This is a genomic window from Streptomyces sp. B21-105 (assembly GCF_036898465.1).
GTDB lineage: Bacteria > Actinomycetota > Actinomycetes > Streptomycetales > Streptomycetaceae > Streptomyces.
Map to the genome: position 1 here is coordinate 2,300,202 of NZ_JARUMJ010000001.1, position 112,591 is coordinate 2,412,792.

The following is a 112,591-nucleotide window of genomic DNA, read 5'->3' on the forward strand; positions in this document are numbered from 1 at the left end:
CGGCCTGGTGCACCGGGCCAGAGCGGGCAGCACCAGCCCCAGCGGGATGAAGGACAAGTCCCCCACGACAAGATCCACAGGCTCCCCATCGATCGCTTCAAGCGTCAACTCGCGTACGTTCGTACGGTCCTTGACGGTGACGCGTTCATCGCTCTGCAGAGACCACGCGAGTTGTCCGTATCCGACGTCGACGGCGACCACGTGCGCCGCGCCGGCCCGCAGCAGCACGTCCGTGAACCCGCCGGTCGAGGCTCCGGCATCCAGCGCCCGACGCCCCTTCACCACCAGCCCGAGGGGCACGAAGGCCTCCAGCGCGCCGGCCAGCTTGTGGCCGCCCCGGGACACGTAGTCTGGGTCGTCGGCGTCGACGGAGACGACGATCGCGGCCGCCGTCTCCACCTGCGTGGCCGACTTGGTCGCGACGGTCTTGCCGACGGTGACCCGCCCGGCGGCGATCAGCTGTCCGGCGTGCTCACGCGAACGCGCGAGCTTGCGGCGGACCAGCTCCGCGTCCAGACGGCGACGTGCGACTCCTGCCACGTTCGGTTCAGCTCCTGTGTTGTCCGTACGGCGGTTCAGGGGGAAGACCGGAGGGTCTCATCCAGGGGTGGCGGTCGGACGGCCGACGGGACCCTGGGGCCCCGGGCGGGCGTCGAGCGCGGTGAGCGCGTCGCGCAGCCCCCGGTGTACATCCTCGTACACCTCGAGGTGTCCGTCGGTGGCGAGGTGGTCGGCGTCGGCCAGCCGTTCCAGGTGCGCGTCCGCCTCCGCGTGGCCGGTGGGGGTGCGCGGCACGCCCAGCGGGGCGGGGGCGGCCGGGTCGTGCTCCGGCTCGGGCTCCCGCTCCTCGGCCACGGCCTGTGCCTGCGGCTGAGCCCCCGTCCGCGTCCCCTCCTGCGTCCCCGTCCCCGTCCCCGTCTCCGTCTCCGTCTGCGGCGCTGTGTCGCTCATGCCCAGACGCTACCCCGAACGCCTGAGGTACCGTCGGTCGCCATGGCCACGATCGAGGAGTGCCGCGCCGCACTCGAGAAGCTCTCGGACAACATGAGCCGCGCCGAAGGGGACGTCCGGACCGCCGCGGCCCTGGACCGTTCGGTGAGCTGCCGCATCACCGACCTGGACGTCACGTTCGTCGGCCGGATGACGGGCGGCCGGATCACGGTCCACGACACCCTGCAAGGCCCCCCTCGCGAGAAGGCCGAGATCCGGCTGACCATGACCGGCGACGACCTGGTCGCGCTGGTCGCCGGCGAGCTGAACTTCGCCAAGGCGTGGGGCTCCGGGCGGGTCAAGCTCGAGGCGGGCCTGCGCGACCTGTTCCAGCTCAGGAAGCTTCTGTAGCGACCGGCGCGGCCCCGGCGACCGCCCGCCCGGCCCGCGCACGCCCCTTCCGGGCTGCCGGCACCACCAGCGGCGTCCCCGTCTCGGGATCGTCGACGACCTGGCAGCGCAACCCGAACACCTCCGCCACCAGGTCGGCCGTGACGACGTCGGACGGCGTGCCCTGCGCGACGACCGCACCGCCCTTCAGCGCGATCAGATGGGTGGCGTACCGGGCCGCGTGGTTGAGGTCGTGCAGTACGGCCACGAGCGTGCGCCCGTGCTCCTCGTGCAGCTCGGCGCACAGGTCGAGGACGTCGATCTGGTGCTGGATGTCGAGAAACGTGGTCGGCTCGTCGAGCAGCAGCAGCGGGGTCTGCTGGGCGAGGGCCATCGCGATCCACACCCGCTGGCGCTGGCCGCCGGACAGCTCGTCGACATAGCGGTCGGCGAGCTCGCCGACCCCGGTCCGCGCCATGGACTCGCGCACGACCCGCTCGTCCTCGGCCGACCACTGGCGCAGGATCCCCTGGTGCGGGTAGCGGCCCCGCCCGACGAGGTCGGCGACGGTGATCCCGTCGGGTGCGACGGACGACTGCGGCAGCAGCCCCAGCGTCCGCGCGACCTTCTTCGCCGGCATCGACTGGATGACCTGCCCGTCGAGCAGCACCCGCCCCTGCTGCGGCTTCAGCATCCGCGACAGCGCCCGCAGCAGCGTCGACTTGCCGCAGGCGTTGGGGCCGACGATCACCGTGAAGGAGTGGTCCGGGATCTCCACCGACAACTCTTCGGCGATGACCCGCTGGTCGTAGGCGAGTGTCACGTTCTCGGCGGACAGGCGGTTCACGGTGCTCCTTCGGTTGTTCGGCCCACGGCCTTCCGCGGCGGGGCGCTCATATCCGGCCCGCCCTGCGCTCGGTGACGAGCAGCCACAGCAGGTACACCCCGCCCAGCACACCGGTGACCACGCCCACTGGCAGCTGTCCGTCGCCGAAGAGCCGCTGCGCGGCCAGGTCGGCGGTGACCAGCAGGGCGGCGCCCATGCACAGGGACGGCACGAGGTTCGGCCCGGGCGAGCGCGTCAGGCGCCGGGCGAGCTGCGGGGCGGTGAGCGCCACGAAGCTGACGGGGCCCGCGGCCGCGGTGGCGGACGCGGTCAGCAGCACGGCCGCGACCATCACCACCAGCCGCACCCGCTCCACCCGCACCCCCAGCGCGTGGGACACGTCGTCGCCCATCTCCGTCATCCGCAGCCCGCGCGCGTGAGCGAGCACGAGCGGCACGAGCACGCAGGTCAGCGTGAGCAGCGGCCACACCTGCTTCCAGTCACGGCCGTCGAGGGTCCCGGTCATCCACACGAGGGCGCGCGCCGCGTCGACGAAGTCGGCCTTCGTCATCAGATAGCCGTTGACCGCCGTCGCCACGGCCGAGACACCGATGCCGACGAGCACCAGCCGGTACCCGTGCACCCCCCGCCGCCACGCCAGCAGATAGATGAGGGCCCCGGTCACCAGGCCGCCGGCCAGCGCGCCGACGGTCACCTGGGTGGCACTCCCGGAGAACAGCACGATCATCACCAGCGCGCCGGCCGTCGCCCCCTGCCCGAGACCCAGCACATCCGGGCTGCCCAGCGGATTACGCGAGACGGCCTGGAACAGCGCTCCGCCGAGCCCGAGCGAGGCGCCGACGAGCAGCCCCACGAGGACCCGCGGCAACCGCAGTTCGTTGACGACGAACTGCTGCCCGGCGTCGCCACCGCCGAACAGCGTCCGGACGACGTCACCCGACGAGATGGGGAAGTCCCCGGTGCCGATCAGCACCACGCTCGCGGCGAGCGCGGCCACCACCAGCAGCACGACGACGGTGAGCGCCCGCACGTCCAGCCGGACGGACAACCCGCCCGGTCCGCGCAGCGCACGGGGGCCGTGAGAGATCTGCGGCGTCGTCTGCCGAGTCGTCTGCGGCGCTGTCTTCTGCGCGGTCCTCACAGCTGGGCCGTCCTCCGCCGTCGTACGAGAAAGATGAAGACCGGGCCGCCGATGATCGCGGTGACGATGCCGACCTGGACCTCCGACGGGCGGGCCACGACCCGGCCGACGACGTCCGAGCCGAGCAGCAGCACCGGCGACAGAACGGCCGCGTACGGCATGATCCAGCGCAGGTCGGGGCCCGTGAACGAGCGGACGACGTGCGGGACCATCAGACCGACGAACACGATCGGCCCGCAGGCTGCGGTCGCGGCGCCGCTCAGCACGGTCGCGGCGAGCATCGACAGCGCCCGGGTGCGGGTGAGGTCGGCGCCGAGCGCCCTCGCCGTGTCGTCGCCCATGGCCACGGCGTTCAGCGGCCGGGCGAGCACGAACGCGAGCAGCGTGCCCACCACCAGGAAGGGCAGCACCTGCCGGACGGTCCCCTCGGTCGCCGAGGACAGCGAGCCCACCGTCCAGAAACGCATCCGGGCGAGCGCCGCGTCGTCCATGATCATCACGGCCTGGAGGTAGCCGTAGAGAGCGGCGCTGATCGCGGTCCCGGCGAGCGCGAGCCGCACCGGCGTGGCCCCCCGGCTGCCGCCGAGGAACCAGACCAGCGCACCGACCGCCGCCGCGCCGAAGAACGCGAACCACACATAGCCGTTCAGGCTCGTGACGCCGAAGAAGGTGATTCCGGTGACGACGGCCGCCGACGCGCCCGCGTTGATGCCGAGCAGCCCGGGGTCGGCCAGCGGATTGCGCGTCAGCGCCTGCAGCACGGCCCCGGACAGACCGAGCGCGGCCCCCACGAGCAGCCCCAGCACGGTCCGCGACAGCCGTTCGTCCACGACGACGTCCGCGTACGTCCCCGAATCCGCGAACAGCCCGTGCCAGACCTGCGCGACGGACAACTCCTTGGCGCCGACGGCGATGCTCGCCACCGCCACCAGCAGGAGAAGCACGAGAGCGGCGAGGAGCCCCACGGCGCGCAACGCCGCCCGTCGGCTCGGCGGCGCGGCGGCGGTCTCCGCGCGCAGTTCGGGAACACTGTCGACCAACACCCGGTTAGGTTAGCCTAGCCTCTCCTCCCGGTCGGAGGCCGGTGTCACAACCCCAGCCGCGCCAGCGCCTTCCCCGCGTCCAGCGCGCACACCCCGTCGCCCGCAGCAGCCCAGGCCGCCGCGCACAACGCCCGCAGTCCGTCCAGGCTTTCGCCCTCTCCCGACAGCTCCAGCCTCTCGACGCCGACCCTCGCCGTCCAGCCGCCGCAGCAAAAGCCCTCGCCGTCCGCGGTGACCTCCGGCTGCCCGGTGAGCATCCCGCGCAGGTCGGCGTCGACATACGTCGGCCGGTGCTGCGGCGGCGCCGCGAGCAGCTGCGCGCCGTCGGTGACGCCGGTGAGGACGAGCAACGAGTCGACCTCGCCGTTGAACGCCCCCTCGATGTCCGTGTCGAGCCGGTCCCCGACGACCAACGGCCGCTCGGCGCCCGTCCGCAGGATCGTCTCCCGGTGCATCGGGGGCAACGGCTTCCCGGCCACCTGCGGCTCGGCGCCGGTCGCGATCCGCACGACCTCGACCGCCGCACCGTTGCCCGGCGCGATCCCCCGCCCGCTGGGAATCGTCAGATCCGTGTTGGACGCGAACCACGGCACCCCGCGCGCGACCGCGTACGAAGCCTCCGCGAACCGCCCCCACGCCAGCTCGGGCCCGCCGAACCCCTGCACCACGGCCGCCGGATCGTCGTCCGCCGACTCCACCGGCACGAGCCCGCGTTCCCGCAGCGCGACCCGCAGCCCCTCCCCGCCGATCACCAGCACCCGCGCCCCCGCCGGCACTTGTTCACTGATCAGCCGCGCCACCGCCTGCGCCGAGGTGATGACGTCCTCCGCGCCCGTCGGTATCCCCAGCTCCGTGAGATGTCCGGCCACCGCTTCGGGCGTGCGCAGCGCGTTGTTGGTGACATACGCGAGCCGCATGCCCCCCGCGCGCGCGGTGGCCAACGACTCGACCGCGTGCACGATCGCGTTCCCGCCCGCGTACACCACCCCGTCGAGATCGAGCAGCGCCGTGTCGTACGCCTCGCTCAGGGCCTGCCCACTGGCCTCGGGCCTCGTCCTGACGCTTCGGCTCATTCCGCATCGCTCCTCGTTCGCTCCGCTTTCCCCCGATCATCCCGCATGCCACTGACAGACAACGACAGACGTACGATGCCGGGATGAACTCAGCAGGTCACTCGGAAGCGACGGCGCCCCGAGGCCTGGAACTCACCCCGTTCCGAGGCCTGCGCTACGACCCCGACCGGGTCGGCAGTCTCGCCGCCGTCACCTCCCCGCCGTACGACGTCGTGGTCCGCCCCGACGGCCTGCACCACCTCCAGGACGCGGACCCGTACAACATCGTCCGGCTGATCCTCCCCCAGGCCACCACCCCCGACGTCCGCAACGGACAGGCCGCGGACACCCTTCGGCGCTGGCTGGCGGAGGGCGTCCTGGCTGCGGACCCCGAGCCCGCCCTGTACGTCTACGAACAGCGGCACGCCGACGGCATGCTCCAGCGGGGCCTCATCGGAAACCTGCGTCTCTCGGACCCGTCGGAGGGCACCGTCCTCCCCCATGAGGACGTCATGCCTCACGTCGTCGCGGACCGCGCGGCGCTGATGCGCGCCACGCACGCGAACCTCGAGCCGCTCCTGCTCACCTACCGGGGCGGTGGCGCCGCGACGGAGGCGGTCGACCGCGCGGCCGCCGGTCCCCCGCTGCTGTCCACCACCACGGACGACGGCTATTGCCACCGCCTCTGGGCGATCACCGACCCCGCGGAGACGGCCCGCGTCCAGGCGGACCTCGCCCACCGCCAGGCCCTCATCGCCGACGGCCACCACCGCTGGGCCACCTACCTGCGACTCCGCGCGGAACACTCGTCACCCGGCCCCTGGGACCAGGGTCTGGTCCTTCTGGTCGACACCGCGCGCTACCCGTTGCGCGTCCGCGCCATCCACCGTCTCCTGCACGGCCTGCCGCTCGCCGACGCCCTGTCCGCGCTCGAGGGCCGGTTCCGCGTACGCCGCCTGGCCGTCCCCCTCCCCGACGCCCTGGACGCCCTCGCGGACGCGACCGCCGCCGGCAACGCCTTCCTGCTGACCGGCGGCGACGACGCCTTCCACCTCGTCGACCGCCCGGACCGCGCCCTCCTCGACCGCACGGTCCCGGGCGACCGCCCCGAGGCCTGGCGCAAACTCGACGCGACGGTCCTGCACGCCACGCTTCTCGCGCACGTGTGGCACGTCCCCGAGGACGACCCGGCCCGCATCGCCTACATCCACGACACCGCCGCCACCGTGCGCAAGGCGCGACGCGACGGCGGCACGGCGGTCCTGCTCCACCCCGTCCGCGAGGAGGTCGTCCGCGATCTGGCCCGGCAGGGCGTCATGATGCCCCGCAAGTCCACGTCTTTCGGCCCCAAGCCGGCCTCGGGCCTGGTCCTACGCGCTCTCGACGTCTGAGGAGACGTGCCCTGAACGCGCGAAGGGGCGGAACCCGGTGACCCGGATCCCGCCCCTCGTCGCCGTCACGGACGCGCGTGCACGTCAGTCCTCGTCACGGTCGTCGCCGCGGTCGCCCTTCTCCCCGGCCGCGTCCGCCGCGTCGTCCTCGCCCTCGTTCTCGCTCTCGTTCTCGCTCTCGCTCTCGCTCTCGCTCTCGCTCTCGTCGAGAGCGTCGACGAAGTCCACCCCGTCCAGCTCGGCAAGTCGGTCGGAGGCATCGGTGCTGCCGTCCCGGTCCGCTTCCACGGCCTTGGCGAACCACTCGCGCGCCTCGCCCTCACGCCCGGCGGCGAGCAGCGCGTCGGCATACGCGTACCGCAGCCGCGCGGTCCACGGCTGGACGGCGCCGGAGGCCAGCTCGGGACTCTGCAGCGTCACGATGGCCGCGTCCAGCTGCCCCATGTCACGCCGGGCGCCGGCCGCCACGAGCCGCATCTCCACCTGTCCGGCCTTGTCGAGCTTGTTCACCTCGGGTGCGCCGGCCATGTCCAGCGCCTTCTCCGGCCGCCCGAGCCCACGCTCGCAGTCCGCCATGACGGGCCACAGCTCGGCGCTGCCGGTCATCCGCCGCGCCGCCCGGAACTCGGCGAGCGCCTCGCTGTACTTCTGATTGGCGTACGCGGCGAAGCCGCCCGCCTCCCGAACGGCAGCGACCCGCGACGCCAGCCGCAAGGCGATCTTGGAGTACGCGTAGGCCCGCTCGGGGTCCTCGTCGATCAGCCGCGCGACCATCACCAGGTTCTTCGCGACGTCTTCGGCAAGCGTCTTGGGCAGGCTCAGCAGCTCCTGCCGTACGTCCTTGTCGATCTCCTCGCCGGTGACGTCCTCCGGAATCGGCAGCCGCTTGATCGGCTCCCGGTCCCGGTCCCGGTCGTCACGGAATCGGCTTCCGCCGCCCTGCCGATCGTCCCGGCCGCGGAAGCCGCCACCAGGCCGCCCACCGCGGTCGTCCCGACGGGGACCACCCCGGTCGTCCCGCCCACGGAACCCACCGCGCTCCCCACCACGGTCATCCCGCCGACCGAAACCCCCACGGTCGTCCCGCCGGTCGTCCCGTCGGAACGCGGGACGGTCGCCACGATCGTCACGCCGGTCATCCCGCCGATCACCGCGATCGTCCCGCCGGAAGGCCGGGCGGTCGCCACGATCGTCACGCCGGTCGTCACGGCGGAACGTCGGCCGGTCACCGCCACGGTCGTCCCGACGCGGCGCGGGCCGGTCCCCACGGTCGTCCCGACGGAACGCGGGCCGGTCACCGCCACGCTCGTCCCGACGCGGCGCGGGCCGATCCCCACGGTCGTCCCGACGGAACGCGGGCCGGTCACCGCCACGCTCGTCCCGACGCGGCGCGGGCCGGTCCCCACGGTCGTCCCGACGGAACGCGGGCCGGTCACCGCCACGGTCGTCCCGACGGAACGCCGGACGGTCCCCACGGTCGTCACGCCGCGGACCGCGCTCGCCTTCGCGTCGGTCGTCCCTGCGGTCGTCCCGACGTCCGAAACCACCGCGGTTGTCATCACGACGGAAGCCACCACTGCTGTCGTCCCGACGGCCGCCGAATCCGCCGCCGCGGTTGTCGTCGCGGCGGAAGCCACCACGGTTGTCATCACGCCGCTCGTTGTCGCGGCGGAAACCGCCACGGTCACGATCGCCCTCGCGGGGGTTGTCCCGACGGTCGTCGCGACGGCCGAAGCCGCCGCCGCGGCCACCTCGGTCGTCGTCCCGACGCGGGGCGGGCCGGTCACCGCCACGGTCGTCCCGACGGAACGCCGGACGGTCCCCACGGTCGTCCCGCCGCGGACCGCGCTCGCCTTCGCGTCGGTCGTCCCTGCGGTCGTCCCGACGGTCGTCCCGCCGTCCGAAACCACCGCGGTTGTCACCACGGCGATCGTCACGTCGGTCGTCGTCCCGGCGGAAACCACCGCGCTCACCGCGCTCATCGCGGCCGGCGGAGCTCCGGTCGTCACGCCGGCCGTAACTCCCACGGTCGTTGTCGCGGCGGTCGTTGTCGCGGCGGAAACCGCCACGCTCACCACGGTTGGCTCCGCGGTCGCCGCGGTCCCCACTGTCCCGTCGCCGCTGGTCGCGCTCCGGTCGGTCGTCGGGAGAGTTGGTGGACATCGGTGACTCCTGTCTTCGGTACCGCAAACATTGTAAAAACAAAAGGACCCCTGGTCCCAGCTGAACGCTGGGACCAGGGGTCCTTCCAAAGATTGTTCGGCGGTGTCCTACTCTCCCACAGGGTCCCCCCTGCAGTACCATCGGCGCTGTAAGGCTTAGCTTCCGGGTTCGGAATGTAACCGGGCGTTTCCCTCACGCTATGACCACCGAAACCCTAATGGTTTCGAGCGAACAAGCACACTTTTCACTTGTTTCAAGCTCTTACCGGCAACAGTCGTTGCCTCAGAACTAACACAGTGGACGCGAGCAACTGAGGACAAGCCCTCGGCCTATTAGTACCAGTCAGCTTCACCCATTACTGGGCTTCCACATCCGGCCTATCAACCCAGTCGTCTACTGGGAGCCTTACCCCATCAAGTGGGTGGGAATACTCATCTCGAAGCAGGCTTCCCGCTTAGATGCTTTCAGCGGTTATCCCTCCCGAACGTAGCCAACCAGCCATGCCCTTGGCAGAACAACTGGCACACCAGAGGTTCGTCCGTCCCGGTCCTCTCGTACTAGGGACAGCCCTTCTCAATATTCCTGCGCGCGCAGCGGATAGGGACCGAACTGTCTCACGACGTTCTAAACCCAGCTCGCGTACCGCTTTAATGGGCGAACAGCCCAACCCTTGGGACCGACTCCAGCCCCAGGATGCGACGAGCCGACATCGAGGTGCCAAACCATCCCGTCGATATGGACTCTTGGGGAAGATCAGCCTGTTATCCCCGGGGTACCTTTTATCCGTTGAGCGACGGCGCTTCCACAAGCCACCGCCGGATCACTAGTCCCGACTTTCGTCCCTGCTCGACCCGTCGGTCTCACAGTCAAGCTCCCTTGTGCACTTACACTCAACACCTGATTGCCAACCAGGCTGAGGGAACCTTTGGGCGCCTCCGTTACTCTTTAGGAGGCAACCGCCCCAGTTAAACTACCCATCAGACACTGTCCCTGATCCGGATCACGGACCCAGGTTAGACATCCAGCACGACCAGACTGGTATTTCAACGACGACTCCACCCGAACTGGCGTCCGAGCTTCACAGTCTCCCAGCTATCCTACACAAGCCGAACCGAACACCAATATCAAACTGTAGTAAAGGTCCCGGGGTCTTTCCGTCCTGCTGCGCGAAACGAGCATCTTTACTCGTAGTGCAATTTCACCGGGCCTATGGTTGAGACAGTCGAGAAGTCGTTACGCCATTCGTGCAGGTCGGAACTTACCCGACAAGGAATTTCGCTACCTTAGGATGGTTATAGTTACCACCGCCGTTTACTGGCGCTTAAGTTCTCAGCTTCGCCACCCCGAAGAGTGACTAACCGGTCCCCTTAACGTTCCAGCACCGGGCAGGCGTCAGTCCGTATACATCGCCTTACGGCTTCGCACGGACCTGTGTTTTTAGTAAACAGTCGCTTCTCGCTGGTCTCTGCGGCCACCCCCAGCTCGAGGAGCAAGTCCTCTCACCAAGCGTGGCCCCCCTTCTCCCGAAGTTACGGGGGCATTTTGCCGAGTTCCTTAACCATAGTTCACCCGAACGCCTCGGTATTCTCTACCTGACCACCTGAGTCGGTTTAGGGTACGGGCCGCCATGAAACTCGCTAGAGGCTTTTCTCGACAGCATAGGATCATCCACTTCGCCACAATCGGCTCGGCATCAGGTCTCAGACTATATGGTGTGCGGATTTGCCTACACACCGTCCTACACCCTTACCCCGGGACAACCACCGCCCGGGATGGACTACCTTCCTGCGTCACCCCATCACTCACCTACTACAAGTCTGGTCCGTCGGCTCCACCACTTTCCATTCCCCGAAGGGTCCGGAACGGCTTCACGGACTTAGCATCGCCTGGTTCGATGTTTGACGCTTCACAGCGGGTACCGGAATATCAACCGGTTATCCATCGACTACGCCTGTCGGCCTCGCCTTAGGTCCCGACTTACCCTGGGCAGATCAGCTTGACCCAGGAACCCTTAGTCAATCGGCGCACACGTTTCTCACGTGTGTATCGCTACTCATGCCTGCATTCTCACTCGTGAACCGTCCACAACTACCTTCCGGTGCTGCTTCACCCGGCACACGACGCTCCCCTACCCATCACAGCGGGCGTTGGCCCTCATGCTGCAATGACACGACTTCGGCGGTACGCTTGAGCCCCGCTACATTGTCGGCGCGGAATCACTAGACCAGTGAGCTATTACGCACTCTTTCAAGGGTGGCTGCTTCTAAGCCAACCTCCTGGTTGTCTCTGCGACTCCACATCCTTTCCCACTTAGCGTACGCTTAGGGGCCTTAGTCGATGCTCTGGGCTGTTTCCCTCTCGACCATGGAGCTTATCCCCCACAGTCTCACTGCCGCGCTCTCACTTACCGGCATTCGGAGTTTGGCTAAGGTCAGTAACCCGGTAGGGCCCATCGCCTATCCAGTGCTCTACCTCCGGCAAGAAACACACGACGCTGCACCTAAATGCATTTCGGGGAGAACCAGCTATCACGGAGTTTGATTGGCCTTTCACCCCTAACCACAGGTCATCCCCCAGGTTTTCAACCCTGGTGGGTTCGGTCCTCCACGAAGTCTTACCTCCGCTTCAACCTGCCCATGGCTAGATCACTCCGCTTCGGGTCTTGAGCGTGCTACTGAAACGCCCTGTTCGGACTCGCTTTCGCTACGGCTACCCCACTCGGGTTAACCTCGCAACACACCGCAAACTCGCAGGCTCATTCTTCAAAAGGCACGCAGTCACGAGACGCCAAGCAAGCTTGACGTCCGACGCTCCCACGGCTTGTAGGCACACGGTTTCAGGTACTATTTCACTCCGCTCCCGCGGTACTTTTCACCATTCCCTCACGGTACTATCCGCTATCGGTCACCAGGGAATATTTAGGCTTAGCGGGTGGTCCCGCCAGATTCACACGGGATTTCTCGTGCCCCGTGCTACTTGGGTGTCTCTCAAACGAGCCGTTGATGTTTCGACTACGGGGGTCTTACCCTCTACGCCGGACCTTTCGCATGTCCTTCGCCTACATCAACGGTTTCTGACTCGCCTCACAGCCGGCAGACTGTGAAAGAGAGATCCCACAACCCCGTATGCGCAACCCCTGCCGGGTCTCACACGCATACGGTTTGGCCTCATCCGGTTTCGCTCGCCACTACTCCCGGAATCACGGTTGTTTTCTCTTCCTGCGGGTACTGAGATGTTTCACTTCCCCGCGTTCCCTCCACATACCCTATGTGTTCAGGTATGGGTGACAGCCCATGACGACTGCCGGGTTTCCCCATTCGGAAACCCCCGGATCAAAGCCTGGTTGACGGCTCCCCGGGGACTATCGTGGCCTCCCACGTCCTTCATCGGTTCCTGGTGCCAAGGCATCCACCGTGCGCCCTTAAAAACTTGGCCACAGATGCTCGCGTCCACTGTGCAGTTCTCAAACAACGACCAGCCACCCATCACCCCCAACCTGAGCTGGAGTTCACTGGGGCCGGCATCAGAAGGACGACCTTGACGGCCATACCCTCAGACACCCAACAGCGTGCCCGGCACCCCCGCCACTCGTGATCAGCTTTCCACGCTCCGAAGAGCAGTACTTACAGCCCGAGATGACTGAGAATGCCGAATAATCAACGTTCCACCCATGAGCAACCAGCATCGGACGTTCGCCGATGAACTGGCCTCTGACCTCACCCCTAAGGGATCGGTGAGAAGTGCTCCTTAGAAAGGAGGTGATCCAGCCGCACCTTCCGGTACGGCTACCTTGTTACGACTTCGTCCCAATCGCCAGTCCCACCTTCGACAGCTCCCTCCCACAAGGGGTTGGGCCACCGGCTTCGGGTGTTACCGACTTTCGTGACGTGACGGGCGGTGTGTACAAGGCCCGGGAACGTATTCACCGCAGCAATGCTGATCTGCGATTACTAGCAACTCCGACTTCATGGGGTCGAGTTGCAGACCCCAATCCGAACTGAGACCGGCTTTTTGAGATTCGCTCCACCTCACGGTTTCGCAGCTCTTTGTACCGGCCATTGTAGCACGTGTGCAGCCCAAGACATAAGGGGCATGATGACTTGACGTCGTCCCCACCTTCCTCCGAGTTGACCCCGGCAGTCTCCTGTGAGTCCCCATCACCCCGAAGGGCATGCTGGCAACACAGAACAAGGGTTGCGCTCGTTGCGGGACTTAACCCAACATCTCACGACACGAGCTGACGACAGCCATGCACCACCTGTACACCGACCACAAGGGGGCGACCATCTCTGGCCGTTTCCGGTGTATGTCAAGCCTTGGTAAGGTTCTTCGCGTTGCGTCGAATTAAGCCACATGCTCCGCTGCTTGTGCGGGCCCCCGTCAATTCCTTTGAGTTTTAGCCTTGCGGCCGTACTCCCCAGGCGGGGAACTTAATGCGTTAGCTGCGGCACCGACGACGTGGAATGTCGCCAACACCTAGTTCCCACCGTTTACGGCGTGGACTACCAGGGTATCTAATCCTGTTCGCTCCCCACGCTTTCGCTCCTCAGCGTCAGTAATGGCCCAGAGATCCGCCTTCGCCACCGGTGTTCCTCCTGATATCTGCGCATTTCACCGCTACACCAGGAATTCCGATCTCCCCTACCACACTCTAGTCTGCCCGTATCGAATGCAGACCCGGGGTTAAGCCCCGGGCTTTCACATCCGACGCGACAGACCGCCTACGAGCTCTTTACGCCCAATAATTCCGGACAACGCTTGCGCCCTACGTATTACCGCGGCTGCTGGCACGTAGTTAGCCGGCGCTTCTTCTGCAGGTACCGTCACTTTCGCTTCTTCCCTGCTGAAAGAGGTTTACAACCCGAAGGCCGTCATCCCTCACGCGGCGTCGCTGCATCAGGCTTTCGCCCATTGTGCAATATTCCCCACTGCTGCCTCCCGTAGGAGTCTGGGCCGTGTCTCAGTCCCAGTGTGGCCGGTCGCCCTCTCAGGCCGGCTACCCGTCGTCGCCTTGGTGAGCCGTTACCTCACCAACAAGCTGATAGGCCGCGGGCTCATCCTTCACCGCCGGAGCTTTCAACCCCCACCCATGCGAGTGGAAGTGGTATCCGGTATTAGACCCCGTTTCCAGGGCTTGTCCCAGAGTGAAGGGCAGATTGCCCACGTGTTACTCACCCGTTCGCCACTAATCCCCACCGAAGTGGTTCATCGTTCGACTTGCATGTGTTAAGCACGCCGCCAGCGTTCGTCCTGAGCCAGGATCAAACTCTCCGTGAATGTTTTCCCGTGATCGGGATCGCACACACGAGAGCGGAACGTCGAGCGGAATAAGCCCGGCGTTCACAACGTCCTCGCTGTGTTTGTTTCAAAGGAACCTCATCCTCGGCTATCACTGCCGGGGACGGGGTATCAACATATCTGGCGTTGATTTTTGGCACGCTGTTGAGTTCTCAAGGAACGGACGCTTCCTTCGTACTCACCCTCTCGGGCTTTCCTCCGGGCAGTTTCCCTTCGGTCTTGCGTTTCCGACTCTATCAGACCGTTTCCGATCCGATTCCCTGTCGGTGGGATATGCGTCAAGGCTTTGGGATTTCGCCCTGCGGCCTTTCGACATTCACTACGCTAGCCGATTCCCTCCGCAACTCATAATCGAGTTCCGCAGGGTTCGAATTCAGACATGCAGGCATGCCGAATGCGCTCCCGCCGAGGGATGTTGTAGGTAGTGGGTTGGCCGCTTCCGGCTGCAGGCGATCGCCGTACCCGGTTCAAGCGGCTCGGGCCACGTTACGCTCCGGCCAACAGCGAGTCAACTCGCGCGACACTTGGGGGCATGGGCCCGATTCGGGCTCACCGTCGGGTCGTCAGCTGCCCGGCGGCGCCGGGCGTGTACGGCTCCGTCGCCGGAGAATCCGGTGTGCGGACCGTTGCGTACCTGGTCGGAGGGGATGGATGCGCCGGCCAGGATCCGTACGGGGTGTCCCGGGCGGCGCAGGTGTCCGTCCCGTCGAGTGCTCGGTCCATGCCCAGGGCAGTGGCCAGGCGGCAGGGCCTTTGGCCAGTTCCATGTCATTTCGGGCCGAAAGTCGATGTTTATGCGCCCTTCGGCACCCTCGACGATCTCCCCGGCACGGAGCAGGACGGCACTCGCCCTGCCCTACGGACCCACGAGGTTCATGCAGTGCGTTCTGACAGAGCAGGCGGTTCGCCAGCCGGTCGTCTCCCCCATTGCCGCCGGCCGAGCTGATGAACCGGCCGCCCTCCTCGTCCTGCCTCCCGAACGTTCAGATCGGAGTGATCCCTTCAGGCGTACCTGAAGGAGTTCGCCGAATACGGGGCATACCGCTCAGCCATGCCGAAAAAGGTTACCCACCGCCCGCTGGCGCGGCTCTACTCGGCGGACTCCGGTCCGTGACGCAGCAGCCGCCCAGCGAGCAGCACCGTGCAGCCCCCGACGGTCAGCAGTCCACCAGCGAGGAAGGTACCCCGCACGTCGGCCAGCGGCAGGATCAGTCCCCCGAGCGCGGCGCCTCCTGCGATACCGGCGTTGTAAGCACCGGAGTTCGCCGCGAGTGCGATATCCGTGCGGCCCGGTGCGCAACGCACGCCCATCAGCACCAGGAACACCACCGCCGCCACCGGATCGGTGCCCGTCGCGTACCGGCCCAGCATGCCCGCCGCCTGCGTGGCTACGGCACCGGTCAGCGCAGCCTGCGGAAAGCGGTCCAGCAGGGCCCCGGTGATACTCACCCCGGCCAGACACGCAGCTCCGAAGGCCACGAATCAGGGCGTTGACCGTGCTCGGAGAGAACCCGCTCACGTCTTCGAGGAACTAGCGGCTCGGACTCAGGCTCCGGTGGGCGGTTTGGCTCGTGGGCTCAGTCGGTACGCCGAGACTGTTGGATCACCGGCGAGGTAGAAGCGGTGCTGCCAGTCGTGGGCTCTGCTCACGCCTACCCGAGGGCCGACCCGGATGAGTGCGGCGGGTGCCGGCTCGCCTTCGGACAGTACGACCGAGGTGCCCGCCAGCAGGTCTGTGCCGTTGTGCTCTGCCGTGATGCCGAGCGCCTGGCAGAAGTTCCCCGGACCCCGTGCAAGGCGTGGGCTCTCGACCTTCGCCCCTCGCCGCTTGCGTGCCAGGTCTTCCCCTTCGATGACCCTGCCTGCCCGAATGAGGACGGCCGAGGCGATGCCGTCCGTCCCGGTGACGATGTTGGCACACCAGTGGAGACCGTGGGACCGGTAGACATACAGGTGTCCTGCGGGTCCGAACATGACGGCGTTACGGGGTGTCCGGCCTCGGTAGGCATGCGAAGCCGGGTCGGCCGTACCGGAGTACGCCTCGGTCTCCGTGATGGCGATGCTCACGGTTCCCTCGGGGGTCTCGCGGGTGAGGACGCTCCCGAGCAGCTTGGGTGCGACCTCTTCAGCGGGATGGGAGAGGAGGTCGACGTTCATACCGACTGCCTTGACATGCCGAATGCCGTAGGTGAAGTAGAGGGGCCGCGATAGGTGTGGGAGCCGGGGGCGTCGTAGGCCTCGATCTCTGTGCGGCGCAGGGTGATCGGGTCGTCGGGGGTCGTGCGGACCAGGAGCCGGCCGAGGAGATCGGGCGCCGCCTCCAGGACAGGGCGGTCGAAGAAGGTCCTGGGCAGGGGCGTACGGTCGGGGGTCGCGATCATGCCCTCCGAGCGTAGTGCAGACCGGTGGGTGCGTCGGGGTGGTCAGCGGTCACTCTGCTTGCCAGGGTGAGGAACGCGGAACCGGCCTCGTCCGGATCGCGTTTGTAGGGATCGAGGGATCCCGTTCGAAGAAGGTCGTACCAGAGGGAGAGTCATGGCGTTCAAGAAGCTGCTCGCGAGTCTGGGGGCCGGCGGGGCTTCGGTCGAGACCGTGCTGACCGAGGTCAACGTCGTTCCGGGCGGTGTGGTCCAGGGCGAGGTGCGGATCCAGGGCGGGTCCGTCAACCAGCAGATCGAGGGGCTGTCCGTCGGGCTGCAGGCCAAGGTCGAGGTCGAGAGCGGGGACCAGGAGTACAAGCAGGACATCGAGTTCACCAAGCAGCAGCTCGGCGGCGCGTTCGAGCTCCAGGCCGGCGCGGTGCACGCGGTGCCGTTCGGGCTGGAGATCCCGTGGGAGACGCCGATCACGATGATCGACGGGCAGGCGCTGCGCGGGATGAACATCGGTGTGACGACCGAGCTGGCGATCGCGCGGGCCGTGGACTCCGGTGACCTGGACCCGGTCAACGTGCACCCGCTCCCGGCGCAGAAGGCCATCCTGGACGCCTTCGTACAGCTGGGCTTCCGGTTCAAGAACGCGGACATGGAGCGCGGGCACATCCGGGGCACGCGGCAGAAGCTGCCGTTCTACCAGGAGATCGAGTTCTTCCCGCCGTCGCAGTACCGGGGGCTGAACCAGGTCGAGCTGAGCTTCGTGGCCGACGAGCACACGATGGACGTCGTCCTGGAGATGGACAAGAAGCCCGGGCTGTTCAGCGAGAGCAGTGACACCTTCCGTTCGTTCCAGGTGGGTCTGCAGGACCACCACGGGACGGACTGGGCGGCGTACCTCAACCAGTGGCTGTCCGAGGTCGGCAGCAGGCGCAACTGGTTCTAGGCTCAGAACCGCATACGCCAGAACCGTTCAGGAGGTACCGAGGTGACCGAGCTCAAGAGGCGGCCGCTCCCCCATGACTTCCATCCTCCCGTGCCGTCGTTCACGGTGACGAGTGAGGACGTCGGGGAAGGGGCCACGCTCAAGGCCGACCAGGTCCACGCGAAGGGCAACACCTCGCCGCATCTGCGGTGGGAGGGTTTCCCGTCCGGGACCAAGAGCTTCGCCGTGACCTGCTTCGACCCCGACGCCCCGACGGGCAGCGGGTTCTGGCACTGGGTCGTGTTCGACATCCCGGCCTCGGTGACCGAGCTGCCGGCGGGTGCGGGCAGCGGCACGTTCGAAGGGCTGCCGGAGAGTGCGGTGCAGGTGCGCAACGACTACGGCGGCAAGGACTTCGGCGGTGCCGCCCCGCCCCCAGGGGACGGACCGCACCGGTACGTCTTCACGGTGTACGCGGTGGACCAGGAGAAGCTCGGTCCGGACGCGGAGGTCTCCCCGGCCGTCGTGGGCTTCAACCTGCGGTTCCACACGCTTGCCCGTGCCCAGCTGATCGGTGAGTACGAAGATCCCACGGAGGGATGATTCAGCTCATCGTTCATGGAACGTTTGCCCGCCCCTGGTCTTGGAAGTGATCAGGGGCGGGCATTTTTGTTGCCGGGGGTCGCGGGGGTCACCTCCCGTGGAGCAGCAGATATTGCGTTGTCCATCTCGGCGTGCCCGGCCAGAGTTGGTCCCAGCCTGCCAAGGGGTGGGCCGGTGCACACAGGAGGTGGGCTGGTATGCGGGACACGCTGGTACTGAACGCGAGCTTCGAGCCGCTGTCGACGGTGACGTTGAACCGGGCCGTCGTTCTGGTGCTTCAGGACAAGGCCGTCGTCGAGCAGGCCCACCCCGAGCTGCGGATGCGCGGCGCCGAGGTCGACATCCCGGTGCCCCGGGTGATCAGACTGTGCAGGTACGTACGGGTGCCGTTCCGAAGACAAGCGCCGTGGTCGAGGCGCGGTGTGCTGATCAGGGACCGCCACCGGTGCGCGTACTGCGGTCGTCGGGCGACGACCGTGGACCACGTGGTGCCGCGGGCGCAGGGTGGCCAGGACGGGTGGCTGAACACGGTCGCCTCGTGCGCGGAGGACAACCACCGCAAGGCGGACCGGACTCCGGAGCAGGCGCAGATGCCGTTGCTGCGGCAGCCGTTCGAGCCGACTCCGGCGGACGCCATGCTGTTGGCGCTGGGGCAGGACGACCTGGCCGCGCTGCCGGAGTGGCTGACGCTGGACGCCGCATAGTCCGTCTCCATACGTGATCGGGGCCCGCCTTCTGTCGGAAGGCGGGCCCCGGTCATGTCTGCGGTCAGGTCAGTCCAGGGACGGCTTCTCGCGGCGTTCGTTGCCGCCGCCGTTGTTGCCGGAGTTGTTGCCGCCCGAACCGCCCCCGAACGGGCCGAAGTTGCCCATGGCGCCGGACAGTCCCTTCAGGGCGTCGCCGATCTCGCTGGGCACGATCCACAGCTTGTTGGCGTCGCCTTCGGCGATCTTCGGGAGCATCTGGAGGTACTGGTACGAGAGCAGCTTCTGGTCCGGGTCGCCGGCGTGGATCGCCTCGAAGACTGTGCGCACGGCCTGTGCTTCGCCCTCGGCGCGCAGGGCGGCGGCCTTGGCCTCGCCTTCGGCGCGCAGGATCTGGGACTGCTTCTCACCCTCGGCGGTGAGGATGGCCGCCTGGCGGGTGCCCTCGGCGGTGAGGATCGCGGCGCGCTTGTCACGGTCGGCGCGCATCTGCTTCTCCATCGAGTCCTGGATGGAGGTCGGGGGCTCGATGGCCTTGAGTTCCACGCGGTTGACGCGGATGCCCCACTTGCCGGTCGCCTCGTCGAGGACGCCGCGAAGGGCCGCGTTGATCTCCTCGCGGGAGGTCAGGGTCCGCTCGAGGTCCATGCCGCCGATGATGTTGCGGAGCGTGGTGACGGTGAGCTGCTCGATCGCCTGGATATAGCTGGCGACTTCGTACGTCGCTGCCCGGGCGTCGGTCACCTGGTAATAGATGACGGTGTCGATGTTCACGACCAGGTTGTCCTGGGTGATCACCGGCTGCGGCGGGAACGGGACCACCTGTTCGCGCAGGTCGATGCGGTTGCGGATGGTGTCGATGAACGGGACGACGATGTTGAGGCCCGCGTTGAGCGTGCGCGTGTAGCGGCCGAAGCGCTCCACGATTGCGGCGCTGGCCTGTGGGATGACTTGGATCGTCTTGATCAGGGCGATGAAGACCAACACCACCAGAATGACCAGGACGATGATGACCGGTTCCATCGCGGCTCCCCGTACCTTTCTCCGCCTCGGCGCTTTCGGAAGATCTTATGCCTGTTGAAGATCTTGCTGGTCGAGTCTGACAGACCGTCGTGCGGCCCGCGAGGTGTTCGGTTCACTTACGTCGTACGGGAGTTGTGCAAGGTCAGATGACGATCGCGGTGGCTCCCTCGATCTCCACGACGTCGACCTCCTGCCCCACGTCGTAGGCGCGCTCGGTGTCCAGCGCGCGGGCCGACCAGATCTCTCCGGCGAGTTTGATGCGGCCGCCCGAGCCGTCGACGCGTTCCAGCACGACGGCCTGCTTGCCCTTCAGGGCGTCGACGCCGGTGGCGAGTTGGGGACGTTGTCGGTCGTGCCGCATCGCGATGGGCCGTACGACGGCGATCAGGGCGACGGAGACGACGATGAAGACGAGTACCTGTGCCACGGCGCCGAAACCGAGGCCCGCGGCGATCGCGGCGGCCACGGCGCCGACCGCGAGCATGCCGAACTCGGGCATCGCGGTCACCACCAGCGGAATGCCCAGGGCTGCCGCGCCGACGAGCCACCACACCCACGCGTCGATGTCGTTCACACGGTCATGGTAGGGCCGTAGGTCCCGCCGGGGACAGGGCGCGAAGGGGGCGGTCAGGACAGCGGAAGGCCCTGCGCGGTCCAGCGGTCGCCGACCTGTTCCACGACGAGCGGGAGGCCGAAGCAGAGGGAGAGGTTGCGGGAGGTGAGCTCGAGCTCGACCGGGCCCGCGGCGAGGACCTTGCCCTGGCGGATCATGAGGACGTGGGTGAAGCCGGGGGCGATCTCCTCGACGTGGTGCGTGACCATGATCATCGAGGGGGCGACGGGGTCGCGGGCGAGGCGGCCGAGGCGGCGGACGAGGTCCTCGCGCCCGCCGAGGTCGAGGCCGGCGGCCGGCTCGTCGAGGAGCAGCAGTTCGGGGTCGGTCATCAGGGCGCGGGCGATGAGGGTGCGCTTGCGCTCGCCTTCGGAGAGGGTGCCGAACTTCCGGTCGAGGTAGTCGCTCATGCCGAGGCGGTCGAGGAAGGCGCGGGCGCGCTGCTCGTCGACGTCCTCGTACTCCTCCTGCCAGCCGGCCGTCATGCCGTAGGCGGCGGTCAGGACCGTCTGCAGGACGGTCTGCCGCTTGGGGAGCTTGTCGGCGAGGGCGATGCCCGCCATGCCGACGCGCGGGCGCAGTTCGAATACGTCGGTGCCGGGCCTGCCGAGGGGTTCACCGAGGACGGAAACGTCGCCGGAGCTCGGGAAGAGGTAGGTGGAGGCGATGTTCAGGAGGGTCGTCTTGCCGGCTCCGTTGGGGCCGAGGATGACCCAGCGCTCGCCCTCCTTGACCGACCAGGACACCTGGTCCACCAGAGCCCGGCCCTCACGGACCACGGATACGTCCTGAAGCTCCAGAACATCGCTCATGAGCGCGTTGTCTCCCCTTGCAGTGTGGCCGGTCGTCTGTCGCGGGCGCCTGTGGCTCGGACCGCCGCGCATGGGTGGGCGCGGCCCCTCCGGGAAAATCTACGCCACCGGTCGGGCGGCCCGTTCCATCGGTCCGGTCCTTAGGGTGGGGGGATGCTTTCGGAACCGCGCTCTGGTCGCCTTGCCGCTTGGGGAAATGCCCTGTTGGCCGGATTCGTCTCGCCGGACGACGCCGTCCTCGCCGTCGTCGGGGAGGACGCCGTGCATCGGGTGGAGGGGCTGCCCGGCGAGACGGCGCCGGTCGGGCTCACGCTGGCCCTGGGCCGGCTGCGGACGCTTGGGGTCACCGGGCTGCGGGTGGCACTGCCCGTGCCGGGCCATCCGCTGGGGCTGAGCGGGCCGCCGGAGTTCAACGCGCGGGCGCTGGAGGCGGAGGAGGCGGTGGTCGGTCACGGGGCCGGGTACGGGCTGGTGCCCGAGGTGTACGAGGCCGGGCCCGAGGGTGATGTACATGTCGAGGTGGTGTGGCACTGCCTGCCGGTGCGGGAGGCGCCGCCGGCCGACGTGCCGTCGTTGGGTGAGGCGGAGCGGGAGCTGGCGGAGGCGTTGCGGGACGCCGCGGCGGTGCTGTCGCGGCTGGACGTGGCCGGGTCGGGGCCGGTCGCGGAGGCGGCGATCGACGCGTACCGGGCGCGGGCCGAGCGTGGGCGAGAAGTGCTGGCGCCGGGGTATCCGCCGCGGGCGGTGCGGGTGCTGGAGCTGGCGCAGCGGGTGGGGCTGCTGGTGTCTCTGGCGTATGAGAGGGGGCCGGGGGGCGCGGTCACCTCCGGTGAGATGGCGGCGCGGGCGGAGGCGTTGCGGCCGGTGGAGCGGACGTCTCGGCGGGCTCTGGTCGCCGCGTACAACTCCGTTGTGGAGGAGCGGGAGCGGGGGGTGCGGTGAGGGGCGTCTTTGACCGGTTGCCGCTCCTTGGTGTGGGCGTCCGGGGGCTGTGCCCCCATGCCCCCCTTCGGCCCTGAAGGGGCCTCGTCCTCAAACGCCGGACGGGCTGATTTCACCGACCGGGGTGCAGGATGTACGGGGACCGTGCCCCGCCCCCTTCGGCCCTGAACGGGCCTCGTCCTCAAACGCCGGACGGGCTGATTTCACCGACCGGGGTGCAGGATGTACGGGGGCTGTGCCTGCGCGGAGGGCCCACCCGTCGTCGTTGACGGGTGGGCCCTGCGCGGGTGTGGCTGCGAACTCAGTCGTTGAAGCAGGTGTTGCCGAACGCCGGGTTCAGGGCGCCGATCACGTTGATCGTGTTGCCGCAGAGGTTGATCGGGACGTGCACCGGCACCTGGACGAGGTTGCCCGAGATGACGCCCGGCGACTTCACGGCCGCGCCCTCGGCACCCGCGTCGGCGACGGCGGCACCGGCCGAGGCTCCCGCGGCGATACCGGCGACGGTGAGGGCCACGGCGGCCTTCTTGGCGATGTTCATGGAAAGCGTTCCTCCTGGTTGCGTGTCCGACCCGGCCGCGGGTCGTGCGCTGCCCAACGCGGCAGCTCCCGGGACGGTGCGGGGCGGGCCGGGAAGACACCTCGTTCGGATGATTCGAGCGACAAACAGACCGGTCTTCCCCGGTGGGCGCCAGGGGTGGCCGGAGGTCACCGCGGGGTGGGCAGGGGTCTCAGTGGTTGAGGCCCAGGTTGCCGAAGGCCGGGTTGAGTACGCCGACGACGTTGACGCTGTCGCCGACGACGTTGACCGGGACCTGCACCGGGGCCTGGACGAGGTTGCCCGAGACGACGCCCGGCGAGCCCGTGGCCGCGCCGAGGGCGGTGGCGCCGTCAGCGGCGGAGGCCATGCCGGCGCCGGCGGCCATCAGCCCGCCGGCCACCATCGTCACGGCCGCTGCCTTCTTCAGGTTCTTCACTTCTGAGCCTCCTGGTGATCGCCACGGCAGTCGCCGCGGCACGCACGGGAGAACGGCGGAGATCCACACGGGGATGCGCCGTCCGGGGGACATTCCCACGACGGTATGAATCTCGGATCGGAAGTTAACCCTCCGTATCGCCTTCCCGGGGCGTCAGCCGGCCGCTCCGTGGCGTACGGCCCACAGCGCCGCCTGGGTGCGGTCCGCGAGGTCGAGCTTCATCAAGATGTTGGAGACGTGCGTCTTGACGGTCTTCTCGGAGAGGACCAGTGCGCGGGCGATCTCCCGGTTGGAGCGGCCGTCCGCGATCAGGCCGAGCACCTCGCGTTCGCGTTCGGTGAGCGATCCACCCCTCCCCTGGCCCGAGCCGCTCTCCTCCTGGGAGAGGAGAGCGTCGGCCACCTCCGGCTGGAGCAGGATGTGGCCGGCGTGCACCGAGCGGATGGCGCCGGCCAGGGCCTCGGGGTCCACGTCCTTGTAGACGTAGCCGGCGGCGCCCGCGCGCAGGGCCGGGACCACCGTGCGCCGTTCGGTGAAGCTGGTGACGATCAGCACACGCGCGGGGTTGTCCAGATCGCGGAGCTTGCGCAGGGCCTCGACGCCGTCCATCCCGGGCATCTTGACGTCCATCAGGACGACGTCGGGTCGCAGCTCCTCGGCGAGGGCTACTCCGTCCGCGCCGTCGGCGGCCTCACCGACGACCTCTATGTCGTCCTGCACCTCCAGGAAGGTGCGCAGGCCCCGGCGGACGACCTGGTGGTCGTCGACGAGGAGCACCTTGATTGCGTCAGCCACCGGGAGCCTCCATCTCGATCGTGGTGCCCTCGCCGGGCGCCGATACCACCGTGAGCGTGCCGCCGACCCCGCTCGCGCGGTCGCGCATGGACACCAGTCCGAGATGGCGGCCCGCCCGGCGGACCGTCTTCGGGTCGAAGCCGCCGCCGTCGTCGGTGACGCGCAGGACCGTGTCCGGGCCGCGCTTGCTGAGGGTCACGTCGACGTGCTTCGCACCGGAGTGGCGAAGGGCGTTGTGCAGGGCCTCCTGGGCGACCCTCAGCAGCGCCTCCTCCTGGGCCGCGGGCAGGGCGCGGACACCGTGGCCGGCGAACGTCACGCGCGCGGAGTGGGCGCGGTCGAGGACCTGGATCTGGGTGCGCAGGGTGGCGAGCAGACCGTCCTCGTCGAGGGCGGCGGGGCGCAGTTCCACCACGGCGGCGCGCAGCTCGTCGGCGGCCTCGGCGGCGAGTGCGGCGACCTGGTGGAGCTCGCCCTTCGCGCGCGCGGGGTCGCGGTCGACGAGGGCCGCGGCGGCCTGGGCCGTCAGCCGCAGGGAGAACAGCTTCTGGCTGACCGCGTCGTGCAGCTCGTGGGCCAGCCGGGAGCGCTCCTCGGCGATGGTCAGTTCGCGGCTGCGTTCGTACAGGCGGGCGTTGGTCAGGGCGATCGCGGCGTGCTGGGCGAGGATCGAGAGCAGCTCCTCGTCGTCCTTTGTGAAGCCGCAGCCGCCGTCGGGCTTCGGGCAGTTCTTGTTGGCCAGGAACAGGGCGCCGATGACCTCGTCGCCGTCGCGGATGGGCAGGCCCAGGAAGTCGGACATGTCGGGGTGGGCGGAGGGCCAGCCCTCGAAGCGCGGGTCCTTGCGGACGTCGGCGAGGCGCTCGGGGCGGGCCTCGCGCAGCATGGCAGCCAGGATGCCGTGCTGGCGGGGCAGCGGGCCGATGGCCTTCCACTGCTCGTCGCTGACGCCGTCGACGACGAACTGGGCGAAGCCCCCGTGGTCGTCGGGGACGCCGAGGGCCGCGTACTGGGCGTCGAGGAGCTCGCGGGCGGAGGCCACGATAGTCCTGAGGACGTCGCGTACCTCGCCGTGCCTGCTCATGGCCAGCAGCGCGGTGCTCACGGCCGCGAGACCGGACCTGGGGCCTTGACTCATGTCCTCACGGTACCGGCGGGGTCCGACAGTGCGGATCGGACCTGTGACGGCCGCGGGGCGGGGCGGGAGACCTAGGGCGGAGGTCCCCGGTACGGCGGCCGAGGGCCGAGGTCCTCGGTCGAGTGGCCCAGGCCCGAAGGCCGGGTGGGCGGGCGTACGTCGAAGGGACCCGCGCGGCTGCGTCCCGGGTCCGACGCGGGCGCGGCCGGCCCGTTCCTACGGTGGGGTCACCGCCGAGCCGGGCGGTCGGACGAGGGGACGGTTGTCATGCCGGTAGCGATCATCACGGGGGCGTCCAAGGGGCTGGGGCGGGCGCTGGCGGAGGCGCTGGCCGCGCGGGGCTGGGATCTGGTGCTGGACGCCCGGACGGCGGAGGTGCTGGAGAAGACGGCGGCGGCCGTGGCGTCGTACGGGACGCGGGTCGAGGCGCTCACGGGGGACGTCACGGATCCGGGGCACCGGGCGGAGCTGGTGGCGGCCGCCGGGCGGCTCGGCGGCTGCGACCTGCTGGTGAACAACGCGAGCGCGCTGGGGGCCGAGCCGCTGGTGCGGCTGGAGGCGCTGCCTCTGGACGGGCTGCGGCGGGCGCTGGAGGTGAACGTGGTGGCGGCGCTGGGACTGGTGCAGGAGGCCCTGCCGCTGCTGCGCGCCGCGCCGGTCGGCGCGGTGATCACCGTCAGCTCGGACGCGGCGGCCGAGGCGTACGGGACGTGGGGCGGGTACGGGGCGTCCAAGGCGGCTCTGGACCAGGTCGCGGCGGTGCTGGGGGTGGAGGAGCCGGGGATCGCGGTGTGGGCGGTGGATCCCGGGGACATGGCGACGGACCTGTACGAGGCCGCCGTGCCGGACGACCGTGATCCGCGGCCGGATCCGGCCGGGGTGGCGCCGGCCTTCGTGCGGCTGCTGGACGAGCGGCCCCCGAGCGGGCGGTACGGTGCGTCGGCACTCCTGGGGGGACGGCGATGAGGCCGGCGGCGGGCGTCGCCCCGTACGAGCACGTCCGGGGGTGGGGGCGGGTGCCCGAGGAGCTGTCGGCGCGGGTGCCGGCCGAGCAGCGTGGGCCGGGGCGCGGCCGGGACGACGTACGGCTGCTGGTGTCGCGCGGGACGGAGGTGGCGCATCACGCGTTCCGGGAGCTGCCGGGTGTGCTGCGGGCCGGGGACCTGCTCGTGGTGAACACCTCAAGGACGCTGGCGGCGGCGGTGGACGGGCGGATCGGTCACGCGCGCGTGGTGGTGCATCTCTCCACGCGCGGGGACGACGGACGGTGGGCGGTCGAGCTGCGGGATCCGGACGGGTCCGGCACGACACGCGCGCGTGCGGGAGGACCGGCGGGGGCGGAGGTCCGGGTGCCGGGGGGTGTGCGGCTGACGTTGGAGGAGCCGCTCGGCCCGGGCGGCGGGCGGTTGTGGTGGGCGCGGGTGTCGCCGGGCGGGTCGTCGGTGCCAGGGCTGCTGCGGGAGCACGGGCGGCCCATCCGTTACGCCTATACGGAGCGGGACCAGCCGCTGTCCGCCTACCAGACGGTGTTCGCGCTGCCCTCGCCGGACGGGGCGGGCAGCGCGGAGATGCCGAGCGCGGCGCGGCCCTTCACGGCGGGGCTGGTGGCGGAGCTGGTGAGCCGGGGCGTGCAGTTCGCGCCGGTCGTCCTGCACACGGGGGTGTCGTCGGCGGAGGCGCACGAGCCGCCGTATCCGGAGCGGTTCGCGGTGCCGCAGGCGTCGGCGCGGCTCGTCAACGCGGTGCGGACCGGGGGCGGGCGGGTGATCGCGGTGGGGACGACCGCCGTGCGTGCGGTGGAGTCGGCGGCCGGGGCGGACGGGGTCGTCCGCGCGCGTGCGGGGTGGACGGATCTGGTCGTCACTCCCGAGCGCGGGGTGCGGGCGGTGGACGGGCTGCTGACCGGGCTGCACGAGCCGCAGGCCTCGCATCTGCTGATGCTGGAGGCGGTGGCGGGCTCTGCGGCGCTCGACCGCGGCTACGACGCGGCGCTGCGCGGGCTCTACCTGTGGCACGAGTTCGGGGACGTGCACCTCGTGCTGCCCGCGGAGGGCGGCGCCCCGGAGAGGGCGGCCCTGAGCCCTGAGCGGCGCACTGCCGGAGAGCGCTGACACAGGGCATTGCTTCGGCAACTAACTGTGAGAACGATCTACGTGCCATGTGAGCCCGCACATAGGGCCCACATCACGTACTAGGGGCATTAGGAGACAAAGAGGCACCCGATGAACGGGGCAGATGGTTCCATCTGTCCCGTTTTGCCCTTCCCTGCTCCACTATCGAGGATCGTAGGTCACACCTTTGCCTGGGCATTTTGCGGCCGCTAAGAATTGCTCTCGTCGCTCAGCGCCGTGGGTTCGCCCCGCGACGCTCGTGCCTCAAGCACCCGCTGTCCGGCCGTCGGACGAAGAGAGCGACCTCCGCGCTATTCGAAGAGGTCCTTCCGCATGCTCAAGAACACTCACAAGATCGCGATCGCCGGTGCTGCCACGCTCGGTGCAGCCGCCCTCGCCTTCTCCGTGGTGCCGGCCGACGCGCAGACGACCACTACGGACGCCGTCTCCTCGGCCCGGGTCGCCTACAGCACCAGGCCCGTGCAGGACGTCAAGGCCGACGTGACCGACCAGCTGGCCGCCAAGAGCGCGAAGGCCGACGCCATCGCCGCGGCCAAGAAGAAGGCCGCCGCGGCCGAGGCAGCCAAGAAGAAGGCGGCGGCGAAGGCCGCGGCCGCCAAGAAGAAGGCTGCCGCCGCCGCGGCCGCCAAGCGCAAGGCCGCCGCCGCGCACAAGGCCAAGGAGGCCGCGAGCCGGTCCGCGAAGCGTGCCGCGATCAAGAAGGCGTCCGTCAAGCGGTACGCCAACAACCTCGACGGCTGGATCAAGCACTCCCTGGACATCATGAAGGCCAAGGGCATACCGGGCTCCTACGAGGGCCTGCACCGCAACATCATCCGGGAGTCCTCCGGTAACCCGAACGCCATCAACAACTGGGACATCAACGCCATCAACGGCATCCCGTCCAAGGGGCTGCTCCAGGTGATCCCGCCGACCTTCAAGGCGTACCACGTCGCCGGCACGTCGTGGAACATCTACGACCCGGTCGCCAACATCACCGCCGCCGCGAACTACGCGGCCGACAAGTACGGCTCGATGGACAACGTCGACAGCGCGTACTGAGACCCCCGCACGCCGAAGGGCGGCACCCCCGACGCAGGGGTGCCGCCCTTCGGCGTGTACGCGCACCGAACCGGTGCGGGAGACCTACTTGCGCATGACCTCGGGCTCGTGGCGGCGCAGGAAGCGGGCCACGAAGAAGCCGCAGATCACGCCGAGGACGACGAGCGCGATCATGTCCAGGCTCCAGGCGCCCACGGTGTGCTCCCACAGCGGGTCCGCCCCGCCGCCGTCCTTGGGCGGGCTGATCTTGTTGAAGTCCAGCGTGGCGCCCGCGGCGGCGACGGCCCAGCGCGACGGCATCAGGTACGAGAACTCGTTGACGCCGACCGCGCCGTTCAGGGCGAACAGGCAGCCGGTGAAGACGACCTGGATGATCGCGAACATCACCAGCAGCGGCATGGTCTTCTCGGCCGTCTTCACCAGCGACGAGATGACCAGCCCGAACATCATCGACGTGAAGCCCAGCGCCATGATCGGGATGGAGAGCTCGAACATGGTGGCGGTGCCGAGGACCAGGCCCTCCTTCGGGATCTCCCGGCTCGCGAAGCCGATGACGCCGACCATCAGGCCCTGGAGCAGGGTGACCACGCCGAGCACGAACACCTTGGACATCAGGTACGCGGAGCGGGACAGGCCGGTGGCACGTTCCCGCTCGTAGATGACCCGTTCCTTGATGAGTTCGCGGACCGAGTTGGCCGCGCCCGCGAAGCAGGCACCGACCGCGAGGATCAGCAGAACGGTGGTGGCCGTGCCGTTGGGGATGATCCGGCCCGTCTTCGGGTTGGCCGGGTTGGGCAGCAGGCTGTTGCCGGAGTCGATGAGCAGGCTCACCGCGCCGAGAACCGCCGGCAGGATCACCGTCAGGGCCAGGAAGCCCTTGTCGGAGGCGATCACCGAGGCGTAGCGGCGCACCAGGGTGACGAACTGGGACATCCAGCCCTGCGGCTTCGGCGGCTTCATCGCCTGCATCGGCGGCATCTGTACGGACTGCGGCGCGATGGCGTCGATGTCCGCGGCGTACATCTGGTAGTGCTGCGAGCCCTTCCAGCGGCCCGCCCAGTCGTAGTCGCGGTAGTTCTCGAAGGCGGAGAAGACGTCGGCCCATGTGTCGTAGCCGAAGAAGTTCAGCGCCTCCTCCGGCGGGCCGAAGTAGGCGACCGCACCGCCCGGGGCCATCACGAGCAGCTTGTCGCAGATCGCGAGTTCGGCCACCGAGTGCGTGACGACGAGGACCGTACGGCCGTCGTCGGCGAGGCCGCGCAGCAGTTGCATGACGTCGCGGTCCATGCCCGGGTCGAGGCCGGAGGTCGGCTCGTCCAGGAAGATCAGCGACGGCTTGGTGAGCAGCTCCAGGGCCACCGAGACGCGCTTGCGCTGGCCGCCGGAGAGGGAGGTGACCTTCTTCTCCTTGTGGATGTCCAGCTTCAGCTCGCGCAGCACCTCGTCGATGCGGGACTCGCGTTCGGCGGGCGTGGTGTCGGCCGGGAAGCGGAGCTTGGCCGCGTACTTGAGGGCCTTCTTGACGGTCAGCTCCTTGTGCAGGATGTCGTCCTGCGGGACCAGACCGATGCGCTGGCGCAGCTCGGCGAACTGCTTGTAGAGGTTGCGGTTGTCGTAGAGGACGTCGCCCTGGTTGGCGGGCCGGTAGCCGGTCAGCGCCTTGAGCAGCGTCGACTTGCCGGATCCGGACGGTCCGATGACCGCGATCAGCGACTTCTCCGGGACGCCGAAGGAGACGTCCTTGAGAATCTGCTTGCCGCCGTCGACCGTGACGGTCAGGTGGCGGGCGGAGAAAGAGACCTCACCGGTGTCGACGAACTCCTCGAGCCGGTCGCCGACGATCCGGAACGTCGAGTGGCCGACGCCGACGACATCCGCCGGGCCGAGCTGTACCGAGCCGCCCTTCGGGATCGGCTGGCCGTTGACGTAGGTGCCGTTGTGCGAGCCGAGGTCGCGGATCTCCATCCGGCCGTCGGGCGTCGAGTGGAACTCGGCGTGGTGACGCGAGACCTGCAGGTCGGAGACGACCAGTTCGTTCTCCAGCGCACGGCCGATGCGCATCACCCGGCCGAGGGAGAACTGGTGGAAGGTGGTCGGGCTGCGGTCGCCGTAGACCGGCGGCGCCCCCGCGCCTCCACCGGGCACGCTCTGCGCGTACGGGTCACCCGCGCCCTGCTGCTGCGGGACGTGCGCCGCCTGATGCTGCTGCGGCGGCGGCCAGTCGGCCTGCCCGGCCTGCGGCTGCGGCGCGGCCTGCTGGGCCCAGCCCGGGTTCGCGGCCTGCGCCGCGTACGGCTGCTGGGGCTGCGCGGCGGGCGCCTGCGCTCCCGAGAGGTTCAGCCGCGGCCCGTCGGTCGCGTTGCCAAGATGCAGCGCCGAGCCGGGACCGACCTCCAGTTGGTGGATCCGCTGCCCCTGCGCGAACGTGCCGTTGGTGCTGCCGTGGTCCTCGACGACCCAACTGCGGCCGTTGAAGCTGACCGTGGCGTGACGCCAGGAGACCCTGGCGTCCTCCAGGACGATGTCCCCCTGCGGATCACGTCCGAGGGTGTAAGACCTGGACGGATCGAGCGTCCAGGTGTGTCCGTTCAATTCCAGTACGAGTTCCGGCACTCCAGCCCCACTGAGTTGTCCCCCGAGTAGCCCCATCAACGGGGAGTCTAGGGATGTCGAACATCGGGGGGAACTATTTCAGTAGCGGCCCCCTGACCGAAAGTCGGGCCTTGTGAAGAGCCTGCGGGGGCGCATCGGCCGTTGACGTTGACGGGGTTGAAAACGGGCCGGAGAGTGGTAAACGCACGCGAGGGGGACGGAAGCGGCGATCTTCGCCGCCCCGCGCTGCGGATCGGGGGGTCTGCATGGGTTCCGGCATGGATGTCGACGGCCGCGGGCAAGCGGTGGGCGCCCGGGGCGTGCCGTGGCTGGACGTGCTGCCGGCCGCGATCGCCGCGGTGAGCTGGGCGTTGATCGGGATGGCAGGCACGGCGGCGCTCGGACTGCATCTGCTGGAGGCGGACGCCGCCGGGTCGTTGGGCCCGATGACGGCCGCGGTCGTGGTGCTGGGCGCCGGCGGCTCGGTGACTCCGTCGGGTGACGTGTCCGCTTTCGGTCTGACCGGCGCGCAGACGGCCACGGCTATCGAGATCACGCCATTGGGGGTGAGCCTGGTGGGCGCGCTGCTGCTGTCGTGGTGTTTCCTGCGGTCGCTGCGCACGGCCGGAGCGGTGATCGCCCCGGCCGAACTCCTCGCGCGTGTGGGCTCGGTGGTCGCGCTCTACGTGGCGATGCTCGGCGGACTCGCCTGGGCTGGGCACGACGTCATCACGCTCGACGGGGGCTCGCTCGGCGTGGACGACCTTCCCGGCGGCGGAGGCCGGAGCGGGAGCGGGGGTGGCGGCCTCGAGATTCCGGGGCTCGGGGACATCGGCGGCCTGCTGCCGGACCGGCTCGGCGATCTGGTCGACGCTCGGGCCGCGGTCGGTTTCAGCGTGGACACGGTACCGACGCTGCTCGGCGGTCTCGGGTGGTCGCTCGGCATCCTGCTGATCGCTCTGCTGGCCTCGCGACGGACGCCGTTGCCGCGGGGCTGGGAGGCGGTGCACCGGGTGGTCCGACCGGCGACGTCGGCCGTCGTCACCGTGCTGTCGGTGTCCGTGGCGGCCGGGTTCACCGCGGCGGCTTACGCGGCGATCGGCGACGACCATCCCCGGCGGATCGCGGGAGCGGCGCTGCTCGGCGCGCCGAACGGGGTCTGGCTGGGCGTCCCGCTCGGCCTGTCGGTCCCCTGGGACGGCCGGGCCACGGGCGCGTTGACGAACCTGCTCCCGAACCCTCTGGACGACCTCCTGCGCGTCGGCGCCGAGCAGCCGGTGACCCTGAGTCGCCTCGCGGAACTGGACGGACGGGTGTGGCTGCTGGGGGTGGCGACGGCCTTGATGATGCAGCTGGCGGGGGTGTTGACGGCCGTGCGGACGCCGGTGGGGGCAGGGGGGCCGGTGAGTGGCGTGGCGGAGGCCGGCTCGGGTGTGGCGGTGGGGGTGGGGCAGGTCGGCGTCGGCGGGTTCGTGGGGCGCTGTGCCGTGCGGCTGGGGGTCGTGACGGCCCTGGCGTTGCTTCTGCTCGTCCGGTTGACGGAGGTGTCCGTGAACGCCTCGCTCTCCGTGCTGGGGTTCGACGCCTTCGGGGCCGGTGTCCAGCTGCACGGGCGGCCCGTAACCGCATTGCTGCTGGGCGGTGCGTGGGGGGCGGGGGCGGGCGCCGCCGGTGCGCTGCTGGCCCGGCTCACCGGGGCGGCGGGACGGTGGGCGGCGGAGTCGGCACGGGGTGACGCGGGGCGCATGCCTCCGACGGCGCACCGGGCCGGCCCGGGCCTTGGGTCGGCGGGGGACGCGGGTGATCCGGCCGGACCGTACGCGCCGAGCGTGCCGTACCGGCCGCCGAACCCGGCGACCAACCCCTACCTGCGCGTTCCGGAGGAGCTGAGGGGTCCGGAGGAGCTGACGAAGCCGAGAGGGCCGAGGGAGCCGGAGGACGCGCGTCCGGGGCCGGGGGTCGCCCAGGGGAGCGGGACCGCGCCGTCGAGGCCGCACGAGAGTTCCCGGCGGGACGAACCACCTCCGGGTCCGGACGATGACGTATACGGCGCCCCGACCGTCGTCCGCCCCCTCGGGCCGGCGCCCCGCTCACCCCGACAGCCGCCCGGCCCGCGCCCGGGCCCGAGCAGGGGTGAGCGCCCGCCGACGGGACCGGAGGAGGGCCCGCCGCCACCCCCTCCGCCGCCCCGGGGGCCGAGGACACCGCGGGGACCCCGGTGAGGAAGGGCCCGCCCGCGGAGGCGTACGGGCGGGCGGGGCCGCAGTCAGAGCGAGGCGACCCGAGCCTGGGCGGCCGGGACACGGCGGGCCGAGACCTCGGCGGGCGGCGGAGGGCGAGCGGCCCCTCGGCGGGCGGAGATTCGGCGACCGGCGCGGTGGGCGTCGTCCAAGGGACGCGGGCCGTTCGTTGTCCGTCAGGCGGACCTGGGCGGCGAGCGGCACTGGGTGCCGGATACGGTGGGTACACCATGAGCGCTTTGCAGACATCGTCCTCTGACGTGCCCACGCTCCTTGTCAAGATCTTCGGCAAGGACAGGCCGGGCATCACGGCCGGCCTCTTCGACACCCTCGCCGCCTACTCCGTCGACGTGGTCGACATCGAGCAGGTCGTCACGCGAGGCCGGATGGTGCTGTGCGCGCTCGTGACCGAGCCGTCGGCCGGCCTCGAGGGGGACCTGCGGTCGACGGTGCACAGCTGGGCCGAGTCGATGAAGATGCAGGCCGAGATCATCTCCGGCACCGGCGACAACCGTCCGCGCGGTATCGGCCGGTCGCTGGTCACCGTGCTGGGGCACCCGCTCACCGCGGAGGCCACGGCGTCGATCGCCGCGAAGATCACGAAGGCCGGAGGCAACATCGACCGTATCTTCCGGCTCGCCAAGTACCCGGTCACCGCCGTCGAGTTCGCCGTCTCCGGCGTGGCGGCCGGACCGTTGCGCACCGCCCTGGTCACGGACGCGGCGGCGCTCGGCGTGGACGTGGCCGTGGTGGACGCCGGTCTGTACCGGCGGGCCCAGCGGCTCGTCGTCATGGACGTCGACTCCACGCTCATCCAGGACGAGGTGATCGAGCTCTTCGCCGCGCACGCCGGGTGTGAGGACGAGGTCGCCGCGGTGACGGCGGCGGCGATGCGCGGTGAGCTCGACTTCGAGCAGTCGCTGCACGCGCGCGTGGCACTGCTGGAGGGGCTGGACGCCTCGGTCGTGGACAAGGTGCGCGCCGAGGTGCGGCTGACCCCGGGCGCGCGCACCCTGATCCGGACCCTGAAGCGGCTCGGTTACCAGGTGGGCGTCGTCTCCGGCGGTTTCACCCAGGTCACGGACGATCTGCAGGACCGGCTCGGGCTGGACTTCGCGCAGGCCAACACGCTGGAGATCGTCGACGGGAAGCTGACGGGCCGGGTGACCGGCGAGATCGTGGACCGCGCGGGCAAGGCGCGGCTGCTGCGCCGGTTCGCCGCCGAGGCGGGTGTGCCGCTCTCGCAGACCGTGGCGATCGGTGACGGCGCCAACGATCTGGACATGCTGAACGCGGCCGGGCTGGGGGTCGCCTTCAACGCGAAGCCGGTGGTGCGCGAGGCGGCGCACACGGCGGTGAACGTGCCGTTCCTGGACACCGTCCTGTATCTGCTCGGCATCACCCGCGAAGAGGTCGAGGCCGCGGAGACGCACGACGAGAAGTAGCGGCCGGACCCTCGCGAGGGCACCGGTTCGGAACCCGATCGGCCGAGTACGAGCGCGGAGGGCCCGGCGCCGTCGCGACGCGCGACGGCGCCGGGCCCTCCCACGTGCCGGGTGGGTTACTCGGACGGGGCCCAGTAGTCGAGCAGCTTGGCGACGCCCGGCTCCAGCGACTTCCAGGAGCCGTCGAAGGAGACGACGGCGAAGGCTGCGGCGGGGAAGCCCCGGTTGTGCATGCGCTCCCCCGCATCGCCTTCGGCCTGGCCGGACAGGACGTCGGCGAGCCCCTGGATTCCGGGGTTGTGGGCGATCAGAACGAGGTTGTGCACGTCGTCGGGGGTTTCGTTGAGCAGGGCGATCAGCTCGCCCGGCGAGGCTTCGTAGATCCGCTCCTCGTAGACGGTTTTCGGCCGATGCGGGAATTCCTGGACGGCGAGCTTCCACGTCTCCCGGGTGCGGACCGCGGTGGAGCACAGGGCCAGATCGATGGGGATGCCGGTGTCGGTCAGCTTGCGTCCGGCGACAGAGGCGTCCTTCCGGCCCCGTTCAGCGAGCGGACGCTCGTGGTCGATCACCTGCGGCCAGTCGGCTTTCGCATGGCGGAAGAGGACGATCCTGCGGGGTTCTGCGACGCTCATGACTCCCAGCTTCGCACGAAACAGGCCACGGGGCGCAGGGAGTTGACATGCGGTCCCACCAGCGGTCCGAGCCGTCTATCGGCCGATGAGCTGCTGGACGCGCTCGACGAGATGCGTGATCGCCGGGTCGCCGCCCGCCGCCTGGGCGTCGGCGGGGTTCAGTATCAGCACCAGCAGGCTGATGAAGGCCAGCGTCGGGAGGACCAGCGCCCACCAGGGCAGCAGGTGGCCGGCGCCGCCCGAGGCGGCCGGGTGGGGCCGGGAGTGCGTAGGGGCCGACATTGGTGCCTCCGCTGTCTTCGAATCGTCCGCAGGCCGTGGCCGGTGATCCGCGTCGCGCGGTCACAGTTCGAAGTTACGGAAACAGGCGCCGTCAACCCATCCGGTGACCCACCCACTTGACCCTGACCCTCACCCCCTAGGGGACAGGGGGTTAACCCCACCCCCGGCGGTGGGGCGGCACGGCTTCAGGGGGAGGCGATGGTCGCGATGACGGCGATGATCACGAAGATGGCGAGGAACGAGCCGAAGACGATGAGCATCTTCTTCTGGCCGTCGCGCGGGTTCGGGTCGAGCACTGGCATGCGGCAAGTCTCGCACCCGGCGGCCCGGCCGGTTGCGTCGGGGGTCCGGGGAGGCCCGCCGGGGTCAGCGGACGGCCTCGTCCTCCACCGTGCGGTCTCGGCCCGCCAGGACGCCGACGACCGTCTGCGGGATCATCAGTGCCGTCATGAGCGCGAGGGGCAGCCCCCAGCCGCCGCTGTGCTGGTAGAGTATCCGACCTTTGTGTGAGGACCTGGGTGCGGCTCAGGGGATGGACCACACCCGGCTGGTGCACGCGATCCGCACGGGCGAGGCCGAGGCGGCCGCCGTCGGACGGCCGGCTACCCGCTGGCGTGCCGGGCCGGCCGGTTCACCTCGCCCTCCCGGCTGACCGCGCCTCGCGGGGGTCACACCCGTCACACCCGCTGGTGGCTGACCCAGGCCGAGCGGACCTCCTTCCAGCAGCGCCCGGTGAGTCGTACGGTCCGGGCGGGGCCGGCGTCGGCGGGGGCGCCGTCGGTGTCGAGGTCCCACCAGCGGTCGCACTCGATGTGCAGCCGGACCCGGTCGGTGTCGGCGTAGGGGTTGTGGCAGTAGGCGACGACGCGGGAGCCGTGGACGCCGACGCGGCACTCCGCGCCGAACGGCTTCGACACGGCGGCTTCGCGCGCCCTCACGCGTGCGTGCGGCGACGCGTCGTACGGCAGCGAGAACACGAGACACAGGGCGACGACGGTCGCTGGGGCCAGGCTGCGGGACAGGCGCACAAGGGATACCTCCTCGGCCGAGCTGGGGAGGGAACCGCGCGTCGTACGGGGCGCGCACTCCAGCGTGCCCGGTCGTGGCCCTCCGCCGCCCGGACAGGTACGCCGAACGAGTGACGCCCCGTCCCCCGCGCGTGATGCGGGGAACGGGGCGCGGGGAAGCCGGCCAAAGGCCCGGGATCAGGCTCCGATCGCGTGCAGGCCGCCGTCCACGTGGACGATCTCGCCAGTCGTCTTGGGGAACCAGTCGCTCAGCAGGGCGACGACGCCGCGGCCGGCCGGCTCGGGGTCCTTGAGGTCCCACTCCAGCGGCGAGCGGTCGTCCCAGACGGACGCCAGTTCGCCGAAGCCCGGGATGGACTTGGCGGCCATCGAACCGAGCGGACCGGCGGAGACCAGGTTGCAGCGGATGTTCTGCTTGCCCAGGTCGCGCGCCATGTAGCGGCTGGTGGCCTCGAGAGCGGCCTTGGCGGGACCCATCCAGTCGTACTGCGGCCAGGCGAACGAGGCGTCGAAGGTGAGGCCGACGACCGAGCCGCCGTTCTGCATCAGCGGCAGGCAGGCCATCGTGAGCGACTTCAGGGAGAACGCCGAGACGTGCATGGCCGTGGCGACCGACTCGAACGGCGTGTTGAGGAAGTTGCCGCCGAGGGCGTCCTGCGGCGCGAAGCCGATGGAGTGCACGATGCCGTCGAGGCCGCCGAGCTCCTCGCCCACGACGTCGGCCAGGCGCCCGAGGTGCTCGTCGTTGGTGACGTCGAGCTCGATGACCTTGGTGGGCTTGGGGAGCTTCTTGGCGATGCGCTCGGTCAGAGTGGGCCGCGGGAACGCGGTCAGGATGATCTCGGCCCCCTGCTCCTGGGCCAGCTTGGCGGTGTGGAAGGCGATGGAGGCCTCCGTCAGCACACCGGTGATCAGGACGCGCTTGCCCTCGAGAATTCCGCTCATGGTGATCAGTGACCCATTCCCAGTCCGCCGTCAACGGGGATGACGGCTCCAGTGATGTACGAGGCGTCGTCCGAGGCGAGGAACCGCACCGCCGCTGCGATCTCCTGCGGCTGCGCGTACCGGCCGAGCGGGACCTGCGCGACGATGCCCGCGCGCTGCTCGTCGGTGAGCACCTTGGTCATGTCGGTGTCGACGAAGCCGGGCGCGACGACGTTGAAGGTGATGTTGCGCGATCCCAGCTCACGGGCGAGGGAGCGCGCGAAGCCGACCAGGGCGGCCTTGGAGGCGGCGTAGTTCGCCTGCCCCGGCGAGCCGTACAGCCCGACCACCGAGGAGATGAGCACGACGCGGCCCTTCTTGGCGCGCAGCATGCCGCGGTTGGCGCGCTTGACCACGCGGAAGGTGCCGGTCAGGTTGGTGTCGACGACCGAGGTGAAGTCCTCCTCGGACATCCGCATCAGCAACTGGTCCTTGGTGACGCCGGCGTTGGCGATCAGGACCTCGACGGGGCCGTGCTCGGCCTCGATCTCCTTGTAGGCCTGCTCCACCTGCTCGGAGTCGGTGATGTCGCACTTGACGGCGAGGCAGCCCAGTTCCGCCAGGGCGGCCGGCGGCTCGCCCGTGCGGTACGTGATGGCGACCTTGTCGCCGGCGTCGGCGAACGCGCGGGCGATGGCGAGGCCGATGCCCCGGTTTCCTCCGGTGACGAGAACCGAGCGGCTCAACGGATCACCCTTTCGCTAGGGGTCTGACGCCCGCCCGAACTCTGGATGACAGGCGGCTTCCCTGGAAACCTATCGGTCGGCTTCCTCGCGACGACATTCGGGCACCGACAGTGGCTCACGGGGCTGACTGTCGGGTCCCTACAGAAAGTTTGCGCACACGGCCCCGAAAGGTGTGGTCCGGGGGCCGCCGGGCGCGACATGATCGAGGTCTTCAGCCGCGACGACACCAGGGAGAGACCTAGGTGCCCCATACCATCGATGAAAGCTTCACGGCCCTACCCCTGCGCGCCCTCGCCGACGCCGCGCTCGCACGCGCGCGTGCGCTGGGAGCGGAGCACGCGGACTTCCGGTTCGAGCGGGTGCGCAGCGCGTCCTGGCGGCTGCGGGACGCCAAGCCCGCCGGGTCCTCGGACACCACCGACCTCGGGTACGCGGTGCGGGTGGTGCACGGCGGCACGTGGGGCTTCGCGTCCGGCGTGGATCTGACGATGGACGCGGCGGCCAGGGTCGCCTCGCAGGCGGTGGCGATGGCCAAGCTGTCCGCTCAGGTGATCAAGGCCGCCGGCTCGGACGAGAGGGTCGAGCTGGCCGACGAGCCGGTGCACGCGGACAGGACATGGATCTCGTCCTACGAGATCGACCCGTTCACCGTGCCGGACGAGGAGAAGGCGGCGCTGCTCGCGGACTGGAGCACGCGGCTGCTGGCGGCGGACGGCATCAACCATGTGGACGCCTCGCTGCTGACCGTCCACGAGAACAAGTTCTACGCCGACACGGCCGGGACGGTGACCACCCAGCAGCGGGTGCGGCTGCACCCGGCGGTGAACGCGGTGTCGGTCGACGAGTCCAGCGGCGAGTTCGACTCGATGCGCACCGTCGCGCCGCCCGTCGGACGCGGCTGGGAGTACCTCACCGGCACCGGCTGGGACTGGGACGACGAGCTGGCCCGGATCCCGGAGCTGCTCGCCGAGAAGATGCGCGCGCCGAGCGTGGACCCGGGGCTGTACGACCTCGTCGTCGACCCCTCCAACCTGTGGCTGACCATCCACGAGTCCATCGGGCACGCCACCGAGCTTGACCGCGCCCTCGGCTACGAGGCCGCCTACGCCGGCACCTCCTTCGCCACCTTCGACCAGCTCGGCAAGCTGCGCTACGGCTCGGACCTGATGAACGTCACGGGCGACCGCACCGCCGAGCACGGCCTGGCGACCGTCGGGTACGACGACGAGGGCGTCGCGGGCCAGTCCTGGGACCTGGTGAAGGACGGCACGCTCGTCGGCTACCAGCTGGACCGGCGGATCGCGAAGCTCACCGGGTTCGCGCGGTCCAACGGCTGCGCGTTCGCCGACTCCCCCGGACATGTGCCGGTGCAGCGCATGGCCAACGTGTCTCTGCGGCCGGATCCGGCGGGGATGTCGACCGAGGACCTGATCGGGAGCGTCGACCGCGGGATCTACGTGGTCGGGGACCGGTCGTGGTCCATCGACATGCAGCGCTACAACTTCCAGTTCACCGGGCAGCGGTTCTTCCGGATCGAGAACGGGCGGATCACCGGGCAGCTGCGGGACGTGGCCTACCAGGCGACGACCACCGACTTCTGGGGCTCGATGGCGGCGGTGGGCGGTCCGCAGACGTACGTCCTCGGCGGCGCCTTCAACTGCGGCAAGGCCCAGCCGGGCCAGGTGGCGGCGGTGTCGCACGGCTGCCCGTCGGCCCTGTTCAAGGGCGTCAACATTTTGAACACCACGCAGGAGGCCGGTCGATGAGCGCCCGTAGCACCAAGCCGCACGAGGTCGTCGAGCGCGCCCTCGAGCTGTCGCGGGCCGACGGCTGTGTCGTCATCGCCGACGAGCAGTCGACGGCGAACCTGCGCTGGGCGGGCAACACGCTGACGACCAACGGCGTCACGCGCGGGCGCACGCTCACCGTGATCGCGACGGTCGACGGCAAGGAGGGCACCGCCTCCGGCGTCGTCTCCCGCGCCGCGGTGACCGGGGACGAGCTGGAGCCCCTCGTGCGGGCCGCCGAGGCCGCCGCACGCGGTGCGCACGCCGCCGAGGACGCCCAGCCGCTGGTCACGGGCATGGTGCCGTCCCCCGAGTTCATGGAGGCGCCGGCGGAGACCTCGTCCGCGGTGTTCGCCGACTTCGCGCCGGCGCTGGGCGAGGCGTTCGCACGCGCGCGTGCGGGCGGCCGCGAGCTGTACGGGTTCGCCAACCACGAGCTGGTCTCGACGTACCTGGGCACGTCTACGGGTCTGCGGCTGCGGCACGACCAGCCGAACGGGACGCTCGAGCTGAACGCCAAGTCCCCGGACCGCACGCGTTCGGCGTGGGCGGGACGGTCGACCCGCGACTTCAAGGACGTCGACCCGGCGGCGCTCGACGCGGAGCTGGCCGTCCGGCTGGGCTGGGCGCAGCGGCGGACCGAGCTGCCGGCGGGCCGGTACGAGACGCTGCTGCCGCCGACCGCGGTGGCCGACCTGATGATCTACCAGCTGTGGTCGGCGTCCGGCCGGGACGCGACCGAGGGCCGGACGGTGTTCTCCAAGCCCGGTGGCGGCACCCGGCTCGGCGAGAAGCTGACCGACCTGCCGCTGACCCTGCGCAGCGACCCGAACGCACCGGGTCTGGAGTCCGCGCCGTTCGTGATCGCGCACTCCTCCGGCGGCGACCAGTCGGTGTTCGACAACGGGCTGCCGCTGGGGTCCACCGAATGGGTCGGCGGGGGCGAGCTGAAGAACCTGACGACCACCCGGCACAGCGCGGCGCTGACCGGGCTGCCGGTGGCGCCGGGGGCCGACAACCTGATCCTGGACGGCGGTGCCGACCGCTCGCTGGACGAGATGGTCGCGAACACCACGCGCGGGCTGCTGCTGACCTGCCTCTGGTACATCCGCGAGGTCGACCCGGCGACGCTGCTGCTGACCGGTCTGACCCGGGACGGCGTGTACCTCGTCGAGAACGGCGAGGTCGTCGGCGAGGTCAACAACTTCCGGTTCAACGAGTCGCCGGTCGATCTGCTGGGGCGGGCGACGGAGGCGGGGCGCACGGAAAAGACGCTGCCCCGGGAGTGGAGCGACTGGTTCACTAGGGCTGCGATGCCCGCGCTGCGGGTGCCCGACTTCAATATGAGCTCTGTCAGTCAGGGCGTATAACCTCGTAGCCGGTGGTCGCTCGACCGCCCGAAGATCATCCAAGGAGATACGAGAACCGTGACGGACATCGTCGACGAACTGCAGTGGCGCGGGCTGATCGCCCTCTCCACTGACGAGGACGCACTGCGCAAGGCGTTCGCGGACGGTCCCGTCACGTTCTATTGCGGCTTCGACCCGACCGCGCCCAGCCTGCACCTCGGCAACCTCGTGCAGATCCTGACGATGCGCCGCATCCAGCAGGCGGGCAACCGTCCGCTGGGCCTGGTCGGGGGCGCCACCGGCCTGATCGGCGACCCGAAGCCGAACGCGGAGCGCACCCTGAACTCGCCGGAGGTCGTCGCCCAGTGGGTGGAGCGGCTGCGCGCGCAGATCGCGCCGCTGCTCGACTTCGAGGGCCCGAACGCGGCCGTGATGGTCAACAACCTGGACTGGACCCAGGGCCTGTCGGCCATCGAGTTCCTGCGCGATGTCGGCAAGCACTTCCGGGTGAACAAGATGATCGCCAAGGAGGCCGTCTCGCGTCGGCTCAACTCCGACGCGGGCATCAGCTACACCGAGTTCAGCTACCAGATCCTGCAGGGCATGGACTTCCTGGAGCTGTACCGGCGGCACGGCTGCACCCTGCAGACCGGCGGCAGCGACCAGTGGGGCAACCTCACCTCGGGCACCGACCTGATCCACCGGGTCGAGCCCGACGCCGTGGTGCACGCCCTGGGCACCCCGCTGATCACCAAGGCGGACGGCACCAAGTTCGGCAAGACGGAGTCCGGCACGGTCTGGCTCGACCCCGAGATGACGACGCCGTACGCGTTCTACCAGTTCTGGCTGAACGCGGACGACCGGGACGTCTCGAAGTTCCTGCGCATCTTCAGCTTCCGGTCCCGTACGGAGATCGAGGAGCTGGAGCGGCAGACCGAGGAGCGGCCGCAGGCCCGGGCCGCGCAGCGGGCGCTGGCCGAGGAGCTGACGACGCTGGTGCACGGCCCCGACCAGACGGCCGCGGTGGTCGCCGCGTCCAAGGCCCTCTTCGGCCAGGGCGAGCTGGGCGACCTCGACGCGCGGACGCTGGCCGCGGCCCTCACCGAGGTCCCGCACATCCAGGTCACCGAGCTCGGACCGGTCGTGGACCTGTTCGCCGAGGTCGGCCTGGTGGCCAGCAAGTCGGCGGCGCGGCGGACCGTGAAGGAGGGCGGGGCCTACGTGAACAACGTCAAGGTCACGGCCGAGGACGCGGTGCCCGCGGCGGAGGAGCTCATCCACGGGCGGTGGCTGGTGCTGCGGCGCGGGAAGAAGAACCTCGCCGCCGTGGAGGTCACCGGCTGACCGGCTGCCGGGGTGACCGGCTGACCGGCTGGTTCGACGAGGGCGGTTTCCCGCGGGGAGGCCGCCCCTCGTCGTGGGCGCTCCACGCTCAGGCCCGGTGCTTTCTCTTGCCCAGCGTCGCCATGTACAGCATGTCTCCCAGGGCGACGATGATGATCGCGGCGATCAGCTGGAACGCGTGGCGGCTCCAGTCGATGCCGGGCGTGGACTCGACGCCGGCCGCACGGGCGACCGCGTTGCCGACGATCGCGCCCAGCATGCCGAAGATGGTGGTCAGCCAGAGAGGGCTGTGCTGCTTGCCCGGGATGATCGCCTTCGCGATCAGGCCCAGCACGAATCCCACGATGATCGCCCACAACCAGCCCATGGCTGCCTCCTTTTCCGGCTCTACGTGAGCAGTGGCCTCAAGTCTTCGGCCGCTCGCCGTACGACGCATGTCGGGTACGGCCGTACGCGGGACGGCGCAGCGGGTTCGCCCGGACCGCAGACGCCCCGGTCTCCAGGACGGCGCAGCCGCGGCGTAACGTGGAGGACCGGGGAAGGCACGACACGGGCGGACGGTGGAATGTCATGCGGAAGCAGGGTGGCAGCGGGAACGCCCAGGTGTTCCGGATCACCGGCGCACGCCAGGGTCTCCAGGACGATGTACGGGGCCGGCAGCGGCGCTACATCATCTCGATGTCGGTCCGCACGGTGGCGGTGATCCTGGCGGCGACGTTGTGGAACGTGGAACGGCATGTGGCCGTCGTGGCGCTGGTACTGGGCCTGGTGCTGCCCTATATCGCGGTGGTGGTCGCCAACGCCGGCCGGGAGAACGCGCCTTCGCTGCCCTCGACGTTCGTCGGCGTGCCCGTGCGGCCCATGATCACGCCGCCACGCGCCGACGACGGCTCCGCGCGGTCCGCCCCCGAAGAGGAGGGCTTCACGGAACCCCGCCGGGAGGAACCGGCGCCCGGGCAGGCTGAGCGGCAGCCGTGAACGGGCCGTGAGCGCTCTGTGCGACAACCTCAGGAAAAGCTCAGATCAATCATGTTGTTCCAGTGCCGTGGGGGTGGTCGGCCGTGACATACTTCGTATGCGCTCCGCATCCCCCGTCGGAGCGACGGACCGACGCCGGGCAGCTCCCCCCGTGGCTGCTCGGCGTCGCCTTTGTGTGCGTGTGGTGAGACGACTCCGTGAGTGACGAGACCCCCATCTGTTCTGCCAAGGGCTGCCGTGTCGACGCGGTGTGGGTGCTGGCCTGGAACAACCCGAAGATCCATACGCCGGAGCGGCGCAAGACGTGGCTCGCGTGTGAGGAGCACCGCGAGCATCTGTCGCAGTTCCTCGGGGTCCGGGGCTTCCTCAAGGACGTGGTCGCGCTGACCGAGTGGGAACCCCCGGAGGGGTCCGGGGGCAGCGCCGTCTGAGCCGGTCCTCGCCGTGGGGCCCGCGGCAGCACCTGGACCCGGACCGGACCACGGCCGGGGAGGGGCGGTCGCCCTAGGGGGTGTTTCGAAAGTCCTGTGCGGTGCCCGCGGTGTCCGGTGCGTGCTCTCGGTGTGCCGGACGAAAGCCCTCGTACTGGACGTACTTGGGGTTTCGGCCGGTGCGGCGAGAGTGCGTGCCGGGCGCCGTGGGTGCTGTGCGGGACTTTCGAAACACCCCCTAGCCGCCTATCGCGGACATCGGCCGGTCCGGCTGCAGGAAGCTCGGGTCGTCCAGACCGGAGCCCGCCTTCTTGCCCCACATCGCCAGGCGCCAGATGCGGGCGATCTCCTCGTCGGGGGCGCCGGAGCGCAGCGCCGCGCGCAGGTCCGTCTCCTCGCGGGCGAAGAGGCAGGTGCGGACCTGGCCGTCGGCCGTGAGCCGGGTGCGGTCGCAGGCGGCGCAGAAGGGCCGGGTGACGGAGGCGATGACGCCCACGCGGTGCGGGCCGCCGTCCACCAGCCAACGTTCGGCGGGGGCCGAGCCGCGTGCCTGCTCGCCCTCGGCGGTGAGGTCGAAGCGGGTGCGCAGGGAGGTCAGGATGTCCCCGGCCGTCACCATTCCCTCGCGCTTCCAGCCGTGCTGGGCGTCCAGCGGCATCTGCTCGATGAAGCGCAGCTCGTAGTCGTGCTCGACGGCCCAGGCGAGGAGGTCCGGCGCTTCGTCCTCGTTGAGGCCCGGCATCAGGACGGAGTTCACCTTCACCGGGGTCAGGCCTGCCTCGCGGGCGGCTTCGAGGCCCTCGAGGACGTCCTTGTGGCGGTCCCGGCGGGTGAGGGTCTTGAAGACGTCGGGGCGCAGGGTGTCGAGGGAGACGTTGACCCGGTCCAGGCCGGCCGCCTTGAGGGCCGGGGCGGTGCGGCGCAGACCGATGCCGTTCGTCGTGAGGGACGTCTGGGGGCGGGGCTCCATCGCGGCGACCCGCTCGACGATGCCCACCAGGCCCGGGCGCAGCAGGGGCTCGCCGCCGGTGAAGCGGACCTCTTCGATGCCGAGGGAGGTGACCGCGATGTCGATCAGGCGGACGATCTCGTCGTCCGTGAGGAGGTCGGGCTTGGCCAGCCACTGCAGGCCCTCCTCGGGCATGCAGTAGGTGCAGCGCAGGTTGCACCGGTCGGTCAGCGAGACTCTCAGGTCGGTGGCCACTCGGCCGTAGGTGTCGATGAGCACGTGGGCCCCCTCCCTCGTGGTGGATCGTGTGGTCGTTCGTCACTTGCGAGCCTACGTGACGCCGCCGACAGCGAAAGGGCCCGATCCCACGACGTGGGACGCGGCCGCGTCGTAGCTCCCTACGACGCGGCCGCGGGCGGTGCGGGGCGGACGGCCGCTCAGTGGGCCCCGGTGCCGGTCAGCGAGCGGACCTCCAGCTCGGCGTACTTGGCCTCGTCGGCCTTCTCCTTCGACAGGAGGGTGCCGACGATGCCCAGCAGGAAGCCGACCGGGATGGAGATGAGGCCGGGGTTCTCCAGGGGGAACCAGTGGAAGTCGACGTCGGGGAACATGGAGCTGGGCTTGCCCGAGACGACCGGCGAGAACAGCACCAGGCCGACCGCGGTGACCAGACCGCCGTAGATCGACCACAGGGCTCCGGACGTGGTGAACCGCTTCCAGAAGAGGCTGTAGAGGATCGTCGGGAGGTTGGCGGAGGCGGCGACCGCGAAGGCGAGGGCGACCAGGCCGGCGACGTTCAGGTCGCGGGCGAGGGCGCCGAGCAGGATGGAGACCGCGCCGATGCCGACGGTGGCGTAGCGGGCCGCGTTGAGCTCCTGCTTCTCGGAGGCCTGCCCCTTCTTGATGACGTTGGCGTAGATGTCGTGGGCGAAGGACGACGACGACGCCAGGGTGAGGCCGGCGACGACCGCGAGGATCGTGGCGAAGGCGACGGCCGAGATGGTGGCCAGCAGGATGGCGCCCCAGTTGGAGTCGACACCGCCCAGATGCAGCGCGAGGAGCGGGGCGGCCGTGTTGCCGGCCTTGTTGGAGGCGATGATCTCGTCCGGCTTGATGAGAGCGGCCGCGCCGAAGCCGAGGGCGAGGGTCATCAGGTAGAAGGCGCCGATGAGGCCGATGGCCCACAGGACCGACTTACGGGCGGCCTTGGCGGTGGGCACCGTGTAGAAGCGGATCAGGATGTGCGGCAGGCCGGCGGTGCCCAGGACGAGGGCGATGCCGAGCGAGATGAAGTCCAGCTTGGTGGTGCCGCTGGCGCCGTACTTGAGGCCCGGCTCCAGGAAGGCCGCGCCCTTGCCGCTGTTGTCGGCGGCCGAGCCCAGCAGGTCGGAGACGTTGAAGTCGAACTTGAGCAGCACCAGGAAGGTGAGCAGCAGGGCGCCGGCGATGAGCAGGACGGCCTTGACCATCTGCACCCAGGTGGTGCCCTTCATACCGCCGATGGTGACGTAGACGATCATCAGCACGCCCACCAGGGCGACGATGCCGATCTTGCCGGCGTCGCTGGTGATGCCCAGCAGGAGCGAGACCAGGACGCCCGCGCCCGCCATCTGGGCGAGCAGGTAGAAGATCGACACCACGATGGTGGAGGTGCCGGCGGCGGTGCGGACGGGACGCTGGCGCATGCGGTACGCAAGAACGTCGCCCATGGTGTAGCGGCCGGAGTTGCGCAGCGGCTCCGCCACCAGGAGGAGTGCGACCAGCCAGGCCACCAGGAAGCCGATGGAGTACAGGAAGCCGTCGTAGCCGAAGAGGGCGATGGCGCCCGCGATGCCCAGGAACGACGCGGCGGACATGTAGTCGCCGGACACGGCGAGGCCGTTCTGGAATCCGGTGAACTGGCGGCCGCCGGCGTAGAAGTCGGCGGCGTCCTTGGTCTGGCGGCCGGCCCAGACGGTGATGACGAGGGTCGCGGCGACGAACACCGAGAACAGGACGATGATCAGTGTGCGGTGCTCACTGGCCTCGCCCGCGGCGAGCAGGGTCTGCTGTGCGGGGCTCATTCTCCGCTCTCCATCCGGGACTTGATCGCGTCGGCCTTGGGGTCGAACTTGGCGGCGGCGGTCCGCGCGTACCACCAGGCGATGAGGAACGTGGTGAGGAACTGGGCGAGGCCGAGGGTCATGGCCACGTTGAAGTTGCCGAAGACCTTGGTGCCCATGAAGTCGCCCGCGTAGTTGGAGAGCAGGACGTACAGCAGGTACCAGGCGATGAAGGCGAAGGTCAGCGGGAAGGCGAAGCCGCGGTAGGCGCCGCGCAGTTCACCGAACTCCGCGCTCTCCTGCACCGCGACGAACTCCTCGCTGGTGGGGAGCCGGCTGGGGGTCTTCGAGGGGGGCGGTGTCTCGGTGGCCACGGAGTCTCCTCGCATTGCGGACGGCTGGTCGGACGGGGCTCGATCGTGCACGGGCTCCCTGACCAAGGGCACGGCGGCGCGCTAGGGGCGGTTCAACTCGATCGGGTACTTGTCGACCGGGGTTGTGTCGTGTCCGTGCGGGCAGGGGCGGTGGCCTTGTTCGGAAGTCGTCGCCCCAGGTCGTTGCTGGCCGGTGAGTCAGTTGGATAGCTTCGGCTCAGCACCACCCGTCATGTACCTGCCGAGCAGGATCGTGCTCGGCAGGTCCCCTTTTTCCGGATGATGTGGAGACCCCATGGCTCATCTGCCTTCCAGACGCCGCCTCGCACTCGCGGTGCCCGTCGTGCTGTCGCTGACCGCCTCCCTCGGCTTCCTGCCGACGGCGGCCGCGGCTCCCGCCACGACGTCCGGCACGACGTCCGCCACCCGGGCGACCGACGCGCCGAGCCTGGCGTACGTCGTCAACACGAGGGCGGACCAGCGCACGATCGGGTCGGTGAAGAAGGCGATCGCCTCGGTCGGCGGCACCGTCGTCGCGTCCTACGAGAAGATCGGCGTGCTCGTCGTCCACTCGGCGAACCCCGACTTCGGTCCGCGGATACGCGCGGTGCGGGGTGTGCAGTCGGCCGGCGCCACCCGCACGACCCCGCTGAGCGCCGCCGGGACCACCGACGAGGGCGCGGTGCAGGTCCTGTCGAAGGCGGAGGCCGCGAAGGTCGCGAAGGCGTCCGGCACGGCCGGTCAGAGCGAGCCGCTCGAGGCGGACCAGTGGGACCTGCGCGCGATAGGCGCCGACAAGGCCGCCAAGATCAACCCGGGCAGCAAGAGGGTGACGGTCGCGGTGATCGACACCGGCGTCGACGACACCCACCCGGACCTCACCGCGAACTTCTCCGCATCCCAGTCGGCGAACTGCGTCGGCGGCGTCGCGGACACCGGCGCGGGCGCCTGGCGTCCGTACACCGCGGAGGACTACCACGGCACCCATGTCGCCGGTGAGATCGCGGCCGCCCGCAACGGTGTCGGGGTCGCCGGCGTCGCACCGGGCGTCAAGGTCGCGAGCATCAAGGTGAGCGACCCCAAGGACGGCCTCTTCTACCCGGAGAACGTCGTCTGCGCGTTCGTGTTCGCCGCCGACCACGGCGTCGAGGTCACGAACAACAGCTACTACGTCGACCCGTGGCTGTACAACTGCATGGACGACCCGGACCAGAAGGCCATCGTCGACGCGGTCAACAGGGCCCAGCTGTACGCCCAGAAGAGGGGCACGCTCAATGTGGCCTCGGCGGGCAACTCCAACCACGACCTCGACTCCGACGCCATCGTGGACGAGTCCAGCCCCGACGACGGCACGCCGGCGACGCGCACGATCGACCCGCACGAGTGCTTCGACGTCCCGACCCAGCTGCCGGGTGTCGTCACCGTGAGCGCCACCGGCGTCAAGGGCACCAAGTCGTACTACTCGACCTACGGTCTGGGCGCGATCGACGTGGCGGCCCCGGGGGGCGACAAGTACCAGATCCCGGACACGCCGTCGGCCAACGGGCGCATCCTGTCGACGCTGCCGAACAACACGTACGGCTATCTGCAGGGCACCTCGATGGCGTCACCGCACGTGGCCGGCGTGGCCGCGCTGCTGAAGTCGACCCACCCGTACGCGAGCCCCGCCCAGTTGCAGGCGCTGCTCAAGCTCCAGGCCGACAGCACGGCGTGCCCGACCGAGCCGTACGACGGTGACGGCAACGGCGTCGTGGACGCGACGTGCGTGGGCGGAAAGCGGTACAACGCCTTCTTCGGCCACGGCGTCGTGAACGCGCTGCGCGCCGTGAAGTAGTCGCTCCGCCGCCATCACCGTGGCACACGAGGCGAGTTCGAGGGCCGGGCGGTCATCCGCCCGGCCCTCTCCTGTGCGGCGACGCGGGCTCGGCGGACGGGTGGACGTGGCGGGCGAGGCGTGGCCGCATATGTTGATTGAATCAATAATGCATGATGCAGTCATGACTGACATCAAGTTCGCATGGTCGGAACTGGGCGGCGATCCCGCTCTTCTCACGCGCGTGTCGACGGTCGTCCGGGAAGGCACTCTGCCGTCGCGTCTTCCGGTCCGGCAGCTGGCGCGCGCCTGTGTGGGCGCGTGCGCCCTGGCCGCGGCCGAGCTGGGGGCACGGCGGGCCGGCCTGCGGGAGACGCCGGGGGTGCGGGTGGACGACGGCGCGGTGGCCGCCGCGTTCGTCAGTGAACGGCAGACTCTGGTCGACGGACGGGCACCGGTGGTCTTCGCCCCGCTGTCCCGGTTCTGGCGGGCCTCCGACGGCTGGGTGCGCACCCACGCCAACTACCCGCACCACCGCGAGCGCCTGCTGCGCGCGCTCGGCCTGCCCGCGGACGCCGACAGCGCGGACTCCCGGCCCGCAGCCGTCGAGGCCGTCCTCGCCGCACGCCGCGCGCTGGACGTGGAGGAGGCGGTGTACGCGGCCGGCGGCCTCGCCGTCGCGCTGCGCACGCCGCAGCAGTGGGCGGCGCACGAGCAGGCCGCCGCGATCGCCTCCCGGCCCCTGGTCGAGCGGGCCAGGCTGGACGGGGCACGCGTGCGTGCGTTCGCACCGATGGACGGCGGCCCCCTGCTGCCGGCCGCCGGAGTGCGCGTCCTGGATCTGACCCGGGTGCTAGCCGGGCCGGTCGCCACCCGCACCCTGGCCCTGCTGGGCGCGGACGTCCTGCGCGTGGACGCGCCCGGCCTGCCCGAGCTGCCGGACCAGCACGCCGACACGGGCTTCGGCAAGCGCTCGGCCCTGCTGGACCTGGCCGCCGACCGACGGGCCCTCGATGAGCTGCTCGCGACGGCGGACGTCGTCGTCACCGGCTACCGGCCGGGCGCGCTGGACCGGTTCGGGCTCTCCCCCGAGGCGCTGGCCGAACGCCGGCCCGGAGTGGTCGTCGCACAGGTGTCGGCGTGGGGGGCGTACGGGCCCTGGGGCGGCCGACGGGGCTTCGACAGCCTGGTGCAGGCGGCCACCGGCATCGCGGCCGCCGAGGGCACGGCCGGGCAGCCCGGAGCGCTGCCCGCGCAGGCCCTGGACCACGGGACGGGCTACCTGCTGGCAGCAGGCGTGCTCCGTGCGCTGACCGAGCAGTCGGCCGACGGCGGCACCCGCCTCGTCCGGCTGGCGCTGGCCCGGACGGCGGCATGGCTGACGGAGGGCGCCCGGACCGGGGACGCCACCGCAGACGCCCGGACCGGCGCGGAAGGAGAACCGGACGTGCGGCGGACCGGGGACGACCGTCTCGACCTGACGCCCTGGCTCGCGCGCACCGACAGCCCTCTCGGGCGACTGCGGTACGCCCTCCCGCCGGTGCGCTTCGACGACGGGCCGACCGACTGGGCGCGCCCGCCGGGCCGCTGGGGAGCCGATCCGGTCCGCTGGCGATGAACGGCAGGGCCCGTCATTCGGTGCTTGCGACCACCTGCCGGCCGGCGACCTGTTCCTGCGCCGGGCGTCGCTCTCCCAGGCAGCCGCGGACCAGCAGGAACTGCGCGGCGAGGTAGGTGAGCATGATCCACAGGTCGGGGCGCGGCGGCTGCGGCCAGTCCGCCACGCCGGTGGCGATGAGCGTGTCGGAGAGCAGGAAGAGCGCGCCCCCGGCACCGGCGACGGGGCCGAGCCGGGCGGTGGCGGTGTAGGCCGTGGCCGTGAGCAGGGTGCTGTATACGGCGACGGGAAGCCGCAGGTCCGCGGGCAGATCGGGCCGGAGCAGGACGACCGTGGTGATCAGCGCGACGACGTAGCAGGGAGCGAGGAGCAGGGCGCCCGCGCGGGACCGGCCGATGCGGAGGAACAGCACGAGGTAGCAGAGGTGCCCGGCGGCGAAGGACGCCATGCCGGCGAGGAAGGCGGCGTCGGCGTCGAACAGCAGCAGCGTGTCGCCGCCCCAGCCGCACAGCAGGGCGGCCACGAGAAGCCGGGGCGCGCCGCGCAGGGCCGCCCAGGCGGCGAGGAGGGGCATCAGGAGCGGCTTGGCGACGGCGTGTCCGGGATCGAAGCCGGCGGCGAGGCCGAGCAGGTCGACGGCGGCGGCGAGCGCGAACAGGCCGAGCAGGGCCGACGGGACGCGGGAAGGGATCACGCGGCCGTGCTCTCCCCGACCGGGGCGGCCGGCGGCGCCGGCACCGTCGGAACAGGCTGCGTCGGGTCGGGCGGGGTCCGGTCGGTCGGGGTCGGCTCGGACGAGGTCGGCCCGGAGGGGCCCGCCGGCTGCCAGCCCGGGCCGCCGAAGACCCGTCCCGCCCGTTCGCGCCAGCCCGTCGCCGCCTTGACGTCCTTGGCGATCGCCACGTACTCGTGGGTGGCCACCTTGATCGGGTTGAACGTGTTGATGTTCTTGGTCAACCCGTACACGGGTCGTTCGGTCTCGGGCACGAACGAACCGAAGAGTCGGTCCCAGAGGATGAGGATGCCGCCGAAGTTACGGTCCAGGTAGCCGCCCTGGGAGGCGTGGTGGACGCGGTGGTGGGACGGCGTGTTGAACACGAACTCGAACCACCGGGGCATCCGGTCGATCCGCTCGGTGTGGATCCAGAACTGATAGACGAGATTGGCCGAGGAGCAGAAGGCGAGCGCGGCGGGGTGAACGCCGGCGGCGACGAGCGGAACGTAGAAGGGCCAGACGGTCAGCGTCGTCCAGGGCTGGCGCAGGGCGGTGGTGAGGTTGAACTTCTCGCTGGAGTGGTGGACCACGTGGCAGGCCCACAGGACCCGGATGACGTGGTGGCCGCGGTGGGACCAGTAGTAGAAGAAGTCCTGCGCCAGCAGCATCAGCGGGAGCGTCCACCACAGGACGGGCACGCGCAGCGGCGTGAGTTCGTAGATCGCGGTGTGGATCGCGACGATCGGGATCTTCCAGAGGAAGTCGAAGGCGAGGCTCCCGAGCCCCATGCCGACGCTGGTCACGGCATCCTTCGTCTCGTACCCGGCCGCGTCCTCGTCGGGATGGACGCGGACGCTGATGATCTCGATCACGGTGAGCAGCACGAAGGCGGGTATCGACCACAGCACGACATCGGGCAGGTTCGGCATGCAGGCACCGTAGAACCGCTGGTGGGCTGCGGCTAGACGGTGTTACCGACAAGTATTTCCAGGGGTATGCGCTTGCTTGTTGGCGACCCCCGCCAACCCGCGGCGGCGGACCCGCGCGACTTCACGCCGCCTTCACGGCCCCGTCGCCCCCAGAAGGGAACCGGCCACGTACGTCACGCCCATCGCCAGGGCTCCGCCGGTCACGTTGCGCAGCACCGCCGGCCCCGGGGCCGCGGCGCCGAGCCGGGCGCCGGACCAGCCCGTGGCGGTCAGGGCGGCAAGGACGGACACGACGGTCACGGGGAGACGCCAGTCGGCCGGGGGCAGCACGACGGCCAGGAGCGGCAGCAGGGCGCCCGCCGTGAAGGCGAGGAAGCTCGCCCAGGCCGCATGCCAGGGATCGGTGAGGTCGTCGGGGTCGATGCCGAGCTCCACGCGCGCGTGCGCCCGCAGGGCGTCCCGTTCCGTGAGCTGGACGGCCGCCTCCCTGGCCACGTCCCGGGACAGGCCCCGCTCCTCCAGAAGTTCCGTCAGCTCCTCCAGTTCGGCCTCGGGCTGCTCGCGCAGCTCCCGCCGCTCCAGCGCGAGCGCGGCCTTCTCGGAGTCCCGCTGCGTCGACACGGAGACGTATTCGCCCGCCGCCATGGACATCGACCCGGCCAGCAGCCCGGCGAGGCCGGCCGTCAGCAGCGCCGAGCGGTGGTCCGTCGCGCCGGCCACGCCGACGACGAGACCCGCGGTGGAGACGATGCCGTCGTTGGCGCCGAGGACCGCGGCGCGCAGCCAGTTGAGCCGGGATCCGAGCGAGCCGTCGTGGGCCTCGGCGTGGGTGGGTTCTGTCACAGGACGGAGGATGACACCTCCAAGGGCGCAGGCCGCGTTGCGACGCCTGCCCACGCGCGAGCTGACGGGGCGCGGGAGGCACGCCGGGAGTGCGGACGGGAGGCCGGACGAGCGGACGAACAGGCGGATGACGGGCGGACGGGCAGGCGGATGACGGACGACGGACGGACGGGAGGCGGACCAGGGAGCCGGGAAGCGGAACGGCTCCGTGCGCGGCCGGAGTTGCGCCGGAGTTGCGCCGTCGTCGGCCGGTCGCCGTGCGCACGCGTGCGTGCGCACCGCGAACTGCCGTGCGGCCCGGACGACTTCCCGCGCCCGTGCCGCGGGGCGGGGGCGGCGGGGTGTCGGTGGGGGCCCGTATCCTCAGTGACCATGCTCGAAGACCACACGACGGCAGCGTCGTCACCCACGGAGTGGCCGACCGCGTATCCCCGGGGATACGCGGTCGTTGACGTGGAGACCACCGGCCTGGCGCGGGACGACCGGATCATCTCCGCGGCCGTCTACCGGCTGGACGCGCGCGGTGAGGTCCAGGACCACTGGTACACGTTGGTCAACCCGCAGCGCGACCCGGGCCCGGTGTGGATACACGGTCTGACGAGCGACGTCCTGGAGGGTGCGCCCCTCTTCCACGAGGTGGCGGAGGAGTTCGCCGCCCGGCTCGACGGCCGGGTGCTCGTCGCGCACAACGCGGTCTTCGACTGGCAGATGATCGCGCGGGAGTACGCGCGCGCGGAGCGCGAGGCGCCGGTGCGGCAGCGGCTGTGCACCATCGCGCTGTCCAAGGAGTTGGGGCTGCCGCTGCCCAACCACAAGCTGGAGTCGCTCGCGGCCCACTTCGGCGTCGTGCAGCAGCGGGCGCACCACGCGCTGGACGACGCACGTGTGCTGGCGGAGGCGTTCCGGCCGAGCCTGCGGGCCGCGGCGGCGGGCGGCGTCCGGCTGCCGCTGCTCGAGTGCCGCCCGCTGACGGAGTGGGCCGACCGTCCGGCGGCCCTGATCGGCCGGCAGGCGGGCGGTCCCGGCGGCTACGGCACCTACCGGCCCAGCAGTTGGCGGCCGTCCCGCAAGAGGCCGGCGTGCCCGCACCCGAACCCCGGGCGGTACGAGGACGGCAAAAGGCTCAAACAGGGCATGCGGGTCGCGTTCTCGGGAGACACCTCGGTCGAGCGCGAGCTCCTGGAGGACCGTGCCGCCGAGGCGGGACTGCATGTCGCCACGAGCCTGTCCCGGCTGACCAGCCTGCTGGTCACCAACGACCCCGACTCGGGCACGTCGAAGGTGGTCAAGGCCCGGCAGTTCGGCACGCCCGTGGTGGACGAGGCCGCGTTCGGGCAGCTCCTGCGGGATGTGGAGCCCGCCGACGAGTGACCCGCGCGAACCCGCCCGCGGCGACCGGTGCGTACGGGTGATTGCCGCGCGACTCGCCCGCCGCCCGCTCGCCCGCGCGGGGACGACGGCTCACCCTGTGGCGCATGGCGAGATGCGAAGTTTGCGGCAATGACTACGGAATGACCTTCGAGGTGCACGCGCAGGGCGCGATCCACGTCTTCGACTGCTTCTCCTGTGCGATCCATCGCATGGCCCCCATCTGCGAGCACTGCCGGGTGCAGATCATCGGCCAGGGCGTCGAGGTGGAGGGTCACTGGTACTGCGGCGCGCACTGCGCCCGCGCGGAGGGCCGGGTGGGGATCGTCGACAAGGTGTGAGCCCGCCCCGGGCGGCAGGTCGTAGCCGGCCCCGCCGAGGACGTCCCGCGGCACCCGGCCGCATGCGCCCCACGACCGAGTTGTACGGTCGTGGGGTGTACCGCTTCCTGTTGTCCCGGCAGTGGGTGATCCTCACGCTGGTCTCCCTCCTCCTCATCCCCACGATGATCAGGCTGGGCTTCTGGCAGATGCACCGCTACGAGGAGCGCACCGCGCGCAACCAGCTCGTCTCCGACGCGCTGTCCGCCGACGCGGTGCCCGTCGAGAAGCTGACCTCCGTCGGCCACACCGTCACCCGCGGCGAGCGGTACCACAACGTGAGCGCCACCGGCGTCTTCGACACCGGGCACGAGGTCGTCGTCCGGCGGCGGGTGAACTCCGACGACACGGTCGGCTTCCACGTCCTCACCCCGCTCGTCCTCACGGACGGCAAGGTGCTGCTGGTCAACCGGGGCTGGATCCCCGCGGACGGCCCGAGCCAGACCGTCTTCCCCGAGATCCCCGCGCCGCCCGCCGGCAGGGTCACGGTCACCGGGCGGCTGATGCCGGACGAGACGACCGCGGCGAGCGGCATCAAGGACCTCAAGGGACTGCCGGACCGGCAGGTCATGCTGATCAACAGCGAGCAGGAGTCCCGGCGGCTCGGCGCGCGGGTGCTCGGCGGCTACATCGCGCTCACGACGCCCGCGCCCAAGGGCGACAGCCCCGAGCTGCTGGGCCGGCCCGGCAGCGAGGACGCGGCGCTGAACTTCGCGTACACCATCCAGTGGTGGCTGTTCGCCGCGGGCGTCCCCGTCGGCTGGCTGATCCTGGTCCGCCGCGAGGCCCGCGAGCGGGCCGCGGCGGCCGCCCGGGAGACGGAGCCGGCCGAGCCGGCGACGGTGTAACGCCCCCGCGGCCCCGGCGATCCCCCATCCCGTCCCGCCGTCCCTCCCCGCCCCTCCCCACCCCGTCCCGTCCGCCGCGCGGCTCCGAACCTCTGGGCGGCGTCGGCCGGCGACTCCCGGTCGGGGGGCGGGCACGGCGGCCTCGTCGGCCGCCGCCCACCACGTCCAGGTGCAGGTGCAGGTGCAGGTGCAGGCAAGGTCGTCTTCGCCGTGGCCACGCTGATCGGACTGTGGGCGCCGCACCGGGCGCCGTCGGACCGGGGCGTCGTCTTCTCGTCGACGGCCGCCCCCGCGCACCCGACGTCACTCCCCCGGCCGCACCCCTGATTGCCTCCCCGGTTCGCCGGGAAACCGCAAGGCGTGCACCCCCGCATCGAGGACTACGCCCTCATCGGCGACGAACAGACCGCCGCCCTGGTCGGCATGGACGGTTCCGTCGACTGGCTCTGCCTGCCCCGCTTCGACTCCGGAGCCTGCTTCGCCCGCCTCCTCGGCGGCGAGGAGAACGGCCACTGGCGCATCGCCCCGCGGGGCGTGACGGGCGCCTGCACCCGGCGCCGCTACCGGCCCGACACGCTCGTCCTGGACACCGAGTGGGAGACCGACGACGGCGCGGTCCGGGTCACCGACCTGATGCCGCAGCGCGATCAGGCCCCCGACGTGGTGCGCGTCGTCGAAGGGCTGCGCGGCCGGGTCACCGTCCGCAGCACGCTGCGGCTGCGCTTCGACTACGGCTGGGTCGTGCCGTGGATGCGCCGCGCCGACGGGCATCACGTGGCGGTCGCGGGACCCGACGCGGTCTGGTTCCGCAGCGAACCGGGCGTGCACACCTGGGGCGAGGACTTCACCACGCACTCCGAGTTCACCCTCGCCGAGGGCGAGTCGGTCGCCTTCGTACTGACCTGGCACCCCTCGCACGAGTCCCGCCCGCCGCTCGTCGACCCGTACGAGGCGCTCGCCGCCAGCGTGGACGACTGGCGGCGATGGGCCGCCCGCTGCCGATACACCGGCCCCCACCGGGACGCCGTCGTCCGCTCCCTGATCACCCTCGAGGCCCTCACCTTCCAGCCGACCGGCGGCATCGTGGCCGCGCTCACCACCTCCCTGCCCGAGGCGCTGGGCGGCGTCCGCAACTGGGACTACCGCTTCTGCTGGCTGCGCGACTCCACCCTCACCCTCGGCGCCCTCCTCGCCGCCGGGTACGAGGAGGAGGCCGAGGCGTGGCGCAACTGGCTGCTGCGCGCCGTCGCGGGCGACCCGGCGGACCTGCAGATCATGTACGGGCTGTCCGGCGAGCGGCGGCTGCCCGAGTGCGAGCTGCCCTGGCTCTCCGGCTACGAGGGCTGCACGCCCGTGCGCGTCGGCAACGGCGCCGTGCAGCAGCTCCAGCTGGACGTCTACGGCGAGGTGATGGACTCCCTGTCGCTGGCCCGGACCTCGGGCATGTCGCCGCGGCCGCACACGTGGTCCCTGCAGTGCGCGCTGATGAACTGGCTCGGCGACAACTGGCGGCAGCCGGACGAGGGGCTGTGGGAGGTGCGCGGCGGCCGGCGGCAGTTCGTGCACTCCAAGGTCATGGTGTGGGTCGCCGCCGACCGGGCCGTCCGCGCGCTGGAGGCGTACCCGAAGCTCAGCGGCGACCTGACCGGCTGGCGGGCCCTGCGCGACGAGGTGCACCGCGAGGTGTGCGAGAAGGGCTACGACCCGCGCCGCAACACGTTCACCCAGTCCTACGGCTCGGCCGACCTGGACGCCGCCCTGCTGCTCATCCCACGCGTCGGCTTCCTGCCGCCGGACGACCCGCGCGTCGTCGGCACCGTCGACGCGGTCCGTGCGGAGCTCGGGCACGACGGCCTGCTGCGCCGCTACAGCACCGAGGGCAGGGCCGTCGACGGGCTGCCGGGCGACGAGGGCGCTTTCCTGGCCTGCTCGTTCTGGCTCGCCGACGCCCTGCACATGATCGGCCGCACGGAGGAGGCCCGGGAGCTGTTCGAACGGCTGGTGGGCCTGGCCAACGACGTGGGGCTGCTGGCGGAGGAGTACGACCCGGTGGCCGGCCGACACCTCGGCAACTTCCCGCAGGCGTTCAGTCACATCGGCCTGGTGAACACCGCCCTCGCCCTGTTCGAAGGCGAGGAGGCAGGATAGACGCCATGGATCTTGGACTGAAGGACCGGGTGTACGTCGTCACCGGGAGCACGCGCGGACTCGGCAAGGCCGCCGCGCGCGAGCTCGTCGCGGACGGCGCGAAGGTCGTCCTCACCGGTCGGGACGAGAAGCGCGTCGCGGACGCCGCGGCCGAGCTGGGGCCGAACGCCGTCGGGGTCGCCGTGGACAACGCCGACCCCGGCGCTGCTGCCCGGCTGATCGGAGCGGCGCGGGACGCCTTCGGCGGATTCGACGGGGTGCTGGTGAGCGTGGGCGGCCCGCCGCCCGGGTTCGTCGCCGACAACACGGACGAGCAGTGGCAGAGCGCCTTCGAGTCGGTGTTCCTCGGGGCGGTCCGGCTGGCCCGGGCGGCGGCCGCCGAGCTGGAGGCGGGCGGGGTCATCGGGTTCGTGCTGTCGGGCTCGGTGCACGAGCCGATCCCCGGGCTGACCATCTCCAACGGCCTGCGGCCCGGGCTGGCCGGGTTCGCCAAGTCGCTCGCCGACGAGCTGGGGCCGCGCGGCATCCGGGTGGTGGGCCTGCTGCCGGCGCGCATCGACACCGACCGGGTGCGGGAGCTGGACGGCCTGTCGGCCGACCCCGAGGCGACCCGGGCAGCGAACGAGTCCCGGATCCCGCTGCGGCGCTACGGCCTTCCGGAGGAGTTCGGGCGGACGGCCGCGTTCCTGCTGTCGCCGGCCGCCTCTTACCTGACCGGCCTCATGCTGCCCGTCGACGGCGGCATGCGCCACGGTTTCTGACAGCGGAACGCGCCACGGGGCCGCCGGCAGGACCCGGCGCGGAGGCCGACGCCGGGACGCGGCGCGGGAACCGACGACAGAACGCGGCAGACGACAGTACCCGGCACGGGGCCAAGGGGCGGGACGAGGAGCGGGAGGTCGAGCCGGGCCCGGCGCGGGATCGACGCCGGGACGCGCGGGGGGCCGAGGGCGGGACGCGGCACGGGAACCCGACGGCAGGACGCGGCACGGGATCGACGGCAGGACGCGGCGCGGGGGGCCGAGGGCGGGACGCGGCACAGGATCCGACGGCAGGACGCGGCGCGGGATCGACGCCGGGACGAGGCGCGGGGGCCGAGGGCGGAACGCCACGCGAGGGCCGACGCCGGGACGCCGCGCGGGGACCGACGGGGACAGCGGCGCGGAGGGGCTTCGGGCTGGTCGTCCGTTGGGCGGGCAGTGCGGTCAGCTGACCCTCTCCGACTTGTGGTGGGCCGTCGTCAGGCGGACCTCGGCCGGCAGCGCCCGCAGTGCCGCCGAGTCCCGCGCGTGGGCCAGCGCGTGGTCGCTGAGGTCGCCCAGGACCGTCACCGGCTCCGCGTGCGGCTCCAGCAGCAGACGCGCCCGTGCCTCGGGGGCCTCGCTCCGCCCGGTCAGCCGGACGTGCGCCCGGGCGACGCCGTCCAGCCGGGCCGCCTCGCCCGACAGCACCCCTTCCAGGGCATGGCCCCGCAGCAGCGCTCCCGCGCCGTCCCCGGTGTCGACGAGGACCTCGGCGAGCCGGCGGCGGCGCAGGACCGCGCTCAGCCACCACAGCGCGAGCAGGACGAGGAGGGCCAGGACGGCGATCACCGTCGGCCACCACCACGCCTCGCCGCGCCAGCGGGTGCGATCGGCGACGCTGAGGAGCGTGTCGTGCGGGCCGTCGTGCAGCCACCAGGACGGCGGGGGCGAGCCGAGCCCCACGGCCAGCACCGCGCCGCCGACGGCGAGCAGCACCAGTCCGACGAGGCCGACGAGCACACGGTTGACGGTCCCGGACATCGCCCTCAGCCCTTCTTTCCGGTGGCGCGGCGCACATGGACGGAGAGCGTGAGCGGCCGGACCAGTCCCAGGCCGCGGACCGCGTCGCCGAGGACGGAGTCCAGGTCGGCGCGGACGTCGTCCAGATCCCGGAAGTGGGAGACGACGAACACGTCGGCCTTGCGGCGGCCGGCGCGCGCCCGCGCCGACCGCACGCCCGCGACCTCCATGGCCCGGTCGCGCAGCACCAGGGCGGCGGCGGCGCGGTGGAGGCCGGCTCGTACGTCGGGGCGGGGCCGGCGCATCGGCAGCATCTGCCGAACGCCCGGCGTGACGGCCAGGACGACCAGCCACAGGCCGAGAGCGGCCGCGATCCCGGCGCCGACGAGCACCCATGTGTCGTCGAGGGGTCGCTCGGCGAGCCGCCGGGCGAGTCCGCGCCGCCAGGCCATGGCGGGCCGGTGGGCGCGGACGGCGATCACGTCGTAGAGGAACACGCCCGCGACCGCCGCCAGCAGGACCGCGACGACGCCGGCGGGGACGCGGCGCGCCGACCAGAACCGGTGGTCGGCGCGGCCGCCGTCGGACCGGCCGGGCGGGGCCTCGTCCGGGGACTTGTCCAGAATGGTCGCCGTGCCGTTCTGCAAGTCTCCGGGCTCACTCATCGCGTCCTCCCGTGTGCCGCGCCGGGGTCCGGCGCCAGGTGGAGCCGTTCGACCTGGACGGCGACCTCCGGAACCGTCATTCCCGCCAACGCGCCCACCCGCTCGGTGACATGCCGACGCACGGCGCGACAGCGGGCGCCTAGGTCGGCCGGGTAGCCGAGTTCGAGCTGCACGTGGATGTGCGCGGCGTCGACGGGGCCTTCCCCGCCCGAGGCCGGGTGCGCGTGCGGGCGTACGACGACGGTGGCGTGCGGGCGGCCGACGCCCTGCGGCAGCGAACCCACCGCCTCGCGCGCGGCCTGCGCGGCGATCTTCGCCACGACCCGGTCGGCGACGCGGGTCGCGCCGCGTACGCCCTGGGGGACGCCGGCGGCCCGGCGTACGCCGAACGCGCCGTCGGCGTCGCCTCCCCCGCTCACCGGGCTCACCGGCGCCGGTCGTCGCGGGTGCGGAAGAAGTCGCCGAGCTCCAGGTCCCCCTCCAGGAGCCTGCCGACGACGAACCCGACGGCGCCCAGCGCCGCCACCAGCAGAAAGGCCCCGAATCCGCCGAAGTATCCGGCGAAGCCCAGCGCCATACCGGCGATCATGCCGACCACGGCCATGCTCAAGGTGCGCTCCCCTCGGCGGTCCGGTCACCCGGCCGTCTGCGTCTCATCTTCGTGTCGTCTTCGTCGTCCGCGCCGTTCGCGTCATCCGCGTCTCACTGGATCCGCGTTTCACTGGATCCGGGGCTCCGGCTCCTCGTCCTCCTCGTCGGGCAGTTTGACGTCGCTCACCGCGATGTTGACCTCGACGACCTCCAGGCCCGTCATTCGCTCCACCGCCGCGATCACGTTCTCCCGCACGGCCTGGGCGACATCGGCGATGGCCACGCCGTAGTCGACGACGATCTCGAGGTCGAGGGCCGTCTGCACCTCGCCGACCTCGGCCTTGACGCCCCGGGAGACCGACTTCGAGCCGCCGGGCACCCGGTCGCGCACGGCGCCGAAGGTACGGCTGATGCCGCTGCCCATGGCGTGCACGCCGAGGACGTCCCGGGCCGCGAGGCCGGCGATCTTCTCCACCACCCCGTCGGCGATGGTGGTCCGCCCTCGGGTCGCCGGGGCCCCGCCGCCGCGCCTTGCCGCCTTGCGGGTCTGCAGCGGCTCGCCCTCGCCGTCTGGGGTATGCGTACGGATCTGCTCCGTTGACTCGCTCATCGCCGTACGTCCTTACGTCCGATTCGTAGCGTTTCGTCATCCCTTCTGACCACGGTAAGCGCGGTTGCCCGACCTCGCCCCGGGGATGCGGCAGGCTGGAGCAATGACGGCGGACGGATGGACGGGCGCGGTACGGCACCGGCTGGGCCTCGGCAGACTGCTTCCCCTCGGCGGCCCGCGGGACGGCGCGTGGCTCACCGAGGCGGCCGCGGAGGCGGTGCTGCGACGGGCGGTGCGGGATGTCGCGGGTGTGCGGCTGGGAGTGCTGCGGCTGGGGCTCGCCGATCCGGACGGGCCGTTCGAGCCCGCCGTGCCGGCTCCGCCGAGTGCGCTGCCGCCGGGGCCGCTGCGGGTGAGCGCGGAGTGCGCGGCGTCGGCCTCCGAGCCGCTGCCGACGACGACGGCACGGTTGCGGAGCACCCTGGCGACGGCTGCCGCGCAGCGGCTCGGGCTGGTGGTGTCGGAGATCGACCTGCGAGTGACGGAACTGCTCGGCGCAGAGCCGCACCCTGGGCCGGACATGGCGGCGGACGCCGCGTCGGGTACGGATGCGCATGCCGGGCCGGCCATGGAGGCGGACGCCGGGCCGGGCCTGGGGACCGGCGCGGACGCGGGCGCACGGCTCGGGGCGGAGCAGCGCACGGACGCGGGCGCGCGGTGGAGGGCGGGGGCGGGGGCCGAGCCCGGCCGGCCGGCCCGGGCGGGTGGCCCGGCGCCTGCGGTGCCGGGCGGGGCCGTGGCGACGGGCGACGAGGCCCTCGCGGCCGCGGCGGCCCTGGCGGTGCCGGGGGTGACCGGCACGAGCGGCGTTCTCGGACGGGCGGTCCGTCTCGAGGAGCGCCAGGACACGACGGCGGCGCTGCCGCACCGCCACGCCCAGCTGGAGATCACGGCGGCGGCGACCCACCGCACGCTGGACGTGGTGCTCGCGGTCCGCACCGCCGTGTCGGCGGCCCTGCCGGACCGTCCGACGGTCACCGTGCTGGTGACGGCGGTCGACTGATCGACCGTGAACGGCAACGTTCGGCCGGCGCCCCCGCCCCGCAGCGCCGGCCGGACGGGCGCGGGCGCACGGGTCACGGGGAACGCCGGACGGCGGCCTCAGGCCTCAGGCCCCAGACGTCAGGCGTCAGGCGTCAGGCGTCAGGCGTCAGGCGTCAGGCGTCAGGCGTCAGGCGTCAGCCGGGGTCACTCCCCCAGGCCGGCCATGTCGCGCAGACGGCGGGCCTGGGCGGCGCGTTCGGCGGCTCGCTGGTCGTCGTACGTGCGGCCGCCCGCGCCGCGCAGCAGCGCCTTGGTCTCGATGACGGCCTCGCGGGGCGCGGCGAGAATCGCCGTGGCCAGTTCACCGACCGTGGCGTCGAGGTCCTGCACGGGAACGGCGATGTTGGCGAGGCCGGTGCTCACCGCCTCCTCGGCGTGCACGAAGCGGCCGGTCAGGCAGATCTCGACCGCGCGGCCGTAGCCGACGAGGGAGACAAGGGGGTGCGTGCCCGTCAGGTCGGGCACAAGGCCGAGGCTGGTCTCACGCATGGCGAACTGCACATCGTCGGCGACGACGCGCAGGTCACAGGCGAGGGCCAGCTGGAAGCCCGCTCCAATGGCGTGGCCCTGGACGGCGGCGATGGACACGACGTCGTTGCGCCGCCACCAGGTGAAGCCCTCCTGGAAGCCGGCGATGGCGGCGTCGAGTTCGGCGTCGTCACCGCGTGCGAGATCGATGAAGGACGGCTCGCCCTCGATCCCCTCGGGGGTGAACATCTGCCGGTCGAGCCCCGCGGAGAAGGACTTGCCCTCGCCGCGCAGCACGACCACGCGGACGGAGCCCGGCACCAGTCGCCCGGCCTCCGCGAGCGCCCGCCACATGGCGGGGCTCTGCGCGTTGCGCTTGGCCGGGTTGGCCAGCGTCACCGTGGCGAGCGTGTCGTCGACGGTGAGCCGTACGCCGTCCTTGTCGAGCAGGGGAACGAGTTCCTGGTCGGGCGTGGCCATGGGGCGCCTCCGGTGGGTGCGGTCAGCTAGCGGTCAGCTAAGTGACTGCACAGTAACCACCCGGCCGGTCTCAGGTCCCCCCGGGCCCCTCACAGGGCTCGGGAGGATGCCGACCGGATGGTCACCGTCGGAGCCGATGGGCCGCCCCCGGTCAGGACGAGGCGGCCTTCTTGCCTCGAGTCGCCCCGCCACGCCCACGGAGCGTGACGCCCGACTCGCTGAGCATCCGGTGCACGAAGCCATACGAGCGGCCGGTCTCCTCGGCCAGCGCCCGGATGCTCGCACCGGAGTCGTACTTCTTCTTCAGGTCTGCCGCGAGCTTGTCGCGCGCGGCGCCGGTTACCCGGCTGCCCTTCTTCAGAGTCTCGGCCACCCGTGCCTCCTCATGGGAAGTGCGCTCTGGTCTCCTCATGATCACCCCTCAGCGGCCCGATGGCCACCCATTCGGCAAGGTCCGTGCGAGAGGCTTTTGACGACGGGAGCGCGCACCCACAAACGGAATCTGTTATTCCAGCCGATGACGTTCGTGCGGCCGAACGGGTTGCTCCGCGAAAGGGCAGGTCAGAGACGCGCGACGGCCGACCCCTCGTCGACGGAGGGATCGGCCGTGAAATGGATGTAGGACACACCTCGATACGAGGAGATCTCACACAGATGATGGATCACCGGTAGGCCGAATGATCCAGACGGATGATCCACCGGGCGGGGGCACCCCGTCGGCCCGGTCTGCTCACCGTCGGCCGTCGGTCAGGCCAGGGCGACCAGGTCCGCGTAGTCGGCGCCCCACAGGTCCTCGACGCCGTCGGGCAGCAGGATGATCCGCTCGGGCTGCAGCGCCTCCACCGCGCCCTCGTCGTGGGTGACGAGGACGACCGCGCCCTTGTAGGTGCGCAGCGCGCCGAGGATCTCCTCGCGGCTGGCCGGGTCGAGGTTGTTGGTGGGCTCGTCGAGCAGCAGCACGTTGGCGGAGGAGACCACCAGGGTGGCGAGGGCCAGCCGGGTCTTCTCGCCGCCGGAGAGGACGCCGGCGGGCTTGTCGACGTCGTCGCCGGAGAACAGGAACGAGCCGAGCGTCTTGCGGACCTCGACCAGATCCAGGTCGGGAGCGGCGGACCGCATGTTCTCCAGGACCGTGCGCTCCGGGTCGAGCGTCTCGTGCTCCTGCGCGTAGTAGCCGAGCTTGAGACCGTGACCGGCGACGACCTCACCCGTGTCGGGCTGCTCGGCGCCGCCCAGCAGCCGCAGCAGGGTGGTCTTGCCGGCGCCGTTCAGGCCGAGGATGACGACGCGCGAGCCCTTGTCGATGGCCAGGTCGACGTCGGTGAAGATCTCCAGCGAGCCGTAGGACTTCGACAGGCCCTCGGCCATCAGCGGCGTCTTGCCGCAAGGGGCGGGCTCGGGGAAGCGGAGCTTGGCGACCTTGTCGGAGACGCGGACGGCCTCCAGGCCGGAGAGCAACTTGTCGGCACGGCGTGCCATGTTCTGCGCGGCGACCGTCTTGGTGGCCTTGGCGCGCATCTTGTCGGCCTGCGAGTGCAGCGCGGCGGCCTTCTTCTCGGCGTTCTGCCGCTCCCGCTTGCGACGCTTCTCGTCGGACTCGCGCTGCTGCTGGTAGAGCCGCCAGCCCATGTTGTAGACGTCGATCTGGGAGCGGTTGGCGTCCAGGTAGAACACCTTGTTGACGACCGTCTCGACCAGGTCGACGTCGTGGCTGATGACGATGAAGCCGCCGCGGTAGGTCTTGAGGTAGTCGCGCAGCCAGACGATCGAGTCGGCGTCGAGGTGGTTGGTCGGCTCGTCGAGCAGCAGCGTGTCGGCGTCCGAGAAGAGGATGCGGGCCAGCTCCACGCGTCGGCGCTGACCGCCGGAGAGCGTGTGCAGGGGCTGGCCGAGCACCCGGTCGGGCAGGTTGAGCGCGGCGGCGATGGTGGCGGCCTCGGCCTCGGCGGCGTATCCGCCCTTGGTGAGGAACTCCGTCTCCTGGCGCTCGTACTGGCGCATCGCCTTGTCGCGGGTGGCGCCCGAGCCGCTGGCGATCCGCTGCTCGTTCTCGCGCATCTTGCGGATCAGGACGTCGAGACCGCGCGCGGAGAGGATGCGGTCGCGGGCGAGGACGTCAAGGTCTCCGGTGCGGGGGTCCTGCGGGAGGTAGCCGACCTCTCCGGAGCGGGTGACGGTGCCGCCCGCCGGGATGCCCTCGCCGGCCAGGACCTTGGTCAGCGTCGTCTTGCCGGCGCCGTTGCGCCCGACCAGACCGATGCGGTCGCCCTTGGCCACACGGAAGGAGGCGTTCTCGATGAGGATGCGGGCGCCGGCGCGCAGCTCGATGCCGGAGGCGGAGATCACGGACAGACTCCAGTGCGGGGTCGTTGGCGGGATGGGCGGCTGAGGACGTTCCCGCCGTCTAATGCGCGAGGAGAATGGCCATGAGGCCATTCTAACGGGACCGTGCAAGCACTTTTTCTGCGTTCAGGTGTTCGATCTCTGTCGAGGCACGCGCGCGGGCGTCGTCGCGGGGCATGTCGCGCGCGTCGTGGCGGGGCGTCGTCACGGGGGCGTTGTCGGTGGTGGGTGCCAGACTGGGCGGCACGGCACGCATCCGGTACGGGTCACACACGGGTCACAAGGGAGTGATCGGCATGGCAGGCACGAACGGCGGACGCCCGAGCGTCTTCCCGTCGGTGTTGTACGCCGACGCGAAGGCCGCGATCCGGCAGCTCACGGAGGCCCTGGGCTTCACCGAACTGTCCGTGTACGAGGGGGAGGACGGCTCGGTCCTGCACGCCGAGCTGGTGCAGGGCAACGGCGCGGTGATGCTCGGCTCGAAGGGCCACGGCGGTGTCTTCGACACGGCGATGAAGGGGGCGGGCCCGGCCGGCGTGTACGTCGTGGTGGACGACGTGGACGCACACCACCGGCGGGCCGCGGAGCACGGCGCGGAGATCCTCATGCCCCCGACCGACCAGGACTACGGCTCGCGTGACTACATGGCCCGTGACCTCGAGGGCAACATCTGGAGCTTCGGCACGTACGCGCCCGAGACCCAGGGCTGAGCGCCGGCGGCCGGCCGGCCGGCCCGCGGCCGGCCGGCCCGCGGTCGGTCGACCGGCGGTCAGTTGCCGCCGGTGTGCACCTGGAAGGCGGCCCGGCGGACCGCCTTGGCCAACGCCGGATCCGGGTGCGCGGCGGCCAGCGCCACCAGCACCTGCACGGTGCGCGGGTGCCCGACGGCCCGCACCTCGGTCAGCAGGGCGGGCACGGTCGGCTGCAGCGCGGACTCCAGGTGGCGTACCAGCATGGGCGCTTCGCCGTGGTCGGCGACGGCGGCGGCGGTGTCGACCCACAGCCAGGTGGCCTCCTCCCGGGTGAGCACCTCGTGGGCGTCCTCCGGGTCGACGCCGTCGTGCTCGGCGAGCCACAGCAGGGCGTACGGCCGCAGGGTCGGCTCCTCGGCGACCGCTCGGACGTCCGGCTCGGCGGGGGCGCCGACCACGCGCAGCGCCTCGAAGGCGAGTCCGCGCAGCAGGGCGTCGTCGCCGCGGGCGGCGAGCAGCAGTTCGTTGACGGCACTGCCGACGGTCCGGGCGGCGAGCCAGGCGCGGTACTCGGCGCGGGCCGCGTTCGGCCGGAGCTGGGCGCAGCCGCGGAGCATGCCCTCGGCCGACTGCTCGATGTTGCCGGCGGGGCTCTGCGCGGCGACGCAGATCTGCTCCAGCTTGACCCAGACCGCCCAGCTGCCCAGCGGAGTCAGGGTGGCCTGCCCGCCGCCGCAGGTGAGCGCTCCCACCGAGGCGAGTGCGTGCAGGGCCCAGTCGAGGAGGGGGGCGAGCTCGGCGTCCGCGGCGTCCGGGGCGGGCTCCGCCGGGTCCGCGTCGACGGGGACCCGGGCGAGCGGGGCCGCGGGGTCGGACCCGGTGCCGTACGGCACTTCGCAGCGCTCGGTGCGCAGTTCGGTGACGCGCTGGCGCAGCAGGTCCAGAAGCTGCTCCACGGGGACGGGCCCGGCGGACAGCTGGAGGAAGGAGAGCACCTGCGGCATCGCCGAGACGACCTCGGCGACGGCGGCGGGCTCCTGCTCCTCGGGTTCCGGGGAGGCGAGCGACCAGGCGTCGAACAGGGCGACCCAGCCGCGCAGGACGGCGCTGTCGTCACGGTCCCAGGCGCGCAGCCGCCAGCCGGGGCGGGCGCTGTCCCCGTGCACCTCCACCAGACCGGCGAGGCGGGCGGTGTCCCAGTCGGCGCGGATCCGATCGATCGTCAGGCCCAGATCCGCGGCGGCCCGTTCGGCGGTCGTCTGGGAGAGGGTGGCCTTGCCGTCGTCCGTCGCGGCGTCGCGGCCGGGGCCGAGGGCGTTGTCGGCCCAGCGCGCGACGCGGGCCGCGGCGGCCAGTCCGGAGCGCGCCATTCTGGCCAGCTCCGCGGGCGCCGGAGTGCCCTGCGGCGGGCGGGGTGCGGGGCGGCGCGGGCGCCGCTCGTTCACAGCTGAGGGGGCGGCGGCCAGGGGTCGCGGGCGGACGAGTCGAAGCCTGGAGTCGCGCGGGATACGGGACGTCACGAGTGCAGTCTTCCGGTTGACGGTCCGAAAACCCAAACGGAATGGCACCGCGGGGCACGGGACCTCCCGGCGCACGGGGTGCCGCGTGGGCCGGGGAGACATCGTCAGGCCGGTGGTACCCGCTTAAACGGAACGGTCGGTCCCGCTCCTGTCGGACCGCTCAGGACCGGGTCGGCGTGCGACGTGGGCGGACCTGGGGAGGACGCGGCGCGGGCCCCGGCGCGGGCCGGCGCGAGGGCCGGGGGCGGGTCACATCAGGGGGGTCAGGAAGCGGCGCAGGGTCTCTTCGTAGGCGGCGGGGTCGGGGTTCCACATGGCGCCGTGCGGGGCGTGCGGGACGGTGTGGAGGCTGACCAGGTCGGGGCGGCGGTCGGCGAGCCGGCGGCTGACGGCCCAGGGGGCGACGGTGTCGCCGGGCCCGTGGAAGACCAGGGTCGGGACCCGCAGCCGCGCCTGACTGCCGTCCGCACCGCCAAGGCCGCCCCTGCCGCCGGCTCCGGGCGAGCCGCCCGCCATGCCGATGCGGCCCTCGGCGGCACGGACGGCGAGCGGCAGCAGGGCGGCGGGCGTGTGCCGGGCGGCGGCGAGTGCGCGCACGGTCGTCCGCCAGTCGAGGACCGGGGAGTCCAGCACGAGTCCCGAGACCAGGTCGCTCAGGCCGGAGTCGGCGGCGGCACGCAGGGCCATGGCGGCGCCCGTGGACCAGCCGAGCAGGACGACGCGCTCGGCGCCGTATCGCACGGCGTACCGCATCGCCGCGTCCAGGTCGCGCCACTCGGTCGCGCCGAGGTGACTCAGGCCGTCCGGGGAACGGGGCGCGCCGAGGTCGCCGCGGTAGGCGAGGGTGAGCACGGGGAGGCGGGCGCCGTGCAGGAAGCCGATGAGGTTGAGGGCGTGCTCCCGGGTGGTCCCCAGACCGTGCACGGCGATCACCCAGGTGCGACGGGCTCCCGGGACGAACCAGGCGGGCAGGTTGCCCAGTTCGCCGGGCACGTCGACGTCGGCGTGGTCGAGGCCGAGGGCGGTGCCGGGGTCGCCGACGTACAGGTTCGGGGTGAGCCGGACCGGGTCGCCGGCGGCCAGGGAGCCGTGGCTGACGCGTTCCAGCCGGCGGACCACGGTGTCGGCGGTGTGCAGGGCGTCGGGCAGGACCGGGCCGACGACGGCGTGGGAGCCGTTGCCACAGAGGCCGTAGGCGCCGGGCCGCAGGGCCGCGAGGTCGCGCGTGAGGGTGACCTGTCCGGCGGCAGTGCTGTGCACGGTGAGCCGGGGTTCGGTGGGCAGGGGCCGGCCGGGTGGCGCCTTCAACGCGGCGTCGCTGGCCAACCGGCCGGCGGCGACACCGACGGCGCCGGCGGCCAGGGCTGCGGTGACGGCGGCGGCCGTCGCTGTGACAGTGCGCACGAGCCCAGTGTCCTGGCCATCGCGCCGACCGGCCAGTGGTGCGGGACGCCCGAGGCGACGCACGCGCGAACCCCACGACCGTCAGCCCGGTTGCCCGTATCCCCGGAGGCGCTCCCCCACCTGGGCGACCTGGTCCTCCGTCAGGAGTGCGGGCGTGCGGCCGGGAACCGAGGATGCGGTCAGCCACAGACGGCACATCCACTCCAGTTGGGCCGTACGGTCGTACGCCTGGTCGAGGCCCGCACCGTGGGTCAGGGTGCCGTGGTTGCGCAGGAGGCAGCCGGACCGTCCCTCGAGGGCCCGGAGGGTGTGCGCGGCCAGCTCCTCGGTGCCGTAGGCGGCGTAGGGCGCGACCCGGACGGGTCCGCCGAGCGCGCTCGCCATGTAGTGGATCAGGGGGAGCTCGTCGACGAGGGTGGAGACGGCGGTGGCGTGCACGGCGTGGGTGTGCACGATCGCCCCGGCGTCGGTGGCCCGGTACACGGCCAGATGCATGGGGAGTTCGCTGCTGGGGGCCAGGGAGCCGAGGGCCTGCCGGCCGGTGAGGTCGACGCCGGTGACGTCGTCCGGGGCGAGCCGGTCGTAGGGCACGCCGGACGGCGTCACGAGCACGGTGTCGCCGACGCGCACCGAGACGTTGCCCGAGGTGCCGACGACCAGCCCGTCGGCGACCGTGCGGCGGGCGGCCGCCACCAGTTCGGCCCAGGCCCGCGCCTCCTCGGGGGACGCCTGCCGCCCCCGCCGCCGGACGTCCGCTCGCTCGCCTCGATGCTCAGCCATGCCGCGATCCTGTCAGTCCCGCGCGGGGGCCGTCGGCACTCCCCGCTCGGGCGACGGCACAGCCGGGTCATCCGGACACCGTGACGCCCGCCACAGTTCATCTTCCGTTCACCCGGGTTGCCTACGGTCAATCAGCCAATGACTTCGAACGATTGCCTGGGTAAATGGAAAACTTCTCGCTGATCCTCGCGATTGTGGTGGTAACCGCACTTGCGTTTGATTTCACGAACGGTTTTCACGACACCGCCAACGCGATGGCCACGACCATCTCGACCGGTGCACTCAAGCCCAAGGTCGCGGTGGCCATGTCCGCCGTGCTGAACCTTGTGGGAGCCTTCCTCTCGGTGGAGGTCGCCAACACGATCTCCAAGGGTCTCGTCGACGAGACCGGCATCCGTCCCGAGGTCATCTTCGCCGCCCTGGTCGGCGCGATCCTCTGGAATCTGCTGACCTGGCTGGTGGGTCTGCCCTCCAGCTCCTCGCACGCCCTGATGGGCGGTCTGATCGGCGCCACCATCGCCTCGGCCGGCATGGGCGCGGTGCACGGCGACGTGCTCGTCACCAAGGTGCTGCTGCCGGCGGTCGCCGCCCCGATCGTCGCGGGCGTCGCGGCGATGCTCGCCACCCGCCTCTCCTACACGCTGGGCCGCAAGGCCGACGGCAAGGCCGCGGACAAGGGTTACCGCGCGGGCCAGATCGCCTCGGCCGGCCTGGTCTCTCTCGCCCACGGCACCAACGACGCCCAGAAGACGATGGGCATCATCACCCTCGCGCTGGTCGCCGGCGGCGCCGTGGCCCCCGACTCCGACCCGCCCACCTGGGTCATCCTCTCGGCCGGTCTGGCCATCGCGCTCGGCACCTACCTCGGCGGCTGGCGCATCATCCGCACGATGGGCAAGGGGCTGACCGACCTCCAGCCGCAGCAGGGCTTCGCCGCCCAGACCAGTGCCGCGACGGTCATCCTGGCCTCGTCCCACCTCGGCTTCTCCCTCTCCACCACGCATTCGGTCTCCGGTGCGGTGATGGGCGCGGGGCTGGGCCGCAAGGGCGGCGTGGTCCGGTGGTCGACCGCGACCCGCATGTTCGTCGCCTGGGGTCTGACGCTCCCGGCCGCCGCCCTGGTGGGCGCGCTCGCCGAATCGGTCACCGGGCTCGGCGACTGGGGCACGGCCGTGGTCGCCGTCTTCCTGATCGCCTCCAGCGCGGCCATCTGGAAGATCTCCCGGCGTGAGGTCGTCGACGCGTCGAACGTCAACGAGACCGAGGAACCGGCCGGAGTGATCACCACGGCCATCGCCATGGTCGCCCCGCCGCCCACGGGCACGCCGGCCGCGGACGTCACGACGGACCTGACGGCCACCATCCCGGCGCCGCCCGCGTCGGCCGCGCCGCCCGCCCCTGCCGCTCCCCCTGCCGCGGCCGTCTGAGCCCGCGCCACCGGAACGAAGGAAGAGAACCGCCATGAAGATCGACTGGGCAGCCCTGGGCTCCGTGTTCGGCGTCAGCCTCGTGGTCACCGTGGGCCTCGTCACCCTGTTCACCCTCGGCGTCATGGGCCTGTCGCGCAGGGAACGCGCGGCGGCCGAGGGCGGCTCGGCCGCCCTCGCGGTGACGGGCGCGTACGCGTGCTTCGCCGCCTGCGCGGCAGCCGTGGCCTACGGCATCTCGCTGATCGTGGTCTGACGCGCCGTCGTCCGACGGGACGTGGGCCGACGGGACGTGGGCCGACGGGACGTGGACCTCAGGGGTGCGGGACGGATCGTCGTCCCGCACCCCGTTCCTGTTCCCGTTCCTGTTCCCGTTCCTGTGCTCGTCCGCGCACCCCGTTCCCGTACCCGCTCTCCGCACCCCGTTCGTGAACCCCGCCGGCCCCGCCGTGTGGGGTTCTGCACATCCTCCCCGCGCAGGTCAACAGCAAGTTGACGACTCTTCCGGGCCCGTGGTGGACTGCCCGGGCCATTACGGCGGCAGAAGAGGAAGCCGGTGCGAGTCCGGCGCGGTCCCGCCACTGTCACCGGGGAGCAGACCCCCGGGAGCCAGGAACTCTCGCCGCCGGTCTCGTCGAACCAGGGCGCGGACACCCTGAGTGAGGACCTCTGCCATGTGCGGCTGCCGACCGAGCGTCACCACCGAGCCGACCCCCGCCCCCACCACCGGCTGACCCGATGGGTGCCGAGCGCGTCCACGCGTACGGCGCCGCCGCCGGCCTGCTCGGCGACCTGCTCCTCGGCGATCCCCGCCGCGGGCACCCGGTCGCCGTGTTCGGGCGGGCCGCGGGCGCCGTCGAACGGCTGCTGTGGCGGGACCACCGGGGGTGGGGCGCCCTGCACACCGCCGTGTGCGCGGGCGGCGCCGTGGCCCTGGGGGCCGTCGCCTCGCGGGGCGCGCGCCGCTCTCCCGCCGCCTCCGTCGCCCTGACCGCCGCCGCCACCTGGGCCGTCGTCGGGGGCAGTTCGCTCGTGCGCGAGTCCCGAGCGATCGGGCGGGCCCTGGAGGCGGGGGACGTCGAGGCGGCCCGGGAACGGCTGCCGCATCTGTGCGGGCGGGATCCGCAGGCGCTGGACGCCGACGGGATCGCCCGGGCCGTCGTGGAGTCCGTCGCCGAGAACACCTCCGACGCCGTCGTCGGGGCGCTGGTGTGGGGCGCCGTGGGCGGTGTGCCGGGACTGGCCGGGTTCCGGGCCGTCAACACCCTGGACGCGATGGTCGGTCACCGCTCGCCGCGGTATCTGCGCTTCGGCTGGGCCGCCGCCCGGCTCGACGACCTCGCCGGGTGGCCCGGGGCGCGGCTGACCGCCGTGCTGGCCGCCGCCGCGGGCGACGATCCGCGCGGCGCGCTGCGGGCCTGGCGCGCCGACGCCCGCAAGCACCCGAGCCCCAACGCGGGCCCCGTGGAGGCTTCCTTCGCGGGCGCCCTCGGCGTGCGGCTGGGCGGGACCCTGGCGTACGGCGGCCGGGTCGAACACCGGCCGGTGCTCAACGGGGCGGCCGGACGGGCCGTCGCCGTGCCCGACATCGAACGCGCCGCGCGGCTCTCCCGCCGCGTCGGTCTGCTCGCGCTCGGCGTCACCGTCGCCGCGCGCCTCGTCGCGAAGGGACGTCAGTCATGAGCGGGGGGCTCCTCGTCGCCGGCACGACCTCCGACGCCGGCAAGAGCGTCGTCACCGCCGGGATCTGCCGGTGGCTGGTGCGACAGGGCGTCAAGGTCGCGCCGTTCAAGGCGCAGAACATGTCCCTCAACTCCTTCGTGACGCGGGAGGGCGCCGAGATCGGGCGGGCGCAGGCCATGCAGGCGCAGGCCTGCCGGGTGGAGCCGACCGCGCTGATGAACCCGGTGCTGCTCAAGCCGGGCGGGGAGCGCAGCAGCCAGGTCGTGCTGCTGGGCAGGCCGGTGGGCGAGATGAGCGCCCGTGGCTATCACGGTGGGCGCCAGCAGAGACTTCTCGGCACCGTTCTCGACTGTCTCGCCGAGTTGCGGGGCACGTATGACGCGGTGATCTGTGAGGGGGCGGGCAGTCCCGCCGAGATCAACCTGCGGCGGACCGACATCGTGAACATGGGGATCGCGCGGAGCGCGCGGCTGCCCGTGCTCGTCGTCGGCGACATCGACCGGGGCGGGGTCTTCGCGTCGTTCTTCGGCACGGTCGCCCTGCTGTCGCCCGAGGACCAGGAACTGGTCGCCGGGTTCCTGGTCAACAAGTTCCGCGGGGACGTCTCCCTGCTGGAGCCGGGCCTGGACATGCTGCACGGGCTCACCGGGCGGCGGACGTACGGGGTGCTGCCGTTCCGGCACGGGCTGGGGATCGACGAGGAGGACGGGCTGAGGGTGTCGCTGCGGGGGACCGTGCGGGAGTCGAACACCGCTCCGCCGGTCGGCGAGGACGTGCTGCGGGTCGCCGTCTGCGCGGTCCCGCTGATGTCCAACTTCACCGACGTGGACGCGCTGGCCGCCGAGCCCGGCGTCGTCGTGCGGTTCGTCGACCGGCCCGAGGAGCTGGCCGACGCCGACCTGGTCGTCGTACCGGGGACCCGGGGCACCGTGCGGGCACTGGAGTGGCTGCGCGAGCGCGGGCTGGCCGACGCGCTGGTGCGCCGGGCCGCCGAGCAGCGGCCCGTCCTCGGCGTCTGCGGGGGTTACCAGATCCTCGGCGAGCGGATCGAGGACGAGGTGGAGAGCCGGCTCGGCCGGGTCGAGGGGCTCGGACTGCTGCCCGTGCGGGTGCGGTTCGCCCCGGCGAAGACCCTGACCCGCCCGGTGGGCGAAGCCCTCGGCGAGTCCGTCGAGGGGTACGAGATCCATCACGGGGTGGCCACCGTGGACGGTGGGGAGGCGTTCCTGCGCGACGACCGCGGAAACCCCCTGGACGGCTGCCGGATCGGGCAGGTCTGGGGCACGCACTGGCACGGCTCGCTGGAGTCGGACGGGTTCCGGCGGGCCTTCCTGCGGGAGGTGGCCGCAGCGGCGGGCCGGCGTTTCGTGCCCGCCCCGGACACCTCGTTCGGCGCGTTGCGCGAGGAGCAGCTGGACCGGCTCGGCGACCTGATCGAAGAGCACGCGGACACCGACGCGCTCTGGCGGCTGATCGAGTCGGGCGCGCCGCGCGGGCTGCCGTTCGTTCCCCCGGGAGCACCCGCGTGAGCACTCGTACGAAAGGCCGCGTGAGCGCCGGGCCGTCGCCGGCGCTGTCGTCGTCGGCCGCCGGTGTCCTGCGCACGGGGAAGTCCGGCCGGTGGCCGCGGCGGGGCACCACCGAACGGCTGTGGGACGTCCGTCCCGGGCCGGAGGGCGAGTTGGAAGGCAACGAGAAGTGAGTACTCCTTTCCCGTTCACGGCCGTCGTCGGCCAGGACGACCTGCGGCTCGCGCTGCTGCTGAACGCCGTGTCGCCGGCGGTGGGCGGTGTGCTGGTGCGCGGCGAGAAGGGCACCGCCAAGTCGACGGCCGTACGGGCGCTGTCGGCGCTCATGCCGGCGCTGGACGCGGTGACCGGCTGCCGGTTCTCCTGCGACCCGGCATCGCCCGACCCGGCCTGCCCGGACGGACCGCACGAGCCGGGGGCGTCCGAGACGCGGCCGGCGCGGATGGTGGAGCTGCCGGTCGGCGCCTCCGAGGACCGGCTGGTGGGCGCGCTGGACATCGAACGGGCGCTGGCGGAGGGCGTGAAGGCCTTCGAGCCGGGGCTCCTCGCCGACGCGCACCGGGGCATCCTCTACGTCGACGAGGTCAATCTCCTCCACGACCACCTGGTCGACCTGCTGCTGGACGCGGCCGCGATGGGCGCCTCGTACGTCGAGCGCGAGGGGGTCTCCGTACGGCACGCGGCCCGGTTCCTGCTCGTCGGCACCATGAACCCCGAGGAGGGCGAGCTGCGGCCGCAGTTGCTCGACCGGTTCGGGCTGACGGTGGAGGTGGCCGCCTCGCGCGAGCCCGACCAGCGGGTGGAGGTGGTGCGGCGGCGCCTCGCGCACGACGACGACCCCGAGGCGTTCGCCGCGCGCTGGGCGGACGAGGAGGCCGCCGTCCGCGCCCGGATCGCAGCCGCGCGGGAGCTGCTGCCGTCGGTGCGGCTGGGCGACGCGGCGCTGCGGCAGATCGCGGCGACCTGCGCCGCGTTCGAGGTGGACGGCATGCGGGCCGACATCGTCATGGCGCGCACGGCCACCGCGCTGGCCGCCTGGGCCGGACGGACCGACGTGCTCGCGGAGGACGTACGGCAGGCCGCGCTCCTCGCGCTGCCGCACCGCAGGCGGCGCAACCCCTTCGACGCGCCCGGACTCGACGAGGACAAACTCGACGAGACGCTGGAGGAGTTCGGCGGCTCGGACGACGAGGACCCCGGCCCGCAGGGCCCCGAGGGCGGTCCCGACGGCGGTCCCGAGGACGGTGGTCCCGACGGCGGTCCCGACGGTGGGGGCGGCCTGCCGCCGCAGTCCGGGGACGGGGCCGGGGCCGGTGGCGGTGGCGGTGACGCCACCGTGCCGCCGCAGGGCGACGGCGCCGCGCCCCGGCCGGCCGGCCCGGGGGCCGGGGAGCAGTCCCCCGTGCGGGCCGCCGAGCCGTTCCGCACGAAGACGCTGAGCGTGCCCGGCATCGGCGAGGGCGCCGCCGGACGGCGCTCGCGGGCGCGCACCGAGCACGGCAGGACCACGGGCGCGCGGCGCCCCCGGGGCGCCCTGACCAAGCTGCACCTGGCGGCGACCGTGCACGCGGCCGCCCCGCACCAGCGGGTGCGGGGACGGTCCGGGCCGGGGCTGGTGGTGCGGCGCGACGATCTGCGGCAGGCGGTCCGGGAGGGGCGCGAGGGAAACCTCGTGCTGTTCGTCGTGGACGCCTCGGGGTCGATGGCGGCCCGCCGGCGGATGGGCGCGGTGAAGGGCGCGGTGCTGTCGCTGCTGCTCGACGCGTACCAGCGGCGGGACAAGGTCGGGCTCGTCACGTTCCGCGGCTCGGGCGCGGACGTCGCGCTGCCGCCCACCTCGTCGGTGGACGCCGCCGCCGTACGCCTGGAGTCGCTGCCCACCGGGGGCCGCACGCCGCTGGCCGCCGGGCTGCTGCGGGCGCACGACGTGCTGCGCGTGGAGCGGCTGCGGGATCCGGCGCGGCGGGCCCTGGTCGTCGTGGTGACGGACGGACGCGCCACCGGGGGCCCCGAGCCGGTCGCGACGGCCGGCCGGGCCGCCCGGCTGTTCGCCGCCGAGGGCGTCGCGAGCGTGGTCGTCGACTGCGAGTCCGGGCCGGTACGGCTCGGACTCGCCGGGGAGCTGGCCGCACAGCTGGGGGGTACCGCCGTCACGCTGGACGAGCTGCGGGCGGACTCCATCGCGGGACTGGTGAAGAACGTGCAGGGGACTTCGAGGAGGGCCGCTTAATGCCGCAGGGACAGCCGAGTGTCGTGCCGGACGACGGACTGACGACGCGTCAGCGCCGCAACCGGGCGCTCGTCATGGTGCACACGGGCATCGGCAAGGGGAAGTCGACCGCCGCCTTCGGGCTCGCGCTGCGAGCCTGGAACCAGGGGTGGCCGATCGGGGTGTTCCAGTTCGTCAAGTCGGCGAAGTGGAAGGTCGGCGAGGAGAACGCGCTGCGGGTGCTGGGGGCGTCCGGCGAGGGCGGCTCCGTCGACTGGCACAAGATGGGTGAGGGCTGGTCGTGGGTGCAGCGCGACGAGCAGCTCGACAACGAGGAGAAGGCCCGCGAGGGCTGGGAGCAGGTCAAGCGGGACCTCGCCGCCGAGGCGTACAAGCTGTATGTGCTCGACGAGTTCGCCTACCCGCTGCACTGGGGGTGGATCGACGTCGACGAGGTGATCTCGGTGCTGCGGGACAGGCCCGGGACGCAGCACGTCGTCATCACCGGACGCAACGCGCCCGAGAAGCTCGTGGACTTCGCCGACCTGGTCACCGACATGTCCAAGGTCAAGCATCCGATGGACGCGGGGCAGAAGGGGCAGAGGGGCATCGAGTGGTGACGCCGTGCTGACGCCCCCCGCCGCGACGCCGTCCGCGCCCCCGACCCCGGCGCCTTCGGCCTCGTCCTCCGTACCCCGGCTCGTCATCGCCGCGCCCTCCTCGGGCAGCGGCAAGACCACCGTCGCGACGGGGCTGATGGCCGCGTTCGCCGCGCGCGGGCTCGCCGTGTCCCCGCACAAGGTCGGGCCGGACTACATCGACCCCGGGTACCACTCGCTCGCGACCGGGCGGGTGGGCCGCAACCTCGACGCGTACCTGTGCGGGCCGGAGCTGGTGGGCCCGCTGTTCGCGCACGGTGCGCGCGGCTGCGACCTGGCGATCGTCGAGGGCGTGATGGGGATGTACGACGGGGCCGCGGGAGAGGGCGAACTGGCCTCCACCGCCCAGGTGGCGAAGCTGCTGCGGGCGCCGGTGGTGCTCGTGGTGGACGCCTCGTCGCAGTCCCGGTCGGTGGCGGCGCTGGTGCACGGGTTCATTTCCTGGGACCCGGAGGTGCGGGTCGGGGGCGTGATCCTCAACAAGGTCGCCTCGGACCGGCACGAGGAGCTGCTGCGGGACGCGCTGGAGTCGGCCGGGACGCCGGTGCTGGGCGTGGTGCGGCGGGCGGCGCGGGTGGACACGCCGTCCCGGCACCTCGGGCTGGTGCCGGTCGCCGAACGGCGGGCCGATGCGGTGGACTCCGTCGCGGCGATGGCGGCGCAGGTGGCGCGGGGGTGCGACCTCGAGGCGCTGCTCGCGCTGGCGCGCGGCGCGGGAGACCTGTCCTGCGCGCCGTGGGACGCGGCCGAGGCCCTGCGGGCCGCCGTGCCCGCACCCGCCCTCGGCACGCCGGCCCTCGGCACGCCGGCTCTCGGCACGCCGGCTCTCGACGTCCGGGCTCCGCGGTCCGACGCCGGCGGGCTGCGGCCCGCCGCGGGCGGCACGGGCCGGCCGGTGGTCGCCGTCGCCGGCGGCTCCGCCTTCACCTTCTCCTACGCCGAGCACGCCGAGCTGCTCACCGCCGCCGGCGCCGACGTCGTCCCCTTCGATCCGCTGCGGGACGAGGGACTGCCCGACGGAACCGCCGGGCTGGTCGTCGGGGGCGGGTTCCCCGAGGTGTACGCGGCCGAGCTGTCCGCGAACGAGCCCCTGCGCAAGTCGGTGGCGGCCCTGGTGGACCAGGGGGCACCTGTCGCCGCCGAGTGCGCCGGGCTGCTCTACCTGTGCCGCGAGCTGGACGGGCAGCCCATGTGCGGGGTGCTCGACGCGAGCGCGCGGATGAGCGGACGGCTCACGCTCGGGTACCGGGACGCGGTGGCGGTGAGCGACAGCGCGCTGGCCGTGGCCGGGACCAGGATGCGGGGCCACGAGTTCCACCGGACCGTCGTGGAGCCCGGCGCGGGCGCGACCCCCGCGTGGGGGCTGCGGACCCCGCAGCGGCGTCTCGAGGGGTTCGTGGAGCGGGGCGTGCACGCGAGCTATCTGCACACGCACTGGGCGTCCGAGCCGGGCGTGGTCCGCCGGTTCGTGGAGAGGTGCCGGACGTCATGAGCGTCGGGCCGGCCGCGCGGGCCGTAGAGCCGGCGCCGGAGGCTGTCCTGGAGCCGGGGTCACAGGCCGTGCGGAAGGCGGGGCCGCAGGCCGTGGCGGAGTCGGGGTCGGGGGGCGTGAGCGGGAGCTTTTCGGTGCGCGCCTGGGGCTGGGGGGCCGTTCGCAGGCATTCAGGACGCCAGGCCGACCACCAGCCAGATGAAGGCCGCGCCCGCGATCGTGCACAGCACGGTCGAGCGGGCCGGGTGCTCGTGGTGGGCCTCGGGGAGGATCTCGGCGGCCGCCAGATACAGCAGCGCGCCGCCGAAGAACCCGAGATAGCCGCCGAGCACCTGCTCCGGGATGGAGACGAAGGACGTCGAGGCCGCGCCCACGACGGGGGCCGCCGCGTCCGCCACCAGCATGGCCTGGGCCTTGCGGCGGGCGTTCCCGTACAGGCTGGTGATCGTGTAGGTGTTGAAGCCGTCCGCGAAGTCGTGGGCGATGACCGCGAGCGCCACGGCGGCCCCCATGCCGCCGTCCACCTGGAAGGCCGCGCCGATCGCCACGCCGTCCATCGCACTGTGGCCGACCATCGCGGCGGCGGCCGTGAGACCCACCTCGGGCGCGCGCAGGGCCGTCTCCTCCGCGCCGTGCGCCGCCTGCCGGGCCGCGAGCAGCCGTTCCACCAGATGGGCCAGCAGGAACCCGGCCACGAAGAGCAGCAGCGCGGCCGGGACGCCGAAGACCTCGGTGCCGGCCGCTTCCAGCGCCTCCGGCAGCAGGTCGAGGCCGACCACGCCCAGCATCAGGCCGCCGGCCAGGCCCAGCACGAGGTGGCGGCGGTCGGTCACGCGCTGTGCCGTCCAGCCGCCGGCCAGCGTCATGAGGAACGCGCCGAGCGCGACGAAGACCGCCATGGGCCCTTGCTATCCGATCGACCCCTCATCGCGCACATCCGCGCCGCGACCTGACGACGAAAATCCCTGACGAAATCATTGAAACCGCACAAAACGAGGTGAGAGGACGTGCCGCCATGACCGACGCCGCCACCGGCCCGGGGCACGCGACCAGGGTCGGCGACGCCGTCGTGGCGTGCCTCGTCGTCGGGGTCGGCGCGTCCAGGGGCGTGCCGGCCGACGAGGTGTTCGGGCTCGTGGAGACCGCGTTGCGGGAGGCGGGGCGGTCCCTGCGGGACGTCGTCGAGCTCGCCACCGTCGACGTCAGGGCCGGCGAACCGGGCCTCGTCGAGGTCGCCCGGCGACTCGGCGTGCCCGTGGTGACGTACTCCGCGCGGGAGTTGGCGGGGGTCTCGGTGCCCCACCCGTCCTACGCGCCGTCCGCGGCCCTGGGCACGCCGTCGGTGGCGGAGGCGGCCGCGCTGATCGGCGGCGGCGAGCTCGTGGTGCCCAAGCGCAGGTCGGCCGGGACGCCGGCGAGGGCGACCTGCGCCGTCGCCCGCCGGCCGGACCTTCCCGGGGTGTCCGGCACGCCCGCCGGATCCGCCCTCGCGCCGCCGGACGACGACGTCGCCGCGCCGCTCGCGACCCGCACGGAAACCCCTCACGCGGACATCACCCACACAGACATCACCCACCCGGGCATCACCTTTACGGACATGGAAACACGCAGTCCCATGCACACTGACGGACAAGCCGACGAGTACGCCGACGGCCGCGTCGCCGGCGCTCTCGACGGCTGGCACGACCTTCGCCATCACGGGGATTCCGAGGTCCGGGACGACGGCTCGGACCTGGTCGATCTCGCCGTGAACGTCCGCGCGGACACGCCTCCGCGCTGGCTGCTCGAGCGCGTCGCCGCGTCCCTGGGCGGCCTCGCGGCCTATCCGGACGGGCGGGCCGCACGGGCGGCCGTCGCGGCGCGGCACGGGCTGCCCGTGGAGCGGGTGCTGTTGACGGCGGGCGCGGCGGAGGCGTTCGTGCTGCTGGCGCGGGCCCTGCGGGTGCGGCGGCCGGTGGTGGTGCATCCGCAGTTCACCGAGCCTGAGGCGGCGCTGCGCGACGCCGGGCACCAGGTGGGCCGGGTGCTGCTGCGCGCGCGGGACGGCTTCCGGCTGGATCCCGCGGCCGTTCCCGACGACGCCGACCTGGTGGTGATCGGCAATCCGACGAACCCCACGTCGGTGCTGCACCCCGCGGACACGGTCCGGCGGCTGGCGCGGGCCGGGCGGACGCTGGTGGTCGACGAGGCGTTCATGGACGCGGTGCCCGGCGAGCGGGAGGCCCTCGCCGGCCGGACGGACGTGCCCGGTCTGGTGGTGCTGCGCAGCCTGACCAAGACCTGGGGACTCGCGGGGCTGCGGATCGGGTACGTCCTCGCCGCGCCGGAGACGATCGCCGAGCTGGAGCGGGCACAGCCGCTGTGGCCGGTGTCCACGCCGGCGCTGGCCGCCGCACAGGCGTGCGTGGAACCGCAGGCGCTGGCGGAGGCCGGGCACGCGGCGCACCGCATCGCCGCGGACCGGGCCCATCTCGTCGCCGGCCTCGAGGAGTTCGCCTCGGACGGGCTGCGGGTCGCGGGGCCGGCCCAGGGCCCCTTCGTGCTCGTCCGGCTGCCGCGAGCGGCCGCCGTCCGCCGGCAGCTGCGCGTCCTGGGGTTCGCGGTCCGGCGCGGGGACACCTTTCCGGGGCTGGACGAGGAATGGCTGCGGCTGGCGGTACGGGACCGGGCGACGGTGAACCGTTTCCTCCAGGCTCTGGACCAGGCACTGGCGCTGACGCGCGACTGAGGAACGCGAGGGGCGGGCGCGCGAGACCCACGCGAGCTGGGCGAGCGCGAGGTTCGGGACGCGAGGGAGCCGCGCGACCGGCCCACGGCTCGGACCGCCCCGGCCCATGGCTCGGACCGCCTCAACCCACGATCTTTCCGTTCAGCACGGTCCTGCGGGGCGCCGCCAGCACGCGCACGTCCGCGCGCGGGTCCGTCTCGTACACCACCAGGTCCGCCGACGCGCCCTCGTCCAGGCCGGGGCGTCCGAGCCAGGCGCGTGCGCCCCAGGTCGCCGCCGAGAGCGCCTGCAGCGGGGGGATGCCCGCCGTCACCAGCTCCGCGACCTCCGCCGCCACCAGACCGTGCGGCAGCGAACCGCCGGCGTCCGTGCCGACGAAGACCGGGATGCCGGCGTCGTAGGCGGAGCGGACGGTGTCGTACCGGCGTGCGTGCAGCCTGCGGATGTGGGCCGACCAGCGCGGGAACTTGGCCTCCCCACCGGCGGCGAGCTCCGGGAACGTGGCGATGTTGACCAGGGTCGGGACGATCGCCACACCCCGCTCGGCGAACAGCGGGACGAGATCGTTTGTCAGGCCCGTGGCGTGTTCGACGCAGTCGATGCCGGACTCGACCAGGTCGCGCAGCGAGTTCTCGGCGAAGCAGTGCGCGGTGACGCGTGCGCCCAGCCGGTGGGCCTCGGCGATGGCCGCCTCGGCCGCCTCCCGCGGCCAGCTGGGGGCCAGGTCGCCGGCGTCGCGGTCGATCCAGTCGCCGACCAGCTTGACCCAGCCGTCGCCGCGCCGGGCCTCCCGGGCGACGTACGCGACGAGGTCGTCGGGCTCGATCTCGTGCGCGTAGCCGCGCAGGTAGCGGCGGGTGCGGGCGATGTGCCGGCCGGCCCGGATGATCTTCGGGAGGTCGTCGCGGTCGTCGACCCAGCGGGTGTCCGAGGGCGAGCCGGCGTCCCTCAGCAGCAGGGCGCCGGCGTCGCGGTCCGTCAGCGCCTGCTTCTCCGCGACGTCCGGCTCGACCGGGCCGTGCGCGCCGAGGCCCACGTGGCAGTGCGCGTCGACGAGACCGGGCAGCGCCCAGCCCTCGACGGTGAGGACCTCACGGGCCCCGGCCGGGCGGTCGTAGGAGATCCGGCCGCCGACGACCCACAGCTCGTCGCGGACGTCGTCGGGTCCGGCCAGGACCCTGCCCTTCACGTGCAGCACCGGCACCGGCTGATCGCTCATACGTGCACCCTAGCCAGTGCTCTTGCCCACCTGGTCGGAGGTCTCCTCCTCCACGTCGGCCATCGCCGGGTCGAGGAGGCGGGAGAGGAAGTGGCGGGTGCGTTCGTGCCGTGGAGCGCCGATGACCTGGGCGGGGGCGCCGTCCTCGACGATCACTCCGCCGTCCATGAAGACGACCCGGTCGGCGACCTCGCGGGCGAAGGTCATCTCGTGGGTGACGACCATCATCGTCATGCCCTCGTTCGCCAGCATGCGCATGACGGCGAGGACGTCCCCGACCAGCTCCGGGTCGAGCGCCGACGTCGGCTCGTCGAAGAGCATCACGTCGGGGCCCATGGCCAGGGCCCGGGCGATCGCGACACGCTGCTGCTGGCCGCCGGAGAGGGAGGAGGGATAGGCGTGCGCCTTCTCCGACAGGCCCACCCGCTCCAGGTTCTGGGCGGCGACCTCCGCGGCCTTTGCCTTGCCGCGGCCGAGCACCCGGCGCTGCGGCAGGGTCAGGTTCTCGGTCACCGACAGGTGCGGGAACAGGTTGAACTGCTGGAAGACCATGCCGATACGGCGTCGTACGGCGTCGATGTCCACGTCGGGGTCGGTGAGCTCCGTGCCGCCGACGAAGACCTGGCCCTTCGTCGGTTCCTCCAGCAGGTTCACGCAGCGCAGCAGCGTCGACTTGCCCGAGCCGGAGGGACCGATCACGCAGACGACCTCGCCCCGGCCGATCTCCAGGTCGATGCCGCGCAGCACCTCGTTGTCGCCGAACGCCTTGTGCAGGCCGCGCACTTCGATCTCGGGTCGGCTCATTTCACGGCCTCCTGGGCCTTGGCCTCCATGCGGCGCACGACGAAGCCGAGCGGGACGGTCACCAGCAGGTAGCACAGGCCGGCGACCAGGATCGGCGTGGAGTTGGCGGTGTCGCTGGCCAGGTCCCGGCCGAACTTGGACAGTTCGCGCTCCTGAAGGGTCACGCCGAGGAGCAGGACCAGGGAGGAGTCCTTGAAGAGGATGATCAGTTCGTTGGTGAGCGGCGGCAGGATGATCCGGAACGCCTGCGGGATGACGATGGAGGTCATCGCGCGGGCCGGTGAGAAGCCCAGCGAGCGCGCCGCTTCCATCTGCCCCTTGGGCACCGCCTGGATGCCCGCGCGGAACGTCTCCGCCATGTACGCGGCACCCACCAGGCCGAGCGCGAGCGCCGCCTTGCCGTAGGTGCCGCCGACGATCTCCGTGCCGGGGAAGGCCAGCGGCACGGCCACGCCGATGAAGACGAAGATCAGCAGGGCGGGCAGACCGCGGAAGATCTCGATGTACACGCCGGCCACCCAGCGGTACGGGCCGACCGAGGACAGTCGCATCAGCGCGATGACCAGGCCGAGCACCAGCCCCAGCAGGAAGCCGGACAGGGTGTACAGGACGGTGTTCTTCAGCGCCAGCGTGATGACGTCCGGGAACATCTCCTTCGCGATGTCCCACTGGGCGAACTGGTTCTTCAGCCGACCCCAGTCGGCGGTCACCGCGAAGACGATGACGGCGGCGACGAACACGGCGTACTGCGCGCCGCGCGACAGCCGGCGCTTCTGCCGCCGGGTCAGTCCCCTCTTCTTCGGCTGGAGCGGTACGTCCGCGGCCGTCATGACGCCGACGGGGAGGCCGCGGACGCGTCGTACGGGCCGATCCACTTCTCGTACAGCGTCTTGTACGTGCCGTCGGCCTTCGCGTCCGCCAGCGCCTTGTCGATCGCGGCGGCCAGCTTCGTGTTGCCCTTCTTCACGGTGAAGCCGTACTGCTCACCGGTGTTGAGGTTGTCGACGACCTTGAAGGCGTCGGCGTTGGCCTTGTCCTTCAGCCAGCCCTGGACCACCGGGTAGTCGATGATGACGGCCTTGACCTGTCCGGTGCGCAGCCCGTTGAGGACGGCGTCGGAGGACTCGAAGGAGACCGCGTCGAAGCCCTGCTTCTCGGCGTAGTCCTCGCCGGTGGTCTGCGCCTGCGCACCCAGCTTGACGCCCTTGGCCTTCACGTCGGCGAGCGAGGAGACGCCGGCGTCCTTGTCGACCAGGACGGCCTGGGTGGCCTCGAAGTAGGGGTCGGAGAAGTCGACGTTCTTCTTGCGCTCGTCGGTGATGGTCATGCCGGCCGCGGCGAGGTCGCACTGGCCGGAGTTGAGGAAGGCGCCGGTCTTGAAGTTCTCGAAGGGCGTGTCGACGATCGCCTGCTTCACGCCGAGGTTCTTGGCGACCAGGTCGATCAGGGACACGTCGAAGCCCTGCACCTTGCCGTCGATCTCCGACTGGAAGGGCGGGTAGGGCAGGTGGGTGCAGGTGGTGAGCTGGCCCGCCTTGACGAGCTCGACCCCGCCGGCGGCGGTCTTGGAGCCGCTGCCGCCGTCGTCGCTCGACGTGCAGGCGGCCACGAGCACGAGCCCGGCCGTCGCGGTGGCAGCGGCCAGGATGCGGGTCCGGCGCCCGGAGAGGGTGTTCACGGCGGGCCTTCCTGTAAGAGAACTTTGGGTTCCGATTATAAGGATAAGTTTGAGGCTCTCAAAACAAACCGATGGTTACAGGGCCGTTATACCTACGAAGTAGCCAGCAGGGAGGTGGGGACGCCCCCGGTTACTCTCGTCACCTCTACCCCGTCAGCGAAGAGAGCACCGTTGTGACACACCCGTTCCTGGACCTCGCACCGCTGAGCGCCGCACAATTCGCCTCGATCGAGGACCGGGTGGCCCGGCTGCTGGACACCCGGCAGGACGTCGTGATCATGCAGGGTGAGGCGCTGCTGCCCCTGGAGGGGGCGATCCGGGGCGCAGCGGGTCCGGGCACCACCGCCCTCAACGTGATCACCGGCCCGTACGGGCAGACCTTCGGCGACTGGCTGCGGGACTGCGGCGCGACCGTGATCGACCTGGCGGTCCCCTTCCACACCGCGGTGACGGCGGCACAGGTCCGCGAGGCGTTCGCCGAGCACCCGGAGATCGACTTCGTTTCGCTGGTGCACGCGGAGGCCGCGACCGGCAACACCAACCCGGTCGCGGCCGTCGGCGAGGTGGTGCGGGAGCACGGCGCGCTGTTCTACCTGGACGCGGTCGCCTCGATTGGCGCGGAGCCGGTGCTGCCGGACGCGTGGGGCGTGGACCTGTGCGTGATCGGCGCACAGAAGGCGATGGGCGGCCCGGCGGGCGTGTCGGCGGTCTCGGTGAGCGAGCGGGCGTGGGCGCGGATGTCCACGAACCCGCAGGCCCCGCGCCGCTCCTACCTGTCCCTGCTGGACTGGAAGCAGCGCTGGATCGACGGCGGCCGCACAGCCTTGCCGCACGCGCCGGCACAGCTGGAGATGCTGGCCCTCGAGGCGTGCGTCGAGCGGATCGAGACCGAGGGGCTGAAGACGGTCATGGCCCGGCACGCGTCCGCGGCGGCGGCGACGCGGGCGGGCGCGGCGGCGCTGGGCGGCGGGCTCGAGCCGTATGTGCACGACGCGGCGGAGGCGGCGCCGGTCGCCACGACGCTGCGGGCGCCGGCGGGCGTGCCGGCGTCGGAGCTGGTGGCCCGGGCACTGGCGATCGACCCCGCGCTGCCGCTGGCCGCGGGCGGGGGCGCACTGGCCGGCGAGATGATCCGGGTCAACCACTACGGCACTGCCGCGACCGTGGCCGCTGTGCGGGGATCCCTGGCCGCCCTGGGCGCGGCCCTGGCGGAGAAAGGCCTGCCCGTCGACCTGGACGCGGCCCACCGAGCCGCAGAGACCGGCCGGAACTGAAGGGAGCGCCGGTACCGACCGGGCGGACGGCGAGAAACCGGGGGAACGGCGAGAACCGGGCGGAATGCCGAAGCGGCCCGGACGGCGGCCGGAACCTGCCGTCGGTGTCGGAGACCGGTGGCATGCTGCCGTCATGACCACCGACGCGCACCTGACCCTTCCCGACGGTCGTCCGGTCCCGCTGCTGACCGGCGAGGAACTCCCCATGCTGGAGAGCTGGCTGGCGTTCCACCGGGCCACCCTGGAGCTGAAATGCGCCGGCCTCGACGACGGACAGGTGCGGACGGCGTCCGCCGAGCCGTCATCGCTCACCCTCCTCGGTCTGGTGCAGCACCTCGCCGAGGTCGAACGCAACTGGTTCCAGCGGGCGTTCGCCGGCCTCGAGGTGCCGCCGGTCTTCGAGGAGAGGTCCGGCTACTCACTCGACGCTGACCGCGGGCTCGACGAGGCGCTGACGGTCTGGCGGCGGGAGATCGCCCGCGGCCGCGAGCTGATCGCCGGGCGGTCGCTGGAGGACACCGGCCGGATCCTGGACGGGCCGATGGCCGGGCTCGAGGTCAGCCTGCGCTGGGTACTCGTCCACATGATCGAGGAGTACGCCCGCCACAACGGCCACGCCGACCTTATCCGCGAGCGCCTCGACGGAGTTACCGGAGTTTAGCGAGAAGGTGGTTCGGGGATTTATTTCGGGTGTTTTTCGCGGGATTTTCCGGCGATAGTTTTCCCGAGTTCTTCTGCCCTGTTTTCCGGTGTCCAAACGCAGCGATTTCCGGGCGTCCTGGAACTGCGTGACGCATTGCACAAGCTCGGCCATATGTACCTTTTGCGCGGTGCGAAAGCATTCAAAGCGGACTCCCGTCTCCCAGGCATCACGGAATCACCACGACCTCTCCATGCGCAATCGAATTTCGCTCGGTAAGTTCCATCCGCATGACTGCCGCACAAGCAGACCTGCGTATCGACCGCCCGTCGGTGGCTGACGGAGCCGCCCTCTGGCGTCTCGCCAAGGAATCCGGAACGCTCGATCTGAACTCCTCCTACAGCTATCTGCTGTGGTGCCGCGACTTCGCCGCCACCTCGGCGGTGGCGCGCGCGGAGGACGGCGCGCCGGTCGGGTTCGTCACCGGCTACACACGGCCGGAGGACCCGCACACCCTGCTGGTCTGGCAGGTGGCCGTCGACGCCGCGCACCGAGGTCGCGGACTCGCCGCGGCGCTGCTCGACGGGCTGACCGCGCGGATCGCCGCTGAGCGCCCGCTCACCGCCGTGGAGACCACCATCACGCCGGGCAACACCGCCTCCGAGCGGCTGTTCGCCTCGTACGCCGAACGACACGGGGCGACCGTCACCCGCGAGGTGCTGTTCGGCGCCGGACTGTTCCCCGACGGCCCGCACGACCCCGAGGTGCTGTACCGGATCGGCCCGCTCTCCTTCTGATCCGTCCGCGCCCCCTCGCCCTCCCCGCCTCCCTCGCGCTCCCCGCCTCCCCCGCGCTCCCCCACGTCCCCGCCCCCCGTACCGCTCTCCTGCCGACCCCACACCAAGGAGTGTTTTCGCCGTGACCCTCACCCAGCCCGACCTCAGCGTCTTCGAGACCCTCGAGTCCGAGGTGCGCAGCTACTGCCGTGGCTGGCCCGTCGTCTTCGACCGCGCGCAGGGCAGCCGCATGTACGACGAGGACGGCCATCGGTACCTGGACTTCTTCGCCGGCGCCGGATCGCTCAACTACGGCCACAACAACCCCGTGCTGAAACGGGCGCTGATCGACTACCTGATGCGGGACGGCGTCGCGCACGGGCTCGACATGTCGACCGTCGCCAAGCGGACGTTCCTGCAGACCTTCCAGGACCTGGTGCTGCGCCCCCGTGACCTGCCCTACAAGGTCATGTTCCCGGGCCCGACCGGCACCAACGCCGTGGAGTCCGCGCTGAAGCTGGCGCGGAAGGTCAAGGGCCGCGAGGCCATCGTGTCCTTCACCAACGCCTTCCACGGCATGTCCCTCGGGTCGCTCGCGGTGACCGGCAACGCCTTCAAGCGGGCCGGCGCAGGCGTCCCCCTGGTGCACGGCACGCCGATGCCGTTCGACAACTACTTCGACGGCCAGGTCCCGGACTTCCTCTGGTTCGAGCGGCTGCTCGAGGACCAGGGCTCCGGCCTCAACAAGCCCGCCGCCGTGATCGTCGAGACCGTGCAGGGCGAGGGCGGCATCAACGCCGCGCGTCCGGAGTGGCTGCGGGCGCTCAAGGATCTGTGCGAGCGCCAGGACATGCTGCTGATCGTCGACGACATCCAGATGGGATGCGGGCGCACCGGGGCCTTCTTCTCCTTCGAGGAGGCCGGCATCGTCCCGGACATCGTCACGGTGTCCAAGTCCATCAGCGGCTATGGACTGCCCATGTCGCTCTGCCTGTTCCGGCCGGAGCTCGACGTGTGGGAGCCGGGCGAGCACAACGGCACCTTCCGCGGCAACAACCCGGCCTTCGTCACCGCCACCGCCGCGCTCGAGACGTACTGGGCGGACGGGTCGGCCATGGAGAAGCAGACCCGGGCGCGCGGCGAGCAGGTCGAGCAGGGCCTGATCTCGATCACCGAGGAGAACCTCGCCGACGTCAAGGAGTACCGGGGCCGCGGTCTGGTGTGGGGCCTGGAGTTCCACGAGAAGGCGCGGGCCGGCCGGGTCGCGCAGCGCGCCTTCGAACTCGGGCTGCTGATCGAGACGTCCGGCCCGGAGAGCGAGGTCGTCAAGCTGCTGCCTGCGCTGACCATCACCCCGGAGGAGCTGGACGAGGGTCTGAGCATCGTCGCCCGGGCCGTGCGGGAGACCGTCTGACGCTGCGGGAGACCGTCTGACGCTCCCCGTGGGCCGGGCGCGAACCCGGCCCGTACACCGGCCGCTTCCCGTGGCCGGCCATCCGTCACCTACCTAGGAGGCATCGCGACACCGTGATCGTCCGTTCGTTCAAGGACATCGAGGGCACCGACCGGCATGTGCGGGCGGCGTCCGGCACCTGGGAGAGCAAGCGCATCGTCCTGGCCCGGGAACGGGTCGGATTCTCGCTGCACGAAACGATTCTGTACGCGGGCACCGAGACGTCGATGCACTACGCGAACCACATCGAGGCCGTCGTCTGCGTCGAGGGCGAGGCCGAACTGACCGACCACGAGAGCGGGCTGACGCACACCGTCACGCCCGGGACCATGTACCTCCTCGACGGGCACGAGCGGCACACGCTGCGCGTCAAGGAGGACTTCCGCTGCCTCTGCGTGTTCAACCCGCCGGTCACCGGACGGGAGGACCACGACGAGAACGGCGTCTACCCCCTGCTGACCGAGCCCGAGGAGGTGCAGGCATCGTGACCACGCTCACCGATCTCTACCCCACCCGTGGCACCACCGAGGTGTCCGTCCCCCGTCAGGACCCCGTCGTCTGGGGCTCCCCCGACGCGCCCGGCCCGATCCCGGCCGCCGGTCTGCACTCCTACGAGCGCGACGGCTTCCTCACCGTCGACCAGCTGATCGGCGACGACGAGGTCGCCGTGTACCGGCGTGAGCTGGAGCGGCTCGTCGCCGACCCGGAGATCCGGGCGGACGAGCGGTCGATCGTCGAGCCGCGTTCGAAGGAGATCCGGTCCGTCTTCGAGGTCCACAAGCTCAGCCAGGTGTTCGCCGCGCTGGTGCGTGACGAGCGGGTCGCCGGGCGGGCCCGGCAGATCCTCGGGTCGGACGTCTACGTCCACCAGTCGCGGATCAACGTCAAGCCGGGCTTCGGGGCCGGAGGCTTCTACTGGCACTCCGACTTCGAGACCTGGCACGCCGAGGACGGCCTGCCGAACATGCGGACGGTGTCCGTGTCGATCGCGCTGACCGAGAACCTCGACACCAACGGCGGGCTCATGATCATGCCGGGCTCGCACCGGACGTTCCTCGGCTGCGCCGGGGCCACGCCGAAGGACAACTACAAGCAGTCCCTGCAGATGCAGGACGCGGGCACGCCGTCCGACGAGGCGCTCACCTCGATGGCCGACGCCCACGGCATCAGGCTGTTCACCGGCAGGGCCGGTTCGGCGACCTGGTTCGACTGCAACTGCATGCACGGGTCGGGCGACAACATCACGCCCTACCCGCGCAGCAACGTCTTCATCGTGTTCAACAGCGTGGAGAACACGGCGGTGGAGCCGTTCGCGGCGCCGATCCGCCGTCCGGAGTTCATCGGGGCCAGGGACTTCACCCCGGTGCGATGAGCCGCTGCGCGACGAGCCCCTGTCCGGTCCCCTGACGCCGGGCAGGCCCACCCGACCGCCGCCGGGAGCTTTCCGGCGGCGGTCGGTCGCGTCAGCCCGCCAGCACGTCCAGCAGGCGGTCGACGTCGGCGGCCGTGTTGTAGAGGTGGAACGCGGCGCGCAGGTTGCCCGCGCGGTCGGAGACCTGGATGCCGGCCGCGGCCAACTCGGGCTGCCGGAAACCGAGTCCGGGCACCGAGACGATCGCGGAGCCGGGCGCGGGGAGGGGTTCGCGGCCGAGTGCGGCGAGTCCGGCGCGGAAGCGGTCGGCGAGGGCCCGGTCGTGGGCGCCGATCGCCTTGACGCCGATCTCCTCCAGCAGTTCGAGGGAGCGCCGCAGACCGGCATAGCCGAGCAGGGCGGGCGTCAGATCGAACCGCCGTGCGGAGCGGGCGAGTTCGGCGACCGGGCCGTAACAGCTGTCCCAGGGCTCCTCGCCGGCGACCCAGCCCGCGAGGACCGGCGACAGCCCGCCGAAGTCGTCCGGGACGACGAGGAAGGCCGTACCCTGCGGGCCGAGCAGCCACTTGTAGGACACAGAAGCCGAGAAGTCGTACGCGCCGGCGTCCATCGGCAGCCAGCCGGCGGACTGCGAGAAGTCGACGTAGGTGCGCGCCCCGTGCGCCCGGGCCGCCTCGCGCAGGGCGGGCAGGTCGGCGATCCGGCCGTCCGCGGACTGGGCGGCGCTGACGGCGACCAGCGCGGTGCCGGGACGGACGGACTCGGCGATCCGCTCCAGCGGGACGGCCCGGACCTTGAGGTCGCCGCGGACGTGGAACGGGTTCAGCACGGAGGTGAAGTCGTCCTCCGAGGTGAGCACTTCGGCGCCCGCGGGGAGCGAGGCGGCGATCACGCCGGTGTGCGCGGCGACCGAGACACCCAGGGCCACCCTGGTCACGGGGACGTCGGCCAGCCGGGCGTAAGCGGCCCGGCAGGCCTCCACGTCCTCGAACAGCGGGGTCAGCGGCCGGCCCTCCGCCCGCAGCAGCGCCGCCTCGTGCAGGGCGGCGACGGACCGCGCGGGCAGCAGGCCGTTGCTCGCGGTGTTCAGATATGTGGTCTTCGGGGTGAACTCGGCACGGACGAGGCTCTCGAAGGTCTCCATGGATCCACTCTGGGCCCCACGGAACTCCTCGTCCATTGCCGATTTTTACGCGGTTCCGCTAAGGAACGCTTATGGATAGGCGCTGGCCTGCGGATTCACCGCGGTTCACCGCTGGGGGACTTCGCAGCCGTCCGGGCCGCAGGCCTGCGCGCCGCCGTCGTCGATCAGCTTCAGCGGGGAGCGGTCCCCCCACGCCCGGGTCAGCGCCTGGGCGAAGACCTCGGCGGGCTGGGCGCCGGAGACGCCGTAGGCGCGGTCGAGGACGAAGAAGGGCACGCCGTTCGCGCCGAGCTCGGCGGCCTCGCGCTCGTCGGCGCGGACCTCGTCGGCGTACGCGGCCGGATCGGCGAGGACCGCGCGGGCGGCGTCGGCGTTCAGGCCGGCCTCGACGGCCAGCGCCACGAGCCGCTCGTCGCCCTCGGTGAAGAGGGACCGCTCCTCGGCGAAGTTCGCCCGGTAGAGGATCTGGATCAGCTCGTCCTGACGGCCCTGCTCCTTGGCGAAGTGCAGCAGCCGGTGCAGGTCGAAGGTGTTGCCGTGGTCGCGGTCCCGGGTGCGGTAGTCGAGGCCCTCGGCGGCGGCCTGCGCGCCCAGGTTCTCCTCGCCGGCCTGCGCCTGCGCCTCGCTCATCCCGTACTTCTTGGTGAGCATGGCGAGCACCGGCTGGACGTCGCCCTTGGCGCGGCCCGGGTCCAGCTCGAAGGAACGGTGGACCACCTCGACCTGGTCGCGGTGCGGGAAGGCCTCGAGCGCCTTCTCGAAGCGGGCCTTGCCCACGTAGCACCACGGGCAGGCGATGTCGCTCCAGATCTCGACGCGCATGTCTCGGCTCTCTTCAGGTCGTGCGGCGGACACGGAGGCTCGGTTCCCTCCGTCAGGTGCATGAACGTTCAAGCAGCCCGCTTCATTCCCCGGTCACGCGCCGTCGGGCACCCGGTACCTGAGCCACAGGTGGTGGTCCCCTTCGGCGGGCGGGTGCTCCGGGTCCGGGACCCAGCCCCGGCGTGCGTAGAAGGCCTGCGCCCGCCGGTTGTCGACGTGCACGTCGAGCACGGCCGTGCGGCGGCGGTCCGCCCGCCACTGCTCGACGCAGGCCGCGTGCAGGGCCGTACCGATCCCCGCCCGCCAGTGGTCGGGGTCGACGTGGAACTGGAACAGCTTGACCGTGCGCGCGGGCGCGCCCTGCGGCGTACGGAAGGAGGCGAGGCCGACGATCCGCCCTCGCTCAAGGACGCACAGCACGTGCCCGTCCCGCCGCTCGACGGCCGTGCGCCAGTTCGCGAGCCAGTCCGTGCCGTCCTGGGGAACGCCGTCGGGGTAGTACGTCGCCCGGGCACGCGCGTGCAGGGCGGCGATGGCCTCCGTCTCGGCGGGCACGGCCGTGCGGATCACCCGGTTCGCGGTGACACGATCTCCGATCATGCACAGGAGGACGTGCGGGCCGTGTCCCCGGTTGCGGGACGTTGCGGGACGGTCAGCTGCCGTCCCTCAGGTCGGCCGGCCACTCGGGCCTGAACTCGAGGTGGTCGTACGTCACCACGCAGCCCTCCCCGATCGGCGACTGCGTCATGAAGCCGACCAGGGCCGCGCCGGTCCGCTCCTCGTCGCCCAGGGTGAACAGGCGGACGAAGGTCCAGCGCCGGCCGTCGCGGGAGGCGTGGAAGGCGAAGGCGCGACCGGTCCGGCTCACCCGCAGCCAGACCGAACTCCCCTCCACGGTGAAGGCGTTGGCGTCGTCGGAGTGTCCCCGGGTGACCACCGTGCAGACGGTCGCCACGTCCGGGGAGTACTCCAGGCAGAGCTTGGCCCAGGCCCGCTCGCCGACCTGGACGTACAACGCCCCCGCGTCGAAGGCCCAGGTGAATCCCACGGTGACCCGTGCGATCAGCTGGAAGTCGCCCTCCGGGGCACCCAGCAGCCGGGGGCGTCGGCGGCGGCGTCCAACGCCTCCCCGGTGGGCGGCACGAACCGGTCCTGCCGTGCCCCGGCCCACCCGGTGAGCACCCCGTCCTCGTGGAACCAGTGCCCGTCGGGCCCGTATGTGCGGAGCGGGAAGGGCAGTTCGGGGAGCGAGAAGTCCATGGTCTGATTATCGGACGCCCGGGCGCTGCGCCACGCGCTATCGGTCCGGGCGCTGTCGCTCCACGCGTTATCGCTCCAGGCGCCCGTTGAACCGGCGGGGAAGGCCCAGCTCGTTCTCGTCGCGCAGCTCCACGGGCAGCAGCGCGGCGGGAGTGTTCTGGTAGGCGACCGGCCGCAGCCACCGTTCGATCGCCGTGCCGCCCACCGAGGTGGAGGTCGACGTGGTGGCGGGGTAGGGCCCCCCGTGGTGCTGCGCGGGTGCGACGGCGACGCCGGTCGGCCAGCCGTTCACCAGCACGCGCCCGGCGAGCGGCGTCAGCTCGGCGAGGATCTCGCCGCCGCGCCCCTCACCGGCCGCCTCGCCCTCGGACAGCTGGACGGTCGCCGTGAGGTTGCCCGGCAGCCGCGTCAGCACGGCCCTGACCTCGTCGTCGTCCTCGTAGCGGGCCACGACGGTGACCGGCCCGAAGCACTCCTCGAGCAGCAGGTCGTGCTCACTCCCGGCGGCGAGCCGGGCGGCGGGCACGGTCAGGAACCCCGCGCTGACGGTGTGCTGCCCGCCCGCGCCCGGCGTGACCGGCGACTCGACGTCGGGCAGCGCGGCGCGCTCGGCGACCCCGGCGACGAAGTTGTCCCGCATCCGGTGGTCGAGCAGCACGCCCGCCTCGGTGTCGCTCACGGCGTCCGTCAGGGACTTGAGCAGCCCGTCGCCGGCCGCGCCGGACGGCACCAGAACCAGCCCGGGTTTGACGCAGAACTGGCCGACGCCCAGCGTCATCGACGCGGCGAGACCGGTCCCGATGGCCTCGGCGCGCTCGGCGGCGGCCGCCTCGGTCACCACGACGGGGTTCAGCGACCCCAGCTCACCGTGGAAGGGGATCGGCGTCGGCCGGGCGGCGGCCGCGTCGAACAGGGCCCGTCCGCCCCGGATCGAGCCGGTGAAGCCGGCGGCGGCGACCAGCGGGTGCCCGATCAGCTCGACGCCGGCGTCGAAGCCGTGCACGAGGCCGAGGACGGCCGCCGGGATGCCGTGCTCGGCGGCGGCGGTGCGCACCACCTTGGCGACCAGCTCGGACAGCCCCGGGTGGTCGGGGTGGGACTTGACGACGACCGGGTTGCCGGCCGCGAGCGCGCTGGCCGTGTCGCCGCCGACGACGGAGAAGGCGAAGGGGAAGTTCGACGCCGAGTACACGGCGACGACGCCGAGCGGCACCTTGTAGCGGCGCAGGTCGGGGACGGGCGGGGTGGCGGTGTCGTCGGGGTGGTTGACGACCACGTCGAGGAAGGCGCCCTCGTCCACGATGTCGGCGAACGCGCGCAGCTGGTAGCAGGTGCGGGCGAGCTCGCCGTTCAGCCGGACCGGTCCGAGCGCCGTCTCGGCGTCGGCCACCTCGACGAGCGTGTCCTTGGCGGCCTGGAGCCGGTCGGCGGCGGAGCGCAGGAACGCGGCGCGTACGGCGCGGTCCGCGAGGGAGCCGCGTGTGTCGTGGGCTGCGCGGACGACGGCGTCGACCTCCTGGGCTGTGGCCTCCACCGCAACCTGTTCACGCTGCTTCCCGGTTCGGGGGTCGACACTCCAGACTGGTGCTGCTGCCACCGCGGGTCCCTCCACGTTTGGTACTGGCTCACCCATCAGGGTCGTTCGATAGGCTGAACGCTGTCTCTGATGATGAATATGCTGTCGGAGCGTATTTCCCGTCGAACGAAGGGGTCAAGGGCGATGTCGGCTGTCGAGACGGGGGGCGGAGCGCAGGTCAAGTCCGCGGTACGGACGGTTGAGCTGCTGGAATACTTCGCCGGCCGCCCCGGGATGCACTCCCTCGCGGCGGTCCAGGAGGCCGTCGGATACCCCAAGTCGAGTCTCTACATGTTGCTGCGCACGCTCGTGGAACTGGGCTGGGTGGAGACGGACGCGACGGGCACGCGGTACGGCATCGGGGTGCGGGCGCTGCTCGTGGGCACCTCCTACATCGACGGCGACGAGGTCGTCGCGGCCGCCCGGCCGACCCTGGACCGGCTCTCGGACGACACCACCGAGACCATCCACCTGGCCCGGCTGGACGGCACGAACGTCGTCTACCTCGCCACCCGCCAGTCGCAGCACTACCTGCGCCCCTTCACCCGGGTCGGCCGCCGGCTGCCCGCGCACTCCACCTCGCTCGGCAAGGCCCTGCTGAGCACCTACACCGACGAGCAGGTCCGCAAGCTGCTCCCGGAGACGCTGCCTGCGCTCACCGAGCACACGATCACGGACCGCGAGAAGCTCATCGAGGAGCTGCACCAGGTCCGCGAGCAGGGCTTCGCGGTGGACCGCGAGGAGAACACCCTGGGCCTGCGCTGCTTCGGCGTGGCGATCCCCTACCGCACTCCGGCCCGGGACGCGATCAGCTGCTCCGTGCCGGTGGCGCGGCTCACGCCCGCCCACGAGCAGCTGGTGAAGGACGCCCTGTTCGACGCGCGCGACCGGCTGACCCTGGCCACCCGGCGGCTCTGAACACCGGGACGGGAAGGCCCTACGCTCTGCGGTATGCCGATCGCTCTGCGCCGCGTCCACGACAGCGATCTGCCGGTCTTCTTCCGGCAGACGAACGACCCCGAGTCCCTCGTCATGGCCGCGTTCACCCCGAAAGACCCGACCGACCGGGACGCCTTCGACGCCCGCTGGAACAGCATCCGCGCCTCGTCGGCCGTGGTGCGCACGATCCTGGTGGACGGGGACGTGGTCGGCAGCGCGGCCGTGTACGGGGAGCCGGGCGAGCGCGAGGTGACGTACTGGGTGGACCGCGCGTACTGGGGCCGGGGCATCGCCACGGCGGCGCTGACGGCCCTGCTCGCCGAGGTCCCCGAGCGCCCGCTGTTCGCGCGGGCGGCGGCCGACAACACCGGTTCCCTCCGGGTTCTGGTGAAGTGCGGCTTCGTGCCCACCGCCCGCGCCACCGGGTACGCCCCCGCGCGCGGGGCGGAGATCGAGGAGATCGTGCTGAGGCTGGAGAGCTGAATCGGCTCAGCTGAGCACTGGAGAGCCGAACCGGCTCAGATGAAGTGCCGATGAGAAAGCGGGACGGGGGGAACGAGGCCTCCGTCCCGTTCGTCTTTCCGGTCGCCATGAACAAGACGATCAGACGCGCCTCGGTCTTCACGCTGCTGCTGGTGTTCGCCCTGCTGCTGCGGGCGACCTGGGTGCAGTTCTACGAGGGCCGGGCGCTCGCGGACGACACGCACAACCGGCGCACCGCGATCGAGACGTACGCGGAGCCGCTCGGGAACATCATCGTGGCCGGGAAGGCGATCACCGGCTCGGCCGTCACCTCGGGCAGCGATCTCCGGTACAAGCGCACGTACACGGACGGCGAGCTGTACGCGGCGGTGACCGGCTACGCCTCACAGAGCTACGCCCCGACCCAGCTGGAGGGCGTGTACGCGGACCTGCTCAACGGCACGGACCCCCGGCTGAAGACGGTCCTGGACACGGTCACGAACAAGCGGGCGGATCCCGGCGACGTGCTCACCACGATCGACCCGGCGGTGCAGAAGGCGGCGTACAAGGCGCTCGGCGGCAAGAAGGGCGCGGCCGTCGCGATCGACCCGTCGACGGGCCGGATCCTCGCGGTCGTCTCGACGCCGTCGTACGACCCGTCGTCGCTGACCGACGCCGACACCGCCGGCGCGGCATGGAAGAAGCTGAACGCCGACCCCGACAAGCCTCTCGTCAACCGGGCGCTGCGGCAGCCGCTGGCGCCGGGCTCGACGTTCAAGCTGGTGGTGGCGGCCGCCGCCCTGGAGGACGGGCTGTACCCGTCGGTGGACGTCCGGACCGACAGCCCGAACCCGTACACCCTGCCGGGCACGCGCACCGACCTGAAGAACGAGAACGCCTCCGCGCCCTGCGAGGACGCCTCGATCCGGGTCGCGCTGCAGTACTCCTGCAACAACGTGTTCGCGCACATGGCCGTCCAGCTCGGACAGGACAAGCTGAGGGCGATGGCCGACAGGTTCGGCTTCGACGACGACAGCCAGGACGTGCCGGTGCGGGCCTACGCGAGCGTGTACCCGACCGGCATGGACGCCTCGTCGACGGCGCTGACCGGCATCGGTCAGTTCGACGTGACGGCGACGCCGCTGCAGATGGCCATGGTGTCGGCGGCCCTCGCCAACGGCGGCAAGCTGGTCTCGCCGCACATGGTCGAGCAGATCACGAACAGCGGCGGCGACGTCCTGGAGGACTACGACGACAAGGCGACCACCACCCAGGTGGTCAGCTCCTCGACCGCCGACCAGCTGCAATCGGCGATGCGGACCGTCGTCGAGAAGGGCACGGGCACCAACGCGCTCATCGACGGCGTCACCGTCGGCGGCAAGACGGGCACGGCCCAGAACGGCGAGAACAACAGCAAGGCCCCGTACGCCTGGTTCACCTCGTACGGGAAGTCCGACTCGTCCGGCGAGCAGGTCGCCGTGGCGGTCGTGGTCGAGCAGTCCGACGCGGCGCGTTCCGAGGTGAGCGGGAACGGGCTGGCCGCCCCCGTCGCCAAGGCGATGATGGAGGCGGCGCTGCGGAAGTGACCGGAGGTTGCGGGGGCGGACCGACGAACGGCCGCCCCCGTCACGTCACTTGACGCCGAGGATCTGCTCGATCGGGTCGATCGCGAAGTACACCAGGAACAGCGCCGAGGCGCCCCACAGCAGCCAGTGCACCTCCTTCGCCTTGCCGAGCACGGTCTTGACGGCGACGTACGCGACGAAGCCCGCGCCGATGCCGTTGGTGATCGAGTACGTGAAGGGCATCACGGCGATGGTGAGGAACGCCGGGATCGCGATCTCGTACTTGTCCCAGTCGATGTTCTTGACCTGGGTCATCATCAGGAAGCCGACGGCGACGAGGGCCGGAGCGGCCGCCTGGAGCGGGACGATGGTGAGGACCGGCGTCAGGAACAGCGCGAGGGCGAAGAGAGCGCCGGTGACGAGGTTGGAGAACCCGGTGCGCGCGCCCTCGCCGACACCGGCGGCCGACTCGATGTAGGAGGTCGCGGAGGACGACGAGGCAGCGCCGCCCGCGACCGCCGCCGCGCCGTCGATGAGCAGCACGCGGCCGAGGTTCGGCACCTCGCCCTTCTCGTTCAGCAGTCCGGCCTCCGCGCTGATGCCGACGACCGTGCCCATGGTGTCGAAGAAGTCCGACAGCAGGAGCGTGAAGACCAGCAGGACGACGGTGACGACGCCGGTCTGACCGAACGCGCCGAACAGGCTGAAGTGGCCGATCAGCCCGAAGTCCGGGGCGCCGACGACGTCGTCCGGCCAGGAAGGCGTGGTCAGCCCCCAGGACTTGATGTCGGCGAGCGAGTCGATGACGATCGCGAGCAGCGTCATCGCCACGATGCTGATGAGGATCGCGCCCTTGACCTTGCGGGCGAGCAGCCCGACGGTGAGCAGCACACCGAGGCAGAAGACGAGGACGGGCCAGCCGCCCAGGGTGCCGGTGCCGCCGAGCTGGACGGGGACGGTGGTGTGCGCGGCGTCCGGGATGCGGGTGACGAAGCCGGCGTCGACGAAGCCGATGAAGGCGATGAACAGGCCGATGCCGACGCTGATGGCCTGCTTGAGCGGCTGCGGGATGGCGTGCATGACGGCCTCGCGCAGTCCGGTCGCCACCAGCGCGCAGATCAGCAGGCCTTCGAGGACGATGAGACCCATCGCGTCGTCCCAGCTCATCAGCGGGGCGATCTGGAAGGCGACGACCGCGTTCAGGCCGAGACCCGCGGCGAGCGCGAGGGGAAGGTTGCCGCCGACGCCCATGACGACGGTCATCACTGCGGCCACCAGGGCAGTGGCGGTGGTGAGTTGGACGCTGTCGAGCCGGTGCCCGAACTTGTCCTCGGCGCTGCCCAGGATGATGGGATTCAGGACAAGTATGTAGGCCATGGTGAAGAACGTGGCGGTGCCGCCGCGTATCTCCCGGCCGAACGTGGACCCTCGTTCGGATATCCGGAAGTACCGGTCGACGCTGTTCACCGCCGGTCTCTCACGGGCGGGCCGGTCGGCCGTCTTCTGCGTGTCGGACATGACTGCCACTCCTAGGGGCCGGAACGATCTCGATGCGGATGCTGGCTGGATTGTTCCCCCGTTGAACCCTCTTCAGGTTTTCCCCGTGTTACGGATTCGGGTTCCGCACACGTTCGGCCTGCCATGCGACGTTCGAACCCCCGACCGAAGCGGGGGGTCGCACACTGCTACGCTTCCCGATCTCGTCCCGACCGCCTCCCCGGGACATCCCCATGTCATTCACATGGCACGCACAGCACAGGTCGCACCGAGAAGAGGTCACCCGTGGGCACAGTCGTCGACGACGCCGCCTCCGTGGAGTTCCACGCCTTCTTCGACCGCCACTACGCCGAACTGTCCCGTCTCGCCTGCATGTTGACCGGAGAGGCGGACGCCGCCGACGACCTGGCGGCGGACGCGCTCCTCGCGCTGTGGAACCGCTGGGACCGGGTGCGCGCCGCCGACCATCCGGTCGCGTACGCGCGCGGGGTGGTCGCCAACCTCGCCCGCACCCGCATCCGCAGCGCCGTCCGCGAGCGCCGCAGGATCGCGCTGTTCTGGTCGCAGCGCGAGGAGAAGACGGAGAATCCCGATGTCGCCGGCGTCGTGGACGTCCAGTCGGCGCTGCGTAGACTGCCGTTCCGCAAACGGGCCTGCGTGGTGCTGCGGCACGCCTTCGACCTGTCGGAGAAGGACACCGCGCTCGCCCTGGGCGTCTCCGTGGGTACGGTGAAGAGCCAGACCTCCAAGGGGATGGCCGAGCTGCAGAAGCTGCTGGGCGGCAAGGGGGCTCCGGTTAGGGTGCCTGCGATGGCACGCGACCGTCAGGCCGCAGGGAGGGACCGATGACGACGCAGCGGGACGTGCACGGCGAACTGCGCACCCGGCTGCACACGGCGGCCGAGGCGCACGAGCCCGACCGGGCGCGCATCCTGGCCCGGGTCGAGCGCGGCATGGCCGGTCAGGGGCAGGCGCAGGTCCGCTCCGCCCACCGGGCGACCCGCCCGCCGCTGTGGAGCTGGACGCGCATCGTGGGCGCGACGGCCGCGGTCGCGGGCATGCTCGCGGTGGGCGGTTACGCCGTGGCGTCCGTCGTGAAGGGCGACACCCCGGCGCAGCAGACCGTGTCGGCCTCCTCGCCGCCGGCCGAGTCCCCGGACGCGACCAGCCGCCCGCCCGTCTCGCCCCGGCCGACGCCGAGTCCGGGCGGCGGCCACCAGGCCGGGCCGAGCGCGTCCCCGCCGAAGAGCCCCGCGGCGAAGCCCTCCCCGGGCACGGCGCCCCTGCTGCCGGTGACGACAGACGAGGAGGAGGGGCCGCTGTGGTCGGACGGGTCGGTGGACCCGCACAGCAACGACTTCTGGGCGCAGAGCAACGTCACGCTGAAGACGTCCGAGGCGCTCACCGCGCTCACCGTGCAGCTGAAGGTCGCGCAGACCGGCGGGGTCTCGTCGGCGGGCGCCTGGCGCTCGCCGCCCGAGGACGACTTCGTGTTCAGCGTGGCCGAACGGGACGGCTTCCTCGTCTACACCTGGGTGCTCAAACAGGGCCGTACGGTCCCCAAGGGCGAGTGGGTGTTCGCCGGGCAGTACGACCACGACCGCGGCGGCCGTGACGCGCATGACGACACCTACGCGATCGCCGGCCGCTCGGACGGCCGCCAGACCGTCGTGGGCGGCGACTTCGCCCCCCACGACGACAAGGACGACTGAACCGGCTGAACCGGCCGTGCGGGGACGGGGACGAGCCCGCCCCCGCACGGAACGCGGAGAACCCACGGAACCCACGGAACCTGCGAACCTACGGAACGTCAGCTGACGAAGTACGTCGGGTTCGGCAGCTTGTACGTGCGGTCGGCGTAGCCGCCCTCGAGGTCGGAGTACTGGTCGCCGAAGTTGGCGATGATCTCGTACCCGAGGTCGTGCTCGATGTGCTTGCGGGTACCGGACTTGTACTGGACCGTCGTGCAGGTCCAGGCGCCCGGGGTGGCGCAGCCGCTCAGGTAGGACGGCGGGGCTGCGGCGTTCTTGAGGAACATGTGCGCGGCGTCGAGGTTGACGTCGGCGCCGACCTTCTTCAGGTTCTCGACCGCGGCGGCGCGCTGCGCCTCGCTGAGGCCCGAGTTGTAGAAGACCTCGACGCCCTTCTTCTCGGCGTAGCGCACCAGCTCGGGGCTGCCGAAGACGGCCGGGCGGTCCGCCTTGTTGACGTACGCCGCCCAACTGGCGGAGTTGTAGGTGTAGTTGTACCGCTTCTCGTAGTCGAGGCTGAGCAGCAGGGTGTCGTCGATGTCGAAGACGACCGCGGGCCGCTGGTGCTTCCTGCCCGCCTTGCGGGCGGCCTGGTCGATGTACTTCCGCGCGGCCTTGTCGATGCTCGCGAGGTCCTTGGCGTACGGGCTGGTCGGCGACGCCTGGTACACGCCGTTCGCGTCCGGGGCGGTGCCGTAGTAGGTGTCGATGTCCTTCACCAGGAGCCCGATGTTGTAGGGCTCGTGCGTGGAGTTGGCCGTGGACTGGCCGGCCGTGGCCGCGCCGGCGCCGTAGAGGGCGGCGCCGGCGACGGCGCAGGCCGCGGCGACGGCCGCGATGCGCAGTGGCTTATGCATGACACGCTTTCTACGCGCGTCACCCGGGTGAGCGCGAGACCCGCCGGGCAAAAAACGGGTCAAGCGCCCCGCCCGGCTCAGTTCATGGTCGCTCCGACGGTCGTCGAGCCGGTGGTCAGGAACGTGGTCGCGGGCAGGGCGCCGCCGGTGCCGCGGGCGTTGTAGGCGCTGCTCGCGTCCGTCGACCGGAAGGCGGGCGTGGCGATGCCGGAGTCCCAGTTGTTGCCGGACGAGGAGACCTTCGAGCCTTTGTTGACCGCGCCGCCGCCGTTGCTCACCGCGAGGTTCTTGCCGAGCTTGGCCGAGCTGGTGGCGAAGTAGTAGCCCCACTTGCTGTTGGCGTAGGCGGTGGTGCGGTTGAGGACGAGCGCGCCGGTGTTGGAGTTCTCGGTGAAGCCGTTCCCGGCGTTGCCCCAGGCCGCGGAGTTGTTGATGACGTGGGCGACCACCTCGCCGTCGCCGCCCAGTTTGCAGCCGTTGCCGTCGCCCGCGAAGGCCGAGTCGGACCAGCGGTTGACGCCGTTGCCGAAGGACCAGGTGTGCTCGACGGTGACGGGCGAGGAGAAGGACCAGAAGTCGATGCCGTCATCCGCGTTGTTGTAGAGGCGGGCCCCGGTGATGAGGTTGCCGCTGCCGGAGCCGAACTTCACGGCGATGCCGTCGGCGTTCTCGCCGTGGTTCGCGGCGTCGTAGTGGCCGTAGCTGTCGATGTTCTTGACGGTGTTGTTGACGGTTCCGTCCCCGGTGAGGGTGAAGCCGGAGTCGCCGCCGTTGACGGTCTTGACGTTGTTCCAGTTGGTGCCCGTGCAGGACTGGCAGACGACCGCGCTGTCCGGGGAGTTCTGGAAGGTGAGGTTGGAGACGTTCCAGTAGTCGGCGGTCAGCTTGAAGATCCAGGCACCGGCGGGCAGGGACGAGCCGTCGATCTTCACCGTCTCCGAGCCGTACGCCGTGAGGGTCACCGGCGAGGAGGAGGTGCCGTTGGCGGTGGACTGCAGGGTGGCGGTCGGGTAGTAGGTTCCGGCGCGGACCTGGATGACCGTGCCCGGGGTGGCGTTCTTGATGGCGTCGGACAGGGCGGTGGAGTTGCTGACGACCACGGTGGCGGCCTGTGCCTGGGTGGGCAGGACGGCGAGTCCGCAGCCCAGGGCGAGGGCGGCGACGGCGAGGCGAGCGGTACGACGAGACATGGAGTGCGGGTCCTTTCCGTCGTTCATGGGGGGGATGGGGCGGAGAAGCGGGAGCGGGATGAGCGAGGAGCGGGGACGTGCGGGACGGGCTGCGGGGATGAGTGCGACGGCTGCGGGGATGCGTGCGACGGTCGCCGGGGTCACCGGCGCCCGTAGGGCCTCCAGTCGCCCAGGTACGTCCGCGGGGTGTGCAGGGCGGCCTCCGCCGGGGTCAGCTGCGGCCGGTTCTCCGGCACCGAAATCACCGATCCCGGGCCGGAGTTGGCGTACTCGCGAAAGCGCATGGTCTGCCAGGGGTAGGCCTCGCGCATGTTGACGTACGGGGTGCCCGCGTCGATGCCGGGGCCGATCCAGGTGTCCCTGACGACCAGCGAGGGCCAGGCGGTCGTCTCGTAGGACGGCACCCAGGGCCGCGCGATCCTGTACGCGGCGTCCTCGGCCGCGGAGGTGATCCGGCCGCGCAGGGCGAGGAAGCCGTAGGGGTCGGCCCGGGCGGTGGCGGGTGCGAAGACCATGCCCTTGGGGGTGAAGGGCACGTCCCGTTGCAGGGTGTGGAAGCGGCAGGTGTCGAAGACGGCCCGGGCCCGCCCGAAGACGAAGTCGACGTCGCCCTCGATGTGGCAGTGGCGGTAGTACTGCCGGTCGAAGGCGTCGAGTGCGGTGGTGTCCGCGAAGAGGGTGTCCTGGTGGGCGAGGAACCGGACGTTCTCGAAGTGCGTGCGGTCGCCGGTGACGTAGGCGGCGACGGCCTGGGTGCCGGTGATCTCCGGGTGGTCGGCGCGCAGCCAGTCGTTGGCGAGGGTGAGGTCGCGCACCGTGAGACCGGGGCGGCGGAGGTGAAGGTGGCGGAGCCCGCGGTGCCGTAGGTCCCCGAACCGTCCGGCCTGGGCGTTCCGCCTGCGTTGTCGTGCACGATGACGGCGGCGCGCGGGTCGCAGCTCGCGCCGCGCAGGGTCAGCTCCGCCTTGTCCGGCGGGACGGCGACGACCTCCCGGTACGTTCCCGGGTGGACGACGATCGTCCAGCCCGGACCGCAGACGGCGTCCACGGCCGCCTGGACGCTGTCGCCGGGGCGGACGTGCAGGACCCGGCGGGAGTGCGCGTGGGCGGTGGGCGCCCCGGTGAGCAGGGCGGCGCCGGTGGCGGCGGCGAGGAACGTGCGGCGGGGCAGCATCTCAGCACTCCCCCTTCCAGGGCTCCCAGTCGCCGAGGTAGGCCTCGCGGGTCGCCGACCGGGCCTGGTCGCGGGTGAGCTGCGGGCGGTTCTCGGGGACGGTGATCCGGGCACCCGGCCCGGTGTTGCGGTACTCGGCGAACCGCTGGCTCTGCCAGGGGAAGGAGGCCGACATGTTCGTGTAGGGCGCGGCCGCGTCGATGCCGGCGTCCATGCGGGTGTCGCGGACGGTGAGCATCGGGCGGGCGGTGGTGTCGGAGCTGGGGACCCAGGGGCGGGCCAGCTTGTAGAAGGCGTCGGGGGCCTCGCTGCTGATCCGGCTCCCGGTGACCAGCTGGCCGAGCGGGTTGGCGCCCGCCGTGGAGGGGGCGAAGACGAAGCCGTAGGGCGCGCCGGTGAGGTCGGTGCGGCTCAGGGTGCGGAAGTGGCACCGCTCGAGGACGGCGGTGGCGCGGCCGAAGACGAAGTCGACGTCTCCCTCGACGTAGCAGTGCGCGTAGTACTGCCGGGCGAAGGCGGTCAGGGACATCGAGTCGGCGTACAGGGTGTCCTGGTGCCCGAGGAAGCGGCAGTGGTGGAAGGCGGAGCGGTCGCCCTGGACCTTGACGGCGACGGCCTGGGTGCCGGTGATGTCGGGGTGGTCGGCGCGCAGCCAGTCGTTGGCGAAGGTGATCCAGCGGGCGGTGAAACCGGCGGCCTGCAAGGTGGTGGTGGCCGAGCCGGTGGTGCCGTAGGTGCCGCCGCCGGGCTTGGCGGTGCCGGCCGCGTTGTCGTAGACGATCACGACGTCCCGGGGGTCCTCGGAGGCGCCGATCCAGGCGGCCTCGGTGCGGGTGGCGTCGAGGACCACGGTCTCCCGGTAGACGCCGGGGGCGAGGACGAGGGTCCAGCCGCTGCCCGCGGCGGCGGTGACGGCGTCCCGCACGGTCGTGAAGTCGCCCCGGCCGAGCGGGTCGACGTAGAGGGTCTGCGGGGTGCGGCGGGCGGCCGGGGAGCCGTGGCGGCCGAACGGGCGGCGGCCGCCCGCGGCCCGGCCGGACGGCGCGGCCAGCGCGGACGGGGCGCCCAGGGCCAGGGCGGCGGCCGTTCCCGCGCTCGCGGCGCTCACGGCGAGGAACCGCCTTCTCGAAACGGGGTGCATGCGGGTGCTCCTTGACGGTGCGGCTCTGCGGGGGTGCGGCTCTGTGGGGGAGCTCTGTGGGGGGGGCTCTGCGGGGTGGCTGTGCTGGTGCGGCCGGGGCGACGAAGGGCGTCGCCGCCCCGGCCGTCGTACGGATCGTGCGAGGTCAGCCGAGGCGTCCCGCGCCCGCGCCGCAGTCGACGATGCGGGGGACCGACTTCGCCGGGTCGACCTTGGTGCGCAGGGTGGGCGTCCAGCCGGCGCCGGACTCGAGGGTCTCGGCGGGGATCTGGGCGTTGTGGACGGCGATCAGGTCGGTCTTCACGCCGTTGACGTAGTTGTCGGCGGCGGTCAGCGGCGAGACGTTCCACCGCTTGAGCACCTTGGCCGCGCTGACCCCCTTCGGCAGGGTGAACGCGTTGTGCTCGGCGACGAGCTTCGACTCCTTGCCGATGCCGAAGCTGTAGGCGTAGTCGCTGTCGGCGACGAAGTGGTTGTTGTAGGAGTCGACCTGTCCGAAGCGGACCCGGGGCGCGCGCTCGACCAGGTTCGCGAACAGGTTGTGGTGGAAGGTGGTCCGCAGGTGTCCCCGGTCACCGGCGGCGGTGGACTCGCTGTCGCTGTTGCCGATGAGGATCGTCTTGTCGTGGTCGCTGAAGACGTTCCAGGAGGCCGTGACGAAGTCGGCGCCGCGCACGATGTCGAGTTCGCCGTCGTGCTGCTGGTAGAGCATGCCGAAGTAGGTCGGGGCGGCGCTGTCGGGGTGTGCGCCGTCGGTGAACGTGTTGTGGTCGAGCCAGACGTGCGTGGCGCCGTAGACCACGGCGGTGTCGTACTCGGAGTTCCAGTTGCCCTTGTCCCCGTCGGTGGGGTCCCACTGGGGGAAGCAGTCGATGGGCGACTCGAAGGACAGGTTGCGCAGGATCACGTTGTCGACGGCCTTGATCTGCAGGCTGACGCCCTTGAAGCCGGCGCCCCGGCCGATGCCGACGATGGTCGTGTTGGAGGGGACGTTCGCCTTGATGGCCTTGTCCTGGTTGGCGGCGGACACGCGCCGCAGCCCCTCGGGACTGCCGTCGGGCTCGGCGGCGAGGTCGGTGTCCAGGCCCCAGGCCTCGGGCGAGTACTTCGCGAGGTAGGCGTCGAAGTCGTAACCGGGCGCGGCGAAGGCGTCGCAGCCCTCGGCGACGGCGTCGATGACGCCCTTCACCTTGATGATCTTCGGCGTGTTGCCCCCGGCCGCCAGGGCGGCCTTGAACTCGGCCCAGGTGGTGACGGTGTGGACGTGGGCGGCGTCGGCGGCCGAACCGCCCGTCGTCCCGGTGCCGGACGAGGCCCAGCCGTCGTTCGCGGGCAGCACCTGGCGGCCGAGGTCGGGGGCGGCGTGCCGGGCGGGGGTGTGGTGCCGGCCCTGGGCGGACGCCGTGCCGGTCACGGACAGCACCAGCGCGGTGCAGCCCACCAGGGCACCAATGACACGTCCATGACATCTCTGTGTAAGCACTGTGCGGGTCTCCTTCTGTTGCGGCGGCGGGTCGGGCTACGCCGGCGGAGCGGGCTGCGGCGGCGGGTGGAGCTAGGCCAGCGGGTCGGGCCAGGTGATCCAGGACGTGGGGATCTGCTCGTTCAGCCGGACCACGTCGCACGGCGCGAGCACCCGCGTGCGCAGCAGCTCCCGTACGGCGAGCCGCGCCACGGCGATCGCGCCCGGCGGGTTGAAGTGCGTGTTGTCCTGCTCGGTGGCGGTCCAGTTGAAGTAGGTCTTCGTCTCCTCGACCCCCAGCTGCTGCCACAGCGCCAGCGACAGCGCCTGGAGGTCGAGCAGCGGGACCCGCTCCTGAGCGGCGAGCGCCCGCATCGCGGCGGGGTACTCCCCGTGCGTCGGCTGGGCCTTGCCCGCGGCGTCGAACCGGCGCCGCTCCACGGGCGTGGCGAGGACCGGCCGGGCCCCCTTCGCCCGGGCGCCGGCGAGGTACTGGCGCAGGCAGTCCTGGTACGTCGTCCAGGGCTCGGTGTAGCGGGTGGGATCGGTCGTCTTCTCGTCGTTGTGCGCGAACTGGACGAGCAGGAGGTCCCCCGGCCGGATCGCCGCGAGGACGGCGTCGAGCCTGCCCTCGTCGATGAAGCTCTTGGAACTGCGGCCGTTCACCGCGTGGTTGGCGACGCGCAGACCGGAGTGCAGGAAGAAGGGGAGTGCCATGCCCCACCCGGTCTCGGGTGCGGCGTCGGAGTACTTCTGGGCGGCGGTGGAGTCGCCGGCGATGTAGAGCGTGCGGGCCCGGCGGGCGCCGGCCTGAGCGGGGCCGGCGGCCGTGGCGCCGAGCGGAACGGCGGCGAGCGCCGCGGCGGTGACCTGTCTGCGGGTGAGCGACACCTACGTGCACCTTTCGAGTGGGGAAGCACGGGGGAGCTGCACGGCCTGCCGGGACGGGCCGGCAGTCCCCCGTGACGACGATCGCCCTGGTGGTTACTTGTGGTTCTTCTTCCAGTCGGCCTGGGCGGTGTTCAGCTGGTCGGCGAGCGTGTCCAGGAACTGCTTCGCGGTCATCTTGCCGAGCAGCACCTTCTGGAAGTTCGGCTCGTTGTCGGCCTTCGAGATGGTGTTCCAGTCGGGCAGGTAGTAGGGCAGCTGCACGATCTTCGTGGTGGCGCCCGTCAGCGCCTCGGCGGCCAGCTTCGTCGGCTCGGACTCCTGGACCCAGCTGTCCTGCGCGGCCTCCAGGTTCGCCGGGATCGACCCCGCCGACTTGTTCCACTTGCTGTTCGACTCGTGCGAGGCGGCGAACTCGATGAACTTCCAGGCGGCGGTCTTGTTCTTGCCCGACTTGAACAGGCCCAGCCCGTCCACCGGGTTGGAGACCTGCACCCGGGTGCCGTTGTCCATCGTCGGGGCGGGGACGCCCTTGAACTTGCCGGCCAGCGCCTTCTGGTGGTCCTTGTACGAGCCCAGGTTGTGACTCAGCATGCCGATGGTGCCGGAGTCCCACTGCGCGACCATCTTGGTGAAGTCGTTGTTGACGTCGGCGGCCGGGGTGTCCTTCTTGTACAGGCCGACGTACTTCTCCAGCGCGGCCACGTTCTTCGGGTCGTTGAGGGTGGTCTTGTCACCGCTCCAGAACTCGGTGACACCGCTCTGCCCGTAGGTCGCGTCGAGGGCCTGGGCGATCGAGCCGGAGCCGCCGCGGATGGTGTAGCCGAAGGCGTTCTTGTCCTTGTCGGTCAGCTTGTCGGCGGCCTCGTAGAACTTCGACCAGGTGGTCGGCGCGTCCAGGCCCGCCTTCTGGAAGAGGTCCGTGCGGTACCAGAGGGTGCCGTTGTTGGCGGACGTCGGCACGGAGTACGTCTTGCCGTCGATGCCGGCGGCCTTGACGCTGTCCAGGAACTTCGCGTTGAGCTTGCTGCCGAGCCCGCTCTTCTGCAGCCGGCTGTCGAGCGGCTCGAGGGCGCCCTGCGCCGCGACCTCGGCGAGCATCGCGGTGCCCACCCCTCCGACGTCGGGCAGTCCGCCGCCCTGGATGGCGGTGTCGTACTTGGACTGGACGCTGTCGGCCGGCACACCGACGTACTTCACCTTGATGTCCGGGTTCGCCTTCTCGAAGTCGGCGATGATCTCCTTCCAGACATCGGTGCGGACGCCGCCGTTGTTGTCCCAGAAGGTGATCTCCCCCTTGCCGGAGCCGTCGCCTCCCTTGTCTCCGGCCGCGCCGCTGCCGTCGTCGCCGCAGGCGGTGGCGGTCAGCGCGAGCACGGTCGAGACGGCGAGGGCCAGGGCGGCGCGCCTGCTTCTGCGGATGCTGCTTGTCATGTGGTCGGCTCTCTTCTTTCTGGATCCCTGCGGAGATATGAAGTTGTGGGGGGTCAGTGGGTGGTGCGTCGGTGCGGCGCCCAGCCGTCCGCGCCCTCGAGGTAGGCCGTGACGGTGTACGCCTTCGCGTCGGCGTCGCTCAGCTGGGGGCGGTCGGCGGTGACGGTCGCGCCGGGCCCGTGGTTGCGGTACTCCGCGAACCGGGCGTCCCGCCACGAGAACCCGCTCATGTCGGTCCACGGCGACGACTTGACCGCCGCCGGCAACGCGGTGTCGCGGATCAGCACCTGACCGACGGCCGCCGGCTCCCCGCCGGGATGCCAGGGCCGCCCGAGGTGGAAGGACTGCTCCGGCGCGTCACTGACGACCTCGCACCGGGTGATCAGGAACCCGTACGGATGGCCCGTCCAGGTCGAAGCTGCCGTCATATAGCCGTTGTTGGTGGCCGATCCCCGGCTCAGCAGCCGGATCACCGACCGCTCGATCACGGTCGTGGCCCGTCCGTAGACGAAGTCGACGTCGCCTTCGATGTAGGAGTCCCGCACGTACACCCGGCTGGGGGTCGTCAGTTTGGGGCTGTCGGTCATCAACGTGTCCTGGTTGCCCAGGAACGCCGTGTTCTCGAAGACGATCCGGTCACCGGTGGTCTTCATGGCGAGGGCCTGCTCGCCCTTCAGTTCGACCGCGGCCTCGTCGAAGTCGTTGCTGAAGGTGAGGTTGCGGGCCGTGACGTCGTTCGCGGCGATCCGGACGGTGGCGCTCCCCGTCGACCCCCCGTACTCGGCGGGCGTGTCGTAGACGATGACGGTGTCCGAGCGGCGGTGTCCGGTCCCGCGCAGCGCGATGTTCGGCTTGCTCGCGGGGATGAACACCTTCTCGCGGTACGTGCCCGGCGCGACGGCGACGGTGACGCCGACGGGGTTGCCGTCGGGCACCGCGTCCACGGCGGCCTGGACCGTCGGGTAGTCGCCCGGCACGTTCAGCGTGACCGCGTCACCGATCTGCTTCTGCGGCCCCGAGAACCGGGTGACCAGCGCGGGGACGGCGGCCGCGGGATCCAGCCGGTAGGCGTAGAACGCCCCCGGGTCGAAGGCCGCGCCCCACTCGTCGGTCCGTCCGCTCGTCCGCCTCAGGATCGACCCGCGCTCGACCAGCTCGGCGCTCGCATCGGCCTGGTACGGATGCTGGATCCGGTCGTAGTAACTGTTCTCGATGACCATCTTCGTGCGGCCCCGCGACCAGTTCCCGTACGTCCACACCGGGTCCCCGTCGGCCACCTGCGCCGAGAGGTAGTTGTTGTAGAGGTGGGCGTACGCGCAGTTGTCCGCCGAGGGGTTGCGCTGCTTGGTGCCCGTGAACCAGTTGTGGTCCATGGTGATCTGGGTCAGGACGTTCGTCGTCCAGCCGATGCCCAGCGCCTTGTTGTGGTTGCTGAACCGGTTGTAGGAGACGGTGATGTACTGGCTGTCCTTGCGGATGTCGAGCAGCCCGTCGCCCATGTGCGTGAAACGGTTGTGGTCGATCCAGACGTGGTCGACGGTGTCCATCTGGATCGCGTCGAAGTCGCTCGTCTTGCCGTCCCAGTCGCCCTCGACGTAGCTGTCCCGGATCGTCAGGTTGCGGATGATCACGTTGTGCGCGCCGGGGTTCAGGTGCAGCTCGCCGTGCACGATCTCGCCGGTGTCACCGACCCCGATGATCGTCTTGTTCGAGGTCACGACGATGTCTGAGCCGAAGGGCGCGACGGCCACCGCGCCCTGGACCCGGATGACGTACGGCTCCCCGGCCGCCGCGTAGCGGGCGAGCGAGGCCTGGTCGCTGACGGTGACGACCTTGCCGCCCGCGCCGCCGGTGGTGCCGCCGGCGAGGGAGGCGAAGCCGTGGGCCCGGTCCGTCCAGCGGGACGCCGAAGCGGTCCCGGCGCCGGCCGGGGCGGCGGCCGGAGCGGCGTCCCGCGGCGCGTCGGACTGCGCGGCGGCGGGGGTC

General features: G+C 71.4%; 103 protein-coding genes, 3 rRNA genes, 5 pseudogenes and 1 riboswitch (2 of these 112 only partly in view). Of the genes and pseudogenes, 45 read left to right on the plus strand and 66 right to left on the minus strand.

Going from position 1 to position 112,591, the window contains the following annotated elements; translation table 11 throughout:
• Both QA802_RS10340 and QA802_RS10345 read right to left on the minus strand, forming a co-directional pair.
• Positions 1-540, minus strand: the 5' portion of a protein-coding gene (locus QA802_RS10340; protein WP_334520331.1) for a TlyA family RNA methyltransferase. Its footprint begins 276 nt before the window's first position; 540 of the gene's 816 nt are visible here — the first part of the coding sequence; its start codon is at positions 538-540; its stop codon lies off the left edge, out of view.
• 57 nt (positions 541-597) lie between these two features.
• On the minus strand, positions 598-951 hold the full coding sequence (locus QA802_RS10345) for a hypothetical protein (RefSeq protein ID WP_334520334.1): 354 nt from the start codon (positions 949-951) through the stop codon (positions 598-600).
• Between the two features lie 42 nt (positions 952-993).
• On the opposite strand from QA802_RS10345, the gene QA802_RS10350 reads away from it, so the two are divergent.
• Positions 994-1,341 carry an SCP2 sterol-binding domain-containing protein gene (locus QA802_RS10350; protein ID WP_319166375.1) on the plus strand — a complete coding sequence of 116 codons (348 nt, stop codon included), beginning with the start codon at positions 994-996 and terminating at the stop codon, positions 1,339-1,341.
• Here the strand turns inward: QA802_RS10350 and QA802_RS10355 are convergent.
• The 4 genes from QA802_RS10355 to QA802_RS10370 are packed head-to-tail and all read right to left on the minus strand — an operon-like array spanning position 1,325 to position 5,424.
• Positions 1,325-2,167: an ABC transporter ATP-binding protein gene (locus tag QA802_RS10355; RefSeq protein ID WP_334520338.1), complete on the minus strand. Its 843-nt coding sequence runs from the start codon at positions 2,165-2,167 to the stop codon at positions 1,325-1,327. The two genes, QA802_RS10350 and QA802_RS10355, sit on opposite strands and share 17 nt — an antisense overlap.
• Before the next feature lie 46 nt (positions 2,168-2,213).
• Positions 2,214-3,254 carry a FecCD family ABC transporter permease gene (locus QA802_RS10360; RefSeq protein ID WP_334534467.1) on the minus strand — a complete coding sequence of 347 codons (1,041 nt, stop codon included), beginning with the start codon at positions 3,252-3,254 and terminating at the stop codon, positions 2,214-2,216.
• Positions 3,255-3,304: 50 nt separating this feature from the next.
• Positions 3,305-4,351 (minus strand): FecCD family ABC transporter permease, encoded by a 1,047-nt coding sequence (locus QA802_RS10365; RefSeq protein ID WP_334520341.1) that lies wholly within the window; start codon positions 4,349-4,351, stop codon positions 3,305-3,307.
• A 44-nt stretch (positions 4,352-4,395) separates the two neighbouring features.
• On the minus strand, positions 4,396-5,424 hold the full coding sequence (locus QA802_RS10370) for an HAD hydrolase-like protein (protein WP_334520344.1): 1,029 nt from the start codon (positions 5,422-5,424) through the stop codon (positions 4,396-4,398).
• Between the two features lie 83 nt (positions 5,425-5,507).
• On the opposite strand from QA802_RS10370, the gene QA802_RS10375 reads away from it, so the two are divergent.
• The gene (locus QA802_RS10375; protein ID WP_334520347.1) at positions 5,508-6,794 is read left to right on the plus strand and encodes a DUF1015 family protein; all 1,287 of its coding nucleotides are present in this window, start codon (positions 5,508-5,510) and stop codon (positions 6,792-6,794) included.
• 84 nt (positions 6,795-6,878) lie between these two features.
• Here QA802_RS10375 and QA802_RS10380 read toward each other — a convergent pair whose 3' ends face one another.
• The 9 genes and pseudogenes from QA802_RS10380 to QA802_RS10420 form a co-directional block, all read right to left on the minus strand.
• Positions 6,879-7,676 (minus strand): hypothetical protein, encoded by a 798-nt coding sequence (locus tag QA802_RS10380; RefSeq protein WP_334534470.1) that lies wholly within the window; start codon positions 7,674-7,676, stop codon positions 6,879-6,881.
• Positions 7,677-7,691: 15 nt separating this feature from the next.
• Positions 7,692-8,330 (minus strand): annotated as a pseudogene (locus QA802_RS41500) (hypothetical protein); the annotation flags it as partial.
• Between the two features lie 721 nt (positions 8,331-9,051).
• Positions 9,052-9,168 (minus strand): 5S ribosomal RNA (rrf, locus tag QA802_RS10390).
• A gap of 101 nt (positions 9,169-9,269) precedes the next feature.
• A 23S ribosomal RNA gene (locus QA802_RS10395) occupies positions 9,270-12,392 on the minus strand.
• Positions 12,393-12,708: 316 nt separating this feature from the next.
• A 16S ribosomal RNA gene (locus tag QA802_RS10400) occupies positions 12,709-14,234 on the minus strand.
• Together the 16S, 23S and 5S rRNA genes form the textbook arrangement of a ribosomal RNA operon.
• 529 nt (positions 14,235-14,763) lie before the next feature.
• A pseudogene (locus QA802_RS10405) lies at positions 14,764-15,135 on the minus strand (DNA-3-methyladenine glycosylase); the annotation flags it as partial.
• Between the two features lie 209 nt (positions 15,136-15,344).
• A complete protein-coding gene (locus QA802_RS10410) occupies positions 15,345-15,704 on the minus strand; it encodes a hypothetical protein (RefSeq protein ID WP_443042086.1) in 360 nt (119 codons plus the stop codon).
• A 96-nt stretch (positions 15,705-15,800) separates the two neighbouring features.
• The gene (locus tag QA802_RS10415) at positions 15,801-16,412 is read right to left on the minus strand and encodes a DNA-3-methyladenine glycosylase (protein WP_334520350.1); all 612 of its coding nucleotides are present in this window, start codon (positions 16,410-16,412) and stop codon (positions 15,801-15,803) included.
• A 44-nt stretch (positions 16,413-16,456) separates the two neighbouring features.
• Positions 16,457-16,636 (minus strand): annotated as a pseudogene (locus QA802_RS10420) (DNA-3-methyladenine glycosylase); the annotation flags it as partial.
• Positions 16,637-16,790: 154 nt separating this feature from the next.
• Here QA802_RS10420 and QA802_RS10425 point away from each other — a divergent pair.
• From QA802_RS10425 to QA802_RS10435, 3 genes are all read left to right on the plus strand, one after another.
• Positions 16,791-17,573 (plus strand): sporulation protein, encoded by a 783-nt coding sequence (locus tag QA802_RS10425; RefSeq protein WP_319170064.1) that lies wholly within the window; start codon positions 16,791-16,793, stop codon positions 17,571-17,573.
• Positions 17,574-17,615: 42 nt separating this feature from the next.
• Positions 17,616-18,155 carry a YbhB/YbcL family Raf kinase inhibitor-like protein gene (locus QA802_RS10430; RefSeq protein WP_334520357.1) on the plus strand — a complete coding sequence of 180 codons (540 nt, stop codon included), beginning with the start codon at positions 17,616-17,618 and terminating at the stop codon, positions 18,153-18,155.
• Between the two features lie 197 nt (positions 18,156-18,352).
• Positions 18,353-18,859, plus strand: coding sequence for an HNH endonuclease (locus tag QA802_RS10435; protein WP_334520360.1), 507 nt, complete (start codon positions 18,353-18,355; stop codon positions 18,857-18,859).
• 69 nt (positions 18,860-18,928) lie between these two features.
• Here QA802_RS10435 and QA802_RS10440 read toward each other — a convergent pair whose 3' ends face one another.
• From QA802_RS10440 to QA802_RS10450, 3 genes are all read right to left on the minus strand, one after another.
• Entirely contained in the window at positions 18,929-19,882 is a 954-nt protein-coding gene (locus tag QA802_RS10440; RefSeq protein ID WP_334520362.1) for an SPFH domain-containing protein, read from the minus strand.
• A 142-nt stretch (positions 19,883-20,024) separates the two neighbouring features.
• Positions 20,025-20,456 carry an NfeD family protein gene (locus QA802_RS10445; RefSeq protein ID WP_319170060.1) on the minus strand — a complete coding sequence of 144 codons (432 nt, stop codon included), beginning with the start codon at positions 20,454-20,456 and terminating at the stop codon, positions 20,025-20,027.
• 53 nt (positions 20,457-20,509) lie between these two features.
• Positions 20,510-21,307: an ABC transporter ATP-binding protein gene (locus tag QA802_RS10450; protein ID WP_334520365.1), complete on the minus strand. Its 798-nt coding sequence runs from the start codon at positions 21,305-21,307 to the stop codon at positions 20,510-20,512.
• A 153-nt stretch (positions 21,308-21,460) separates the two neighbouring features.
• On the opposite strand from QA802_RS10450, the gene QA802_RS10455 reads away from it, so the two are divergent.
• Positions 21,461-22,249, plus strand: coding sequence for an Rv1486c family protein (locus tag QA802_RS10455; RefSeq protein ID WP_334520368.1), 789 nt, complete (start codon positions 21,461-21,463; stop codon positions 22,247-22,249).
• Positions 22,250-22,550: 301 nt separating this feature from the next.
• Here QA802_RS10455 and QA802_RS10460 read toward each other — a convergent pair whose 3' ends face one another.
• From QA802_RS10460 to QA802_RS10475, 4 genes are all read right to left on the minus strand, one after another.
• Complete coding sequence (locus tag QA802_RS10460; protein ID WP_057582302.1) at positions 22,551-22,790, minus strand: chaplin; 240 nt, start codon at positions 22,788-22,790, stop codon at positions 22,551-22,553.
• 190 nt (positions 22,791-22,980) lie between these two features.
• A complete protein-coding gene (locus QA802_RS10465) occupies positions 22,981-23,226 on the minus strand; it encodes a chaplin (protein ID WP_334520371.1) in 246 nt (81 codons plus the stop codon).
• 153 nt (positions 23,227-23,379) lie between these two features.
• Positions 23,380-24,021, minus strand: a complete 642-nt coding sequence (locus QA802_RS10470) for a response regulator (protein ID WP_334520374.1) — start codon at positions 24,019-24,021, stop codon at positions 23,380-23,382.
• A complete protein-coding gene (locus tag QA802_RS10475; RefSeq protein WP_334520377.1) occupies positions 24,014-25,159 on the minus strand; it encodes a GAF domain-containing sensor histidine kinase in 1,146 nt (381 codons plus the stop codon). The genes QA802_RS10470 and QA802_RS10475 overlap by 8 nt, the downstream gene beginning before the upstream one ends.
• A gap of 267 nt (positions 25,160-25,426) precedes the next feature.
• Here QA802_RS10475 and QA802_RS10480 point away from each other — a divergent pair, with 267 nt between their 5' ends.
• From QA802_RS10480 to QA802_RS10490, 3 genes are all read left to right on the plus strand, one after another.
• The gene (locus QA802_RS10480; protein WP_334520380.1) at positions 25,427-26,125 is read left to right on the plus strand and encodes an SDR family NAD(P)-dependent oxidoreductase; all 699 of its coding nucleotides are present in this window, start codon (positions 25,427-25,429) and stop codon (positions 26,123-26,125) included.
• The gene (locus QA802_RS10485; protein WP_334520383.1) at positions 26,122-27,270 is read left to right on the plus strand and encodes an S-adenosylmethionine:tRNA ribosyltransferase-isomerase; all 1,149 of its coding nucleotides are present in this window, start codon (positions 26,122-26,124) and stop codon (positions 27,268-27,270) included. Before QA802_RS10480 ends, QA802_RS10485 begins: the two co-directional genes overlap by 4 nt.
• Before the next feature lie 333 nt (positions 27,271-27,603).
• Entirely contained in the window at positions 27,604-28,332 is a 729-nt protein-coding gene (locus QA802_RS10490; RefSeq protein ID WP_334520386.1) for a transglycosylase SLT domain-containing protein, read from the plus strand.
• Positions 28,333-28,416: 84 nt separating this feature from the next.
• Here QA802_RS10490 and QA802_RS10495 read toward each other — a convergent pair whose 3' ends face one another.
• On the minus strand, positions 28,417-30,945 hold the full coding sequence (locus QA802_RS10495) for an ABC transporter ATP-binding protein/permease (protein ID WP_334520389.1): 2,529 nt from the start codon (positions 30,943-30,945) through the stop codon (positions 28,417-28,419).
• Positions 30,946-31,202: 257 nt separating this feature from the next.
• On the opposite strand from QA802_RS10495, the gene QA802_RS10500 reads away from it, so the two are divergent.
• Together QA802_RS10500 and serB are read left to right on the plus strand one after the other, a co-directional pair.
• Positions 31,203-33,146 (plus strand): streptophobe family protein, encoded by a 1,944-nt coding sequence (locus QA802_RS10500; protein WP_334520392.1) that lies wholly within the window; start codon positions 31,203-31,205, stop codon positions 33,144-33,146.
• Positions 33,147-33,394: 248 nt separating this feature from the next.
• Positions 33,395-34,609: a phosphoserine phosphatase SerB gene (gene serB, locus QA802_RS10505; protein ID WP_319170049.1), complete on the plus strand. Its 1,215-nt coding sequence runs from the start codon at positions 33,395-33,397 to the stop codon at positions 34,607-34,609.
• 116 nt (positions 34,610-34,725) lie between these two features.
• On the opposite strand, the gene QA802_RS10510 is transcribed toward serB, so the two are convergent.
• The 6 genes from QA802_RS10510 to fabG form a co-directional block, all read right to left on the minus strand.
• Entirely contained in the window at positions 34,726-35,244 is a 519-nt protein-coding gene (locus tag QA802_RS10510) for a SixA phosphatase family protein (protein WP_334520395.1), read from the minus strand.
• A gap of 75 nt (positions 35,245-35,319) precedes the next feature.
• Positions 35,320-35,526 (minus strand): hypothetical protein, encoded by a 207-nt coding sequence (locus QA802_RS10515; protein ID WP_319170047.1) that lies wholly within the window; start codon positions 35,524-35,526, stop codon positions 35,320-35,322.
• Between the two features lie 185 nt (positions 35,527-35,711).
• A complete protein-coding gene (locus QA802_RS10520) occupies positions 35,712-35,828 on the minus strand; it encodes an SGM_5486 family transporter-associated protein (protein ID WP_306953524.1) in 117 nt (38 codons plus the stop codon).
• Positions 35,829-36,203: 375 nt separating this feature from the next.
• Positions 36,204-36,554, minus strand: coding sequence for a hypothetical protein (locus QA802_RS10525; protein WP_334520401.1), 351 nt, complete (start codon positions 36,552-36,554; stop codon positions 36,204-36,206).
• Between the two features lie 177 nt (positions 36,555-36,731).
• Complete coding sequence (gene fabI, locus QA802_RS10530) at positions 36,732-37,499, minus strand: enoyl-ACP reductase FabI (protein WP_334520404.1); 768 nt, start codon at positions 37,497-37,499, stop codon at positions 36,732-36,734.
• A 5-nt stretch (positions 37,500-37,504) separates the two neighbouring features.
• Positions 37,505-38,224 carry a 3-oxoacyl-[acyl-carrier-protein] reductase gene (fabG, locus tag QA802_RS10535; RefSeq protein WP_334520407.1) on the minus strand — a complete coding sequence of 240 codons (720 nt, stop codon included), beginning with the start codon at positions 38,222-38,224 and terminating at the stop codon, positions 37,505-37,507.
• A 242-nt stretch (positions 38,225-38,466) separates the two neighbouring features.
• Between fabG and QA802_RS10540 the strand changes: the two genes are divergently transcribed.
• Genes QA802_RS10540 through tyrS form a run of 3 tightly spaced genes read left to right on the plus strand, consistent with a single transcriptional unit; the run spans position 38,467 to position 42,704 of the window.
• Positions 38,467-39,990 (plus strand): TldD/PmbA family protein, encoded by a 1,524-nt coding sequence (locus QA802_RS10540; protein ID WP_334520410.1) that lies wholly within the window; start codon positions 38,467-38,469, stop codon positions 39,988-39,990.
• Positions 39,987-41,381 (plus strand): metallopeptidase TldD-related protein, encoded by a 1,395-nt coding sequence (locus tag QA802_RS10545; RefSeq protein ID WP_334520413.1) that lies wholly within the window; start codon positions 39,987-39,989, stop codon positions 41,379-41,381. The genes QA802_RS10540 and QA802_RS10545 overlap by 4 nt, the downstream gene beginning before the upstream one ends.
• Positions 41,382-41,438: 57 nt before the next feature.
• A complete protein-coding gene (tyrS, locus tag QA802_RS10550) occupies positions 41,439-42,704 on the plus strand; it encodes a tyrosine--tRNA ligase (RefSeq protein ID WP_334520416.1) in 1,266 nt (421 codons plus the stop codon).
• Positions 42,705-42,792: 88 nt separating this feature from the next.
• On the opposite strand, the gene QA802_RS10555 is transcribed toward tyrS, so the two are convergent.
• Positions 42,793-43,071 (minus strand): GlsB/YeaQ/YmgE family stress response membrane protein, encoded by a 279-nt coding sequence (locus tag QA802_RS10555; protein ID WP_319170039.1) that lies wholly within the window; start codon positions 43,069-43,071, stop codon positions 42,793-42,795.
• 203 nt (positions 43,072-43,274) lie between these two features.
• On the opposite strand from QA802_RS10555, the gene QA802_RS10560 reads away from it, so the two are divergent.
• The gene (locus tag QA802_RS10560) at positions 43,275-43,682 is read left to right on the plus strand and encodes a DUF3099 domain-containing protein (RefSeq protein WP_334520421.1); all 408 of its coding nucleotides are present in this window, start codon (positions 43,275-43,277) and stop codon (positions 43,680-43,682) included.
• A gap of 197 nt (positions 43,683-43,879) precedes the next feature.
• Complete coding sequence (locus tag QA802_RS10565) at positions 43,880-44,113, plus strand: hypothetical protein (protein WP_334520424.1); 234 nt, start codon at positions 43,880-43,882, stop codon at positions 44,111-44,113.
• A gap of 238 nt (positions 44,114-44,351) precedes the next feature.
• Here the strand turns inward: QA802_RS10565 and moaA are convergent, their stop codons facing one another.
• The 3 genes from moaA to QA802_RS10580 form a co-directional block, all read right to left on the minus strand.
• A complete protein-coding gene (gene moaA / locus QA802_RS10570) occupies positions 44,352-45,341 on the minus strand; it encodes a GTP 3',8-cyclase MoaA (protein WP_319170036.1) in 990 nt (329 codons plus the stop codon).
• A gap of 158 nt (positions 45,342-45,499) precedes the next feature.
• Positions 45,500-47,125 carry a monocarboxylic acid transporter gene (locus QA802_RS10575; RefSeq protein WP_319170035.1) on the minus strand — a complete coding sequence of 542 codons (1,626 nt, stop codon included), beginning with the start codon at positions 47,123-47,125 and terminating at the stop codon, positions 45,500-45,502.
• A complete protein-coding gene (locus QA802_RS10580) occupies positions 47,122-47,478 on the minus strand; it encodes a DUF485 domain-containing protein (RefSeq protein ID WP_334520427.1) in 357 nt (118 codons plus the stop codon). Before QA802_RS10580 ends, QA802_RS10575 begins: the two co-directional genes overlap by 4 nt.
• A gap of 295 nt (positions 47,479-47,773) precedes the next feature.
• On the opposite strand from QA802_RS10580, the gene QA802_RS10585 reads away from it, so the two are divergent.
• Both QA802_RS10585 and QA802_RS10590 read left to right on the plus strand, forming a co-directional pair.
• A complete protein-coding gene (locus QA802_RS10585; RefSeq protein WP_334520430.1) occupies positions 47,774-49,312 on the plus strand; it encodes a S8 family serine peptidase in 1,539 nt (512 codons plus the stop codon).
• 163 nt (positions 49,313-49,475) lie between these two features.
• A complete protein-coding gene (locus QA802_RS10590) occupies positions 49,476-50,909 on the plus strand; it encodes a CoA transferase (protein ID WP_334520432.1) in 1,434 nt (477 codons plus the stop codon).
• Between the two features lie 13 nt (positions 50,910-50,922).
• Here QA802_RS10590 and QA802_RS10595 read toward each other — a convergent pair whose 3' ends face one another.
• From QA802_RS10595 to QA802_RS10605, 3 genes are all read right to left on the minus strand, one after another.
• Positions 50,923-51,603: a lysoplasmalogenase gene (locus QA802_RS10595; RefSeq protein WP_334520434.1), complete on the minus strand. Its 681-nt coding sequence runs from the start codon at positions 51,601-51,603 to the stop codon at positions 50,923-50,925.
• On the minus strand, positions 51,600-52,553 hold the full coding sequence (locus QA802_RS10600; protein ID WP_334520437.1) for a sterol desaturase family protein: 954 nt from the start codon (positions 52,551-52,553) through the stop codon (positions 51,600-51,602). Before QA802_RS10600 ends, QA802_RS10595 begins: the two co-directional genes overlap by 4 nt.
• Positions 52,554-52,685: 132 nt before the next feature.
• Positions 52,686-53,396, minus strand: coding sequence for a VIT1/CCC1 transporter family protein (locus tag QA802_RS10605; RefSeq protein ID WP_334520440.1), 711 nt, complete (start codon positions 53,394-53,396; stop codon positions 52,686-52,688).
• Positions 53,397-53,768: 372 nt separating this feature from the next.
• On the opposite strand from QA802_RS10605, the gene QA802_RS10610 reads away from it, so the two are divergent.
• The 5 genes from QA802_RS10610 (at position 53,769) to QA802_RS10630 (ending at position 58,901) form a co-directional block, all read left to right on the plus strand.
• Positions 53,769-54,767, plus strand: a complete 999-nt coding sequence (locus tag QA802_RS10610; RefSeq protein ID WP_334520443.1) for a DEDDh family exonuclease — start codon at positions 53,769-53,771, stop codon at positions 54,765-54,767.
• Between the two features lie 104 nt (positions 54,768-54,871).
• A complete protein-coding gene (locus QA802_RS10615; RefSeq protein WP_319170027.1) occupies positions 54,872-55,105 on the plus strand; it encodes a metallothionein in 234 nt (77 codons plus the stop codon).
• 95 nt (positions 55,106-55,200) lie between these two features.
• Positions 55,201-55,992 carry an SURF1 family cytochrome oxidase biogenesis protein gene (locus QA802_RS10620; protein ID WP_334520446.1) on the plus strand — a complete coding sequence of 264 codons (792 nt, stop codon included), beginning with the start codon at positions 55,201-55,203 and terminating at the stop codon, positions 55,990-55,992.
• A gap of 360 nt (positions 55,993-56,352) precedes the next feature.
• Positions 56,353-58,140: a glycoside hydrolase family 15 protein gene (locus QA802_RS10625; RefSeq protein ID WP_334520449.1), complete on the plus strand. Its 1,788-nt coding sequence runs from the start codon at positions 56,353-56,355 to the stop codon at positions 58,138-58,140.
• A gap of 5 nt (positions 58,141-58,145) precedes the next feature.
• Entirely contained in the window at positions 58,146-58,901 is a 756-nt protein-coding gene (locus QA802_RS10630; RefSeq protein ID WP_334520451.1) for an SDR family oxidoreductase, read from the plus strand.
• 444 nt (positions 58,902-59,345) lie between these two features.
• Here QA802_RS10630 and amaP read toward each other — a convergent pair whose 3' ends face one another.
• The 5 genes from amaP to QA802_RS10655 form a co-directional block, all read right to left on the minus strand.
• Positions 59,346-59,924 (minus strand): alkaline shock response membrane anchor protein AmaP, encoded by a 579-nt coding sequence (amaP, locus tag QA802_RS10635; protein WP_334520454.1) that lies wholly within the window; start codon positions 59,922-59,924, stop codon positions 59,346-59,348.
• 5 nt (positions 59,925-59,929) lie between these two features.
• The gene (locus QA802_RS10640; RefSeq protein ID WP_334520457.1) at positions 59,930-60,568 is read right to left on the minus strand and encodes a DUF6286 domain-containing protein; all 639 of its coding nucleotides are present in this window, start codon (positions 60,566-60,568) and stop codon (positions 59,930-59,932) included.
• A complete protein-coding gene (locus tag QA802_RS10645) occupies positions 60,565-60,996 on the minus strand; it encodes an Asp23/Gls24 family envelope stress response protein (protein ID WP_443042087.1) in 432 nt (143 codons plus the stop codon). Before QA802_RS10645 ends, QA802_RS10640 begins: the two co-directional genes overlap by 4 nt.
• Positions 60,993-61,178 (minus strand): hypothetical protein, encoded by a 186-nt coding sequence (locus QA802_RS10650; RefSeq protein WP_334520463.1) that lies wholly within the window; start codon positions 61,176-61,178, stop codon positions 60,993-60,995. Before QA802_RS10650 ends, QA802_RS10645 begins: the two co-directional genes overlap by 4 nt.
• Positions 61,179-61,286: 108 nt before the next feature.
• The gene (locus QA802_RS10655; protein WP_334520466.1) at positions 61,287-61,769 is read right to left on the minus strand and encodes an Asp23/Gls24 family envelope stress response protein; all 483 of its coding nucleotides are present in this window, start codon (positions 61,767-61,769) and stop codon (positions 61,287-61,289) included.
• A 103-nt stretch (positions 61,770-61,872) separates the two neighbouring features.
• Between QA802_RS10655 and QA802_RS10660 the strand changes: the two genes are divergently transcribed.
• Entirely contained in the window at positions 61,873-62,772 is a 900-nt protein-coding gene (locus QA802_RS10660) for a nucleopolyhedrovirus P10 family protein (protein ID WP_334520469.1), read from the plus strand.
• A 185-nt stretch (positions 62,773-62,957) separates the two neighbouring features.
• On the opposite strand, the gene QA802_RS10665 is transcribed toward QA802_RS10660, so the two are convergent.
• The 3 genes from QA802_RS10665 to abc-f form a co-directional block, all read right to left on the minus strand.
• The gene (locus QA802_RS10665; RefSeq protein ID WP_334520472.1) at positions 62,958-63,761 is read right to left on the minus strand and encodes an enoyl-CoA hydratase/isomerase family protein; all 804 of its coding nucleotides are present in this window, start codon (positions 63,759-63,761) and stop codon (positions 62,958-62,960) included.
• 151 nt (positions 63,762-63,912) lie between these two features.
• Positions 63,913-64,134 (minus strand): helix-turn-helix domain-containing protein, encoded by a 222-nt coding sequence (locus tag QA802_RS10670; RefSeq protein WP_004002281.1) that lies wholly within the window; start codon positions 64,132-64,134, stop codon positions 63,913-63,915.
• 374 nt (positions 64,135-64,508) lie between these two features.
• Entirely contained in the window at positions 64,509-66,107 is a 1,599-nt protein-coding gene (abc-f, locus tag QA802_RS10675) for a ribosomal protection-like ABC-F family protein (protein WP_334520475.1), read from the minus strand.
• Between the two features lie 293 nt (positions 66,108-66,400).
• Here abc-f and QA802_RS10680 point away from each other — a divergent pair, with 293 nt between their 5' ends.
• Positions 66,401-66,814, plus strand: a complete 414-nt coding sequence (locus QA802_RS10680; RefSeq protein ID WP_334520478.1) for a VOC family protein — start codon at positions 66,401-66,403, stop codon at positions 66,812-66,814.
• Between the two features lie 59 nt (positions 66,815-66,873).
• Here the strand turns inward: QA802_RS10680 and QA802_RS10685 are convergent, their stop codons facing one another.
• From QA802_RS10685 to QA802_RS10695, 3 genes are all read right to left on the minus strand, one after another.
• On the minus strand, positions 66,874-68,316 hold the full coding sequence (locus tag QA802_RS10685; RefSeq protein ID WP_334520481.1) for a hypothetical protein: 1,443 nt from the start codon (positions 68,314-68,316) through the stop codon (positions 66,874-66,876).
• A gap of 249 nt (positions 68,317-68,565) precedes the next feature.
• Entirely contained in the window at positions 68,566-69,720 is a 1,155-nt protein-coding gene (locus QA802_RS10690) for an alpha/beta hydrolase (RefSeq protein WP_334520483.1), read from the minus strand.
• 81 nt (positions 69,721-69,801) lie between these two features.
• On the minus strand, positions 69,802-70,500 hold the full coding sequence (locus tag QA802_RS10695) for a class II aldolase/adducin family protein (RefSeq protein ID WP_334520486.1): 699 nt from the start codon (positions 70,498-70,500) through the stop codon (positions 69,802-69,804).
• 164 nt (positions 70,501-70,664) lie between these two features.
• On the opposite strand from QA802_RS10695, the gene QA802_RS10700 reads away from it, so the two are divergent.
• The 8 genes from QA802_RS10700 (at position 70,665) to QA802_RS10735 (ending at position 79,499) form a co-directional block, all read left to right on the plus strand.
• A complete protein-coding gene (locus QA802_RS10700; protein WP_334520489.1) occupies positions 70,665-71,927 on the plus strand; it encodes an inorganic phosphate transporter in 1,263 nt (420 codons plus the stop codon).
• A gap of 34 nt (positions 71,928-71,961) precedes the next feature.
• The gene (locus QA802_RS10705) at positions 71,962-72,183 is read left to right on the plus strand and encodes a hypothetical protein (RefSeq protein WP_319170005.1); all 222 of its coding nucleotides are present in this window, start codon (positions 71,962-71,964) and stop codon (positions 72,181-72,183) included.
• Between the two features lie 243 nt (positions 72,184-72,426).
• Positions 72,427-72,565, plus strand: a riboswitch (cobalamin riboswitch).
• 100 nt (positions 72,566-72,665) lie between these two features.
• The gene (locus tag QA802_RS10710) at positions 72,666-73,610 is read left to right on the plus strand and encodes a cobalamin biosynthesis protein (RefSeq protein ID WP_334520495.1); all 945 of its coding nucleotides are present in this window, start codon (positions 72,666-72,668) and stop codon (positions 73,608-73,610) included.
• Entirely contained in the window at positions 73,607-75,139 is a 1,533-nt protein-coding gene (locus tag QA802_RS10715; protein WP_334520498.1) for a cobyric acid synthase, read from the plus strand. The genes QA802_RS10710 and QA802_RS10715 overlap by 4 nt, the downstream gene beginning before the upstream one ends.
• Before the next feature lie 20 nt (positions 75,140-75,159).
• Positions 75,160-75,312 (plus strand): hypothetical protein, encoded by a 153-nt coding sequence (locus QA802_RS10720; protein WP_334520501.1) that lies wholly within the window; start codon positions 75,160-75,162, stop codon positions 75,310-75,312.
• Entirely contained in the window at positions 75,309-77,369 is a 2,061-nt protein-coding gene (locus QA802_RS10725; RefSeq protein ID WP_334520504.1) for a putative cobaltochelatase, read from the plus strand. The genes QA802_RS10720 and QA802_RS10725 overlap by 4 nt, the downstream gene beginning before the upstream one ends.
• A complete protein-coding gene (cobO, locus tag QA802_RS10730) occupies positions 77,369-77,968 on the plus strand; it encodes a cob(I)yrinic acid a,c-diamide adenosyltransferase (protein ID WP_057581284.1) in 600 nt (199 codons plus the stop codon). The genes QA802_RS10725 and cobO overlap by 1 nt, the downstream gene beginning before the upstream one ends.
• Positions 77,969-77,972: 4 nt before the next feature.
• Positions 77,973-79,499, plus strand: a complete 1,527-nt coding sequence (locus tag QA802_RS10735) for a cobyrinic acid a,c-diamide synthase CobB (RefSeq protein WP_334520507.1) — start codon at positions 77,973-77,975, stop codon at positions 79,497-79,499.
• Positions 79,500-79,669: 170 nt separating this feature from the next.
• Here QA802_RS10735 and QA802_RS10740 read toward each other — a convergent pair whose 3' ends face one another.
• Positions 79,670-80,398 carry a ZIP family metal transporter gene (locus QA802_RS10740; RefSeq protein ID WP_334520510.1) on the minus strand — a complete coding sequence of 243 codons (729 nt, stop codon included), beginning with the start codon at positions 80,396-80,398 and terminating at the stop codon, positions 79,670-79,672.
• Positions 80,399-80,514: 116 nt separating this feature from the next.
• Between QA802_RS10740 and cobC the strand changes: the two genes are divergently transcribed.
• Positions 80,515-82,227 (plus strand): Rv2231c family histidinol phosphate aminotransferase CobC, encoded by a 1,713-nt coding sequence (gene cobC, locus QA802_RS10745; RefSeq protein ID WP_334520513.1) that lies wholly within the window; start codon positions 80,515-80,517, stop codon positions 82,225-82,227.
• A gap of 121 nt (positions 82,228-82,348) precedes the next feature.
• On the opposite strand, the gene QA802_RS10750 is transcribed toward cobC, so the two are convergent.
• The 4 genes from QA802_RS10750 to QA802_RS10765 are packed head-to-tail and all read right to left on the minus strand — an operon-like array spanning position 82,349 to position 85,928.
• A complete protein-coding gene (locus QA802_RS10750) occupies positions 82,349-83,446 on the minus strand; it encodes an amidohydrolase family protein (protein WP_334520515.1) in 1,098 nt (365 codons plus the stop codon).
• A gap of 9 nt (positions 83,447-83,455) precedes the next feature.
• On the minus strand, positions 83,456-84,250 hold the full coding sequence (locus QA802_RS10755) for an amino acid ABC transporter ATP-binding protein (RefSeq protein WP_319169997.1): 795 nt from the start codon (positions 84,248-84,250) through the stop codon (positions 83,456-83,458).
• On the minus strand, positions 84,247-85,080 hold the full coding sequence (locus tag QA802_RS10760) for an amino acid ABC transporter permease (protein ID WP_334520520.1): 834 nt from the start codon (positions 85,078-85,080) through the stop codon (positions 84,247-84,249). The genes QA802_RS10755 and QA802_RS10760 overlap by 4 nt, the downstream gene beginning before the upstream one ends.
• The gene (locus QA802_RS10765; protein WP_334520523.1) at positions 85,077-85,928 is read right to left on the minus strand and encodes a transporter substrate-binding domain-containing protein; all 852 of its coding nucleotides are present in this window, start codon (positions 85,926-85,928) and stop codon (positions 85,077-85,079) included. The genes QA802_RS10760 and QA802_RS10765 overlap by 4 nt, the downstream gene beginning before the upstream one ends.
• A gap of 173 nt (positions 85,929-86,101) precedes the next feature.
• Here QA802_RS10765 and QA802_RS10770 point away from each other — a divergent pair, with 173 nt between their 5' ends.
• The 6 genes from QA802_RS10770 (at position 86,102) to thpD (ending at position 91,443) form a co-directional block, all read left to right on the plus strand.
• The gene (locus tag QA802_RS10770; RefSeq protein ID WP_334520526.1) at positions 86,102-87,202 is read left to right on the plus strand and encodes a pyridoxal-phosphate-dependent aminotransferase family protein; all 1,101 of its coding nucleotides are present in this window, start codon (positions 86,102-86,104) and stop codon (positions 87,200-87,202) included.
• A 133-nt stretch (positions 87,203-87,335) separates the two neighbouring features.
• On the plus strand, positions 87,336-87,863 hold the full coding sequence (locus QA802_RS10775) for a DinB family protein (RefSeq protein WP_334520529.1): 528 nt from the start codon (positions 87,336-87,338) through the stop codon (positions 87,861-87,863).
• A 269-nt stretch (positions 87,864-88,132) separates the two neighbouring features.
• The gene (ectA, locus tag QA802_RS10780) at positions 88,133-88,639 is read left to right on the plus strand and encodes a diaminobutyrate acetyltransferase (protein ID WP_334520532.1); all 507 of its coding nucleotides are present in this window, start codon (positions 88,133-88,135) and stop codon (positions 88,637-88,639) included.
• Between the two features lie 121 nt (positions 88,640-88,760).
• On the plus strand, positions 88,761-90,032 hold the full coding sequence (ectB, locus tag QA802_RS10785) for a diaminobutyrate--2-oxoglutarate transaminase (protein WP_334520535.1): 1,272 nt from the start codon (positions 88,761-88,763) through the stop codon (positions 90,030-90,032).
• A 113-nt stretch (positions 90,033-90,145) separates the two neighbouring features.
• A complete protein-coding gene (locus QA802_RS10790) occupies positions 90,146-90,559 on the plus strand; it encodes an ectoine synthase (RefSeq protein WP_057581266.1) in 414 nt (137 codons plus the stop codon).
• A complete protein-coding gene (thpD, locus tag QA802_RS10795) occupies positions 90,556-91,443 on the plus strand; it encodes an ectoine hydroxylase (protein WP_334520537.1) in 888 nt (295 codons plus the stop codon). The genes QA802_RS10790 and thpD overlap by 4 nt, the downstream gene beginning before the upstream one ends.
• A gap of 91 nt (positions 91,444-91,534) precedes the next feature.
• Here the strand turns inward: thpD and QA802_RS10800 are convergent, their stop codons facing one another.
• The 5 genes and pseudogenes from QA802_RS10800 to QA802_RS10820 form a co-directional block, all read right to left on the minus strand.
• On the minus strand, positions 91,535-92,587 hold the full coding sequence (locus QA802_RS10800) for an aminotransferase class V-fold PLP-dependent enzyme (RefSeq protein WP_334520540.1): 1,053 nt from the start codon (positions 92,585-92,587) through the stop codon (positions 91,535-91,537).
• Positions 92,588-92,692: 105 nt separating this feature from the next.
• Positions 92,693-93,409 carry a DsbA family oxidoreductase gene (locus tag QA802_RS10805; RefSeq protein WP_334520543.1) on the minus strand — a complete coding sequence of 239 codons (717 nt, stop codon included), beginning with the start codon at positions 93,407-93,409 and terminating at the stop codon, positions 92,693-92,695.
• Positions 93,410-93,502: 93 nt separating this feature from the next.
• On the minus strand, positions 93,503-94,009 hold the full coding sequence (locus QA802_RS10810) for a GNAT family N-acetyltransferase (RefSeq protein WP_334520546.1): 507 nt from the start codon (positions 94,007-94,009) through the stop codon (positions 93,503-93,505).
• A 52-nt stretch (positions 94,010-94,061) separates the two neighbouring features.
• Positions 94,062-94,669: pseudogene (locus QA802_RS10815) on the minus strand (DUF1349 domain-containing protein).
• Positions 94,670-94,736: 67 nt separating this feature from the next.
• The gene (locus QA802_RS10820) at positions 94,737-96,266 is read right to left on the minus strand and encodes an aldehyde dehydrogenase (NADP(+)) (RefSeq protein ID WP_334520548.1); all 1,530 of its coding nucleotides are present in this window, start codon (positions 96,264-96,266) and stop codon (positions 94,737-94,739) included.
• Between the two features lie 123 nt (positions 96,267-96,389).
• On the opposite strand from QA802_RS10820, the gene QA802_RS10825 reads away from it, so the two are divergent.
• The 3 genes from QA802_RS10825 (at position 96,390) to QA802_RS10835 (ending at position 99,232) form a co-directional block, all read left to right on the plus strand.
• Positions 96,390-97,163: an IclR family transcriptional regulator gene (locus QA802_RS10825; RefSeq protein WP_334520551.1), complete on the plus strand. Its 774-nt coding sequence runs from the start codon at positions 96,390-96,392 to the stop codon at positions 97,161-97,163.
• 33 nt (positions 97,164-97,196) lie between these two features.
• Positions 97,197-97,667 carry a GNAT family N-acetyltransferase gene (locus QA802_RS10830; RefSeq protein WP_334520554.1) on the plus strand — a complete coding sequence of 157 codons (471 nt, stop codon included), beginning with the start codon at positions 97,197-97,199 and terminating at the stop codon, positions 97,665-97,667.
• Between the two features lie 107 nt (positions 97,668-97,774).
• A complete protein-coding gene (locus QA802_RS10835) occupies positions 97,775-99,232 on the plus strand; it encodes a peptidoglycan D,D-transpeptidase FtsI family protein (protein WP_334534473.1) in 1,458 nt (485 codons plus the stop codon).
• A 45-nt stretch (positions 99,233-99,277) separates the two neighbouring features.
• Here the strand turns inward: QA802_RS10835 and QA802_RS10840 are convergent, their stop codons facing one another.
• Complete coding sequence (locus tag QA802_RS10840) at positions 99,278-100,729, minus strand: NCS2 family permease (protein WP_334520557.1); 1,452 nt, start codon at positions 100,727-100,729, stop codon at positions 99,278-99,280.
• A 264-nt stretch (positions 100,730-100,993) separates the two neighbouring features.
• On the opposite strand from QA802_RS10840, the gene QA802_RS10845 reads away from it, so the two are divergent.
• Together QA802_RS10845 and QA802_RS10850 are read left to right on the plus strand one after the other, a co-directional pair.
• Entirely contained in the window at positions 100,994-101,557 is a 564-nt protein-coding gene (locus QA802_RS10845) for a SigE family RNA polymerase sigma factor (protein WP_319169982.1), read from the plus strand.
• Positions 101,554-102,420, plus strand: a complete 867-nt coding sequence (locus QA802_RS10850; RefSeq protein ID WP_334520561.1) for an RAD23 family protein — start codon at positions 101,554-101,556, stop codon at positions 102,418-102,420. The genes QA802_RS10845 and QA802_RS10850 overlap by 4 nt, the downstream gene beginning before the upstream one ends.
• Before the next feature lie 98 nt (positions 102,421-102,518).
• Here the strand turns inward: QA802_RS10850 and QA802_RS10855 are convergent, their stop codons facing one another.
• The 8 genes and pseudogenes from QA802_RS10855 to QA802_RS10890 form a co-directional block, all read right to left on the minus strand.
• A complete protein-coding gene (locus QA802_RS10855; RefSeq protein ID WP_334520564.1) occupies positions 102,519-103,316 on the minus strand; it encodes an HAD family acid phosphatase in 798 nt (265 codons plus the stop codon).
• Between the two features lie 77 nt (positions 103,317-103,393).
• Entirely contained in the window at positions 103,394-104,506 is a 1,113-nt protein-coding gene (locus tag QA802_RS10860) for a right-handed parallel beta-helix repeat-containing protein (RefSeq protein WP_334520567.1), read from the minus strand.
• Positions 104,507-104,646: 140 nt separating this feature from the next.
• Positions 104,647-105,677 (minus strand): annotated as a pseudogene (locus QA802_RS10865) (pectinesterase family protein).
• 4 nt (positions 105,678-105,681) lie between these two features.
• Positions 105,682-106,821: a pectinesterase family protein gene (locus tag QA802_RS10870; protein ID WP_334520570.1), complete on the minus strand. Its 1,140-nt coding sequence runs from the start codon at positions 106,819-106,821 to the stop codon at positions 105,682-105,684.
• 145 nt (positions 106,822-106,966) lie between these two features.
• Positions 106,967-108,304, minus strand: a complete 1,338-nt coding sequence (locus QA802_RS10875; RefSeq protein ID WP_443042088.1) for a pectate lyase family protein — start codon at positions 108,302-108,304, stop codon at positions 106,967-106,969.
• Between the two features lie 72 nt (positions 108,305-108,376).
• The gene (locus QA802_RS10880; RefSeq protein ID WP_334520573.1) at positions 108,377-109,174 is read right to left on the minus strand and encodes a rhamnogalacturonan acetylesterase; all 798 of its coding nucleotides are present in this window, start codon (positions 109,172-109,174) and stop codon (positions 108,377-108,379) included.
• 93 nt (positions 109,175-109,267) lie between these two features.
• A complete protein-coding gene (locus QA802_RS10885; protein WP_334520576.1) occupies positions 109,268-110,605 on the minus strand; it encodes an ABC transporter substrate-binding protein in 1,338 nt (445 codons plus the stop codon).
• Positions 110,606-110,658: 53 nt separating this feature from the next.
• A protein-coding gene (locus QA802_RS10890) for a pectinesterase family protein (RefSeq protein WP_334520579.1) crosses the window boundary here: on the minus strand, positions 110,659-112,591 show its 3' portion. The gene runs 125 nt beyond the window's last position; 1,933 of the gene's 2,058 nt are visible here — the last part of the coding sequence; its start codon lies beyond the right edge, outside the window — the gene reads right to left on this strand; it ends in the stop codon at positions 110,659-110,661.

Bases quoted from the DNA above. Each gene is read 5' to 3' on its own strand.
- QA802_RS10885 (WP_334520576.1), bottom strand. From the start codon at position 110,605: ATGACAAGCAGCATCCGCAGAAGCAGGCGCGCCGCCCTGGCCCTCGCC.
- cobC (WP_334520513.1), top strand. From the start codon at position 80,515: ATGACCGACGCCGCCACCGGCCCGGGGCACGCGACCAGGGTCGGCGAC.
- amaP (WP_334520454.1), bottom strand. From the start codon at position 59,924: ATGTCCGGGACCGTCAACCGTGTGCTCGTCGGCCTCGTCGGACTGGTG.
- QA802_RS10515 (WP_319170047.1), bottom strand. From the start codon at position 35,526: ATGTCGGCCCCTACGCACTCCCGGCCCCACCCGGCCGCCTCGGGCGGC.
- QA802_RS10755 (WP_319169997.1), bottom strand. From the start codon at position 84,250: ATGAGCCGACCCGAGATCGAAGTGCGCGGCCTGCACAAGGCGTTCGGC.
- QA802_RS10450 (WP_334520365.1), bottom strand. From the start codon at position 21,307: ATGAGCGATGTTCTGGAGCTTCAGGACGTATCCGTGGTCCGTGAGGGC.
- QA802_RS10630 (WP_334520451.1), top strand. From the start codon at position 58,146: ATGGATCTTGGACTGAAGGACCGGGTGTACGTCGTCACCGGGAGCACG.
- QA802_RS10825 (WP_334520551.1), top strand. From the start codon at position 96,390: ATGTCGGCTGTCGAGACGGGGGGCGGAGCGCAGGTCAAGTCCGCGGTA.
- QA802_RS10855 (WP_334520564.1), bottom strand. From the start codon at position 103,316: ATGCATAAGCCACTGCGCATCGCGGCCGTCGCCGCGGCCTGCGCCGTC.
- QA802_RS10680 (WP_334520478.1), top strand. From the start codon at position 66,401: ATGGCAGGCACGAACGGCGGACGCCCGAGCGTCTTCCCGTCGGTGTTG.
- QA802_RS10660 (WP_334520469.1), top strand. From the start codon at position 61,873: ATGACGGCGGACGGATGGACGGGCGCGGTACGGCACCGGCTGGGCCTC.
- QA802_RS10575 (WP_319170035.1), bottom strand. From the start codon at position 47,125: ATGAGCCCCGCACAGCAGACCCTGCTCGCCGCGGGCGAGGCCAGTGAG.
- QA802_RS10775 (WP_334520529.1), top strand. From the start codon at position 87,336: ATGACCACCGACGCGCACCTGACCCTTCCCGACGGTCGTCCGGTCCCG.
- QA802_RS10760 (WP_334520520.1), bottom strand. From the start codon at position 85,080: ATGACGGCCGCGGACGTACCGCTCCAGCCGAAGAAGAGGGGACTGACC.
- fabI (WP_334520404.1), bottom strand. From the start codon at position 37,499: ATGAGCGGAATTCTCGAGGGCAAGCGCGTCCTGATCACCGGTGTGCTG.
- QA802_RS10705 (WP_319170005.1), top strand. From the start codon at position 71,962: ATGAAGATCGACTGGGCAGCCCTGGGCTCCGTGTTCGGCGTCAGCCTC.
- QA802_RS10555 (WP_319170039.1), bottom strand. From the start codon at position 43,071: ATGGGCTGGTTGTGGGCGATCATCGTGGGATTCGTGCTGGGCCTGATC.
- QA802_RS10830 (WP_334520554.1), top strand. From the start codon at position 97,197: ATGCCGATCGCTCTGCGCCGCGTCCACGACAGCGATCTGCCGGTCTTC.
- QA802_RS10480 (WP_334520380.1), top strand. From the start codon at position 25,427: ATGCCGGTAGCGATCATCACGGGGGCGTCCAAGGGGCTGGGGCGGGCG.
- QA802_RS10740 (WP_334520510.1), bottom strand. From the start codon at position 80,398: ATGGCGGTCTTCGTCGCGCTCGGCGCGTTCCTCATGACGCTGGCCGGC.
- QA802_RS10590 (WP_334520432.1), top strand. From the start codon at position 49,476: ATGACTGACATCAAGTTCGCATGGTCGGAACTGGGCGGCGATCCCGCT.
- QA802_RS10440 (WP_334520362.1), bottom strand. From the start codon at position 19,882: ATGGAACCGGTCATCATCGTCCTGGTCATTCTGGTGGTGTTGGTCTTC.
- QA802_RS10695 (WP_334520486.1), bottom strand. From the start codon at position 70,500: ATGGCTGAGCATCGAGGCGAGCGAGCGGACGTCCGGCGGCGGGGGCGG.
- QA802_RS10415 (WP_334520350.1), bottom strand. From the start codon at position 16,412: ATGAACGTCGACCTCCTCTCCCATCCCGCTGAAGAGGTCGCACCCAAG.
- QA802_RS10345 (WP_334520334.1), bottom strand. From the start codon at position 951: ATGAGCGACACAGCGCCGCAGACGGAGACGGAGACGGGGACGGGGACG.
- QA802_RS10490 (WP_334520386.1), top strand. From the start codon at position 27,604: ATGCTCAAGAACACTCACAAGATCGCGATCGCCGGTGCTGCCACGCTC.
- QA802_RS10350 (WP_319166375.1), top strand. From the start codon at position 994: ATGGCCACGATCGAGGAGTGCCGCGCCGCACTCGAGAAGCTCTCGGAC.
- QA802_RS10800 (WP_334520540.1), bottom strand. From the start codon at position 92,587: ATGGAGACCTTCGAGAGCCTCGTCCGTGCCGAGTTCACCCCGAAGACC.
- QA802_RS10750 (WP_334520515.1), bottom strand. From the start codon at position 83,446: ATGAGCGATCAGCCGGTGCCGGTGCTGCACGTGAAGGGCAGGGTCCTG.
- QA802_RS10840 (WP_334520557.1), bottom strand. From the start codon at position 100,729: ATGTCCGACACGCAGAAGACGGCCGACCGGCCCGCCCGTGAGAGACCG.
- QA802_RS10370 (WP_334520344.1), bottom strand. From the start codon at position 5,424: ATGAGCCGAAGCGTCAGGACGAGGCCCGAGGCCAGTGGGCAGGCCCTG.
- QA802_RS10810 (WP_334520546.1), bottom strand. From the start codon at position 94,009: ATGATCGGAGATCGTGTCACCGCGAACCGGGTGATCCGCACGGCCGTG.
- QA802_RS10870 (WP_334520570.1), bottom strand. From the start codon at position 106,821: ATGCACCCCGTTTCGAGAAGGCGGTTCCTCGCCGTGAGCGCCGCGAGC.
- QA802_RS10455 (WP_334520368.1), top strand. From the start codon at position 21,461: ATGCTTTCGGAACCGCGCTCTGGTCGCCTTGCCGCTTGGGGAAATGCC.
- QA802_RS10585 (WP_334520430.1), top strand. From the start codon at position 47,774: ATGGCTCATCTGCCTTCCAGACGCCGCCTCGCACTCGCGGTGCCCGTC.
- cobO (WP_057581284.1), top strand. From the start codon at position 77,369: ATGCCGCAGGGACAGCCGAGTGTCGTGCCGGACGACGGACTGACGACG.
- QA802_RS10615 (WP_319170027.1), top strand. From the start codon at position 54,872: ATGGCGAGATGCGAAGTTTGCGGCAATGACTACGGAATGACCTTCGAG.
- QA802_RS10640 (WP_334520457.1), bottom strand. From the start codon at position 60,568: ATGAGTGAGCCCGGAGACTTGCAGAACGGCACGGCGACCATTCTGGAC.
- QA802_RS10500 (WP_334520392.1), top strand. From the start codon at position 31,203: ATGGATGTCGACGGCCGCGGGCAAGCGGTGGGCGCCCGGGGCGTGCCG.
- QA802_RS10850 (WP_334520561.1), top strand. From the start codon at position 101,554: ATGACGACGCAGCGGGACGTGCACGGCGAACTGCGCACCCGGCTGCAC.
- QA802_RS10435 (WP_334520360.1), top strand. From the start codon at position 18,353: ATGCGGGACACGCTGGTACTGAACGCGAGCTTCGAGCCGCTGTCGACG.
- serB (WP_319170049.1), top strand. From the start codon at position 33,395: ATGAGCGCTTTGCAGACATCGTCCTCTGACGTGCCCACGCTCCTTGTC.
- QA802_RS10545 (WP_334520413.1), top strand. From the start codon at position 39,987: ATGAGCGCCCGTAGCACCAAGCCGCACGAGGTCGTCGAGCGCGCCCTC.
- QA802_RS10610 (WP_334520443.1), top strand. From the start codon at position 53,769: ATGCTCGAAGACCACACGACGGCAGCGTCGTCACCCACGGAGTGGCCG.
- QA802_RS10715 (WP_334520498.1), top strand. From the start codon at position 73,607: ATGAGCGGGGGGCTCCTCGTCGCCGGCACGACCTCCGACGCCGGCAAG.
- QA802_RS10700 (WP_334520489.1), top strand. From the start codon at position 70,665: ATGGAAAACTTCTCGCTGATCCTCGCGATTGTGGTGGTAACCGCACTT.
- QA802_RS10860 (WP_334520567.1), bottom strand. From the start codon at position 104,506: ATGTCTCGTCGTACCGCTCGCCTCGCCGTCGCCGCCCTCGCCCTGGGC.
- QA802_RS10600 (WP_334520437.1), bottom strand. From the start codon at position 52,553: ATGCCGAACCTGCCCGATGTCGTGCTGTGGTCGATACCCGCCTTCGTG.
- QA802_RS10520 (WP_306953524.1), bottom strand. From the start codon at position 35,828: ATGCCAGTGCTCGACCCGAACCCGCGCGACGGCCAGAAGAAGATGCTC.
- QA802_RS10510 (WP_334520395.1), bottom strand. From the start codon at position 35,244: ATGAGCGTCGCAGAACCCCGCAGGATCGTCCTCTTCCGCCATGCGAAA.
- QA802_RS10805 (WP_334520543.1), bottom strand. From the start codon at position 93,409: ATGCGCGTCGAGATCTGGAGCGACATCGCCTGCCCGTGGTGCTACGTG.
- QA802_RS10475 (WP_334520377.1), bottom strand. From the start codon at position 25,159: ATGAGTCAAGGCCCCAGGTCCGGTCTCGCGGCCGTGAGCACCGCGCTG.
- QA802_RS10485 (WP_334520383.1), top strand. From the start codon at position 26,122: ATGAGGCCGGCGGCGGGCGTCGCCCCGTACGAGCACGTCCGGGGGTGG.
- QA802_RS10560 (WP_334520421.1), top strand. From the start codon at position 43,275: ATGCGGAAGCAGGGTGGCAGCGGGAACGCCCAGGTGTTCCGGATCACC.
- QA802_RS10655 (WP_334520466.1), bottom strand. From the start codon at position 61,769: ATGAGCGAGTCAACGGAGCAGATCCGTACGCATACCCCAGACGGCGAG.
- ectA (WP_334520532.1), top strand. From the start codon at position 88,133: ATGACTGCCGCACAAGCAGACCTGCGTATCGACCGCCCGTCGGTGGCT.
- QA802_RS10665 (WP_334520472.1), bottom strand. From the start codon at position 63,761: ATGGCCACGCCCGACCAGGAACTCGTTCCCCTGCTCGACAAGGACGGC.
- QA802_RS10425 (WP_319170064.1), top strand. From the start codon at position 16,791: ATGGCGTTCAAGAAGCTGCTCGCGAGTCTGGGGGCCGGCGGGGCTTCG.
- QA802_RS10460 (WP_057582302.1), bottom strand. From the start codon at position 22,790: ATGAACATCGCCAAGAAGGCCGCCGTGGCCCTCACCGTCGCCGGTATC.
- QA802_RS10375 (WP_334520347.1), top strand. From the start codon at position 5,508: ATGAACTCAGCAGGTCACTCGGAAGCGACGGCGCCCCGAGGCCTGGAA.
- QA802_RS10835 (WP_334534473.1), top strand. From the start codon at position 97,775: ATGAACAAGACGATCAGACGCGCCTCGGTCTTCACGCTGCTGCTGGTG.
- QA802_RS10710 (WP_334520495.1), top strand. From the start codon at position 72,666: ATGGGTGCCGAGCGCGTCCACGCGTACGGCGCCGCCGCCGGCCTGCTC.